This window comes from Paraglaciecola sp. 20A4, assembly GCF_011378905.1.
GTDB lineage: Bacteria > Pseudomonadota > Gammaproteobacteria > Enterobacterales > Alteromonadaceae > Paraglaciecola.
This window is the reverse complement of record NZ_WTPY01000005.1, coordinates 57,672-173,014: the sequence shown is the minus strand read 5'-3', so window position 1 is coordinate 173,014 and position 115,343 is coordinate 57,672. Positions and strand designations below refer to the sequence as shown.

Below are 115,343 nucleotides of genomic sequence, written 5' to 3'. Positions count from 1 at the left end.
CGTGCTGCCTATTAATGGCAGTGGTTTATGGAACCTCATGTACGCCATGCTTGCAGTAGACTCAGACGGCAACACGGTGCGTGAACTCGTTTATTATGATCAAAAGGAAACTCCTGGTCTTGGCGGTGAAGTTCAGAATCCTGAATGGAAAGCGAAGTGGAACGGTAAGAAATTGTATAAAGATGGTGAAGTAGCTATTGACGTAACTAAGGGGGCTGATGCAAATGACCCTTACGAAGTTGACGCTTTATCAGGTGCAACGCTAACCAGTAATGGCGTGCAAAATACACTTGATTATTGGCTGGGTAAGAATGGCTTCGGTCCTTACCTTAAAAACCAACCATGGAAATCGTGAGAGACTGATAATGGCTGATACTAAAGAAATGAAAAAGGTATTGTTTGGGCCAATCCTAGACAATAACCCAATTGCACTGCAAATCCTGGGCGTGTGTTCGGCATTAGCAGTAACCACTAAGTTAGAAACGGCATTAGTAATGTCACTTGCTCTTACCGCGGTAACGGCATTTTCTAACTTATTTATCTCTATGATCCGTTCACAGATACCGTCATCAGTGCGTATTATTGTGCAAATGACGATTATTGCGTCTTTGGTTATCGTAGTGGATCAAATCCTTAAGGCATATTCTTACGAGATTTCTAAGCAGCTTTCGGTATTCGTTGGTCTGATTATTACCAACTGTATCGTAATGGGCCGCGCAGAAGCCTTCGCCATGAAGAGCCCACCTTTTATCAGTTTCCTAGATGGTATTGGTAACGGGTTAGGGTATTCATTTGTATTGATTGTTATCGGTACAATTAAAGAGCTATTTGGCTTCGGGACTATTCTTGGATTCGAAATTTTACCTCTAATACAAAATGGCGGCTGGTATCAAGGTAATGGCTTGCTTATTTTACCTTTCAGCTCGTTCTTCTTAATCGGTGGTTTAATTTGGTTCATCAGAACGATTAAACCTGAACAAGTAGAGCCTAAGGAGTAATTTATGGAACAGTATCTTAGTTTATTTATTCGTTCTATCTTCCTAGAAAACATGGCGTTGTTCTACTTCCTAGGTATGTGTACGTTCTTAGCTGTATCAAAGAAAGTCAAAACGGCTATGGGGCTAGGTGTAGCAGTTATCGTGGTATTGACGATTTCGGTTCCGGTTAACCAACTTGTCTACGCTAACATTCTTGCACCTGGGGCTTTGGCTTGGGCTGGTTTCCCTGATACTGATTTGAGCTTCTTAAGCTTCTTGACCTTTATCGGTGTTATCGCGGCTTTGGTTCAAATTCTGGAAATGACCTTGGATAAGTTCTTCCCTGCGCTATATAACGCGTTAGGTATTTTCTTACCATTGATCACCGTTAACTGTGCGATTTTTGGTGGTGTTGCTTTTGCTATTCAGCGTGATTACACCTTTACCGAAAGTATTTTCTACGGTGCGGGGAGTGGTGCAGGTTGGGCATTGGCTATTACATTGCTTGCTGCAGTACGTGAAAAACTTAAGTATGCAGATATGCCTGAAGGCGTGCGTGGTTTAGGTTCCGTATTTATGATTGCAGGATTAATGGCGTTGGGCTTCCAGTCATTTTCCGGTGTATCAATTTAATCGAAACCGAATAGGAGTATTTAGATGTTAGACATTTATCTTGGCGTAGGAATGTTTGTTGCCATCGTTCTAGCTTTGGTTTTGATCATTATGTTTGCCAAATCAAAGTTAGTGCCGGAAGGCGAAGTAACCATTTCTATTAATGGCGATCCGGACAAAGCGATTACCGCTCAGCCTGGTGACAAGTTGTTAGGTGCCTTAGCAAATTCAGGTATTTTTGTATCATCAGCATGTGGTGGTGGTGGTTCATGTGGTCAGTGTCGCGTAGATATTAAATCAGGTGGTGGCGAAATTTTGCCTACTGAGCTTGATCATATTAGTAAGCGTGAAGCGAAAGAGGGTTGCCGTTTATCGTGTCAGGTTTCTATTAAACAAGACATGGACATTGAGCTTCCTGAAGAGATTTTTGGGATTAAAAAGTGGGATTGCGAAGTTATTTCTAACGATAACAAAGCGACCTTCATTAAAGAGCTTAAGCTTCAAATTCCAAATGGTGAAAGTGTGCCTTTCCGTGCCGGTGGTTACATTCAAATTGAAGCTCCACCTCACCATGTTAAGTATAAAGACTTCGATGTTCCCGAAGAGTATCGTGGTGACTGGGAACGTTTTGGCTTCTTTAATATTGAGTCGAAAGTCGACGAAGAAACAATTCGTGCATATTCTATGGCTAACTACCCGGAAGAAGAAGGCATTATCATGTTGAACGTGCGCGTGGCTTCACCGCCGCCGAACAACTTGTCTTTACCAGCAGGTAAAATGTCCTCTTATATTTGGAGTTTGAAAGAAGGCGATAAAGCGACTATTTCTGGGCCATTTGGTGAGTTCTTCGCTAAGAAGACTGAAGCTGAGATGGTATTTATCGGCGGTGGTGCCGGTATGGCACCGATGCGTTCTCATATCTTCGACCAACTTCGTCGTCTTAAAACCGATCGTAAAATTTCTTTTTGGTACGGTGCACGTTCTTTGCGTGAGATGTTCTATGTAGAAGATTTCGATATGTTGCAGGAAGAGAACGAGAACTTTAAGTGGCATGTTGCTTTGTCTGATCCCCAACCAGAAGATAACTGGGAAGGAATGACAGGGTTCATTCACCAAGTATTGTTGCAAAACTACTTGAAAGACCATCCGGCTCCAGAAGACTGTGAGTTCTATATGTGTGGTCCACCTATGATGAATGCTGCTGTTATCAGTATGCTGAAAGACTTGGGTGTTGAAGATGAAAACATCATGCTTGATGACTTCGGTGGTTAATTAAGGTGTATTAGATAATTATCTAAACCGAGTTAAAACAGCATATAAATAAGGGACTTCGGTCCCTTTTTTAATTTGGGTAAGTCTATGAAAATAAGTAAAAGATATATGGCAAGGTTTATTGGTGTAAGTGCTTTTTTGTTGTTACTTTGTAGCTGCAGTCAAGCACCTGTAGAAACCCATTTGACTGGTCATACTATGGGCACAACTTACAATGTTAAATTTGTGAATGCCGGGGAAGTAGACGAGCAACTATTGCACAATGATATTGATGCAGCGTTAGTAAAAGTAAATAAATTGATGTCTACCTATGACCCTGATTCAGAGCTATCACGCTTTAATCAATGGTACAGCGAAGAGCCTTTCCCTTTATCACCTGAAACCCTAACGGTAATGCGTGAAGCTAAACGGTTAGGAGAGTTAAGTCATGGTGTATTAGACGTGACCGTAGGACCCTTGGTTAACCTTTGGGGCTTTGGACCAGATGCCAAACCGGATAAGCGTCCGAGTGAGCAAGCGGTGGCCGAGGTAAAGGCGCGTACTGGCTTGGATAAACTAAAGCTACTTGATAACGCAGCGCAAAAAACTGAAAGCGATTTGTATGTCGACCTGTCTACTATTGCGAAGGGTTATGGTGTTGATGTTGTAGCCGAGTTGCTGGATGCACAAGGCTTGCACGATTACTTGGTAGAAGTGGGCGGTGAGATGCGCGTTTCTGGGCTCAAGGCAAGTGGCGTAGAGTGGCGCATTGCTGTTGAGAAGCCGGTTTCTATTGAGCGAGCGGTACAGGAAATTATCTCTATCGGTACCAATGCGATTGCTACTTCTGGGGATTACCGCAACTACTTCGAAGAAGATGGCGTGCGTTACTCACATTTGATTGATCCACGCACCGGTGCGCCTATCACCCACAATTTAGTAGCAGTAACGGTGGTGCATCCGTCTTCCATGACCGCTGATGGTTTAGCTACAGCTCTGATTGTGATGGGTAAAGATGAAGCCCTTAATGTGGCGTTACACAATGATTTAGCGGTATTAATGATCACGCGAGAAAACGACGAGTTTAAAGAGTATACTACGCCGAAATTCGAACCATTCATTAATCGCGAATGAACATCAACCGACAATATCCAACTGCGAGGTGATATTTTGAGTACTTTTATTTTAGCATTTGTGTGTTTCTTAGTCGTGGCGGTAGCCATGTCGCTAGGCTATTTAGTGCAACGAAAAGCCATTGCAGGTAGTTGTGGTGGTTTAGGTTCGTTAGGTATTGATAAAGCCTGCGATTGCCCAGAACCTTGTGATCGCAAAAAAGCGCGCTTGGAACGCGAAGAAGCTCGTCAAACGAAACTTAATGAATGGAAACAGAACCAAATCCTATAAAGACTTAGGCGTTGGGATTACCGTCAGTGAGATTTACATTGACTCTGGCAGATATTCACGCAAAATAACTGTTTTTAAATACAGTTGTTTGCAAGATGCGTAAGATCATACACATCGATATGGACTGTTACTATGCAGCAGTCGAAATGCGCGATAACCCTCAATATCGCGCAGTCCCCTTAGCGATAGGTGGCAGCGCCGATCGCCGGGGTGTTATATCAACTTGTAATTACCTTGCCAGAAAATACGGTGTTCGATCAGCAATGGCGACGGCTTATGCACGAAAGCTTTGTCCTGATTTAGTCTTAGTTCCTGGGCGCATGTCCCTTTACAGTGAAATATCACAGCAAATCCGTAAAATTTTCCTACGTTATACCGATAAAATCGAACCTCTGTCTTTAGATGAAGCGTATTTGGATGTGACAGACAGCGATTTATTTTCTGGTAGTGCGACGCTTATTGCGCAAGATATAAGGCGTACAATATTTGCAGAAACCCAACTGACCGCGTCAGCAGGGGTAGCCCCTTGTAAATTTGTCGCTAAAATTGCCAGCGATGAAAATAAGCCTGATGGAATATGTGTTATCACACCTGATACGCAAGATGCATTTGTTAAGCAACTACCGCTCGGTAAAATACCTGGGGTGGGTAAGGTTACCCTACAGAAGCTCAACAATATGGGGTTATTTACCTGCCAAGATGTGCGCGAGTACCCCTTTGAATCGTTCCTCAAATCATTTGGCAAATTTGGTCCTATTATTTGGGATCGAAGCCATGGCATCGATGACCGTGAGTTAACGGTCAGCAGAAAACGCAAGTCGGTGGGTGTAGAGCGCACTTTAGCTCAGGATATCAATACCGATGAAGACTGCTTGGCGATGCTTGAAACCTTGTACCCCATGTTGCTTGAGAGATTAGAAAAAGCCAATCCAAAGCTTGAAATTCAAAGCCAGGGAGTGAAATTAAAGTTTAACGACTTTCAGCAAACGACGGTTGAGCATAGGCACAGCACACTGGATAAAGAGTATTTTAAAATTTTGCTGCAAGAAGCTTTGACTCGAAGGGATACTCGGGGTATTCGTTTAGTGGGGTTGTCGGTTGGGTTACCAGAGAAAATTGATGTGCAACAGCTGGTGTTTGAATTTGAACATAACGCGTCACCTGCCCACATTGATTAACATGTAAAGGAACCTATGCTAAGGATTACCACAGGCCATACGACAAGGTATACTCGATTTATTACGCTATATAAGGTTATTTATGAGTATTGAAATTGGAAAATATCGCCATTACAAAGGCAACGATTACGAAGTTATCGGTGTGGCAAGACATTCAGAGGATGAATCGGAATTAGTGGTTTATCGTCCTATGTACGGTGAACGTGGTTTATGGGTTCGTCCATTATCAATGTTTGTAGAATCTGTCGAAGTTAACGGCGAGTCAATCCCGCGTTTTGCGCGTATAACTGACTAATTATTAAGTTCACTTCAAGACATTAATTAAGTGAACTGAAACGACCGCGACTGCGTTCATGTAGGTATCTCTTCTAATAACAGGAAACGTGATGAAAAATTTGTTGATAAGTTCGATTGGATTAACGTTTATCGCTTTTACAGCACTGACTTCAGTAACTGTCAGTGCTGCTGATGATAAATATGCAGATGTAAAAATAGCAACTCAGGCTCTAAGTGGTTCTGTTTATATGTTGACAGGGGCCGGCGGAAATATAGGTGTATCAGCGGGTGAGGAAGGTATTTTAATTATTGATGACCAGTTCGCTCCTCTAGCCGAAAAAATATCTGCAGCTATTGGCGAAATTGCTAAACAGCCTATGAAATATGTTATCAATACTCACTACCATGGCGACCATACGGGTTCGAATGCTTATTTTAAAGAGGTGCATGACAGCACCATATTTGCACATGACAATGTGCGCAAACGCTTAGAATCTAGCAGTGATCATGTGCACGCAGCGTTACCAGTTGTAACGTACGAGCAAGGTCTGACTTTCCACTTTAACGACGACACTATACGGGTTATGTATTTACCTGCAGGGCACACTGATAGCGATAGCGTAGTGTGGTTTGAAAAGGCCAATGTGTTACATGCTGGCGACTTGTTCTTTCAGGGGCGTTTTCCATATATAGATTTAGCTGGCGGCGGAACAGTTGAAGGTTATATTGCAAATGCGGCTAAGCTGATTGATATGCTGAATGATGAAACGAAAATAATCCCCGGGCATGGTGACTTAGCGACAAAGCAGGATTATCAAGCTGCTTTAGACATGATGCAGCAGACTGCAAAATATGTAGCGGATAAAAAATCTGCAGGAGTGAGCTTAACCACCCTTATCGATCAGGGGTTAGATGATAAATGGCAAGATTGGGCGTGGAACTTTATTACTGAAGAAAAATGGATTACTACCCTCTATACCGATCAGTAAGCCAATTACTTCAATTCATGCGCCTCAAATAATTTGTTTGAGGCGCATTAGGCTTAATTTCTCTATTTATAACCGCATTAGTGATTGTTACCGTCGAAGACTTTAACGCCTCCCACCCATGTTTCAAGCACCTTTGTTTTCCATATTTCTTGTGGGGGAACGGTAAATATATCTTGGTCGATTAAAATAAAGTCTGCCCATTTTCCCGCTGTTAATGTACCCAATATTTTCTCTTGATGGGCAGCATAGGCAGCATTTAAGGTAAAGGCTTTGAACGCTTGTTGTACAGTGACGGCTTCGCTTTTTATCCACCCTTGGTCAGGCTTATTCTCTCGGTTTTGACGGGTTACCGCTGCATGTAAGCCGAAAAAGGGATTAGCTAATTCAACCGGGAAATCAGAACCAAACGTTACCATAGAGCCTTGTTTCTCGAATGACTGCCATGCGTATGCACCCTTCAAACGCATTTTGCCAATACGTTCTTGAGCCATATTCATATCGCTTGTGGCGTGGGTAGGCTGCATAGACGGAATGATCTCTAAAGATTTAAACCTAGGTATGTCAGATACATCAATCACCTGTGCATGCTCTATGCGGTTGCGTAAATGCTGCCCTTTAATCCGTGTAAAAGTATCTTCAAATTGATCGAGGGCCAATCTATTACCTCGATCGCCAATTTCATGGATGTTAAGCTGAAAACCGCTGCCAATAATAAGATCAAATAGTGGCTTGAGTTGCTTTTTTGGTGTCAAAAGAAGCCCGTTATTGTTTTTGTCATCAGAGTAAGGGGCGAGCATTGCCGCTCCGCGACTACCTAACGCACCGTCGCCGTACACTTTAACACTGCGAATAGCTAAGTAATCGTATTGGTCGTAGACAGGACCCTTAGCGAGCATTTCGGCAAGTTTCGGATCCGTAGCGGCAATCATGGCGTAAATACGCATGTTTAGGTCCATTTCTTGGCTGCGCTTAATATAATATTGATAAGTGGCGTAATCGATGCCGGCATCATGTGCGCTTGTTACGCCAAGTGAAAGTAGATGCTCGCTTGCTGCATCAAGTTTGCGTCTTAATGCATCCTCTGTGTCTTGAGGTACCTTTTCCCAAAGCATGGTCATCGCGTTATCAATTAAAATACCGGTAGGGGCACCATTTTTGTCACGCATGATTTGCCCACCTGGCGGGTCTAACGAATCCTTAGTGATGCCTGCTATCTGCAATGCTTTGCTATTTGCCCAACCTGCATGACCATCTACTCTTGATATCCATACAGGACGGTCTTGAATATACTCATCGAGCATCGCAGCAGTTGGAAATTTCTGGCCTGGCCAGAGTACTTGATTCCACCCACCACCTAAAACCCAGCCAAGCTCGGGGTTCTGTTGCGCATAGTCACGCACTTTTTCAGCCGATTTTTTAGCACTGGCAATATCTCTAACATCTACCGCCAATAACGTTTCGCCTAGGCCCAGGATATGTCCGTGGGCATCGATAATACCAGGCACAACTATGCGTTGCTGCCCATCCATAACGTGGGCATTGGGGTATTGGTTGGCTAGTTTTTGATTGCCAATGGCCATCACTTTGCCGCCATCAAATATCAAATCTGTAAACGTTATAAGCTGGCCAGCTTCATCGAAAGTGTAGCCTTGAATATTTTTTAAATGAGAGGGTGCGGCTAAAACGCTAAAACTGAAGATACTGATTAGCAATATGTAGATAAGTTTCATCGTGTAATCCTTGCCTAAGTTTCGTGACGCATTCTAGGGCGTCACTAATAAATTGCTTCAAGGATAAAAATTGCCCTAAAAGAGCTCATTATGCAAATTTTGCCAACAAAATGATTAATTCATAGATACAAAAAAGCCCCACTTGCATACACAAACGGGGCTTTTAAAACTAGCTATAATTAACGATTACTTCTTAGCGTTACGCTCTTTAGCATCAGCAATTACTTTTTCAGCTACATTGCTAGGACATGGTGAGTAGTGTGAGAACTCCATAGAGAACTGACCACGACCTGATGTCATAGTACGTAGTGAACCGATATAACCAAACATTTCTGAAAGAGGGATATCAGCTTTAACTCGAACACCAGTCACGCCGGCTTCTTGATCTTTGATCATGCCACGACGACGGTTTAAGTCACCGATAACATCACCAACATGGTCGTCTGGCGTAAACACGTCAACTTTCATGATTGGTTCAATCAACTGAGGACCAGCCTTAGGGATTGATTGACGGAATGCACCTTTAGCAGCGATTTCAAATGCAATCGCTGATGAATCCACTGCGTGGAATCCACCGTCATAAAGCTCAACTTCGACGTCTAATACTGGGAAGCCAGCTAGAACACCTGTGCCCATCATGCTATTGAAGCCTTTTTCAATGGCAGGGAAGAATTCTTTAGGAACGTTACCGCCCACAACCACTGATTTGAAAGTGAAACCCGTGTTAGGTTCACCAGGCTTGATACGGTAATCGATTTTACCGTATTGACCAGAACCACCAGATTGTTTCTTATGGGTATAAGAATCATCAACTTCCTGGGTAATCGTTTCGCGATAAGCAACTTGAGGCTCACCAACAACCAAGTCAACACCGTAACTACGCTTAAGAATGTCTACTTTGATGTCCAAGTGAAGCTCACCCATACCAGATAGGATTGTTTCACCAGAATCTTGGTCAGTCTCAACACGGAAAGTAGGATCTTCTGCAACCATCTTACCGATAGCGATACCCATTTTCTCAGTTGAACCTTTATCTTTTGGTGTAACAGAGATAGAGATGACTGGCTCAGGGAATACCATCGCTTCTAGAATGATTGGATCTTTTGGATCACACAAAGTGTGACCTGTTTGCACGTTAGTTTTCATGCCAACGATCGCAATGATATCACCCGCTTGCGCTGAGGTAAGCTCGTTACGGTCATCTGCTTGCATTTCACACATACGGCCAACACGCTCAGTTTTACCTGTAGCAGCATTAAGTATGGTGTCGCCTTTCTTAAGCGTACCTGAGTAGATACGTACGAAAGTAAGAGAACCAAAACGGTCATCGGTGATTTTAAAGGCTAATGCTTTAAAGGTTTCTTTTGCATCAACAATTGCAAATTTACCAGTTGGTTCACCTTCTTCATCTGTTAGAGGTTGAGGATCAACATCTGTAGGACAAGGTAAATAGTCAATTACGGCATCAAGGATTAATTGCATACCTTTATTTTTAAAAGCAGAACCACAGTAAGTAGGGAATATATCCATAGTACGCGTACCTTTACGGATACAACGTTTGATGTCGTCTATAGAAGGCTCTTCGCCGTCCATATAAGCCATCATTAGGTCATCGTCTTGCTCAACAGCAGTCTCGATTAGCATTTCACGGTATTCTTCTACTTTATCAACCATGTCAGCAGGAACATCGGTGATTTCGTAGTTTTCAGGAAGACCAGTGTCATCCCACACGTAGGCTTTACGAGTAAGTAGATCAACTACACCAATAAAATCATCTTCTATACCAATAGGTAAAACCATGATTAATGGGTTAGCACCAAGTACTTTTTTGGTTTGTGCTACAACGCGGTAGAAATCAGCACCCATACGGTCTAATTTGTTTACGAAGATAATACGCGCTACTTCTGAGTCATTCGCATAACGCCAGTTAGTTTCTGATTGAGGTTCAACCCCACCAGAGCCACAGAATACACCGATGCCGCCATCGAGTACTTTAAGCGAACGGTAAACTTCAACGGTGAAGTCAACGTGCCCAGGAGTATCGATAACGTTAAAACGGTGATCTTTCCAAAAACAGCTTACTGCTGCTGATTGGATAGTAATACCGCGCTCAGCTTCTTGCTCCATGAAATCTGTAGTCGATTCGCCGTCATGTACTTCACCGGTTTTGTGGATTTGACCGGTAAGCTTCAAAATTCGTTCTGTCGTGGTAGTTTTACCCGCATCAACGTGGGCGAAAATACCGATGTTTCTGTAAAGTGATAAGTCTTTCATTGCTTCAACTTCAGTCTGAGTAAAAATTGCGCGGGATTATACAAGATATTTCCGCAGGATATCGATTTTCTTTTAGATTAACCTAAATATTCACACTTTTTGACGGGATTATTAAGGATTTAGTGCGACCATTAAAAAGAACTCGCGGATTTTACATGGTTTAACACGCCGAATAAAGCGGTGTTTTGTTTATTTAATAGCCAAGTCGTGTTCTCGCATTATTCTCGCATTAAGAGTGTCGACGATTTGCTTAAATACTCCCCTTGTTATGCCTTTATTCGTCTAACCCTTAACGGTTAGACATCGGCATAACGCGATTTCGTCCAAGGGATTTCGCTTCGTATAATTGTTTATCTGCGGCTTCAATAAGCGCGAGGGGATTCATGCCTTCTTGAATCTCTACTACACCAAAAGAGGCACTAATACCTTCAAGTACTTCGGCGCTACGTTTATCTCTTACGCCTATTTTTTCAATCGAGCGGCGCATGGTTTCCGCTATTTGACGGGCCATATCAAACTTACAGTTAGGTACAATGATTGCGAACTCTTCTCCACCAAAGCGAAATGCTTGGGCGCCATTACGACAAGCCGCTTGAAGCTTTTTAGCGCTGGCTTTTAAAACCAGGTCGCCCATCACATGTCCATGGGTATCGTTAATCACTTTAAAGTTATCTAAGTCCACTAAAATTAAACACATGTTTGGGCGCATGGCTTGAGCAGCTAGCTCTTCATCAAAATATCGCCTGTTACACAATCCCGTAAGGGCATCATATAGCGCGGCTTGTTGACTTTTTTCCAGTTGATCTTTCAGCCGGCTAATTTCACGCTCAGCATCCATTAAGGCGGTATTAAAAGAGAGAGTGGTGCCGCGAATCTGTTTAGTCTGGGTGACTAACGAGCGCACCAGCTCCATCACTTCTTCCATACTTAGCCCTTCACGCTCGACTTTAGCTAAGTCATCCATGCAGGTGTCCATGGTGCTTTTAAATGCGCGCGTTTCAGTGCGAGTGTCTTTAACCGATTGAGATAACTCGACAATCATTCTTTCAATCGATTGTCTTAATTCCCATACGTCAACATCTTTATCGTTGGCTACATGTTTGCGATACAACTCGTTCTTTTTTGCTGAAGATAACGGTAAATTGTGCTGTACCACTTGATCTAAGGTTTCGTTGAGCGTGGCTGATTCATTACTTACATAGGTATACCAAAGCGCATAATTTAGGGGGATTGGAGGGATCTTATGCTTGAGCAACAGCGGAATAGTTTGTTTCAAAATTTTAAATGAATTCTCTAAATCGTTGTTAGACACACGTTTCGCTCAGTCAGTCAGATATTTTTTAAGCTTACCAGACTAATACGTTTCGTCCAGAATTAGTGTTTATTGCCCCAAAAGGGCAAAGATGAAAGCAGCGGCTGAACATTTATGCCGCTGCCTTATTCGTTACTTGTAAGGCATTAATGCACCCAGTGGTGTTTTTCGGCCTTTTGCTGAATACTGCTTTGGGTGGCTTGAGGCATAAACAAATGGTTGTTATTTTCGAAGAAAAAAGCAGGTCGTTTAGTTTTGCTGCCCACTTCGTTCATCGATGCTGCATCATATACTCGTCCGTTGATCACTGTGTAGCTTACATACTCGCTGCGACGAATATCTGTTAGAACATCACCGTCTATTATCATCATGTCGGCCAGCTTTCCTGTTTCGATGCTGCCAAGTTGTTTACCCATCCCTAAGTGAGTAGCACCGTCTATGGTGCCTCCGCGCAAGGCTTCCCATGGGGTAAAGCCCCCTTGGGTCATTAACCACAGTTCCCAATGAGCGGCTAGTCCTTCTCGTTGCCCATGGGCCCCTATATGAACGCTAACGCCCTTATCTCGGAGTGTTTTAGCATATTGTGCTACATATACGTGGTTGTATTGATTATCCGGTGCAGTGGGCCGACGAATAGAACGTTCATCTAATAAAAAGCTAGGGGTGTAACGTAACAAACGCTCGTTCTTCCATACTTCAGTGCGATCGTACCAGTATTCTTCACCCATTAAACCACCATAAGACACGACAAAGGTTGGGGTATAACCAAAATCAGTTTGTTGCCAAAGTGAGGTTAGGTCTTGATATCCCTTAGCAATGGGTAATGAATGCTCTAAACCTGTGTGGCCGTCAACTAACATAGATATATTCTGTTGATACTTACCACCGCCTTCAGGCACTACCATTAGTTTTAATTCACGGGCTGCGGCCAAAATCTGTTGACGCTGATCGCGACGCGGCTGGTTATAACTTTTTACTGAAATAGCCCCCGCATCTTTAAGGCGTGTTAAGTGCGTTAGCGCGTCATCATAGCTGTTGATAATTGCTTTATATCCTAACGCTTCAGCACCGTAAATAATGGTACCTGTTGAATAAGTGCGCGGTGCAATGCGCTTACCTGCTTTTTGTAATTCGGCTGCGGAAAATATTTCAGATGTATCATTAGAGGGGTCGTGAATTGTTGTAACTCCAAATGCCAGTGCTGAGTACATATTCCAGTTTTGATTGGGAATGATTTCATTACTTCCTTGTGCACCGTGAGCGTGTGCATCAATCAAGCCTGGCAGTATTGTCTTGCCGCGAGTATCGATTTCTTGTGCACCGCTTGGTATTTCAATTTCTGATTGTTTCCCAACGGCAAAAATTTTATTGTCTTTGATGATAACGACAGCATCCTGAATCACTTCCTGCTGGTTATCAGCATCACGCATGGTGACAACTGTTCCGCCAACGAGTGCTTTATAACCTGAAGGCTTGTCAGTTTTTTGTTTAAATGATAACGAAATACCGTCAGTAACCGGCTCAGGTAGTTCTTCCGTTGCTTGGGAAACAAAAGCAAAAGCATCTTTCAATTCTCGTTCATAGTATGTTGCTGCGTGATACCAGCTCAGTGCTTTACTGTCGCTGCGCCACGTTAGATATTCCCCGGCGCGGTCAGATAGCTGCTTGATAGGAATCGTTGTGCTTGCAGGACCAATGTCCTGACGCTTACCAATTTCTGTAAACGGAGCCACATAGGCTTTGTATTGATAAACGAAGGCAATCCATTTTTTGTCTGGCGACAGGCGATATTCTGCTATTTTGTCCGCACCATATAAGTGTTCACGCTTATCCTCGCCATTCAAATCGACGCTGACAAGTTGTTGTTCAGGATAATCAGAGCCAGGCACAGACTGGGTCATATAAACTCGACTATTGTCACCAGCGAAATGCGGAGCACTGCCACTTTTAGCCACGCGTTTATGTTGTTTACCTTTAGCTGACGCTATATAAATACCTGGTTCAACTGAATAATCGGGAGGTAATAAATATCCACCGGTTTTTTTGTTATAGGTAATAAGATTATCGTCAGTGGAAAAGCTAGGCTCTATATAGTGGCCTGGGGCAATCGTAATCACCTTTTCAGAGCGACCTGACGTTGATACAGTGCGCACGCTTCCTAACGTTTGATCATTCCAAGTGGTAAACACGATTCGCTTACCGTCGTGGGAAAAGCGCGGGTAGTACTCATCATGATCATTTTGTTTGGTTAAGCGTCTCGTTCTACCACTTTCAAGGTCTTTGATGTAAAGCTTCCCTAAGGCTTGAAATAAGATGCTTTCACCATCAGGTGATTTTTGTGCCCAACGCGTCATTTTAATATCAAAGGTATCAGGGGCAACATCAACGTCAAATCGTAATGCATCGGCATATCGCACTTTAGATTGGACTCGAACAGGGATATTGCTAAGCGCTTGAGTTTTCACATCTAAACGATGAAATTTACCCGCCGTCCAAAATACGATTGTCTTTGAATCAGGGGTCCAGTCAAAATAGGGAAAATATCCTTCGGAGCCAAAACCTTCTTGCATGTCTCGTTCGAGTTCAAAATAAAGAGGCGTTTCAGTTCCTGTTTGAATATTTTTAATAAACAGAGCCGTTTTTTCTTTTATTCGACGAATAAAAGCAATGTGTTTGCCATCTGGTGATGGCGTCGGGACAACAGCACCGCCGGTGCCACTGATATAGCGCTCTTCTTCACCTGTGGTTAGATCGTAGCGCGTGATGGCAAAAATGCCTTTTAGGGGATCACGGTTGTAATCAAAAGTGCTACCGGAAGAAACATCTTGAGTGTAATAAAGATATTTTCCATCAGGAGAAAAAGCAGGATCAGCAATATTTTTTTGGTCCGAATTGCCATTAACTCGTTTTTTAATGACCATTCCATCACCACCTGAATGGTGATAAAGCCAAATTTCGCCAGCGGGAATACTTCGACTAGACATAATCCCTTTATTTGCCACTATATATTGACCGTCAGGACTCCACTTAGGGGAATGAATTAAATTATTTTTCTCTTTTGTGACTTGCACCATCCCGCTGCCATCTAGATTCATCACCCAAACATTCGAGAGGCCGTCTCTGTCAGAGATAAAAGCGATTTTTTTACCGTCAGGACTAAAGGTTGGGTGTATGTTCCAAGCAAAGTCTTGGGTCAACGATTTTGCATCACCGCCATTGATAGCGCTGATGTAAATATCACCTAGCATGTCAAATACAAATTGTTTGCCGTCTGGCGAGACGTCAAGACTAGACCAAGTAGTTTCGTCGGTATCTATGTTTACTTCATGTAGTTCAAAAGGTGGGTTTAATACATCCCATTCTGGTTTGTTGTCATTTTCTTCCCGTTCGACGATAACTTCACTTTCTTGAATTTTACTGCGACTGAGTGCTTCGCCCCCGAAAGTTAACATTGCACTGAGTAAAGCCCAGCTAACGACATTTATAGACATAGTATTTTCCTGATCGATTATTATTATAAAAACATACCCAACAAAGCATCGCAGGAATATACAAAAGTTCACTTTTAAAGGCCAATTTTCCCATTGAGGACTGCTTAGCAAATATGCTATTTATGTGAACTTATGTTCACACTGTGGTTTAAGTTATCTTACACACTGGCAAGCATTTGAATTTGTGCAATATCGGTATCACCTTTTATAACTTTAAGAATGCTGTCTTGAATCAAGGTGCGCATGCCATCGTGCATTGCTTGTGTTTTTAGTTGACTCACGGGAGCCGTTTTATATACCAGTGAACGTAGAGCAGGTGTCATGCTAAGTAATTCGTGTACACCCGTGCGACCTTTATATCCTGTATTACCGCAAATCTCACAGCCTTTTGGCTTGTGTAACATCAGGGGGGAGACGAGTTTAAGCTCAGGTAGATAATCAGCGCCATATTGACGTTTAATAAAATCCATATCTGTATCAGTGGCCAGTGTGGCTTCTTTACAATTCTGACATAAGGTGCGGACAAGTCGCTGAGCAAGAATGCCGATGCACGCATCTGTAAAATTAACTGGGTCTATACCTAAGTCGAGCAAACGAGTTATGGTTTCTGGTGCAGAGTTGGTGTGTAGAGTTGAAAATACCAAGTGACCTGTTAATGATGCTTCTATGCCGGCATGAGCCGTTTCTTTGTCACGCATTTCACCAATTAGAATGATATCAGGGTCTGCCCGCAAGAAAGCACGTAGTGCGCTAGCAAACGTAAAGCCGATACGCGGGCTTACTTGAACTTGCTGTAAACCAGGCTGAGTGATTTCAACAGGATCTTCTGCTGTCCATATTTTTTTGTCTGGGGTGTTAATGTGACCTAAAACAGCATGTAGGGTCGTTGTTTTACCTGAGCCTGTAGGACCAACGACTAATAGGATCCCGTGGGGCTTTTTAATCATCCTTAAAATGGTTTGCTGATTTGCGGGAGACAAATTCATTTTTCCCATAGGTAATGCTCCGCCGGTCGAAAGGATACGCATAACGACACCTTCACCTGCAACCGTCGGAATAGTCGCTACGCGGACTTCTATTACTTGACCTGATAATTTGAAAGCCAACTTTCCATCTTGTGGCAAACGTTTTTCTGCAATATTAAGGTTAGACATGATTTTAATGCGCGCGATGACCGCATTATGATGCGAAGCGGGAACTTGTGTAATGTCTCGGCATACGCCGTCGATTCGCATACGTACACGAGTTGGCGCATTTTTTTCTGCATCTATATGTATATCGGATGCTTCAAGCCGTTTAGCATCATGTAAGATTCGACTAACAAGACGCACGACGGCGGGAGCATCATCAGACATATCGTCCAGTTGTTCATCTGCCTCCTGACCACTCGTGCCGATTTCGTCGAGTATTTCGTCCATTGCGCCAGGGCCTACACCCCCACCATTCGCTTCCCCAAGGTATTGCAAAATTGTATTGGGCAGTGCCACTGATATTCCATAGCTTTCGATTCCTAACGCGCTCTCGATTTCCATCAACAGACTCGCATTGCTCGGTTGAGCCATGAGCACGGTGGGTCGATCTGTCGAATCCGTCACCACTGCAACAAAATTGCGCTTAAGATAAGAAAGGTTGAGTTTGCTATTACTTTGATAAAGTCTGAAACGGTCGGGTTTATAACCTATATAGGGCACTTGATAGTGAACTGACAGGGCAATACCCATTTCGTCCTCAGGGATACGCTTTTCGGTCATTAAGCGCTGCACGAGTAGTTCGTGCTCAGGATTTGCTTGTACAAATTTATTTAGAGTCGGCTCATCGATGACTTTCCTATGAACAAGATAATCAAAAGGTTGACTGGTGCCGCCAAGTTCATAGCGAAATTTATTGCCTAGGGTTTGCGCAACTTTATTGGCTAATGCTAAATCTGCCGATTGAAAAGCACCGTCATTCTTATTAATAATCTGCATAATGCCCATTAAGACGCCTGCATTTAAGATCGGTATACAGATTAGATTTTGCGTTCTAAAAGTAGAGTGTTTATCGAACTTATCCGCAAATTTCAATCGAGGATGAATAGCCGATAATTCATCGCTGCTATAAGGATCATTTATAATGAGAGGAATTTGACTAAGCGCTACATAACCGGCAATAGAGTGAGGACTAATAGGAACTTTTATTTCCTGTACTTCGTTACCGGTTTTAAAACGAGCGACTAAATCTTGGTGTTGCATCCTACGCTGGAAAATACTCATACGTTGCGCTTTAAATAATTTCAGCAACATAGGTTCCAGCGTATCATAGACACTTAATAGAGATGGCGCATTTACCAACAGATTTTTAAGGTCTTGTAGAGCAGATTGTTGTTCCATAGGGGGCAGCTTCTATGTTGTTTTTATTATTTGCTATAGCCTCACTATAGCCGAGGGAATTTGTGGATAACACCGTTTTACTTGAACTAAGGTAACCTTGGCTTAGCGCTTGGCAACGTTGAAAGCAGTTAAACTCCATTATTTTACAAACTGCTGTTGCAAAAGTAAGCGATACAGGTATAATTCGCGCCCACTTGTCCAGAAGGGCAATGGTTTTTGACTTAAGCTTCGGCATGATGTCATTAAATACAGGACCCTAATTTTGGGTTAGCAGTTTTCATTCATCCCCCTACCTAAAATAGAAAAGGTAGTCGAGGATGGTTTTTTTTGTTCTTTCGATTGGAGCTTAATCGATGCCAAATCAAAGAATTCGTATTCGTTTGAAAGCGTTTGATCACAAGTTGATCGATCAGTCCACGGCTGAAATCGTTGAAACAGCGAAGCGTACCGGTGCTCAGGTTAGTGGACCTATTCCTCTACCTACCCGTAAAGAGCGTTATACAATACTTACTTCGCCTCACGTAAACAAAGATGCACGTGATCAGTATGAAATTCGTACACATAAGCGTTTGGTGGATATCATCGAGCCTACTGATAAAACAGTAGATGCCTTGATGAGATTGGACTTGGCTGCCGGTGTTGATGTTCAAATCAGCCTGGGCTAACAAGAGAGGGTATTAACAATGGCGATTGGTCTTATCGGTCGTAAAGTTGGTATGACACGCATCTTCACTGAAGACGGCGTATCAATACCAGTGACTGTTATAGAAGCCACCCCGAACCGTGTTACTCAGTTACGCACTGACGAAACCGACGGGTATACAGCGCTTCAAGTAACCGCTGGCGACAAAAAAGCGAACCGCGTAAATAAAGCAGCAGCAGGTCATTTTGCTAAAGCTGGCGTGGAAGCAGGTCGTGGTTTATGGGAATTCCGTTTAGACGGCAACGAAGGCGAAGGCATAGAAGTTGGCAGTGAAATTACTGTTGAAATTTTTGCTGACACTAAAATGGTTGACGTTGTAGGAACTTCTAAAGGTAAAGGTTTCCAAGGTGCTATTAAGCGCTGGAACTTTAGCCACCAACGTAACACACATGGTAACTCATTGTCTCACCGTGCTCCTGGTTCAATTGGCCAAAACCAATCACCAGGTAAAGTCTTCAAAGGCAAGAAAATGGCCGGTCAGATGGGAAATAAACGTGTGACTGTTCAGTCTTTGGATGTAGTACGTGTTGACGCAGAGAACAATCTTCTTCTAGTAAGAGGCAATGTTCCTGGAGCGCCAGGTGGCGACGTCATCATCAAAGCTGCAATTAAAGCGTAACGTCTGGGGAGTTAAGTGATGGAATTAGTATTGAAAGATGCGCAAAGCGCTCTTGAAGTATCCGAAGCAACCTTTGGACGTGAATTTAACGAAGCACTAGTACATCAAGTAGTAGTTGCATTCGGTGCAGGTGCCCGTCAGGGTTCTAAAGCACAAAAAACACGCTCTGAAGTTCGTGGTGGTGGTGCCAAGCCTTGGCGTCAAAAAGGAACTGGTCGTGCCCGTGCTGGTACAATCCGTAGTCCTATCTGGCGTTCTGGTGGTGTAACATTTGCTGCTAAGCCACAGGATCACAGCCAAAAGGTTAACAAGAAGATGTACCGTGGTGCGATACAAAGCATCCTATCTGAATTGGTACGTCAAGACCGTTTAATCGTGGTTGAAAAGTTTTCAGTTGAAGCGCCTAAAACGAAAGAATTAATTTCTAAGTTAAATGAGCTTGAACTAAGTGATGTACTAATCGTAACGTCTGAAGTTGATGAGAACTTGTTCTTAGCAGCTCGCAACTTATATAAAGTTGACGTACGTGACGTGCAAGGCATTGACCCAGTCAGCCTAATCGCATTCGAAAAAGTGTTGATAACTGCTGATGCAGTGAAAGCATTAGAGGAGGCGTTAGCATGATTAACGAAGAACGTCTTTTAAAAGTGGTTTTAGCACCACATGTTTCTGAAAAAGCAACGCTTGCAGCTGAAGTTAACAACACTGTTGTTTTCAAAGTGCTTAAAGATGCGAACAAAGAAGAAATCAAAGCGGCAGTTGAAAAATTGTTCGAAGTTGAAGTTAATTCTGTTCGTACCGTAAACGTCAAGGGTAAAACCAAGCGTCACGGTTCATCTTTCGGTAAGCGTAAAGACTGGAAAAAAGCGTACGTTGTGCTTAAAGAAGGTCAAGACATCGACTTTGCTGGCAGCGAAGGCTAAGAAGGGGACTAGACATGCCATTATTGAAAGCTAAGCCGACTTCTGCTGGTCGTCGTCACGTAGTTCAGGTTGTTAACCCTGATCTACACAAAGGCGCTCCTTATGCTCCTTTGCTTGAAAAGAACAGCAAATCTGGTGGCCGTAACAATAACGGACGTATTACAGTACGTCACGTTGGTGGTGGCCACAAGCAACACTATCGTGTTATAGATTTCAAACGCAACAAAGATGGCATTCCAGCCAAAATTGAGCGTTTAGAATATGATCCAAACCGCTCTGCTAACATCTGTTTGGTGTTATACGCAGATGGTGAGCGTCGCTATATCTTGGCTCCTAAAGGTGCTAAAGCGGGTGATCAGATTCAATCTGGTTCAGACGCTGCGATCAAAGCTGGTAATACTTTACCTATGCGTAACATCCCAGTAGGTACTACGGTACATGCTATTGAGATGAAGCCTGGTAAAGGTGCACAAATTGCTCGTTCTGCTGGTCAATACGCACAGATCCTAGCGCGTGCCGAAGGTTATGTAACTCTTCGTCTACGTTCTGGTGAAGTTCGTCGAGTATTAGCAGACTGCCGTGCCACTATTGGCGAAATCGGTAATGCAGAACATATGCTACGTTCACTTGGTAAAGCCGGTGCGAACAGATGGCGCGGTATCCGCCCAACCGTTCGTGGTGTTGCCATGAACCCAGTAGATCACCCACATGGTGGTGGTGAAGGACGCACATCAGGCGGCCGTCACCCAGTTTCACCTTGGGGTGTTCCAACTAAGGGTAAGAAAACCCGTAGTAACAAGCGTACCGATAAACTTATCGTACGTCGTCGTAATAAGTAACAGCGAGGATTCACCATGCCACGTTCTCTCAAGAAAGGTCCATTTATAGACCTCCACTTGCTGAAGAAGGTTGAGGCTGCAGTGGAAAAGAACGACAAGAAACCAATCAAAACTTGGTCTCGTCGTTCTATGATCATCCCAGATATGATTGGGTTGACCATTGCGGTCCATAACGGTCGCCAGCACGTTCCAGTTTTCGTCAGTGACGAAATGGTCGGCCATAAGTTGGGCGAATTTGCGCCAACGCGTACTTACCGCGGCCATGTCGCGGATAAGAAAGCTAAGAGATAGGGGATAAAATATGGAAGCATTAGCTACACATCGCCATGCCCGTACCTCGGCTCAAAAGGCACGCTTGGTTGCAGATCAAATTCGCGGTTTACATGTTGAAAAAGCACTTGAGCTTTTGGCTTATAGCCCTAAGAAAAGTGCTGGTCTAATCAAAAAAGTATTAGAATCAGCAATTGCGAACGCTGAACACAACGAAGGCGCAGACATCGATGAATTGACTGTCGCAAAAGTTTTCGTTGATGAAGGCCCAACAATGAAGCGTATCAAGCCAAGAGCCAAAGGCCGTGCTGATCGTATATTTAAGCGTAGCAGTCACATCACCGTTGTTGTGGCTGATAACTAGGAGAAGATAATGGGACAGAAGGTACATCCTACAGGCATACGCCTGGGTATCAGCAAACCATGGACATCTACCTGGTACGCTAATACTGCAGATTATGCAGATAACTTGTTTAATGATCATCAGGTACGTCAGTATCTGACGAAGGCACTTAAAACTGCTTCTCTTTCTAAGATCGTTATTGAACGTCCAGCGAAAAGCATCCGTGTGACTATTCACACTGCTCGCCCTGGCGTTGTAATCGGTAAGAAAGGTGAAGACGTTGAGAAGCTACGTAAGTATATATCTAAGTTGGCCGGCGTGCCTGCTCAGATTAACATTGCTGAAGTACGCAAGCCTGAATTAGACGGTCAACTGGTTGCTGACAGCATTGCTAGTCAGTTAGAGCGTCGTGTAATGTTCCGTCGTGCTATGAAGCGCGCAGTTCAAAACGCGATGAGAATTGGTGCCAAGGGTATTAAAGTTCAAGTAAGTGGCCGTTTAGGCGGAGCTGAAATTGCGCGTGCCGAGTGGTATCGTGAAGGTCGTGTTCCATTACACACTTTCCGTGCTGACATCGACTATGCAACGTCAGAAGCTAACACAACTTACGGTATCATTGGCGTGAAGGTCTGGATCTTCAAAGGTGAAGTATTAGGCGGATTGCCTCTTACCCAAGAGCAACCAGCTCAGCCTAAGAAGAAAGGCCGTTCACCTAAGCGTGAGGGCTAATTATGTTACAACCTAAACGTATGAAGTTCCGTAAAATGCACAAAGGTCGTAACCGTGGCTATGCCGCTGGCGACAGTGTGAGTTTTGGAACGTTCGGACTAAAATCCGTTGGCCGTGGTCGTATGACTGCTCGCCAAATCGAAGCAGCTCGTCGTGCTATGACACGTGCCGTTAAACGTCAAGGTAAAATTTGGATTCGAGTTTTCCCTGACAAGCCAATTACTGAGAAGCCTCTAGAAGTGCGTCAAGGTAAAGGTAAAGGTAACGTTGAATACTGGGTTTGCCAAATTCAACCAGGTCGTGTTTTATATGAGATGGAAGGTGTTCCAGAATCAGTAGCTCGCGAAGCGTTTGAATTGGCCGCGTCAAAACTGCCGTTTAAAACCACCTTTGTAACTCGGACGGTGATGTAATGAAAGCCACAGAACTGAAAGATAAAAGCGTAGAAGAATTGAACACTGAGCTACTTAGTTTGCTTCGTGAACAATTTAACCTACGTATGCAAGCGAGTACTGGTCAGCTTGAAAAAACTGACCAAATTCGTAAAGTACGTCGCAGTATTGCGCGTGTTAAAACCATTCTGACTCAAAAGGCTGCTGCATAATGACTGAACAATCAAGTCGTACAGTACAAGGTCGTGTGGTCAGCAACAAAATGGATAAAACCATTACTGTTGCAGTAGAGCGTAAAGTGAAACACCCTATTTATGGTAAGTTCATTAAACGTACTACTAAGCTACACGCTCATGACGAGACTAACCAATGTAACGAAGGTGACGTAGTAACAGTACGTGAATGTCGTCCTTTGTCTAAATCCAAAAATTGGATGTTGGTAGAGATCGTTACTAAAGCTTAATCAGTTTTAGATACTACGCTAAAAGGCGCGCCTCGTGAGAGTCGCGCCTTTTTTGTTTATCCTGTCCCATCCTGAACTCGCTTTTAGTATTGACTTTAGATTTACCGTTGATAAAAATTGTTGGTTAAACGGTTATCTAGCTTCAGTTATTACCTGGTTAATTGAATTCTCAAGAATAATGGCATCGATGACGCTAGCCTGGGTGCGAATGCTCAGACCTTGTTCAGAGGCTGTTCTGCCCCTTAATTCTTTTTTCGATGGTTGTACTGGACATTCTCCCGTCCTCATATGATGGATTGCTGCACTGAAAACTTTTTCGTTTCGGTCACCTAACACATGCTGAAAATCGTCATTTACCACACAGCCCTGCACATCAGCTTCGAACTGAGGTGTGGGGGTAGGAATAAAGCCGTCAGCGTATCCGCCGAAACCTTTTTGATTACTTCCTTGAAACTGTATTGTGAAATAGGTTTTCGAGCAATTATCTTGGGGGTAAAAGCCGTAAGGCTTGCCGCAGGTGGTATCACCAATTAGCACTACTCTTATATCTATTCCTCTGAGTCCGTTAATGAAAGCTTCACTGGCTGAACAGGTTGCACTGCTTGAAAGTACGTATACGGTACTTAACCCTAGACTGGGTAACGTGTTAGTGGTCAATACGCCTTGGTCGTAGTCTATCTCACGTCCGTAAAAGGGCGTGGCTTGTAGGCGCTGTCCAGTGATAGGATTAAAATTAAGGTGTTTTCGATTAAATTGTAGATTATCGAAGGTGAGCCCATCGGTTTGAGGCGAGCCAGTAACCATAAAGGCTAACTGCGATGCCATGGATAATAACCCGCCGCCGTTGTAACGCATGTCTAATACTAATGCTTGTATATTGTTTTGGCTGAACGAGGTGATGGCTGTAATTAATTGCCTCTGAGCGCTCTGAATATGGCTATTGAACTGCATATAACCAATCAGACCAATATCTGTTGCAAGCACTTTGCTATTTTGTACCGGTGAGAGCGTGATATCCTGAGCGACAAGTTGGTAGCTGATTTGAGCACCATTTAGTTTTAATAAGGTGAAATTGACACTCTGCTCGGTGAATGATGGAAATAATGCTGCGTTGATTGCATCCACATCATCGTTGTCTTCGGTCTCAATAAAGTCGATTGAGTTTACAAGGATTAACTCATCTCCCCTTGTTATCCCTGCTAAGTCTGCTGGCGAGCCTGGTTCCGTGTAACGAACGATTATTCTTCTAGGCGCACTTGCTTGGATAAACTCCCAACTAATACCGTAACCAAAGGTAATGCCTCTTTGCGTCCGTGTTAAATATTCTTGAGTTGTTTGTGAGAAATGAAAATTATCTTTAAACGATCCTGAATCTGTTCGAAAATCGCTTTTTAGTTGATTGAAGTAGTCAGCTACCGAAAACTCAGCGGGATCGTTGTCATCGACTTCGTCAAACCAAAGGTAGGTGTCATTGGTCCATGATCGCAACCAAAGTTTTTCGTCATTCGAATTACCCGCAACATCTGTATAAGCTTCGCCTGTGATAGTGTTCGTACCACGCCTAGGTACTTCACAGTGGTCCTTAAATAGTGACTCGTCGTCAAATTCGCCTCTTACCCAGCGGTTATCAATTTCAGGCGCTGGTAGGGGCGGTGATATTAAAGCGTTACTGCTTTCGCCGCTTCCACCGCAACCGAGCAGAAATAAACACATAAACGTTATGCTCGAAGGTCGACAACTCATTTTGAAATTCACGTATTACTCACCTGTTATCGTATAATTTTCTTCTGCAATTATCCTAAAATTTAGATGGATTATCTTTTGTCAATCTGGCGAAAAACGAGCAAGCAAAACCACACTTATGTGACCATATCAGCAGAATGAAGTATGTCAGATCCTATGCCACTATGGTCGAATATCCTAAAGTTCAATGTCTAAAAGTACATATTGACGCTATTGTTTTGAATTGGATATATGCATTTACGCTACTTTTTTACACAATCTACATTACTAATAACGCAATTATTTCTGGGGCTGCCGATCGTGGACGGCTGATCATATCCCTTTAGGGATTGATTAAGATAGCCACTTCGATTCAGCGAATTATCGAGCCTTGGAGGCACTAAAAATGGCTACTAAAAAGCCGAATGTTTGCCAATCTACTTCAAAGCCCAGAACAGTGCTTTCGAGCCTGATTTATTTATTGGTCGTAGGGGCCTTTGCTATTTCGGCGCTTTTTACATTGGACCGATTGATTCAAGCGCAAGCCAAGGTTGCTCTTGAGGTGAACTTAGGTGGCCAACAGCTGATGTTACTACAAAGAGCAAGTTTATTTGCCACAACCTATTTGTACAGCGGTGACAGGGCAGCCAAGCAAACTAGCTTGCAAGCGCTAGGCGAGTTGCAAGCAAACCACCAACATTTACTCCACGAGCACTATAATGCGCTAGCGAATAAGCAACACTCGCCCTTGTCTAATACGTTGCAAGCGCTTTATTTTACGTCTAATAACAATGTTAACGATCAGCTAAATTTATTTAGTGAGCAGATTTATAATGCTTTAAATCAGCAGGAAAAAGACAATAAACTTGATGCAAAAATATTAATGGAACTGACCTATACGCCTTTATTAAATAGTTTAAGGGATGTTGTTGAGCAATATAAAGCTCAGGACAATAAACGTATCGCGACGTTACGCTTGGTTCAAGTTGTTATTTTTTGGTTGATCGTATTTGTATTGTTTATTGGACTAGTGGTTATTTTTTTAAATGCCCGACAGCAGCAACAAAAAATAGTAAGCGCTAACCTTTTGAACATTGATTCAGAGCAATTTAATCCGACGTTTAATCGCTTCGCTTTTGAGTTATCAGCTTCCAAATTGATTGCCACGGCTCGCCGACACAATGAAGCGATGAGTGTGTTAGCGTTTGATATTGATCGGTATCCTCGTATTCTTGAAAATCATGGCCAAGAAGTGGCTAACCAAATATTAACGCGAGTAGCGAAAATAATACTCGAAGTGTGCCGAGAATCTGACTATTTAGGTCGAGTCACAGATGAGCAGTTTATATTGTTATTGCCTAAAACGTCTGCCGCCCAGGCAGTAAGCTTGGCTAATAAAATTAGACTTCACTTTCAAGATGAACATCAGGGACTTTACTCAAATCAAATTTCGCTATCCGTTAGTATTGGGGTAAGTGAATTAGGCAGTGATGATAGCCTGCTGCAACAGATTATTTCCAGAGCAGAGCAGGCTTTAGGGAGAAGAAAGAACGAAGGAAGCGCCAGAGTGTGTGTGGCGTAATATGTAAAGATATAAACAATATGTTTTTTGATGACATTTTCTACAGCTCCAATCTTGGCCTAGATTGGGGTGAATTTATTACCTTTTAATTGTTCTGAACTTGCAACGCTTCATTGATTCATTCGATTAAGCGAATCTAGTTCTGGTAGATTTATTTTTTCGCTCTCAGTGCTATTCTTACCAAAACGTTTTGATAGCCTATGTGCTTTTGCTGGCTATACTACGGTAATACTTAGAATAAATATAAGTCTAGTAATGCTACTTAACTGCCTAGGGATAAATGAAATGACTGATAAAAAATGTCCATATGAACCAACACACCTTACTACTAACAGCGGCGCCCCCGTAGTTGATAACCAAAATAGCATGACAGCAGGCAAGCGTGGCCCCTTGTTAAACCAAGATGTTTGGTTAAATGAAAAACTTGGTAACTTTGTCCGTGAAGTTATTCCAGAGCGTCGAATGCATGCTAAAGGGTCTGGCGCATTCGGTACTTTTACTGTTACTCATGATATCAGCAAATTTTCTCGGGCTAAAATATTCAGTGAGATTGGTAAAAAGACCGAAATGTTTGCTCGTTTTAGTACCGTTGCAGGCGAACGCGGTGCGGCTGATGCTGAGCGTGACATTCGCGGCTTTGCATTGAAGTTTTATACCGACGAAGGAATATGGGATATGGTCGGCAATAATACCCCAGTATTCTTTTTACGCGACCCACTCAAGTTTCCAGATTTGAACAAAGCAGTTAAGCGAGATCCTCGCACCAATATGCGTTCAGCAACCAACAACTGGGATTTTTGGACTTTATTACCAGAAGCATTACATCAAGTAACTATTGTGATGAGTGACCGAGGTATCCCTGCCTCTTTCAGACATATGCATGGCTTTGGTTCGCATACCTATAGTTTTTGGAATGATGCCGGTGAGCGTTTTTGGGTCAAATTTCATTTTCGCACGCAACAAGGCATCAAAAACTTAAGTGATACGCAAGCGGCTGAAGTGGTTGCTATGGACCGTGAAAGTAATCAAAAAGACCTATATGAATCGATTGAACGTGGTGACTTCCCTAAGTGGAAGATGTTTGTGCAAATCATGCCAGAAGTTGAAGCGGATCAGGTTCCGTACCATCCATTCGATTTAACAAAAGTTTGGCGCAAGGGTGATTATCCGCTTGTAGAAGTTGGTGAGTTTGAATTGAATAAGAACGCTGAAAACTACTTTGCTGATGTTGAGCAAGCCGCTTTTGCACCAAGTAATTTAATACCGGGAATTAGTGTATCACCTGATCGCATGTTACAAGCCCGTTTGATTAATTACGCAGATGCTCAACGTTATAGAGTGGGCGTAAACCATAATCAAATTCCGGTAAACAAGCCTCGTTGTCCGGTTAATAGCAACGCTCGCGACGGACAAGGGCGTGTTGATGGCAACTATGGTGGTAAACCTCACTATGAGCCAAACAGCTTTAGTCAATGGCAAGAGCAAGCACAATATGTTGAGCCTCCACTCAAAATTGATGGTGATGCTAAGCATTACGACTTTCGTGAAGATGATAGCGACTACTTCAGTCAGCCACGTTTACTGTTTAATTTGATGAGTAATGAACAAAAGCAAGTGTTATTCGACAACACAGCGAGACAAATGGGAGATACATTTGATTTCATCAAATATCGCCATATTCGAAACTGCAATCAGTGTGACCCAGCCTATGGTGAAGGTATTGCTAAAGCGCTAGGCTTGACGGTCAAAGACGCAATACACGCGAGAGAGACGGATCCAGCTAAGCATTTACCGAGTTGCTTATAGGATATTTACTAACAGAAGTTGAGTGACCCAATGGGTGCAATAAGTAATCTGCAAACTAATGCTGCAAGAGCAGCGTCTATATGATAACTATGCTGCAGCAATGGGTCCTTGCACTTCGTCAGTGAAAGAACTCTGGTATGCGTACTTGAGAAGGTGCATCCTGATAAGGCAAAAGATGTGCGTTTAGCAAATGAAAAGATTGATAGTGATATTAACGCCGTGCCTGTAACGAACAACAAGCCTACTTAGTCATCGGCAAAAATAACAACACTAAAAAGCCGCTAACGCGGCTTTTTTTATACTAAATCATATACGTTTTATTATATATGTCGTGCTGGCTAAATGACTGGCTAATAAAGATACCAAGCAATATCCAACAAAGTAGAAAAAGCCATCTCCTGCAGCGGATAAAGTTTGGGTACTTATATCTACGGAAATGCCAAATCCAAACAAACTGAGTGTTTCTCGAGAAAAAGTATCTGCGTGATTTGTCGACAGAATTGCCAAGAATACCGCCACAACAAATACGTCAGCCATTGACCATTTACCAATAGCTGATACAAACTGGGTAATATGTCGCTCGAGATTTTCATTACGGGTAAAGTACGCAAGGGTCATTAAGGTGGTCTTGAGTATTGGAATGCATACTGAGAACAGAAAAATTAATACCGCCACTAAAAAACGTTCACTATTCCACAGGTCTTGAACCGTATTGAGTATTGATAATTCTTTATCGATTAATGTTGAAGTAATCCCCGCAGCGTTTAACAGCGCGGTCATCTCCATATTTAAAGCGAACATCGGTAGGGTGATACCAGGAATAAATAACGCAATGGCTATAATATTTAACGCGAATGAGAGGTGTCGTTTCAAAAAATGTCCTACAAAGCTAATTTATTTTTCGAAACGATAAACGACTTTCAAAGAATCATCTACTTCTGATTCTAATAAGTAGCCAATTGCTTGGGGTGTTGTTTTAAGCTCATTAAGCATCTCATCATCAGTGTCGAAGCTACTTGGCGGGCTTGCACGGCCTGAGAATAAAAGTCGCGCCCAGTAAGCATTAATTTTAGCCTCACTTTTGCCCACCAGTTCTTGATAGAAACGCTTTTTCTCAGGGCTACCGGCTGCACGGTCAAGGGGTTTTGCCAACACACCGTTTGGAAACGTATTATAGCGACCCATGTATATATCGATAATTTGCGTTTTGCTTAATGATTCGATGGGATTATGCTTACTCACCACCACGACCATCGCTTGCGCACAAAGGGGTAAACACAATAGTAACATTAACCCTAATACGCTTTTTCTTATAAAATGCATATCAGAATATCCAGTTCAGGTTAAGGCTTGATACTGTTACTTCTTGGCCTGAATCTGGTTCATTGTATAGGCGCCAAAGTGAAAAGTTGTTGTTGGCAATTATGCTGTAATCAACTTGTAATTTGGCCACCAAAGAAGGAGACAGTTGCCATTTTGCACCCACACTAAAGGTGTGTTGCTTTATTAAGTTCTGATCTAGTGCTTTGCGTATTAATGGTTGAAAAGACTGTATTATTGCAACTGCATATTCCGGAGCACTAGGTGATATTTCACCTACATCATCGCTGACATTGTTTTTTGTTGGGCGTACAGCTGAAATAGTTGCGTAGTAAGTAATGTTTTCAGGCTGGTAACCGACACTGATATAACCAGATACTGTATCGCGTTCAAGGTCCCATTCGGAGTCAATAAACCCCACTTCTGACTGGACTAACCATAAATCATTGTCATATTGATAACCCAAACCAAAAAATTGTTGTTTTTTGCCAACAAAACTAAGTCGATCACGAAGTTCGGGGCCGCCGGGCCAAATAGTGGGGGGAAACAAGGCAATTGCTTCTTCAATTGTTCTTGTACTTGCGCTGAATTCGTCAACCTTGGTATCGAGCAACGATGCTCTGACCTGCCAATTATCTTGTTGATATGTTAATGACGCCATCATCATATTGGTGAAATGAATGTCGAATGCTGAGCCTATGGTGGCGACGGTGGCGTCGGACTCTCCAAAGCCTAATTTAATTTGTAAAAAACCATCACCGAATGAGCGTTTATACAAAACATCTGCGCCCTCGAACTGGGATACGGAAGATACTTTCCCATAAAATTCAGAGGGAGGGCGAGCCCATAGGTAGGCGTAACCAACTGATTTATATTCTGATAAAAAGTAAATGTCGGTGTTCATGCGTCCAGCGCGAATTTCCCAACTGTTATCTAGGTGATAGCGTAAAAATGCCACATCCAAATAATTAAGCACCTTATCATCCAGTTTGTCTCGATAAACGGCTTGTACAACGGCATCCCACTGGGCGTTAAATTCAATATTGGCTTGGGCGCCGATTAAAGAGTCTGGCGCAAATGAAAAGCCACTACGAGCTGGCGTTTTGAAATTTGTATGAAATCCTAAATCATTACTATCGTTGTAAATTGCGCCTAGCGTTGCGAATCCACTGAACTTGAACATATCTTCTGATGCAAAGACGCTATTATTATTAAACGTGTTTAATAATAATAAGTAGAATAAGGTACGAAGGGGTCTGCGTATTTTATTTTGCATGAATAATCATCGACTCGGTAATAATTTTTTACTCGTGTAAAAGTGCTAAAAAAGACTTATAAATAAGTTGATAGTACATATCTTGTCTGCTTTGCACCATATATTTCAATTGTAATGACGTTAGTGATTTGTTGCGTATTTGTAGTGCTAACCTTGAGTATAGTTAGCTTTAGGTTATTATAGGTATGAAATAATATACTTACTAATGTGACTTAATACTCATTAACTCGAAATGAGAGCTACAGTTAAGAGCATCTTCACCTCGTTAGAGAATACCCTTGCGTATTGTTATTGGTCTTTTAATTTGCGGCTTCGCCGCTACCATTAATGCGGCAGAATTAAATTGGGCAGAGACGTTGAACTGGCTAAAGCAATCGTTGCCCCAAAGCGCCGATCTGGATTTTGATAAGAAGAGCATTAAGTTCGATGGTTGTCATCAACGTGATTACCAGCTTAGCTTCCATCAAGAATTGGGCGAAGGTATTTTTATTGAAACGCAAATAGGTTATGTAAAAGGTGAGTTAAGTTGGGGGGCGCATAGTCAAAAAACCACTTCACGACAATGGGCCATTTTACCTCGTTACCGTATTAACCATCAGATTAGTTTGGGCTTGGGTTATATTAAGCAAATGGATACTAACCTTGAGACATCTCAAGGCGCAGATATTCAACTTCCAGCGAGCAATCAATGGTTACTGAGTTCTCGTTTTATGCTGGGCTCCCAGCAGCAGTATGTTGAAGTCGCCCTGACTAAAGCTGCTTGGCAGGCTAACGATGCCGCCCAATCATGGTCAGGACAAGGGCGCACCGATAAGCAAATTAACATTGTTTATGTGGCGAACTTTTAAATAGCCATTATTTTATGTTTATAACGACCACTTAAATTACGCAAACACGACTGTTTTAGAGCGATGAATAATTACTCTGTCTTCTAAATGATAACGAACGCCGTTAGCAAGCGCTGTTTTTTCACAGTTTTTACCTTTTCTAACCATATCTTGAGCTGAGTCGCTATGGGAAATTCGCATGACTTCTTGTTCTATAATCGGTCCTTCATCTAGGTCACTGGTCACATAATGGCAGGTTGCTCCAATGAGTTTTACCCCTCTGTCATATGCTTGCTGATAAGGTTTAGCGCCGGCGAATGAGGGCAAAAAACTGTGGTGAATGTTGATCGCGCGACCAGCTAACTCCTGACACAGAGATTCAGGTAAGATCTGCATAAAACGCGCAAGTACAGTTAAGTCAATGTCGTATTGTTTAATTAACTGACTGATCTGAGCGAAAGCAGCTTCTCTACCTAAGGTTTTAAAGTCAATCCAATGAAATGGAATGCTGTGCCAATCGGCAAATTGTTTCATTTGCGGATGATTAGCAATAATACACGGAATATCACAATACAATTCTTTGCTATGCCAGCGGTGCAATAAGTCCATTAAACAATGAGATTCATGGCTGGCAAGTAGCGCCATTTTGGGCTTGTTGCGGGAATCAACCAGTTTCCAATTCATGGAATATGATTCGGCTATAGGCATAAATGCTTGTTTTATTTGGTCTATATCCATGGTTAACGAGTCGGTACGAATTTCATGGCGCATAAAAAATCGACCCGTTTGCAGATCAGTATGGTGGCTCGCCTCCACAATCGTCGCGTTATGTTGCGCTAAAAACTGACTAACACTGGCCACAAGGCCAACTTGATCGGGGCAATCGATGACCAATCTTAAGGTTTGTTGCATGGGTAAATCTTCACTTCTAAAATTTGCACCTGTTTTACCTCGCTAGCTCCCTAAGGTAAATAGCGAATCGTTATTGATTAACAGATTTGTCATTAATTCTTACTTAAAACGAAAAGCTCGGCACGAAAGTCCATTCTGCTAACGGACGATACATCACTCCGTGATCCGTTGAGACCGACTGATATAAGGTCACTTCAGAATTTTTAAATGTAAAACTCGGTTCAAGTAATGGTGCTGGGGGATTTTCGTGGCATTTTCTAGCAAGGGTTAGATGTGAGATATAGTCGCGTTTTTGAACACTTATACCGCTATTTTGGGCCGCCTTATATAATAGTTCGACTAAGTCGAGTTGCGGTTTGGGGACATGCGTGTTGCCTATCCATAATGCCTTCGGTTTAGACCAGTAACCCAAATAATCTAAGGTTAAAGAAAAGCTCTTGATATTTAATTGGCTATCAAGATACTGACTTAGTGTGTCTAGTTGAGGCTCGGATATTTGCCCTAAAAATGCTAACGTAATATGGAAATTACTCGCTTTCACAGGACTAATAAAGTGCGGAAAGGCTTTTTCTCGCCACGCTTCAATAGCGAGTTTCGTCGGCGGGGGTGGGGTAAGGGCAAAAAATACGCGCATAGTAAACTCCTGAAAATACCTGAAAATATCACTCTTACAGGATACACTAGTCAATGACCTTATTTGTGGGTCGAATCGCTAATTTGTATGAGATAAAACCTTGCCGTTTGTAAAAAACACCCTGCCAGTAGAAACGATTATCCCCCAACTACACCATGCACTTGCACAAAGCGATGTGATCTTAGCTGCCCCTCCTGGTGCGGGTAAATCGACGTGTGTACCCATGGCACTGTTAAGCATCGAACAGTTTTCCCAACAAAAAATAATCATGTTGCAACCAAGGCGCATTGCCGCGCGCAATATAGCGCATTATCTTGCCAAGCAATTAGGCGAGGATGTGGGGCAAACTGTGGGTTATCGCATTCGCGGAGAAAGCCGCATTAGCAAGGCAACGCGTTTAGAAATTGTAACTGAAGGCATTCTCACTAGGATGTTACAAAGTAATCCGGAATTACCGGGAGTAGGGCTCGTTATATTTGACGAATTTCATGAACGTAGTATGCATGCTGATTTTTCGCTGGCCTTGTGTTTGGAAGTTCAGCATGCACTGCGCGATGATTTACGATTATTGATTATGTCAGCCACGTTAGATGTTGCCAGTCTCAGCAGGTTGCTGCCAAGAGCCAAACAGATCGTGTGTGAGGGGCGAAGTTACCCTGTTGAAACCTTTTATCGGCCTAATGCTTCAAGTGCTTCATTGGTTGAAAAAGTGGCAAGTTTAACCGTTTTTGCTGCCGCCGAGCACCAAGGAGATATTTTAGTATTTTTGCCTGGGCAAGGTGAAATTGTGCGCTGCGCGAGGTTGTTAGAACAAAGAACGGCAAGTGATGTAAAAATACATTGTCTTTTTTCACAGCAGAACTTAGTTGCTCAAGAAGCCGCCTTAAGGCCAGATTCTGAAGGCAAACGAAAGATTATTCTTGCTACTAACATCGCAGAAACAAGTTTGACCATAGAAGGGATCACTGTCGTTGTTGACAGTGGTATGCAAAAAAGCGCGGTTTATCAATTGAGTAAGGGCTTAACCCAACTTCACAGCCATATGATTTCAAAGGCATCTGCGACGCAACGAATGGGACGAGCAGGGCGACTAAGTCCTGGTGTGTGTTATCGCTTGTGGAGTAAAGAGCAGCATCAGCGTTTAGTTGAACACAGCGCAGCAGAAATTTTAACCAGCGACCTCTCGCCTTTTTTGCTCGAAGCGAGTGTTTGGGGGGCCAAAGTCAACGATTTTGCATTAATCGATATGCCCACTGATGCACAGCTCAAACAAGCACACTCAGTGCTGATGGGATTGCAGGTACTTGATGAACATCATCAGGTTAGCACTCATGGCAAAGCGGTGCATGCTTTGGGTGGGCAGGCAAATATCGCTACTATGCTGTTAAAAAGTAAAGTCCTTGGGGTTGGGCATCAAAGTCTAGCCTGCGCAATTGCGGTGCTTCTTGAAGATAAGGATCCCCTAGGGAGTCAAGCAGGTAGTTTGTGTTATGAACGTTTAACATTGTTACAACAACAAAAAAAACACCCTTTGTGGCGCGTTATACACCAGTGGTATAAAAAATTAGGATGTGTAGATGCGCCCTGGCCGTTAGATGACACTGGTGTATTAATCGGTTTTGCCTTCCCTCAATGGATAGGAAAAAGCAGTGGTAACGGACGCTACGCGTTGCTGGATGGCACTGGAGCTCAACTGAGTGAAAACGACCCGTTAGTTGGCCAACCATGGTTAGCCATAGGGCAAATGCTACTTAGCGATACTTATCAGAGTAATGCACGTATCACATTGGCAGAGCCCATCAGTAAAGCCCAAATCGAGCTGCATTTTTCTCATCTTATCAGTAAAGAAATGCGCTGTGAGTGGGATGAATCACGAGGGGCTATTTCCGGCCATTCTCTTCAGCGGTTGGGTAACATTGTACTTAGTCAAACGCCTACTGGAAAACCCAGTAGCGATCAAATAAATCAAATCTGGCGCGAGCAAATTAACCAACGTGGTGTTATGGCATTGCCCTTTAGTGATAATGCTCTGCAATTGATATATCGATTGAGAATGGCCCGACGTTATTTAACTGACCGACAATGGCCGGATGTTAATGATGTTGGGCTAATGGCGACTATTGACGATTGGTTGTTACCTTATTTGTCAGATGTGTTGAGCTGGCAGCAACTAAGCAAGTTAGATTTTCATGCTCTGCTGCTAAATCAACTTGATTACAACGCACAGCAATTACTTAATCAGTTGTTACCCAACAAAATGACAGTGCCCAGTTCAAGTCGTATTCCTTTAGAATACGACGCTCATGGCGGTGTATCACTTGCGGTTAGAATGCAGGAAGTTTATGGCCTTACCGATACACCTCTGGTTGCTAGGGGGCAGGTCAAAGTGCAGATGGTTTTGTTATCGCCCGCAGGTAGGCCGTTGCAGCAAACACAAGATTTAGCGGGGTTTTGGCAAGGCAGTTATAAGGAGGTACAAAAAGAAATGAAAGGACGGTATCAAAAGCACTTTTGGCCTGATGACCCTGCGAACGCGCAAGCGACAAGCAAAACGAAAAAGAAGATGAGCAACAACCAGTGAACTGCTAGGATATGCGCGTATTTTCTGACAACCGCATTCCTATTGCTCATCTGTTGTCTAAACAAAAAAATACGATACGTTGGTAATAAACGACTGACTCCATTCGTGGTTGATTATATTTAAGGTAAGTTTGCAATACTTATGAAAAAAACGGCTAAAAGGGCTTCTAAATCCAATAAATCTGGTTCTTCTTCGATGTTAAGTCGCCTGCATCCTTGGATATGGATAAAGCGTAATTGGTGGCGTTTATTGATCATTATTGCCGCTGTTATCGCCGCGTACGGTGTGTATTTAGATGCACAGATTGTTAAACAGTTCAGTGGTAATAAATGGCAGGTCCCGGCACAGATTTTTGCGCGTCCTATGCATTTGGAGTTGAAGCAAGAAGTCACTATTCAAGAAATTGTTGAAGAGCTGGAATTACTGGGATATCGCAAGGTGCGCCATGCCGACGAGACGGGTGAATACCAACTTAAAGCGACGGGTGTCCGTATTCAGCGTAGAGCATTTCACTTCCCCCATGGTTACGAGTCGGAGGTTGCCGTTGATATCACGCTGGCCAACGGCCGCATTAGCGCCTTGCGTAATTTAGACAGCAACAACACGCTCAATGATATTTATTTAGAGCCGTGGTTGGTTACGCGCCTGATGAGCAGTGGGCGTGAAGATAGAATGTTGGTTAATTTGGCTGGTGTACCTCCTTCTTTGATCAAAGCCTTAGTGCTGGTGGAAGACAAAGATTTTTATAAGCATTATGGTATTGCTCCGTTATCTATTTTACGTGCATTGATGGCAAATATTTCAGCAGGGCGCGCAGTTCAGGGAGGGAGCACGTTAACGCAACAATTGGTTAAAAACTTATTCTTAACCAATGAAAAATCTCTAGTACGAAAAGCAAAAGAAGCCTTGATGGCATTGATTATAGACGCCCGGTACAGTAAAGATGAAATTATCGAGGCGTACTTGAATGAAGTGTTTTTAGGGCAAAATGGTAATACCGGTGTACATGGCTTTGGCTTAGCGAGTTTATTTTACTTTGACCGTCCGCTTGCTGAATTGAACGTTGCTGAAATTGCCACCCTTGTGGGGATTATCAAAGGACCATCCTATTATAATCCCCGTAAGCATCCAGAGCGCGTTACTGAGAGGCGTAACTTAGTTCTAAGAGTATTATTTGAGAATAACGAATTACAACGTAATCAATATGAGTACGCAATCAATCAGCCGCTAAATTTAGCGACAGGAGCCAGTTTAATCTCGGGTAAGCATCCTGCGTTTATGGGCTTGGTTCGCAGGGAGCTAAAAAACGTGCTGGCCGACCCAAACATGCGTGAATCTGGCTTGAAGGTCTTTACTACACTTGACTCTGTTGCCCAGCGAAAAGCTGAAAAAGCCGTTAATACGGGCGTCAAAACCCAACAAAAACGTATGAAATTAACGGACTTACAGGCCGCGATGGTGGTGACTGATATAAAAAGTGGTGAAGTACGCTCGATGATTGGGGACGCTAATCCTCAGTTTCAGGGTTTTAACCGAGCATTGGACGCAAAACGTGCAATAGGCTCATTAATTAAACCTGCCATTTATTTAACTGCCCTTGAACGAGCGGCTCAATATAACTTAGCGACCCCCCTAAAAGACGAACCTATTCAACTTAAAAGCACCTATGGCAAAATGTGGGAGCCAAAAAATGCGGATAAAAAATTCCGTGGTCAAGTGTCACTAGTCGAAGCATTAACCCAGTCGCTAAATGTGCCAACAGTCAACTTAGGCATGGACGTTGGATTAGATGATATCGCTGCGACAGTGAGGCGTTTAGGCGTGAATGAGCCTATCGATATTTACCCAGCCATGACGCTGGGTGCCGTTAACTTTTCGCCGATTCAAGTCAATCAAATGTATCAGACCATCGCTAATAATGGTCGCTATATTCCTCTGCATGCGGTCACGTCTGTTCTATCGCCAAAAAATAAACCTTTATGGCAATTCAGCAATCGCGGCGAACAAAGAGCTGATTTAAAAGCAACATATCTACTTAATTACGCACTCCATAAAGTTACGCTTGAGGGCACGGCAAAACAAATCAAAAAGGAGTTTGGCGATATTAATATGGCAGGTAAAACAGGTACCACCGACGATTATCGAGATAGTTGGTTTAGTGGTTTCGACAACAATATTTTGGTGACTAGCTGGATGGGAAAAGACGATAATCAACCCATTAAGTTAGGCGGTGCGAGCGGTGCAATGCAACTATTTATTGGTTACCAGAAGCAGCAGCAACCTAAGTCATTAGTGCGTCGTTATCCAAAAGGACTAGGGATTGCACATTTTGAAGAGACTAGCGGTGCAGTTAGTCGCCCAGGATGCGCAAATACCATTAGCGTACCGGCTATTTTAGATGCGCTACCCCCCGTACCTAAAACCTGCAACGGGGAAGTGCGCGGCCCGCTTAAAAAGTCACTCTGGGAAAGGCTCTTTGGTAGCTAAACATTGACTAAAAAGTTATTTGTCTTTGTTATCTTTCATGGCAGGTAGGTGGGCTGTTTTATTCAGCCTATCCTGAATAAACGATTCCGCGCCATTGGTTGTGGTGCATTTGATATTGCCGCCTGTTAATCCCGCCAATATAGCAATCCCCTTATTGGTATAGCTCGAGCAGTCTGCAAGCACTTCATTTGCCTTTTGCAATTTTTCATCTTCGGTTAACTGACTCAATTCTGGTTTATCAAGCAGGCTTGGAGAGGTTTGTTCTTGTCGATACCGCGCAGCTTCCTCGGCCGCCAACTCTGCAATTGAACGTTGCGATGAGGTATGCAATTGATCCTTCACTTTGTCAGAAACGGTTTGCTTTTGCCCTTTAGCGATATGCGGTCTCTTGCTACTTTCAGGAAGTGCTAACGGATCGTGCTGTACAAAACTGGCTTCACTCTTTGCTTCTGACTGTGATACTTCGTCAGGTGGCAATTCAGGAACGCTCTCAGGCAATGCTATTGGCTCAGGTGGGGCCACCGCTACAGGTTCTGATTCAACCGTCACAGGGGGTTCTCGTTTCGATGTGGCATCTGGCGTCGGTGCAGGCTTAGATGTCGTTACGGCATTAACATCGTTAGCGGGTTCAGGTTTATCTGCAGGTACTGGTTCCTTAGGCTGGCTGATTGGGGTGAAGATCAAACGTGCCGCTATGGGCTTGGTTTTCGGTGCCGCATCATTTGCCGTTTCGAAACTGGGGATTTCATTTGGGCTGCGGGCAATCAAAATTACAATAACTAGGTGCAACAATAAAGACGCCAAAATTATCCATAATGTTCCCACTTTCGCTTTTGGTCTTCGCGGTAGGCTAGGGTTGAAATCCGCTTTCATTGGGTAGGGGTATGTTATAAGCACGTGATCATTAATAACTTTAAGGAAGTAAAACCCAGTAGAGTAACATATGAGAAGGTAAGTTCAGTTATAGCAGTGTAAAGGTAGTGTAAAGACGCCAATGGCTTGTCATTCGTCACTCATCATTCAGGCCGCGCCCTATTTCTCCTCGATTTCTGTGCACATTCAATGTGTTTCAATCTCGCCTATATAACGGCAAATTCAAGCTGAAATTTAATCCTGCAAAGTTTATAAACTGCTTTATGCGCCAAATAGGTGCACTTGCGCAAAATTGATCCAATTTTGTGCGAAGAGAGTTAATAAAAAAGCGGGTTTTTATTATAACTATATGATTTTATTGATTTAAAATTTATGGCATAGCTTTTGTTCTATCTACTGTAATTATAGCGTTAATAATCATAATAATTACCGGGAGCAGCAATATGAAATTAGTCACAGCTATCATCAAGCCGTTTAAGCTAGATGATGTGCGCGAAGCCATTTCTGAAATAGGAATTGACGGATTAACCGTTACCGAAGTCAAAGGTTTTGGGCGTCAAAAAGGCCACACAGAACTATACCGCGGTGCGGAATATCAAGTGGATTTCTTACCAAAAGTGAAACTAGAGATCGCGGTACAAGATGATCAAGTTGAGCGCTTGGTTGAAGCCATCGTAGGTGCTGCGAAAACCGGCAAAATTGGTGACGGTAAAGTATTTGTTTACGACCTAGAACATGCAGTTCGAATTCGTACCGGTGAAACCGACGGCGAAGCTATTTAGAGAGACAGAGGATAATAATAATGGAACAAGCATTTCACTTACAATACGCTTTGGATACGTTTTACTTCCTAGTGTGTGGCGCACTCGTTATGTGGATGGCCGCTGGCTTCTCTATGCTAGAAGCAGGATTGGTTCGTTCAAAAAATACAACTGAAATTCTAACTAAGAATATCGCGCTTTTCGCAATCTCATGTACGATGTATCTCGTGTGTGGTTACGCAATCATGTACGGTGGCGATTACTTCTTAACAGGTATAGAAAACGTTGATGTTGCAGAAAAATTAGGCGAATTTGCGACACGTGAAGACGGTTTCGAAGGCGGTTCTATTTACTCTAATGCATCAGACTTCTTCTTCCAGGTAGTATTCGTAGCAACCGCTATGTCAATCGTATCTGGTGCGGTAGCCGAGCGTATGAAACTTTTTGCTTTCTTGGCCTTCGCTGTTGTGATGACTGGGTTCATTTACCCAATGGAAGGCGGCTGGACTTGGGGTGGTAACTCTGTGTTTGGTTTATATAGCCTTGGCGATGATTTTGGATTCTCTGATTTTGCGGGTTCAGGCATTGTACATATGGCAGGAGCTGCAGCAGCGTTAGCCGGTGTATTATTACTTGGCGCACGTAAAGGCAAGTATTCAGCAGACGGTAAAGTAAATGCTATCCCAGGTGCAAACTTGCCCATGGCGACTTTAGGTACATTCATCTTATGGATGGGTTGGTTTGGCTTTAACGGTGGCTCAGTATTGAAACTAGGCGATATCGCTAATGCTAACTCAGTAGCGATGGTGTTTCTAAACACGAATGCTGCCGCATCAGGTGGTGCAATAGCTGCTCTTATCGTTGCAAAAATTCTGTTCAAGAAAGCCGATTTAACCATGGTGCTTAACGGTGCTCTTGCAGGCCTAGTAGCCATAACTGCTGAGCCGTCTACTCCGTCAGCTTTAGGTGCTACGCTTATTGGCGCTATTGGTGGTGTGATTGTGGTATTTTCTATCCTTAGTCTTGATAAATTGAAAATTGATGATCCAGTTGGCGCTATTTCAGTTCACGGCGTAGTAGGTTTCTTCGGTGTCATGGTGGTACCAGCTACTAATGACGGTGCGACTTATTTAGGTCAGTTTGTTGGCGCGTTGACTATTTTCGTTTGGGTATTCGTTGCGAGTTTAATCGTATGGGGAATATTGAAAGCGGTAATGGGTATCCGAGTCAGTGAAGAAGAAGAGTTCGAAGGTGTGGATATCAGTGAGTGTGGTTTAGAAGCTTACCCAGACTTTACTAACGGCAATGGTCGTTAGGAACGAAACGATAAGGTGGAATAATAATAATACTATCCACTTAACCCCCAAGTCATTTGGTGGGTAACATTAAGAACGATTCTAACCCCGCATATGCGGGGTTTTTTTATGATGTTCTTTCCTATGCAATATTGCACAGGGTATCGGCCAGTCGATACAGCACGAACCACAAAATATGGATAGCATCTCTTATTCGCAGTTTCAGCAAGTTGTGCCAGTATTCAATGAATTATACGTCACACATAAAATCGCGTATATTACAGGTAAGCGTCAAACCCCATAGAGGGTGCAATCATACTGAAGTTCATTAATGGCTATGGTATATGCAGCGCATGACTAAAACCGCAACCACACTAAGAGTTTTATGCTACAACCACAAAAAGGGATTTGTGCCGAGCCAAGTTTGCACGCCCTATACTTACTGCTGAATGTTAACGACGACGATGACAGCTTGATGCGCATCAAAATTGCGCAAATAACTGACTTGTTTGCACACTACGATGAAGAACACTATGAGGCAATGGTTTCCGGTGTGGTGGCTATCGGCAGTAGCTATTGGCACGAAGTGTATCCGGGGTTAATACCTGTTGAGTTAGCCCCATTTCCTGATATGCATTATGACGATCGCAGTGCGCCGGTTTCACCTTGTGATTTATTTATCCAGGTGCGCGCAGACCGAGCTGATATTTGCCATCGGTTGGCCATGGACATTATCCGTATATTGGGTTCTCACGTCGATTTAATGGAAGATATTCGGGGCTTTAGATATTTGGATGGCCGTGATTTAACTGGCTTTGTGTATGGCGCTGACAATCCTAAAGGTATGCAAAAATTAGATACGGCATTAGTGGGGGAGCTAGATCCTGATTTCGCTGGAGGCAGCTATATCCACGTTCAGCGCTATCGGCATAATATTGTTAAATGGGAGCAGCTTTCTACGGTTCAGCAAGAGTATATTATGGGCCGCAAAAAATCAGATAACAGTTCGTTGAGCGAAGCGTTGAAATCACCACGTAGTCATTTCGACTGTACACGGATAGTTGATAATCAAGGCAAAGCACTGGGTATTTTACGCCAAAGTATGCCTTATGGTGATATGCATGTGCAGGGGCTATTTTTTGTAAGTTGCGCTAAGAGCTCAAAGCCATTTGAATACATGCTACGAAGTATGATCATGAATGATGAAAATGGTGAGTATGACAGATTGTTAGATTATACCAGTGCAGAGACCGGCGCCGCTTTTTTTGCTCCTTCGTTAACCTTTATTAAACAGCGAGCAAGCTTATCGAGTCACTCTTAAGCCTTTGAGTCGAATGAATTTGTGCCACCAGTCATTAATCATTCGAGCGCTAATTCTATCTACTAAAATAAACGAGTCAGTTAAGCAGGTTCAACGGACACTAGATAATTACAACTGAACCGTACCGTCCCAATCATGAGGTAGGGTAAGTGTGGCTAAATGTTGGCACTGCTTAATATGCAAACGAGGTAAGTAATCGTCTGGGTTGAGTACGGCCGCTTGTTCGAAACAGTCAATTGCTTGCGGCCAACTCTGCTTAAATCGATGGCCGAGACCTTGTTTAATCAACCCTGTGTTAGCTAGCCTTTTCTGCTGTATGTCTTGTGGTAAGTGAGCGATTACTTCGTGAACCTCTATTGCCGTACTTCTACCTTTCACCTTTATCCAATCAAGCAGCCGAGAGGTAAATCGCTGAGGTTGAGCGGCTTGTTGTAATGCTTGCGCACTTACAACAATATCACTGTGATAAATAGGCGCTAAGGCCTCAAGGCGATAAGCAATATTTACACTATCACCAATAACCGTGGTGTCCATGCGATCATCTGAGCCCACAGTGCCTAACACAACGGGCCCAAAATGAATTCCCACACCTATATCAATCGAAGCATAGCCACTGTTTTGTCGGTGCTGATTATAGATGTTGAGCGCATAACGCAAATCTAGCGCAGCACATATTGCGTCGCTCGCCTTATCTTCGTTATTGCCGCCGGGATGATCAAACAAAGCCATAATGGCATCGCCAATAAACTTATCGATAAAGCCCCTATTGAGATGAATCGGGTCGTTCATACGTAAGAAATAGGAGTTTAAAAAGCGCATTAATTCTTGAGGACTCATCTGTTCTGACAAGCCTGTAAAGCCGCGAATGTCGCAAAACAATATCGCCACATCGTCTTCTACCGCATGACCGAGCTCGAGCACACTTGAACCATGTTTAGCAAAATGGTCAACAAACTGTTTAGGCACAAATTTTTGAAAAGTATGACGTAAGCGCAATGCTTCATCAGCCTTTTGCTCAAAACGGTCAGGAGATAAATCACTTTGAACGTCAAGTTTTACGCGCAGCTTGGGTATAACAGGAGATTGTGTTTGTGCGCGTAGCTTGAGGATTAAAATGCAAATAATACCGATAAAAAGCGCACAAATCGCTAACAAAACAAGGGGTAAGGGGTGCATGATAGATTCAAACATAAAACTTACATTGTTTCGTTAGCGAGTGATTAAGTCTTACTACATTAACCGAACTTTTTGGCTACGTCTGCCAGAACCTTGTCTGCGATATCCAAAGTTTGTTGAATAACCTCTGGGCTGTGTTGGGTCGACACAAAACCAGCTTCATAAGACGCAGGTGCCAAGTAAACACCATTTTCTAACATGCCATGATAGAAATGATTAAATTGCTCAGTATTGCAGTTAATTGCTTGTTGGTAATTCGTCACGCGCTCAACGTTTGTAAAGAATAAACCAAACATGCTGCCTGCATAGTTAACGGACATCGGAATACCGTGACGCGTTGCGATGGCCTTTATGCCCTCAGCAAGGGTTTTGGTAGCTTCACTTAAATCTTTATATAAGCCCGGCTTTTTTACTTGGTTTAATGAGGCTAATCCAGCGGCCATCGCCACTGGGTTACCTGACAGAGTGCCAGCTTGATAAACTGGACCAGAAGGCGCTATTTGTTGCATTATTTCACGCTTGCCACCAAATGCGCCAACAGGCATTCCACCTCCAATGACTTTACCTAAGCAGGTTAAATCTGGAACGATATTATATTTTTCCTGTGCGCCGCCAAGAGCTACCCGAAAACCGGTCATCACTTCATCAAAGATCAACACTGCTCCATATTTGTCACATACATCACGCAGACCTTGTAAGAAACCATCGACAGGGGGAATACAATTCATGTTACCAGCAACAGGCTCTACTATGATGCAAGCTATATCGTCAGGGTATTGTTCAAACGCTTGAACTACAGAATCGATATTATTGTATTCCATGGTCAGAGTATGTTTGGCGAAGTCAGCTGGAATGCCCGGTGAACTAGGTACCCCAAAGGTGAGTGCTCCTGATCCCGCTTTGACCAATAGTGCATCCGCATGACCATGGTAACAACCTTCAAACTTAAGAATTTTATCGCGGTTGGTATAACCTCTGGCTAAGCGAATAGCACTCATTGTCGCTTCTGTACCGGAGTTTACCATGCGTAGCATTTCCATCGATGGCACTAATTCACTAACTAAATCGGCGATAATCACTTCTGCTTCTGTAGGCGCGCCAAAACTTAACCCATTTTGTGCGGCATCGATTACCGCTTGGCGGATCACAGAATTATTGTGGCCCAATACCATCGGGCCCCATGATAAAACGTAGTCAATATACTGCTTGCCATCAACATCATAAAGGTACGGGCCATCAGCCTTCTCAATAAAGGGAGGGGTGCCACCTACCGCTTTAAAAGCGCGCACGGGAGAATTGACGCCACCGGGGATGTGTTTTTGGGCCCGGGCAAATAGCTGTTCTGATTTTTGCATATTGTTGATCTTCTCTTATTCATCTTTTAAAGGGTAAAATTGCATGCTAGCGGCGTTAGTGGCCACTGTACCAATGCACTTCTTTATCGAATTTACTGACGATATCTTGCACGCCAAGTGTCAAAGCAAACAGCGCCATACGCACCAATACACCATTGTCAGTTTGGCGAAAAATAGCCAAATTGGGATTCATATTTAAATCATTATCTAATTCGTTTGCTTCTATGCGTGAATCTCTAGGCAGTGGGTGCATAATCACTGTTTTAGATTGAAAATGTTTAGTATAAATTTGTTGATTTAAGCGAAATTTCCCACGATACAAGTTGGCTTCTTCTTGCGAGTCAAAGCGTTCTTCTTGAACGCGAGTTTGATAACAAATATCGGCGTCGAGATGACCCTCTAACGTTTCACTCATAGTATAACTGTGCCCAGCATTTTCAATACTGCTGAGTATAGAATCAGGCATAGCTAGTTCTTTAGGTGATATTAGGGTGAAGCGAACATTTTTAAACAGGCATAATAATTTAGATAAAGAATGTACGGTTCGTCCGTATTTGAGATCACCAATCATTGCGATGTGCAGACCATCTATATTGCCACCGTGGTAGAGCAATTCTTTTTGAATGGTATACAAATCGAGTAATGCTTGAGTGGGATGCTCATTTGCACCGTCTCCTCCGTTGATAACGGGTACGCGACTGCCTTGGGCGAATTCAGCAACTGAGCCAGAATCAGGGTGACGCATGGCGATAATGTCAGAATAACCACTTAATACGCGCGCGGTATCATACAAAGACTCACCTTTGGCCAAAGCTGAATTACTCATACCTGTTGTTTCGCGAACATCTCCACCAAGTAAGTTAAAAGCGGTACCAAAACTAACGCGAGTACGGGTACTTGGCTCGAAAAATAAGTTACCTAAAATGGCGCCGTCCAGCACCGTAGTGCGCTTTTGACGTTTAGCATAGGGCGCCATTTGATTAGCGACATCGAACACGCGTTCTATCGACTCACGATCGAACTGATTTACGGAAAGAATATGACTGCCTTCGAATTTCATTTGCCCTGCGCCTATGTTGAGAAAACCGCCGGCGATTTTATCAAATTTATTGGCGACAAGGCGAAATCTATTGTAATGATTCGTCAATTTGTCATTAACCAATGCTAAATTAGCTATGAATAATAGGTTCCAATGCAATACGCTCGGGGAATACAATGAAAAAGCAGATTGATACGCCAAAGCGTATCGTTATTTTTGGTAATTCAGGTTCAGGTAAATCAACTTTAGCTCAACGTATTGGCAAAAAATTCAATATTGGCCATTTAGATTTAGATACGGTGGCTTGGCTACCAACAGAAATCCCCGAACGCGCTACTATCAGCGACTCGATGTACAATGTTAATGCGTTTATAGATACCCAGCAGGGTTGGGTAATTGAGGGATGTTATGCAGATCTACTAGAAAATATAATAGGCCAAGCCAACTTGCTTATTTTTACTGATTTGCCAGTAGAAGCGTGTATTGAAAATGCGCGTCATCGGTCATGGGAACCGCATAAATATCCATCAGAAGAAGCCCAAAACGCTAATCTGTCTATGCTGGTGGATTGGATAATTCACTATTATACCCGCACTGACACTTTTTCTTATGCTGCTCATAATATGTTGTTTAACGAGTATCAAGGTACAAAAAAACGTATTATCAAAAATCCCGTAGACTTAGCGCTATTACACGTAGAAATATAACCGTCTCAATTAGTTAATATATGATTTTTCATATATTTTTAGTTAAATGTTCATGCATTATTTCAGCAATATATTCACCCCACAATTGATAGGCGGGAGCACCTGGATGGAATCCGTCAGCAGCGACAAATCTTTGGTCTAGCGGATAGGGTACACTGATAAAATAGCAGTTTGGAGTGTGCTTACAGAACTGCCTAGCCAATTCATTTAATTGCTTGGCTCTGGTGCCTAACCACCATCGAAGAGGATGGGGTAGTGCAGGGAACAAGTGCATGGGGGGTAAGCTTGAGAACAATATCCGTTTCGCCGTGAATTTTTCGTGTAAGGCTCGCGTGATCAAATCTAGGTTGTTTGTCCAGCTTTTGGCTGAAGTCAGGCCTGTTACATCATTTACACCGATTGATATTATAACCGTGTCATAGGTTTCGCCGAGCGCAGAGTTGCGGATTTTATCTAATAATTGAGTCGATGTATCACCTGTTTTAGCCATGAGCTTCCATGAGATTTCATAGCGCGAGCCAAGTATATTCAGTATGTTGCCTGCTAGCGCGTGTTGTTGATATTCAACGCCCACCCCTGCTGCTGCTGAGTCGCCAATCACCAGCAAAGATATTGGTTCACCAAGGCCTACTACTCCATGTCGCGGACCATCCGGTTCGGGTAGTTTTGGGGTAACTCGCCTGACATACTTACCTTGCACGAAAAATATTGGGCTGAGTAAAACTGATGCAACTTGGTAAAGCATAACGTGTCCAAATGAAATTGATATGTAGAGACTTTCATCATCCTATAAAGCAAGCTCTCTAGGGGCAAGGGCTTTCAACGTATGGGAGACTTAAGTATGAGTGAGTTACTAAATTCACTTCGATGCGTTAATACTTAATGCGTCCTTGCGTTTTGCGACTAAATTAATAACATCATTGCTTTATGGTCGTTATTGTATATCGCTTTTCTTGATTTCGTTTGTGATGAGAGGCTTTATCAAAACGAGGCTAGATTAAATAGTATCTAGCCTGATTTTTTACCACAGCATAATTCCACCTTCGCCTGATGTACCTTCGCTATATAACCTTAAGCGCAGATAATATCGTCGGCCATTTATGAGGCGTAACTCGATTTTAGAATTGTAATTTGTGCCGCTATCATCGTCACCGGCTAAAAATATTGGCTCACCATGATCATCTTCAAAAAGTACTATAACGGTGTCCATACTGCCAAAAGTTTGGATGTTATACGTGCGGCTGATTTTAGGCTCAATGGTAAAATCTAATTGTTCTCCGGGTTTTATATCCAGCTTATGGGATAGAAACGGTTCTAACGTAGGCCATTGCAATTGGCTATTGGAAGGGTAAAATTTGCGTGCTTCTTGCTTATCCATTTCGGATAAACCGGGTGCCGGTATCAAGGGCCGATTCTCATACCCGACCGGTTGTAATATTAAACCTGCTTGAAATTGGTAATGCATAATGGAATCTCTGTCCCAAGACGAGCCGGTCGCATCTTGGGGGGATATCTTACGAATTATATTATGGTACGTTTTGTCCCTTTCCCAAAAATTTGGTGACCCAGCAAAAGCGGCATATACCGCTTCTTCATTCCAGACGATACCTGCCTTGTGATTTTGATGTTCATGGGGGAATCCCATAGCGTGGCCAATTTCATGTAGAGCGGTATCGTGGCCATAAGCAGTGGTCAAGTCCCAACCAAAGTTCATAGTTTGCTGCGCGGAGTTTGGTACCAAATCTATGCAATCACGACCAACATATGACCAAGAGCTTCCGGGCGTAAAACCGATTCGAATTTCTGCGTCGACGGCTTGGGAAACTTCCATAAACTCTAGACCAAGACCTAGGTTTTTCCATTCGTTAAAGGCGTCTCTTGCCGCTTCTAATTGAGCAAGGGGGGCGGTTAAATCGCTTCTATTTTGCATAAAGTAATAATGTAATACCGTATGGTTAACCCACTTTTTCTCAATATAACGTACTAAAGATTCACGGTTCTGATCAATATCTGGCGCTAGCTTTCGCGGCACTACTAGCGGTAGATCACAATATTTGGACACATTGTGCTCACATGTATTCATTTTCAAATCCTTCTGTAGGTAAGCTCAGTCCTGTAGCCGATGTCTAATTTATCAGGCACTGACAAGTATCGGACATTATTGCTTCTGTGTTTTTGGGGCGGGTACTTCGAAACTGCGCGAGCGCCTTGGGCGTGCATGCTGGAAAAACAGATAGGCACCTTTTAAAGCTAGTTTACGAGTGTTAAAGATTCAATCTTCTCAAACATGATCTGAGACATTTCTTATTATGATGGCTATGCCCGTTGGTCTTTGGGTGAGTCCATTACAACGTGTGTGGTGATGGTACTCACCTGGGGTAGGGTACCAAGTATGTCTGTATGAAAGGTCTTGTACGTTTTCAAATTAGAGGTTTCGACGCGTAAAATATATTCGAATGAGCCGGTTACGTTATGGCATTCTGTAACTTCATCTGCATTAGCGATGGCTCGCTCGAACGCATCTTGTGAACCTTTAGTGTGCTCTCCTAAACCGACCGTAACATAGGCAATAAAACCGTTGCCTAATAATTCGCTATCTAAAATGGCTCGGTAACCTCTTATAATACCGCTGTTTTCTAATTCCTGAACTCTGCGCAAACAGGCGGATGGAGATAAACCAATTTTTTCAGCTAGTTCAGTGTTGGCGATACGACCATGTTGACTAAGCTCTTGCAATATTTGTTTGTTATAATTATCTTTTTTAATCATTTATTGTGCTTAAGCTGGTTATTTCGTCGTTAATGGCACGGTAATTTCGTGTTTTGCTCTTTATAATTGCACATAACCTCAAACAGTGAAATAACTTCAATGACATTCGAAATACTCAGCGCGTTAATACTTTTTGCCTTTGTGTCGTCGATTACCCCTGGGCCGAATAATCTTATGTTGATGGCGTCGGGTGCAAATTATGGTGTAAAGCGTACTTTGCCGCATATGCTTGGAGTCGCATCAGGCTTTACGCTAATGGTGGTTTTAGTGGGGTTAGGGATTATGCAATTATTTGATCTTTTTCCCATTACCTATCATATTTTGAAAATAGTTAGTGTCAGTTATTTGTTATATTTGGCTTACAAAATAGCGACTTCGTCTACTACATCTACAGATAAATCTGGGAATGCTAAACCTATGACCTTTTTACAGGCCGTCATGTTTCAGTGGGTGAATCCGAAAGCATGGACAATGGCGTTAACTGCAATCAGCGTTTATGCGCCATCGAAAAGTGCTATGGCGGTGCTAATGGTGGCAGGAGTATTTGGTTCGGTGAACCTTCCATGTATTAGTGGCTGGACGGTTTTAGGGCAAAAAATTCAAAGCTTGTTGACCAACAATAAACGTTTAAGGGTGTTCAATTACACCATGGCCGGATTATTAGTTGCGTCTATGTATCCAGTATTTTTATAGCAAGGGTATATTGAGTCGAGCGCTTTCAGTGGGACAATCCAGCATCAATTGTTGCTTAACTGAGTATTGAATATAGTGTTATTCGACTAAATTAATCCCGAGTTAGTACTTCGAGTAATTCTATTTCAAAGGTTAAGTTGGCGTTAGACGGGATCATATTGCCAATCTGTCGCTCACCATAAGCAAGAGATGCAGGCACCCATAGTTTGCGTTTGCCACCTTCCTTCATACCTTTAAGGCCTAATATCCAGCCTTGGATCACGCGCTTGTTGCTTAGTACAATTTGAAATGGCGCATCATTCTTATATGACGAGTCAAATTCGCTGCCATCTTCGAGATAACCGCGATAGTTGACGGTGATTAGCGCACCACGTTCTATGGCTTTTCCGCTACCTTCTGTTAAATCGGTAAATTTCACTTCATCTTGCATATTTGTCGCTTATTTTAGAGGTTATTGAAACTGCTGTTTACCCAAAATACTATCGAATTTAGCATAGAACCTATTTTACGCTTTACAGCTTTAGCTGAATAGCGAGGATAAGTGCTTACGGTCGATAAATATCTGGACGACAACTCGCAGCCGATTCTTCCATTAAGTATCTTTAAAGGCCTTCAATGTTTAGCGGCAGTCATTGTTCATAGTTTGCCAGATCACTAAACTCGCTTAGAGCGACCGATTTCTGAATGTCTGCTAATAATTTACCTGCATGAGCACCAGCTGTAACTTGGCTTTACAGCTGATTCAAATAACGTAAATAATGTGCAAATTTTGTTTGTTGCTATTATCAGTATGGCCGCCGACAACGGTGGTTTAATCATACGTTAGTCCGGTTTACGTTGAGTTTATCATTTCCTGAATATCGTAACTCCACAGTTTTGCTGTGGCATTCGGCTGATGATTATCTAATCGACGACAAAGCGTAATTTTTACGGTTCGAACAGCATATTTATGGACCCTTCGTCATCATTGGGTCCATGATAATTAAGTTGAACGGTTTGTGAGCTAATATTTGGGGGCCATAAAGACAATATCAGGGTCGTCAAACACTTCAGCGCCACAGATACGATCAGATTGATTATAATTTTATATCACGTTTTTAACGGGCACGTTAAAGCGCGATTTTATGTGTGCTTTTAGCCATCTGCCCGCAGCCTTATTCATTGGATTTGAAATGCGTGCTCCTTGTCTAGTGATCATGAACACAGAGCGAAGTTGCTCTTTTATGAAACGATAATTTCCGCTTTTTAGCGTTTCAATTTTATAGATTGAGGCAAGATTTGAGAAAGATAATACACTTATGATGACCAGCAAAAGCTTCGAGTAAACGGGCTGCATGGCGAATCACATTTGTAATGTATCAGTGATAATACGAACGCCATTTGCGCAGAATTATTTCATGTTATGTGTGCTAAAACATGGAGTTTGCGTCTGACTATTTTAAATCAAGCTCTTGAAATTGCATCGAACTCAAGGTTTCACGCATGGTTGCTCTTTCACCAAATTCTTTATCAGCCTTGCGCTCGTTGGTAGCAAGCAACTCATCTATTTTCTTTTGAAAATCTTGGTACTCAGCTGTTTTCATATAGTCTTTGTATTCGATGACTAACATTATATCTGCCTCACCTTTCCTTGCGTTATTCGTGGCAAGCACGTGGTAGTCAATAACGTGGCCTTCCTTTTTGGCAAAGTCATAAACTTGTTTCCAACTGCCGGATAGATGATCCATGTAATTCTCAAATTGACCGGGTAATATTCGAATACCATGGGCTTCCCACACTGTTCCATATGAGTAACTTGATTCTTGAGCATTCGTCGCCGTTGACATACTCAATGCCAACATACCTGTTAGAAAAGCCATTTTTATATTGTTCATATCGTTTATCCTTTTTGATATCACCTCACCCTGAGGTAACTTGCTATTAATTGCCTCACCACTGACTGCATGGGTGTGGCAATTAATAAATTGGCGCGATATATCAAAGTGATTGATGACGAGAGAGAATTAAAATGTCAGGCTAGGGTGTGTTAATTACCTAAACACTCATCAGCTAATGCTATGTGTATTGCGCTGAAGAAAAGATTACGCCCATTTTTATTTTAGGGGTTAAAAATAAGGCGTTTTTGAGTAGTTTTTAAGATACTCAAAAAATAATACGAGATATATTTTCTTGAGCTTGAGCTTGAGCTTGAGCTTGAGCTACCGCTATGGCAACTCACATTCCGTTAATATGTGTTGATTATAAATAACTGCATAATCGTGCGCTTTGGAACGCAATGAGGTTTGCTCACCAATACGCAATGTATCTCCTGTACCTTTTATTGTGCGATAGCCGCATTGGCGCTGCAATACATCAAGTGTTAGCTTGGATAAATCAATACCGGGTATTGAAACAACACGACCGGAAAAAGCTAATAAGCGAAAATCACTGCTAGCAATAGCTTGCTGGGCATCGGCGAGAGGGTCGGCGTCATTAACCCAGCTAAGCGGGTGTTCACTTGAGGTCATAGTATATTTTGCCTCTGGTACTTTTTGTATCTGAGCTATCAGCTTGCTCGGATTTACATTTTTAGATGAGTTAAGCTCATCTGCATAACGGGATTCAGATGCTGTTTTTTTGTTTGAGTCACTAAAACAGGCGCAAGCATTTAGACTGCTGAGTCCAAGTAACATAACAGGACCCAGTAAAACGCGAGAGTAAATTGGCTTTAGCATCAATTAAGCCTCATTTGATATTGGCGTATAAATGTTATCGCGCCGATAAGCCAAAGCCAGAAGAAACCTAACGCGCCACCACCTGAATTACTTGAAGTCACAGGTGTTGTTGGCGTTGCAGAAACCGTTATGCTTAAGGTTGCACTACTGGTTAAGCGGCCATCACTGGCAATGTACGTTAGGCTTTCAGTTCCTGAGAAACCCGCACTGGGTTGATAGCTAATTTGATTGCCACTTATGCTTGCCTTACCGCTACAGCTACCGCTGTAACTAATTGTACTGATGTTCAATGTGTCGCCATCAATATCCGTGTCGTTGCTAAGCACATCTATTAGCGTGGCAGCACTACCCTGTTCGACGGTTTGGCTATCGTCACTTGCCTCTGGCGCATCGTTAATTGCATTCACACTAAGTACGAGTGCAAATGCATTTGAATCTTCGATGCCATCATTAACGGTAACCGAGACTGACAATTCGCCATTAAAATTAGTATCAGGTACGACTTTGGCAATATTTTCTAAGCTGTAATTTGCTCCAGCCTCTAAGCTTAATGTGAAGTTGTCCGGATAAGACGAGTCTGGGTCGGTTACGTGTAAATTATCCAAGTTGATTGTGATACTGCTGTCTTCATCAACAGCTAATATGGATTGACCATCGATAATTGGCGCAACGGCAGTATCGCCTTGGTTAATGGTAAAGTTTGCTGGGTTTACAGCGTAAAATACATTGTCTACACAGCTGATTTTGACTCTGGCATTGGTCGTATTCGTATTCGGAGAAAAGATGACATGTTCACCGTCGTTGGGGGCATTACTGGCAAGAGAACTATCAAAAACGTTATCACCGTCTAAATCGGCAGTAATATCGACGAATTGACAATTAATGGGCGTATTTTCAGTTAATGCGGTGTTCCAGCTGATAGTTTGGGCGATATTGCCCTGCCAAACACTGCTTGCATTAGGTTGATTCACTGTAAATTCAGTGCCGGTGTCCACAACATCAAGGGATACATCAGCGGTGTCTACCCCACCTTTATTATCCTTAACGGTCACGCGGAAATTTAATTCACGATTAGTTGTGGCATACGCTTCACCAAAACTCACAGTGTCATTCAAGACATCGTCCAGTGCAGGGAAATAGCGATAGCTGTCACTTACGGCAGCATAAGAACGAAATAATGGATTAGCGCCATTATCGCTGGCCATTTCACTTGCATTGGCTGTGCCGCCATCCAAACCCCCTGCATCGATTTGTTCCCAAGTATAGGTCAATAAGTCGCTATCATCGGCTTCTACGTCCAATACAAAAGGAGTGTTTGCAGGGATCGTGTAGGTATCATTCGTTAATGTGAGATTCGGTGCTGAATTCGTTATATTACTGGTCGTGCCACATAGACGGCCGCGCCCTGTTTCTACGTAGTTTCGAATTTGTTCCACTGAGCCAGCATGAAAATAAGGTGAACTGTTATTTTGTATATTCTGAGAGGAGCAGATACCAGCATACGACATAATAGTGGAACCGCTGCCAGGTTCAAATGCACTGGAACTGCTGCGCTGCTCCTCGTCACAAGAGTCTAAATCCTGGGCGTTAAAAGAGTGTTCAGCATCAAGTTGGTGACCTAATTCATGAATAACTAAATCTATATAGAAACGCTCGCCTTGCGGGTTGGTATTTCCTGTATAGCCCTGTGCCTTGAAATTGCTTTGGCACACCACACCGACGTATGCTAAACCACCCGGGTTAGTGGCAAGTAAGTGACCGATATCATAGTTGTCACTGCCGACCGCATCGTCGATCACCTGTTGATTCGTTTCAATATCGGCGTTGGCGTCACTATTGGAATAAGGGTCTGTGTCGGCGTCGGTAAAAATGATTTCGTCGTTGTCAATTAGCTCGAATTGAATGGCTGTATCGATTAATAGAATTTGATTGACCCGATTAACCAACGCGATCATTTCCGCTACAACATCAGCTTTTGTGCCACCCACCTTCGCGGTATATTCTGCCGTTGCGCTCAGCGCTAACCTATATGTTTTAAGAGTATCGCCTGTGGTTTTTTGAGCCGTAGATAGCTCAATGTTCATTTCATCATCGGAGGCAGTAGGGGAGAATAAAGCATCATTAATACCTTGTGGAAGTAAGCTGTCCCCTGCAGAATCTGAGTAATAATAACTAATGTATTGGCTCGCATTGTTTTCATACAAAGGAGACAATAATACCCATTGATTTTGCTGGCGAAATATACCTGTTAGTCCTTTGTGTGTCAGACTGAAACGTCCAATATTTTGCGCAGCATTAACTTGAACGGCATTATAAGACATATACTGTGGATAGCGGTCGGCTAAATCTTGTGACATAACGGCGGACGGCGTAAGCGTAAAATCAGCAACAGTGCCGCCGGGCAAGGGGATGGCTAGGGTGATTGCGCTGCTTTTATCGCTGAAATGTTGAGCAAGGCTGTCACTGTCAATACTTTGATAGGAGCCTTTAGATGCGCTGACTTTTGCGGCGTTTGAAGAGGTCACAGATTTACTTTGCGCAGATTCAAACCATATTATTTCAGCGAATACGCTATTGATATTTAAGGCACTAAAGCCTGATAGTACGACCAACATAATACGTTGGGCTATTGTTCTTACTACTTGTCTATTTACTACTTGCATAAAACAACCTTGAATGTTGACTGCCTGGGATATATCGCCCGACTAAGTTAGTGGCCAGCTTATAATTAAAGAACAGCCCATCCGTGTTTGTTCTTCTTCACTCGATACTGACAGAGAAAAAATGCCAAGCTTGCATAATCACATGGGCTTTATTTTAGTGGTAAATAATGAAACTTGTATAACAAATCTAATGCAATATTCTCGCTGGTAGACATGAACTGAATATGAATTGGATAAACGCACATTTGATTGGGAAGATAATCAGGTACAATACGAGATAATAGATCCCCATCCAAATGACAAATGTAAGTAGTTTATGGCAGCAAAAAAACAATCTACCCAAAGCCATAATATTGGCTTTTTACGCTTCTTTAAAACGGATTGTCCTCGCTGTATGCGTATCCGCTATATCATTGTATGGGGTATTTTAATGGGGTTGATATATTTCGGATTTTGGGCTGAGTGAAAGGAACAGTATGCAAGACGTAATTCAAATCCGTGCTGCGGCAAAACGTAATGTACTTACTACCAGCCTGTTTGGTGTTGGGGGATTGCTTTTAGGTGCAGCAATATTTGGCTGGTTGCCTGAATCCTTCTTCTTAGCAGGAATATTTGTGACCAGCGCGGGGATAGTGGCCTTGTTAATTGCATGGTTTAAGTTTCGTGAACCCATTTTTAGTATTGAGCTGTCCCATGATTCAATTTGTTATCAACATCGCAAAGGGCAATGGTATGTAAACTGGGACAATATTCAGCGTATTGATGTTCCTAGAGCCCATCGTGATTTGCAGTTAGAAGATTTAAGCTTGGTAGGAATTAAACTCAAGGATTATCGACCATTTTTGACCACCACACCTATTCGTTTGATGATCCATCTTCTTATGGAGCAGCGCCCACTTTTGCTGCTCGGAGACAAGGCCGAAAATGCGTCAGGGGAAAGCTTCAGTAATGACTTAGTAGAAGATGACAAACATAAATTACCCGACGGGACTATTTTGACTGGGATCCAAGCTATGCTAGCCAATCGTATGACTAAATTACGTCAACGACTCGGTTATGATCTGTTTATCAGCGTATCTGAGCTTGACCGCAGCGAACAAGATTTCGTGCTATTACTGCGAGAGTGTCAAGAATATGTGCAAAACAAGGTAAAGTAGTGCCTTGTTTTACCGTCAATTATTATTTTAGAATGTGGATATTGGCATGCCAAAGAGTCGGTTGTTAGTCACGCATCGTTAACTTAATAACATCTTCTTGCATAAGCAAATCTTCTAAATCGAAGCTGAGTTTAACCAATGACGCTGGGACTTTTATATACTGTTTACGCTTGAGTTGACACTCTAATTCAGCACAAGTCGAATGCAAAGCCGCCGCCCCGGTATAACAACAAATACCATGTAAACTGTGCACGACTTGCTGTAGTTCATCGTACTTAGTTTTATTTTTCAGGCGGCTGAATTTATCAGCAAACTCTGGAAGTTGAAGCATAAACTGATTAAATAAGTCCCGGGCGGCATCGGCGTTTTGATTGGCGCGTTTTAATGCTAGTGGCCAGTTGAATATCTCTTCTTGTACGTTGTCTTCGTCGCCTTGATGGCACCAACGGTTGATCAAATCGACCAAGTCAGAGAGATCTAATGGTTTCGGAAGATAGTCATCCATACCGCTGTTTAAAAGTCGTTGCTGTTCTTCTTTAAATGCGTGGGCTGTTACTGCAATGATAGGTGTTCCGAAATTGAGCGGGGTAGAGCGGATAAGCTTAGTCGCTTGTAGGCCATCCATATTAGGCATCTGAACGTCCATCAAAATTAAATCATATTCATTTTCCTCACACAGCGTCACCGCATCTTGACCACTATATGCTTCCACTATTGTTAGCGGAGACGGCTTAAGCCAAGTACTGAGCAGTCTCAAGTTCATTTCCATGTCGTCAACGGCCAATACGTTGACTGGGGGCAGATTTTGCAAGCGCTGTTGTAACTCATTGACTGGCTGTTGAGTGGGCTTGTGCATGATTTCATTTAACTTGCCAGGCGTCAGTGGTAAGCGAATTTGTGGAGAAAATTGAGCTGCACGTTGTGAAAAACGATCACAGGATTCTTGGCCGGAACACAGCAGAACTTTATGAGTCGCATCAATATGCTCAGCGCACTCAAATGCTTGCTCATTGGAAATTTGATCCTGAGGGTGAACGCACAGCATAAGATAATCGAATTTTTGAGTGCAGGTTTGCAAGAAAGCTATCGAGTCCGCGCTTGTTACCTTAGCGCCAAGTGCTCGGAGCAATTTACTCGCGGTAAACCGAGCATTAGGGTATGGGTCATATAATAAAATTTGTTGATTTTTCCATTCGCTTTCGACAGAAATACTCGGTTTAGTATTTAAAATATTCATCCGAATGGTAACGTTAAACACGCTGCCCTGTCCGGGAGCACTATGTAACGATAATTGACCGTGCATCAATTTAACCAATTCTTTGCAAATAACTAAACCGAGCCCCGTTCCCTGATATGAGCGATTAAGTGCGTCGTCTACCTGAGAGAATGCGGTGAACAATTTGCGCTTGTCCTCTCGACTTATTCCAATGCCTGTATCTTCAATTTTAATCGCTAGTTCAAAAATACCGTGCTCTAACATGCGACCTGATGCAGCTAAGCCTATATGGCCATGGTCGGTAAATTTGAGTGCGTTACCTAATAGGTTGTTAAGTATCTGGCGAATACGAAAACTGTCACCAATCAATTTCATAGGCAATGGTTCGATGTCATAAACGAATTCCAGCCCTTTTAAATGCGCAGATTTAGCCATTACACCAATCATTTCTTCGAGTAATTCATTAATCTCTAAAGGATGACTGTTAATTTGTAGCTTGCCTGCTTCAATCTTAGATACGTCTAGAACATCGTTTACGATAGTCATTAAATTATCAGCAGCATCATTGATGATATTGATTTGGTCGCGTTTGTCGTCGGCAAGGTTGCTTTGCTGTAGCTCTTTACTAAAACCCAGGATTGCATTCAGTGGGGTACGAATTTCGTGGCTCATATTAGCTAAAAATTGTGATTTTACATTACTGGCGGCAACGGCTTCTTTGCGTGCTATATCCAAGCGCACGTTTTGTTCTTCGACTAATTCGATATTATTGCGTAAATCATTGGTAGCTTGTTGTACTTCTAATTCCAATTGGTGGCGGCTCTTGTCCATAAGCGCTAAGGAAAACAGCGCAGACTCAAAGAACACACCAAATTGGAAGCAATAGGTAGTGAAGAAGTTTGAAGGCAAAATATCCACTAGACTGAACATGCCTATTAAGGCGCAAGTCGCTAATATGGTCCAAGCGAAAATGAAATACCGCGCGGCATAAAATTGATTTGAGTAGCTTTCAAACCCTGCGTAGGTATAGCAACTTATGGCTAACATACTCACCACATAGACAGCGGCATTTTGTGTTACCGGTGGGAACAGGTTTACCATCGAGCACAGACCCATTAACGCCAATAATCCTATACTTGCCTTAATGAAAGGTAGGGTTTTAGGCGCCGTATGTTTGGCCTCTAAAAATATAATGGTAAAAATACCTGACCCAATGCCAATCAACACAAAAATGATGTCAGTGTGCATATCAAACCAGTCAGAAATTCCTTGGGGTAACATCATATTGGCGTGGCCGCCCCATACGAATTGCCATATTATTACAGTGCAAATATAGCCAACATAAGCTAATAAACTGTTTTCACGTAGGGCCAAATAGACCACTAAATTGTATATGGCGAGTATAATTAAACCGCCGTAAAACAAGCCCCATAATAAATTATCATAAAAGTTTTGAATTTCATGGGATTCAGATGATTGTATAGTGATCGGCGCGACTAAACTGCTATGTTGGCTTTGTAGTCTCACGAATAGTTCGACAGTCTGGGCATAAGGTAAATCAACTTTTAGAACAGGTAGGCGATAATGAGATGGCTGGCCTAATTTACCTTGGAAGCTTGATGCGATGACCTGACCGTCTTGCAAAATATACATATCGACATTATCGAGTTGTGAAAAAGCCACACTGATCACCCATTTGTCTGTCGTCGTTACATTACTAAGGGTGGTATACAGCCAGATGCCGTGCTCTGAAAAACCATAATTGGGATTGCCACCCGTGTGCCAAACGAACTGCGATAACATATCTCGTGCTTGTAGCACACTGAGTTCAACGCCTGACTCTTGCATGACGCTAATAGATGACGACAAACTTACTTCACGTTCTTTGGAAATAAGCTGTATTAAACTCTCTGCCTGTTGCGCTGTCCCTGAGGATGCAATGCCAAATGTTAGGCATACCAGCAATGCTCGCCAAATATGTATAATGGTTCTTGGTGGATAATGAGGCCTCAAGGTATCTCCTGCTGGGCTAAATGAATCCGTTTAACGAGTACTTATATCGCTCAGCTTATGGGCGATAACTTCGAAGCCGTAAGAATAAATGACTAGTGAATTCAAATCCCATTAAACAAAAATTTACTCTATATGAACCAAGCGTTTTTTTTAACAAGGCGTCGCTCAAGGGAAGTGGAATTGGTATAGTTACTGTGTTTTTACCATCACTGGAAATAATCTATGATACTTCGCCGTTTGATTCTACTTTCTTTTATTAGTTTTCAAGGAATAGCTAACACGCTGCCGTTGGAAAAGCTGACATTACCTGCCGGATTTAAAATTGATATCTATGCCTCAGATGTGAAAAACGCCCGTCAGATGGCGCTGAGTGAGAACGGTATTTTATTCGTTGGCAGTCGGGATAGCGGCGTACTCAGCGCTGTTATTGATAGAGACCAAGATGGTAAAGCCGAAGAGGTGCTCACCATCGCTAAAGATTTGACCATGCCATCTGGCTTAGCTATTAAAGACGGTGATTTATACGTGGCTGAAGTGAGTCGTATCATTAAGTATCCGAATATTGAAAATACGTTTCGCGACTTACCTGCTCCTGAAGTGGTGATTGACGGTTTACCTGACAAAAAGCATCACGGTTGGAAATATATCGATTTTGGGCCAGATGATTGGCTGTACATACCCATTGGTGCGCCATGTAATATTTGTCAGACCAATGGCGGAAAAAACTTCGATAACCCTGAGTTCGCATCTATTCTAAAGTACAACCTTAAGACCAAAGAGCGAGTGTGGGTTGCTAAGGGTGTGCGCAACAGTGTGGGCTTTGATTGGCACCCACAAACTAAGCAAATGTGGTTCAGTGATAATGGTCGCGACATGATGGGCGACGACATTCCCCCTTGTGAGATTAACCGCGTAGACAAAGAAGGTGGCCACTACGGTTATCCCTATTATCATGGCGGTACCGTACAAGATCCTGAATTCAGCGAAGATAAAAAAGCTGAAGACTATATTGCGCCAGCATTCAATTTAGCTGCGCACGTGGCACCTTTAGGTATCCATTTTTACCATGGCGATATGTTTCCAGCGCCGTTAAAAAATAGTTTGTTTGTGGCTGAGCATGGTTCTTGGAATCGAACTAAAAAATCAGGCTACAAGGTGATGAGAGCTGTGCTCAAAGACAATGAAATTGTCGATTACCAACCCTTTATTGAAGGTTGGTTACAGGCCGATGAAACATCTTGGGGGCGCCCTGTAGCTTTACTGACGATGCCCGATGGGAGTCTGTTGGTATCTGATGATTTCGCGAATGTTATTTATAGGGTAACCTATCAGCAGTAATCTATTTTAGGTTTGAAAGCGGCAGCAAAACGTTGTTTTTGCTGCACAACAATAAAAAAAGTGGCCGATACAGCAGACTATGAGTCAAGAAATTATTATAAACCAAGATGGCATCGAACAACTTCCGATGCGTCGATTTACCGAAGAGTCTTATCTCAATTATTCCATGTACGTCATCATGGACCGGGCTCTGCCCCATATCGGTGACGGCTTAAAGCCGGTACAACGGCGTATTGTGTATGCTATGTCTGAGCTTGGCTTAAGTAACAATGCAAAATATAAAAAGTCAGCTCGTACTGTAGGTGATGTATTAGGTAAATTTCACCCACATGGCGATTCCGCCTGTTATGAAGCCATGGTGTTGATGGCTCAGCCTTTTTCCTATCGCTACCCACTCGTCGACGGTCAGGGGAACTGGGGTGCACCAGATGATCCTAAATCGTTCGCCGCCATGCGATATACTGAATCTCGCTTGTCTAAATTCAGTGAAGTGCTCCTGACTGAACTCGGTCAAGGTACGGTAGATTGGCAACCTAACTTCGATGGCACCATGAATGAGCCAAAGATACTGCCGGCTCGCTTACCGCATATTTTATTGAACGGTATTACGGGTATTGCTGTGGGTATGGCCACTGATATACCGCCACACAATGTGCGTGAAGTCGCCAATGCGTGTGCGCATTTACTGGATAACAGTAAGGCAGAACTCAGCGACTTACTAGAATTCGTACAAGGGCCTGACTATCCCACCGACGCAGAAATTATTACGCCTAAAAGTGATATTCGTAAAATGTACGAAACAGGCCGTGGCTCGATAAAAATGCGCGCGGTATACCATGAAGAAAATGGCGATATTATCATTACAGCACTGCCTCATCAGGCATCAGGTGGCAAGGTTTTAGAACAGATAGCTGCCCAAATGCAGGCGAAAAAATTGCCTATGGTGAGTGATTTGCGTGATGAGTCCGATCACGAAAACCCAACGCGGTTATTGATCACCCCTCGCTCAAATAGAGTCGATATTAAAGTATTGATGCAACATCTATTTGCGACGACTGATTTAGAGAAAAGCTACCGCGTTAACGTCAATATGATCGGCTTAGATGGTCGCCCACAAGTCAAAGACTTGCGGATGATTCTTACGGAATGGTTGATTTTTAGAAAAGATACAGTCGTTAGACGCTTGCAATATCGCCTAGATAAAGTCCTTGCTCGGTTACATATTCTACAAGGCTTGATGATTGCCTTCCTCAATATTGACGAAGTGATCCGTATCATTCGTTACGAAGATAAGCCGAAGCAAGTCTTAATAGACACGTTCACGCTGTCTGATATTCAAGCCGAAGCAATTCTTGAATTGAAGTTACGCCATTTAGCAAAACTCGAAGAAATGAAAATTCAAGGGGAGCAAGATGAACTCGCTAAAGAGCGCGATGAACTGCAAGTCCTTCTTGGTTCAGATCGCCGTTTGAAAACGTTGATTAAGAAAGAAATTCTGGCTGCTGCTGAAATGTATGGTGATGATAGACGCTCGCCAATTATTGAGCGTTCAGAAGCCAAAGCGTTGACAGAGAAAGAATTAATCCCATCGGAAGCGGTCACAGTGGTGTTATCTGAAAAAGGGTGGGCGCGTTGTGCAAAAGGTCACGACGTTGATGTTGAAGGATTAAGCTACAAAGCCGGCGATAAGTATCTTGCAAGCAGCAAAGGACGCAGTAATCAGCAAGCGGTATTTATGGATACCTCTGGGCGGGCGTTTTCCTGTGATGCTCATTTATTACCCTCTGCACGAAGCCAAGGAGAACCAGTTACTGGACGTTTTAGTATTGTAAGTGGTGAAAGTGTCGAACATGTGATCATGGCCCTTGACGAGCAAAAATATCTGATTGCTTCGGATGCGGGTTACGGTTTTGTGGGTAAATTTGCAGATATGATCAGTAAAAATCGTGCAGGTAAGGCCTACCTATCATTACCTAAGGCGGCAAAGGTCATTGCACCTCAGCCAGTGCATGACTTGACGTCAGATTGGTGTTTAGCCATTTCTAACGAAGGGCGTATGTTGATGTTTCCTTTACGTGACTTGCCTAGTTTAGGTAAAGGTAAGGGTAATAAAATAATGAGTATACCTTCGGCTAAATCGCAATCTCGAGAAGAGTTTGTTAGCGTGCTTAGCGTCGTACCTCAAGGCGCGAACGTGAAGATACTCGCAGGTAAACGCGGTATGACGTTAACCGCTGATGATCTCACGCATTATCAAGGTGAACGAGGTCGTCGAGGCAATAAGCTACCTCGAGGGCTGCAACGTGTTGATGGTATTGAAGTTGAAACGAGTAAAATAGACGAAAATAAACTTGAATCTACTACCGATTTACCGGGTGAGCCGCAAATTTAATATTTTTCAGCGGTTACCTATGTAACAGGTAGCCGTTTTTCTACATATCACTAGGACACTCCATGAAAGTCGCCGCTGTGCTTTATTCTCTTATTATTTTCAGTGTGTCTGCCATCAGCGCAGAGCAAGTCCGCACACAATTTGGACTATTATCTGGTACCAGCGATAAACAAACGCATATTAGTGCTTTTAAGGGGATCCCCTTTGCTGCGCCTCCTGTCGGTGCGCTTCGTTGGCAACCGCCTCAGCCAGTTGGTGTATGGGAAGGTGTGCGAGATGCAAAAAGTTTTGCATCCAGACCCATGCAAAATCCTATCTACAGTGATATGCAATTTCGCTCTGAAAATACCAGTGAAGACAGTTTATATCTTAATGTTTGGACCCCAACGGTTAGTAAGCAAAGCAAGTTGCCTGTGTTACTTTATTTCTACGGTGGCGGGTTTATCGCCGGCAGCAGTGACGAAAAACGTTATGACGGTGCGTCGATGGCACAAAAGGGTATCGTGGTGGTGACGGCCAATTATCGTCTGGGAGTATTCGGCTTTTTCGCTCATAAGGGTTTATCCAATGGATCCGGTTACCAAGGCTCAGGCAACTATGGCCTGATGGATCAGCAAGCAGCCCTTAAATGGGTAGCGGAAAACATCGCTGCATTTGGCGGCGATCCTACGCGTATTACGATTGCGGGTGAATCTGCAGGTTCAATTTCAGTTAGTGCGTTGTTGGTGGCTCCTTCTGCTAAGCCATATATAGCCGGGGCGATTGGTGAGAGTGGCTCTATAGTAGGACCACCGCTTGCCCCTTCGTCACTTGGCAAGGCAGAACAGCGTGGTGACGAGATTGCTAGGGCGATGCTTAAAAATAGCGCAAAAGGAAAAACCGCTATCAAGGCCGAAGACGCTATAGCGGCTCTTAGAGAAATACCTGCGCAAGCGCTGCTTGACCGAGTGACTAAAGCGGGGTTTATTTACTTTAAGCCGAACGTAGATGGCTATTTTTTACCTGCTTCTCCGGCGGCATTATTCGCAGATGGTATGCAAGCAAAGGTGCCTCTTCTGCTTGGTGATAATTCCCAAGAAGGCAGTTACCAGCAAATTATGGTCGATGGTGAGCCATCAGTTGAGCATTATCTGGATCGCATTAAGCGTTTATATCCGGATGATTTCAAAACGGTTTTACAATTGTATCCAGGTAACAACAGCGAACAAGTAAAAGCGTCTGCTCAGGCTCTGGCTAGTGACCGATTTATGGGCGTAGCAACATATAATTGGGTTTATCAGAATAGTAAAACAAATTCATCAGCGAGCTATTATTATTTTTATGACCATGTGCGCCCAGACACACTAGGGGCAAAAAAAGCCTTACTAAGTAATCAGCCAAGGGGAGCGGTACATTCCGCTGAAATTGAATATGCCTTGGGTAATTTGGACGTGAACCCACTTTATAAGTGGAGCAAAACGGATTATCAAATGTCATCAATCATGCAGCAATATTTTGCAAATTTCGTTAAAACAGGGGATCCGAATTCAACAGACTCTGATGTAAAAAAATTACTGGCATGGCCGACATTCTCAGCGCATAAGCGGATGATTTTGCGACCTGAGCCTAAGGTCGAAGATATTGATTATTTAGAGGCTCGACATGCTTTTCACCGCGAATATTATTCACAGCAATAACACTCTAATGGCAATCTTGTTTACCGTGTCTGGCTGAGACAACGTTGCCCAACACAGCGAGCGCTAACGTGACCAATCAATTTATAAAAGAATATATAGTCGTGGCGCAAAACGCGTCAGGACGCAACATGAATGTACCTCTTTACCGGTTCATTGGTCAGCAACCTGGGCCCAAGGTCTATATTCAAAGCTCTATACACGGCGCTGAGGTTCAAGGCAATGTGGTCATCTATCATCTTATTCAACTATTAAAGCAGCAACCGATCCGCGGCGAAGTGATTTTAGTCCCTAACTGTAATCCCGTAGGCACAAACATTAAAGCTGGCGAGTATACTTTAGGGCGATTTGATCCAGTCAACGGCACAAATTGGAATAGAGGCTATTTTTTTGACGAAAGTTTGATTCAAGCGTTCGCAAAAAGTGTGCACAAAGATGAGTCACTGGAGCAGATAAAATACCGCTTTCGACAGCAAATTAAACAGATATTAGCCGACAAATTGGAAGAACCTTGGGGCATTGGTTTAGCGCAACGGCTAAACCTGAAGCTGCAACAATTAGCATTTGATGCAGATTTTGTACTCGACTTGCATAACGGTCCTGTTTCAACCCGTCACATTTATGTACCAGAGTATGCAAAAGCCTCTGCTAGCTTATTTAATATTCCCCACGTTATTCTCATTCCTAATAAATTTGCTGGAGCCTTAGACGAAGCTACTTTTTGTCCTTGGTGGACATTACAAACATTGCTCAGTGAAAAGTATCAACAGCCTATCGACTTTGGCGTTGAGGCATTTACCCTTGAAATGGGCAGTCAGGAGGTAATTAATTTCTCAGAAGGGGAGTACGATGCGAATAGTATCTTGGGATACTTGAATGCTAAGGGCTGTTTGCTAGAAAGTGATATCAAACCCCAACGTATGCGCAGGGTAGCAACGATGTTAAAAGACTATAAAGTCTTGTATACACAACAGGGTGGTATGGTGGAGTATTTAGCTAAGCCAGGTGAGCCGGTGAAAAAGGGGCAGCCGTTAGCTAAACTGCTTAATGTCGATGAACTCGACACACCCAATGCAACGGAACTTATTCGCGCACAATGCGACATGATCCCAATTTTGCATTTCCCGTCTGCTTCTATTCTGAGTGGCACACAATTATATAAATGCTTTACCGAATATTTCGAGCTGTAACAGCGCTAACTCATTTGTCAAAACAGCATGGTAAATAAAGGCTCTAAAATTTAGGTAATTGCCCAGAGCATTTGTGTTCGTATACCAATGCGCTTTCAACGTGACTCACTTCAGGTCTTGCGGTGAGTTGATCAAATACGAAATCACGTAGATGGCTCGAATCTGCAACGCTCACATGAAGTAGAAAGTCTATATTTCCGCCCATGTGAAACACGCTCAATACTTCTGGTAAAGGGAGTAAGTCTGCGACAAACGCGTCGACTGCTACGCGGTTATGGTCAGACAATCGAATTGATATCATGGCCTGAATGTGACCACCTAGCGCGTTTAAATCCACCTGCAATGAAGCGCCTTGGATAATATCATCTGCTTGTAGGCGTTTAATGCGTTCAAGACATGATGACGGTGCCAACCCAACCCGCTTGGCTATTTCTTTGTTTGTGGTACGGGCATCTTCAAAGAGCGATGCGAGAATAGCTAAATCGATGTTATCTAAAGGGCGACTGTTTTTTTGAGCCATAGTCTCTTTCATTATAAGTAGAAGGGCAGTATCCAAGATTATTTCTTGGTGAGGACCCGTCACGCTAGCAGAATTGCCATTTATTTTCGCTCAATGACTACAAACTAAGCTTAGTAAGCCATCATCTCTGAATAGTCAGAATAAACATCCTGTTCACTAGGTGAGTTAACCTTACATTGAGGCATTATTCAATGCATCGCTTGTATAAGATAATAGCTTTTCGATATGCCTCCACACGTGTAAATATAGTCCGCGTTGCGGCGGTCAATTGGTCTAGGATGTACTTCAACGAAATCGACTAACGCGGCATCAATACCATCAATACTAGTACCAGATATGGACCCGATAAATAGTTTAGGTATAGCCCTTGTTAAATTTGATTGGTTTTTTGCAGTCCAGATATCATGAATAGATACCTGGACAGGAGGGGATTTAGTTCATCGCCAACATAATACGCTTACTATTACTTAACAACTCAAGCTGTTGCTTGGCAACGAGCTCAAAGGCTGAACGCTCTTTTTTAGCAATAGGTAAGGCTTTAGGTAGCTCAACCGTTCTAGGATTACGGTGCACACCGTCAACCAAAAATTCGTAATGAAGATGGGGTCCTGAAGCTAAGCCAGTAGAACCAACAGTACCAATTATATCGCCTTGCTTGACCGTTTGGCCGACCTTGACGTTACGCTTAGTGAAGTGCAGATATTTGGTGACGTATTTTTCACCATGTTGGATAAACACATGGTTACCATTGTATTTATCATAGGATGAACGAATGACTTTACCATCACCGGCAGCCATTACTGGTGTGCCTCGGTTGGCAGCGTAATCTACGCCTCTGTGCGCTTTCCAGCGTTTTTGAACTGGGTGGAAGCGACTCTTTTTAAAGCTAGAGCTAATATATTTAAAGCTAACTGGTGCCCGTAAAAAGCTCTTACGCATACTGCGCCCTTCAGGGGTGTAGTAGTTACCATCGGAATAACGAATAGCGGTAAAGGTGTTTCCGCTGTTAGTGAATTCAGCCGATACGATATCGCCATATTCAACAAATTCGCCATCAATATATTTTTCTTCAAATACCACGTTGAAGTTATCACCTTGGCGTATTTCTAAAGCGAAATCGATATCCCAACCGAAGATAGCGGCCAAGCTCATGATTTGATTTTCAGACAAATGCGCTCTTACACCAGCATTCCAAAAACTACTATTAATTTCGCCTTGTGCATAATTTAAGCGCGTGTCGACTTGTTTTTTATCGACACTAGAAACTAAGGAACCGTCTTCTGCTGGCTGAATAAGTAAGGTTTCGGTATTTGAAAATGCATAACCAAGCCCAGCAAATTGACCTTTCTCATCAATTTGCAAAGAAATAAGCTGCCCAGGACGTATCTTAACTAATTTTTTAGCTAGCTCGCCTGCTTGAGTAACGTTATAGGTGTCACGGGCAGATAGACCTGCTCGAGCAAATATTTTTGCTAATGTATCGCCGCGTTTAACTTGAAATGTTTTCCATTCAAGGGTGTCGTTAGCCTCGGCCGTAGCGCTGGCAACAAGGTGCTCAGTGCTAATCGGTAACTCATAACGCTTGCCTATTTCAAGCAGTGCGGTTTCAGTATTGCGCGATGCGCTGGCTCGATCAGACGGAAATAATGCGAGAACTAGCACCAGAGAAGTGAGGGAAATAACAGCCCACTTATGTGCTTTAGGTAATTGTGAAAAGGCTTTTTGTACCACAGGGAAACTCAACTCATACAACTATTGAACTAGCAGAATATAATGATTACGGAGTATTTTCTAGTGGGTGGTCGATTTTTATACATATTTAATGAATGAGTAGTACAACATTAAGTTGATTAATCCTTATACGCCCTTTCAAAAGCAGTCTGTGCAACGTAAAATGCCCGACTAAAATTTTTATATATACGAATTTATAAGGGTCTAAAATGGCAGATTGGCAAAGTGCGTTTGCTGAGCTTCAGCGTGGTGCTGAAGAAATTTTGTTGGAAGAAGAGCTAATTGCCAAGTTAAAAGAAGGCAAACCGTTAAAAATTAAAGCTGGCTTCGACCCGACTGCACCAGATTTGCATCTAGGGCACACTGTTTTAATTAATAAATTGCGTTCATTTCAGCAGCTTGGGCACGAAGTTATTTTTCTTATCGGTGATTTCACCGGTATGATTGGCGACCCAACAGGAAAAAATGTCACACGTAAGCCGTTGACGCGAGAAGATGTATTAGCTAACGCTGAAACATATAAAGAACAGGTATTTAAGATCCTTGATCCGGCGAAGACAACTATTCGTTTCAACTCGGAGTGGATGGAAGCATTAGGTGCCTCAGGCATGATTAAGTTGGCATCTAGCCAAACGGTTGCTCGTATGCTCGAACGAGATGATTTCAAGAAACGCTATGCTAATGGCCAGCCCATTGCTATCCACGAATTTATTTATCCCCTTGTACAAGGTTGGGATTCCGTTGCTTTGCAGTCAGACGTTGAGCTAGGTGGTACCGATCAACGTTTTAATCTATTAATGGGCCGTGAGTTGCAAAAAGGACAGGGTCAACGGCCACAGACGGTATTAATGATGCCATTATTAGAAGGCTTAGATGGCGTACAGAAAATGTCTAAGTCGTTAGGCAATTATATTGGCATAACAGATTCCCCTAGCGATATGTTTGGCAAAATCATGTCGATTTCTGACGATTTGATGTGGCGTTACTACGATTTACTTAGCTTTAAAGGGATTGAAGAAGTTGCGCAGTACAAAGAGCAAGTCGTTGCTGGTACTAATCCAAGAGATATAAAAATTGCTTTGGCTAAAGAGATTATTGCGCGTTTTCATGACGATAGCGCAGCGGAAGCGGCACACCATGAGTTTATTCAACGGTTTCAGAAAAATGCTATTCCTGATGAAATGCCTGAGTTTAACTTCGCTGCAAGTGAAGAAGGTATGGCCGTTGCAAACTTACTTAAAGAAGCAGGCTTGGTGGCATCAACCTCTGAAGCTATGCGCATGATTAAGCAAGGTGCGGTCAAAATGGATGGCGAAAAAGTAACTGACCAAAAAGTACAATTTAGCTCTTTAGAACAAGCTGTCTTTCAAGTGGGTAAACGCAAATTTGCCCGTGTAACGCTAGCTTAAAGAATATTTGGGTTTACTCCATGTGGAGTAAACCATTTATCTTATTCTGGCTTATCACGAGAAAATTTACGTTTTTTTCTATCTAAATTAAAATGACTCAAGTGCAAATCTAGCGCTTCCACTGAAATATTTATTTCTCTTACCGACAACCCCAATGAATACAACAACAGTATTAAGCTCCCCGCGAATATAGTGCTACCGACGGTTTGATATTCTGCATATATCGCTAGCATCGAAAGCACACAAAGAAAAAAGCTAAAGGCACCGAATTCTTGCATCCGTTTGATTAACTGAATACGTTTACGTAAGTTATTTATTTGCGCATGGGTATTTTCTTGGTCCTGAGTAGGGTCAAGATTACGTATTGTGCTGGCCAGAGCCAAAAAACGATTGGTGTATGCCAATAACAATAAAGAGATGGCCGGAAATAACATTGCGGGTGTGGTCAGGGTGATGGTCATCTTAGGGATAAGTTCTAAATATGAAAAAGTATCACCATTATGACACAGTTTGTCGCTGTGCCTTACTTGTTGCGAGAAGGCTTAGGGGGAATTCACATCTCTAACAGATGAATGTAAATCAAGTAACAGATGAATGTAAATCAAGTTCTTGGTTGAGTCGCTCAATGGCAAGGGGGACCGTGTCAAATAGACATTCTTGAATAGGTAGGGTAGCACCGACGCGTTGACGTATTCGCTCTAACTGGGATATGCCAACTGCGGAGGTTAGGCAAAATGCATTAGCAACACAATTATTTTCAATGCTCATAACACACGCCTCATATAAATAGCTTTCGGCTTGGGGCGTACCGGCATGATGTAATTGTGCATCGCCAAGATAAGCCCAAGGTGCACCATCAAATGTTTTCACTATTTGAGTGAGACTCTTCAGATACCGCTGGGCAATCAATTCACAACACGCCCCGTTAAACGTACAAATGACTATATTTTTTACAACGTTAATAGCATAACTGCCTGTGGCAGTCTTGAAGGAAAATTTAGCGGGCATAAACAATTCAAAATACTTGCAACGTTGTTAGATTGTTGAATTTTTTGACAACAAAAACAGAATGCATCAAGCGGGGAAAATTTATTTTTTATTATGGTGTATTTTATTACACAGGGTGGTCAGTCCATTTATCAACCTTGGGGTAAATCGGTGTAATTCATCAGGGTTAACCACCGTGATAGGAGCGGGGATTAACACGCGTTTGTCATACCAAAAAGATTCTGCTTCTTGAAGACTAACGTGCATGGCTGCGATTATTAAATTCGGCTGTTTGCGTGCCACTTGCTCAATACTCACCTGTGGGTAATCAGCAGGTGCATTGGAAAACACATTTTTTGCTCTACAAATATGCAAAAGATGTGTCGCCCAAGCATTAGGGCCGATCGTCATTAAAGGCGCGGGCCACATATAATAAAATACGTTTATATCCGTCGCCTTAGCATATTGCTGTTTTAAAAGATGAAGCTGCTGTGAAAAATGATTGGCCAGTTCATTGGCTTCTGCTGATCTGCCAATAAACGCACCTAATGCTCTTATATCTTGGCTAATGTCGGCTGGTTTCCCAGGGCTAGAAAGATAAATATTAAAGCCTAAGCTTGCTAATCTGGTTAAGTCCTGAGGTTTATTACCGCCTTGCCATGCGACGATAAGTTCTGGGGATAAACGCAAGATCTTCTCGAAATCTACGCCGTTGTAACTCGCTACCCTTGGTAATAATTTGGCCTGCTCCGGATAGTCACTGAAATCACTGACAGCCAACAACTGATCGCCAGCACCTAACGCATAAATAAGCTCAGTAGTATGCGGCGCTAAGCTGACGATACTAGGTTTGGTTTGTGCTAGAGCGGGCATTAATAAACTAAAGAATATAATAAAGAAGTTTAATACTTTGCTTAAGAAAATCTGCTTTTTCATCGAACCTGTACTTCTCGAATAAATGGCTTTTCTTTTGTTTCCAAAGCGCCAATAAAGTATCAATGCCGTCATCTCTTGTAGCCACTTCATTTATCTAGCCACCATTTATGCAGCCACACTATTCATAATCACTGCTATGCACAAACATACAACCCAATAAGTAAGTTTACACAACGTAATGGCTTGCAACGTACGATTTATATCTACAATACTCGCTTGATTAGGGCCGCCGCATTTAGTTGAGCGCTTTTTATTTTGATCATAAATAACGGGTCCACTTAACTGTATTCCCAGTGCACCGCCTTGCAAAGCCAGCACCACTTGATGGGTGCTACTTGATGACGGCAACGCGCGTAATGCCTTAAATGAGCCGGATATATTGTGTATTAACGCGCACAACAACGCTGAAATCCGCACCGGTAGCCACAGCAAAAAAGCTAACGTTTTGGCGCAAGGTTGGCCAAAAATACTGAAACGCTTGAGCTTTACATTCCAGCTCTGGGAAAACTCATATAACAAACGTAATGAAAGTGCAGCCACAGGTCCAAAGACAAGGAATATAAGTAGGGTAAATAGGTATTGCTGATGAAAGCGCAGTATGACACTTTCAATACAGGCTTTAATGACACCGACTTCTGAAAGCGATGCGGTCTCGCGCAAAACCATGGGGGCGAGTGTTTGCCTAGCCAATACTTTCTTATGCAGAGATAATGCATTTTGCACTTTGTTAGCACGGTCTAATATTGGCCGATATTGCAACGCTACTAACAGCAGCACACCATCGAAAAATAGCGGGAATTCAGCCATGCTGGTGAAAATAGCTAATATCACTGCGATGGGACTGATTAATATCAACGGCGCTAGTGTGCCTGATATCTGCTGTTGTAGCGCTGGTCGATCTGCTGCTGGGTGAACTTTTTCAGCCATTCTGCCCGCGACCAAGCGAGCAAAACCTAGTGGATGATAACGCTCAGGCCAGTTTAATAAGCTTTCAATTAGCATTACCCCCCCTAAAACCCATACCGGTTGAAGAATAGGGGAGTTTATTAATACTAGAAAATAGCTAGGCAATGTTAGTGACGCTTAATGTGAGGAGGTATTGAGTTCAGATATCATTTCAATGACTAACAATGCCGAATGTTTAGCCGCTTGCTCCAAGTAGGTTTGAAAGGAGACCGTTGATGCTTTTCCTGCGATGTCTGATAAAGAACGGATCACTAAAAAGGGTACTTCAAGTAAATGGCAAGTTTGACCAATAGCGACGCCCTCCATTTCAGCTGCTGCGATAGTGGGGAAGCCAGCCAATAATTTAGCGGCGGCTTCATCGCTACCAATAAAGGCGTCACCGGTGCAAATTAACCCGCTTTTCGTTTTTACTTGCCCTAAAGACAATGCCGCTTTTTCAGCTGCATTTATAAGTATGGGATCGCAAACGAAGGTTTCTGGCATACCTGCGCATTGGCCCAATGCGTAACCAAAATGGGTAAGATCCGCATCATGATGGACCACTTCGCTAGCGATAACGATATCACCAATACTCAGTGCTTGGTCGAACCCACCAGCAGAACCAGTGTTAACCACGTAATCAGGGGAAAACTTATCCACTATGATGGTGGTGGCAACCGCTGCAGCCACTTTACCGATACCGCATTTAACCAGTACCACATCTATACCATTAAGTTGTCCGCTATATAACGTTAGGTGGGCATGATTATGCTCGATAAGATCACTGATTGATTGCTTAAGAAGAGTAATCTCTTCATCCATGGCACCTAAAATGGCAATTTTCATAAATTTAATGTTCACTTAACTGAAAAATAATAGCGGAAGTTTATTACGTCTAGCGGGAATATGAAACATATCAGGATAACCAACTGGCGAGTGAATAATTATTTTCTGTTGAAGGTTTAGTTAAAATAAAAAAGCGCCATCAAAAATATGATGGCGCAAAACAAGCAAGCAAGTTGGGATTCGCTGCTAGTTTAAGCTTGCGCAGTAAATCGCATGGTTTAACAGTAATAACTTAAATGTTTAAAACGCATATGTAGCTGAAAATTGCAGACGGCTCATATCACCATCGACATCTGATTCGAGCGTTTTTTCTGCATAGGCATATTCCGCTCCGAAGGTTAGCTCCGGCGCAGGGGAATAAAGAATATTTGCTCTCGCACTATAGGTTTCCTTGATTACCTCTAAACCCGTTAGATCTGTATCGTTATCGGCGCTGAACATGGCATAACTAAAAGTGCTACGCCATTTTTCATCCCACAAGTGACGATAGGCTATCGTAAAACCCCGAACGTCAATGACATCCAGTTTATTGTTGGCGTCTAACACCGCACCATTGGACGCATTAAGCGCTATATAGCGACCCAAGCCACTGCCTATATTTGCCATAATACGCACATCGTCCTCACCAAATTTGATTTTACTGGTGATGCTCAAACCGTAACCTACCTCTGAAGTGTCTATATCGTTTCCGTTTTGCTTGTCTTCATATGCCAGTTGGCGCACCAAGCCAGCTACAGAGACATGGCCCCAAGATTGGTTTAATGTGTAGCGTGCCGCTAGATCGGGTACCGAATTATCATCTGCCACTATCCGTCCACCACCACCAAAGGGGGTGACCGTCGTTTCTGGATTTTCCAATGACACTTCGAAGGCGCCTGAGGTATATTTCAGCATAGTTTGTCGGGCGAATATTGTACCGTCAGTTACGCCGATAAAATCTAAAGATTCTGGTAAGGTTTTAACATCTTGAAAAGTCGACCAAGTTTGTCCTATCAGCCAATTATTATATTTCAAAAAGGCGTGCCTGATACGAGGTTCATAAGAATTACTGATGCGTTCGTTACCGTCGGGTGTGGTATGAAAATCGAATTCAAGTACACCAGTAATTTTATCGTCGTTACTGAGAAGGGTATTGGTTGTAAAGCGGAAACGGGATTGCTTAATATGCGCGTCAAACTGAGCACTTTCTTTTTCGCCCCCAGTTGGCGTCAGGCTAGGAATATAAAAATCTCGCCCGATACTGCCAGAGCTTAATGTACCGTCGCTATATTGGCTTACCATTGCGTCTGCTTTGATATAACCGCTAAAGTTAAATGTGGTTCTATCGAGTGGGTTGGCAGTTGAAGTAAATGACATCGTAGTACATGCGATTGCAAGGCTTGTGAGTGATATGTGTTTTATGTTCATCTGTATCTCTGTCCGTATAGTAGCTATTTACATTATCTACTCTGGATCAGGTTCAAAAAAACAGCTATAAGCTCATGGTCTATGATACCAAGGTCTTAACATTTGTTACATTTCAGTAACTGCCTTGTTATTATTGCTCTGGAGTGATTAAGTTACCTTTTCTGAGCGCTAAATATAGTCTAAATTATTTACTGTTCGGGGGATCACTAAACCTTGAATTGACTGACGAGTGCCTCAAGTTCGGTCGTTTTTTGATGCAGGCTCTCGGCGGTCTCTCTGTTTTTTACTGCGATCCCACTTAAGTCGGTCGTTTGACTTGAAATATCAATGATGCGACGACTGATTTCTTTTCCAACGATGCTCTGTTCTTGGGCTGCAGTGGCGATTTGAACATTAAGATCATTCATCAGAGCGACTGACTTTGAAATTTCGGTTAGGGTTAGCGCCGTTGCACTGATACTTTTCTCAGTTTCGTCACTACGTTGAATACTTTGCGACATAACGTTTACAGCAGCACGAGAGCCACTTTGTAACTTGGAAATCATCTCTTGTATTTCCTCGGTACTGCCCTGGGTTTTACTTGCAAGATTTCGAACTTCATCGGCCACTACAGCGAAACCGCGACCATGCTCACCCGCCCGTGCAGCTTCAATTGCGGCGTTTAGCGCGAGCAGATTGGTTTGACCGGCGATACTTTCAATGACCAATAAAACAGCACTTATGTTTTCAACGTCACCTCCAACTTTTGTGACGACGTCTCCTGTCTTGGTCAACTCTATGATTAAGTCTGACATCTCGCTGCTGCTTTGCTCTACGTTGCGCATCGCTTTATTTCCGTCGCTGTCGGCTAATTGGGCTGCCGATGCGGCGTTATCTGCGTTGATTGAAACTTGATGAGCCGTTTCTGACATCTCCGTGGTGGCCGTAGCAACTTGGTCTATTTCATTATGCTGTTTCGCGCTTAACGCCATAATAGATTTTGCTTGTAAGGCGAGGTCTTCACTGCTTTGTCTTACACTTACGCTAATTTTAAGAACGTTGCTGATAATGGTTTGTAGGGTGGCGAGTAATTCATTGAGGTTAGCGGCAAGTTCGCCTAACTCACTATTGTCTTTAATATGTAAGCGACGAGTTAGATCTCCTTCGCCACTTGCGAGCTCTTTTATCGATTGAGTGACTTCATTTAAGGGCGTGAGGATCGACCGAACAAGTAATAACCCGATGATGATAAGTATAACCAGCAATACCCCTGAAACGACCGCCACTGATGTGATTAAGTCGCTACGGGACGCATCAATAAATTGTGAGAATATACTGACCTGATTATCGATTGTATCTATGTATAGACCTGTTCCTATCATCATTTTCCATTTTGGGAAATAAATAGAATAAGACAACTTTGCAGCAGCGTTTTTCTCGCCTAAACGAGGGAAATGATAGGTAACGAATTCATTTCCTTGACCTAATTTATTTGAACGTCCGGCCGCAATGAGATCTCGTATAAGGTAAATACCATTCACATCTTTAAAATCAAAGTAGCTATTGCCGATTCCTGCTTCGTTTGATCCATTAAACAAACGCACTGCTTTATCATCATAGCCAAAAATGTACCCATCTGTACCGAATTGAAGGCGTTGCAATAATGTAATTGCTTCATCTCTATCACCGTCGGTGTCATATATTATTTTTACGCTGTTGTAAGCCAAATCTACGGTGTTTTTTAGCTCCTCTTTTTTGCTTTCAATCAGCATGTTTGCTGCTGATTCTTCCACGGTAGTTATTAGATTGGTTACTTGAGAAACAATAATAAATAATAGTATTGAGACCAGCGTAATTAACGGGACAATTGATATTATAAGCAGACGGTTTTTAATCGATAAATATTTAAACATGTCGCTATACCTAATAAATCAGCACGTAAACTTTGTCTACATAATGCAAAGTGACGGCTTGGCTACAAATCTTTATTAATAGTCTAGCAGGCAAATTCATAATGGACTTAATTGCTATGCAAGATTTAAACTGAAATCCGTCTATTTTATGTAGACAATTGCACCCGACAATTGTTAAAGATTTTCGTGGCTTGTATTATTTTGTTTGTCAAATTGTAATCAATGCGTAAGACCAAGGTCTCATTCCGGTTTGCGTGCTTACGAGTAAAGTGCTCAATATTCTTATTTGTGTTTTAGTTTTGGAGTCATTATGCCGCAAAAAATTTATCCTGTTCCTGCACACGCTAAAGAGCGCACTCATCTCACACCCGATGGTTACGAACGTATGTACGCTCAGTCAGTCGAGCATCCTGAAGCGTTTTGGGCGGAGCAAGCCAAAACACTTGATTGGATCAAAACCCCAACCAAAATTAAAAATACGTCGTTTGATGCTCATCATGTGAGCATCAAGTGGTTTGAAGATGGTGAACTAAATGTGGCATATAACTGTATCGACCGTCATTTAGCGAAAAGAGGTCACGTTACCGCTTTTATCTGGGAAGGAGACGACCCACATTCTCACGATATTATTACCTATCACCGTTTACATGATGAAGTGGGCAAAATTGCCAATGGCCTGCGCAAGCTGGGTGTTGGCAAAGGGGATCGTGTCGCGATATATATGCCGATGATCCCGCAAGCTGTTTATGCCATGTTAGCCTGCGCGCGAATTGGTGCTGTGCACACGGTAATTTTTGGTGGTTTTTCGCCAAATGCAATTGCCGACCGAGTTAATAATTGTCAGGCAAAAGTACTTATTACCGCTGATGAAGGCCTTAGAGCGGGTAAACATATTCCGCTTAAAGTCAATGTTGATACGGCACTTGCTGAACATGATTGCCCGAGTATGGAGCAAGTCGTGGTATTTCAGCATACCGGTAATCACGTCGGTTGGGGCAAAGATGATATTTGGTGGCACGACCTGACTGATGATTGCTCAACAGATTGTGCCCCTGAAGTGATGAATGCAGAAGACCCGTTGTTTATTTTGTATACGTCGGGTTCTACCGGACAGCCAAAAGGCGTAGTACATACCACAGGCGGATACTTATTGTGGGCGTCACTGACGCATAAATACGTTTTTGACTACCACCCCGGTGACGTGTATTGGTGTGCAGCAGATGTAGGATGGGTAACGGGTCATAGCTATATTGTCTATGGACCATTGGCCAATGGTGCCACAAGCGTCATGTTTGAAGGTGTACCGACTTATCCAGATGTACGCCGAATCGGCCAAATTGTTGATAAGCATAGAGTAAGTGTACTGTATACCGCACCAACAGCGATCCGTGCGTTGATGGCTCACGGAGATTTTCCTACTGAAGGTATCAGTGGCGAGTCGTTACGTTTACTCGGTTCAGTGGGTGAACCTATTAACCCCGAAGCTTGGCATTGGTACTACACCACCGTGGGACAGTCTCGCTGCCCTGTTGTTGATACGTGGTGGCAAACAGAAACTGGCGCGGCAATGATAACACCATTGCCGAGTGTGACCCCCATGAAGCCAGGTGCGGCGAGTCATCCGTTTTTTGGCGTACAACCCGCTTTGGTTGATGGGCAGGGAAATGAACTTTCTGGTGTGGCCGAAGGTAATTTGATCATTAAAGACAGTTGGCCAGGGCAAGCGCGAACCGTTTACGGCGATCATGAGCGCTTCGTACAAACCTATTTTACAACGTATCCAGGTACTTACTGTACGGGTGATGGCGCAAAACGGGATGAAGATGATTACTACTGGATAACGGGCCGAGTCGATGATGTGCTTAATGTGTCAGGGCATCGTTTAGGCACCGCTGAAATCGAAAGTGCGTTGGTTTCGCATCATGCTGTCGCAGAAGCCGCCGTTGTTGGATATCCACATGATTTAAAAGGTCAGGGGATTTATGTCTATGTTATGGCCAACGAAGGTGTAGAGGTAACTCCAGAGCTAACCAAAGAGTTATCCAATTGGGTACGCAAAGAGCTTAGCCCAATTGCTACACCTGATTTAATTCAATGGTCTACAGGGCTACCTAAAACGCGCTCTGGTAAAATTATGCGACGCATTTTGCGTAAGATTGCGGCCAATGAGTATGAGCAACTTGGGGACACATCAACGTTAGCTGACCCAAGTGTAGTTGACACCTTAATCGAACAGCGTTTAAATCGGTAGGGTCGAAATTACTAACAGTTGAATATGATAACGCTACTTGTTGCAGATGATCACCCTTTGTACCGCGATGCTTTACGTGGTGCTTTAACTATGTCCTTCAGTGATTTAACGCTTCTGGAGGCAGCCGATTTAATGCAAACGGTAGCGTTGTTAGAGCAACATAACGATATTGACTTATTGCTACTCGATCTACATATGCCAGGTAGCGGTGATTTATTTGGCTTAATCCATATTCGAAAATTGTATCCCGATTTGCCAGTGGCCGTGGTCTCGGGCTTAGAAGATGCAACCATTATCACCAAGGTTATTAACCTTGGTGCACTTGGTTTTGTGCCTAAGACAACTGGTGCTGCAAAAATTGCCCAAGCGGTAACGAGCATGCTTGAAGGTGATATCTGGCTACCAGAAAGTTATGCTGGTGATGGTGTGGAACTCGACAATGAGTTTGCTGAATTGGCTGACAACATTGCTAGTTTAACGCCTGCTCAGTACAAGGTGTTGTGTTATATGCGAGACGGATTACTCAATAAGCAAATCGCTTATAATTTGGATATTGCTACCGCCACCGTTAAAGCGCATGTCACTGCTATTTTTAAAAAATTACATATTAACAACCGTACCCAAGCTGTGCTTATTGCCTCGCAACTTCAGCTTGAGCCGCCTGCAGCAACGCCCTCAGTTTAGCCGGTTTTACAGGCTTCGATAAATACCCACAGTCTTGCTCATGGCACCGTTCTATCAAACTTGCCTCGATATTGGCCGTGACCAAAATTGCTGGAACCAGACCTGGCTTATGTTCTCTAAGCTGCTCGCGCAGCAAGCTTATAAGCTCTAATCCATCCATATCACAGCTAAGTTGAAAATCCATCAAGATAATATCAGGTGTAAAGTGCTTGATAGTAGCTAATGCGGCTTTAGGCGTTTGTTCACAAACTGCGGTGACTTTCCATTTATTGAGTAACGTTTTTAAAGCGTCTAGATTCTGCATTTGGTCATCGACGCACAAGACCTTTAATTCATGAAATCCCACTTTGTTAGCCCTGGCAATGGCTTGCGCTTTAACCGGCTCACAATGTGGTAATTGAATACTGAAACAACTTCCGCGATTAATGCGCGAGCGAACCTGTAAATTGGCGTCTAAAATACTTGATAGGCGCTGCACAACGCCTAAACCTAGACCAACGCCCTGCTGCTGGTTACCACTGATGCGATAGAAATCACCAAATATTTTACTTAACTGCTCTGGCTCTATGCCTGAACCGGTATCAAATACTTCAAATAAGACCTTTTTATCGCGCATTCTAACGGTCAAGAGAACCCCACCAGTATCGGTATACTTAACCGCGTTTGATAAAAAGTTTTGGATAATACGATACAAGTAAGTGCGGTCTGTTTTAACCCAGAGTTCGGCTATTCGAGCACGAAGTTGCAAGCCTTTTTGTTTGGCAATTAGTTCAAACTCTGCCACCAAGGGCTGCAATACTTCGCGTATATTGATTGGATTGAAATCAGGTTGAAGCTCGCCTTGGTCGAGTCGGGCTATATCTAATAACGTTGCGATAAGTGCTTCGCTAGCCTGAATGCTATTTGATAACTTGCCTACGGTTTGACGGGCATCACCGGTTAGTTCTGCTTCTTGTAGCGCGCCGAGGTATAACTTTGCGGCGTTCAAGGGTTGCAATATATCGTGACTAGCAAGTGCTAAAAAACGCGTTTTACTGGCATTGGCTTGCTCGGCCACTTTTCTTGCACTGACTAACTGTGTTTCAGCTTGGGCACGTCTTTGTATCTCAGATCTTAATTCTGCATTGATGGTATGCACTTCTTGGCTGCGTTTCTGAATACGATTTTCTAAATCGATGTTAGCTTCTTTAAGGGCATGCTGTGTTTCAATATGTTCAGTGACATCGTTAAAGCTGGTAACAAAGCCTCCGCCGGTTAATGGCGTACCAATCATCTCTAATGTGCGTCCATCACTGCGTTGGCGTAAGAATCGGTGGCTAGTGCCTTTACGCATATGTTCAAGCCGTTTTTGTACCAAGTACTCAACATCACCAGAGCCGCATTCGCCGCGCTGTGCGTTGTATCTAACTAAATCTTTGATAGGACGGCCTACTCGGATCATATTTGCTGGGTAGCTGAAAAGGGCTAAATAGCTTTTATTCCAAGCGACTAAATTGAGATCGCGGTCAATCACGCTGATGCCTTGCTCAAGACTTTCAAGGGAAGCGACTAAGGCGCTCATATTGAATTGAATTGCTTGGGTCGTGTCATCGAAAAAGTTAACGACTTCTTCAAAATTAAGTTTTTTACCGCTGATGGCACTATCGACTAGCGCTTTCGCGGATGATGCGCCAATAACGCCACCTAGCGCGCGCTCACTAAAGTGCACGAATTCTTCACTGGCTGATTCAGCCGGATTAAGGATCTGACCATTGCGCGTTTGGTAATCGCTAAGTAGTTGTCGACAACGTTTCTCACCTAAAAATGTACTCAGTAAGGTTTGCAAGTCCTCAACTGTGGTGTGAGTAGATGGGCTATTATGGTGCTTAGTCTTCTCATCTGTCTTGGTCACAAACGCTTCTGCTTGAATACGATCAATCAGGCGTACATCGGCTACATACGAAAACAACACATAGGTTAGGGCATTTGCAATTAAACTATAAATGGCAACCGCATTTATCGTGTCGTTAAGCATAAAGCTTTGACCAGAGTCGTTAATCAAAGGCAGCATCAGCCATAGCGCCCATGTACCTATACCCACCATTAAACCGGCATACACGCCTTGTGCATGTCCGCGTTTCCAGTACAAGCCACCAACGATTGCTGGTAACAACTGAATAACTAATGAAAATGCAATTAAACCAATAGAGGCGAGGGAGCGACTATCAGTCATTTGTTGATAATATAAATAGGCCAAGAACAGAATGGCCGCTATGACCAAGCGACGGATCAATAAGATTCGTTTCGTAAAGCTTGGCGGCATAGTGGTACTGCGATGTTCAGCCAACATGTTGGGCAAAATGACATCGTTGGTTAACATGGTGCTAAGGGTCAGGGTGGCGACAATGATCATCGCTGTGGCTGCAGATAGTCCCCCAACAAACACTAACATTTGCAGCAACATGCTGCCGCTATTCATGGCAAGACCTAAAACATACGTGTCCGGCTCTTGCGCTGAATGGCGAAACATTTCATCACCTGCGGCAGAGATAATCGGAATGAGTATCGCAATAAGGAACAGGTAAAGGGGGAATAGCCAGCGTGCTGTTCTTAGGTGGCTTAACTTGAGATTGTCAACAATAGCAACGTGAAATTGCCTAGGTAGGCATACAACCGCAGCCGCTGCCATTAAGGTTTGCGCTACAAACGAGAACGACCAAATATTATCAAGTGCTTCGGGTGTGGTGAATGAGGCAAGTAAAGGAGTGGTGGATTGCGGTGAGTAGGCTAAATATCCAAAACTAGCGACGGCAATTAAGGCACACAGTTTTATCACTGACTCAAAGGATATCGCCACCATTAAACCGCGGCGGTATTCAGTGACGTCGGTATGTTTGGTACCAAAATAGATGGCAAATAAAGCGATAAAGGTGGTCGCTCCTAATACTACCCATTCTGCATGGGTTTGCCCTGAGACCATTAAAAATGCAGAACCAACCGCCTTAAGCTGCAAGGCAATGTAGGGAATTGTCGCCAATAATGCGATCAACGTGACGAGTAGGGCGATGGTTTGACGTTTGCCGTAGCGAGACGAAATGAAATCGGCAATCGTGGTAATGTGTTGGCGCTTACTGACGGCTATAAGTTTACGTAAAAAACGATAACCAAATAAATAGAGCAACATTGGACCAAGGAATATAGGTAAATAATCCCAAGTATCTCGCGATGCCTCACCCACCGAACCAAAGAACGTCCAGGCTGTGCAATATATCGCTAACGCCAAAGAATATATGGCGGGATGTGAACTGATACGTTTAGCCAATGAAGAGCTCCCATCCCCCCATTTAGCAATCCAAAATAGCCCCATTAAATAGATAATGGCTAATACCATCCACCCTAACGCCATAACCCTTCCTAATTAAATTGCAGCCTAAATTATATCCCATATCGTTACGTAGAACGCTTATTTATAAGGACTTTAGCATAATCGGCTTAACTAATTCATCCAGTAAGACCATGGTCTCATTCCGTCTTTTGAAACATAAGACTAAAGTAATTTACATCTTATTAACGTTGGATGAAAAACAAGATGGCATTTAAAAATGAAGAAGATAAAAAAGCTTATTGGCGAGAAAATCTCGCTCTTATGGCAAAACTATTAATCGTTTGGTTTGTCGTGTCCTTTGGCTGCGGTATTTTGCTGGTGGACTTACTCGACCAAATTCAGCTCTTTGGCTTTAAGTTGGGGTTTTGGTTTGCTCAGCAGGGTGCAATTTACGTTTTTGTCGCGTTGATATTTATCTACATGTACAAAATGAATCAACTCGATAAGCGCTACGGCGTCGACGAAGAATAGGAGTAGGTCAATGGATGTTCAAATATTAACTTTTATTATCGTAGGCGCTTCATTTGCCTTGTATATCGCGATCGCTATATGGGCTAGAGCGGGGTCAACTCAAGAGTTTTATGTCGCCGGTGGCGGGGTTCACCCTATTGCAAATGGTATGGCGACCGCTGCGGATTGGATGTCGGCGGCGTCATTTATTTCTATGGCTGGGCTTATCTCATTTATGGGATATGACGGCGCTGTCTACTTACTTGGTTGGACAGGAGGCTATGTGTTACTGGCATTATGCCTTGCACCTTATTTACGTAAGTTTGGTAAATTTACCGTACCGGATTTTATCGGCGATCGATATTATTCACAAACTGCGCGCACCGTAGCGGTAGTCTGCGCCATATTTGTGTGCTTTACCTACGTAGCAGGTCAAATGCGTGGTGTAGGGGTGGTATTTAGTCGCTTCTTGGAGGTCGATATCGTAACGGGTGTTGTTATCGGTATGGCTATTGTGTTTTTCTATACCGTTCTGGGTGGTATGAAAGGTATAACCTATACCCAGGTAGCACAGTACTGTGTATTAATTTTTGCTTACTTAGTGCCAGCCGTGTTTATCTCGATTTTAGCCACCGGTCACGTTTTACCACAAACAGGTTTCGGGGCAACGTTAGCGGATGGTTCGGGGGTTTACCTGCTTGATAAGTTAGATGGATTATCGACCCAGCTCGGATTTAACGAATATACGTCCGGCACGAAGGGTACGTTCGATGTGTTCTGTATTACCGCTGCACTGATGGTTGGTACCGCGGGTTTACCGCACGTAATCGTGCGCTTCTTTACCGTACCTAAAGTGCGTGATGCACGCAAGAGTGCCGGTTGGGCATTGTTATTCATCGCTATTTTGTATACCACTGCACCTTCTATTGCTGCGTTTGCTCGGGTAAATATGATCGAAACCATTAACGGCCCATCTATTAGTGACCAAGCGGGCACCGGCACACCGCATAGTGAAGCGCCAAGCTGGATAACCAGCTGGGAGAAAACGGGCCTTATCTCTTGGGATGATAAAAACCAAGATGGTAATATGTTTTATTCTGGGGACGAACGTAATGAAATGCATGTGGATCGCGACATTATCGTGATGGCCAATCCAGAGATAGCGAATTTGCCAGCTTGGGTTATTGCGTTAGTTGCCGCAGGAGGTATAGCCGCAGCACTTTCAACATCAGCTGGTTTATTACTGGTTATCTCAACTTCTGTCTCACACGATTTATTGAAGCGTAACTTGATGCCCAATATCTCAGATAAGAAGGAGTTATTTTATGCACGATTGGCGGCGGGTGTTGCCATTGTTATAGCAGGATATTTTGGGGTAAATCCGCCAGGGTTTGTCGCACAGGTGGTTGCCTTCGCGTTTGGTTTGGCTGCATCGTCTTTCTTCCCTGCTATTATCTTGGGTATATTCATGAAGCGTATGAATGACAAAGGCGCTATATCAGGCATGCTTGCAGGAATAGGGTTTACAGCGGCTTACATTATTTACTTCAAGTTCGTCAACCCTGCAGCCAACGTGTCAGAAAACTGGTGGTTCGGTGTCTCGCCTGAAGGTATAGGCGCAATCGGTATGTTGGTGAATTTCGCGGTTGCATTGTTAGTGTTCAAAATGACCAAAGAGGCACCACAAGAAATTCAGCAATTGGTTGAAGACATACGTTATCCAAAAGGCGCAGGGGAAGCCACTGCGCATTGAGGCATAATTTTAGTGTAATAAGAGTGAGGTAGAAATATTCACTTACTACAAAAGCGCCCTTCAGTTTGGGCGTTTTTTATTTTCTGCGAATGGTTAAATTAACGGGGCTAGTAAGCGCTGGTAATTTAAACGTTTTTAGCTATTATTGTCTGCGTATCAAACATTTAACAATGCATTAAATGATAGGGATATTGATGGCTGTATTTACTCATGTGCAATTTAATTCGGATGTGACTGTTCAAGCGTTAGCGAACAGCGTTAACGAGGTGATGTCTAGTAATCCCAAGGGACTTATGATTCTGAGTACAGGTGAAGCCGCTAACTGGGGAACAGAATTTGATAATTGGCTTGAGGACTTAAGGATACCGATATTTGGCGCCATAGTACCAGGGCTTATTTTAGACTCGACATTCGAACCAACGGGCATATTAGTCGCTGGAATGGCGAATAGCATTAATGTTTCAGTCATTGAAAATATTTCAACCGAATCACCTCAAAACCCGAATATAGAACTGACCTCTTCGAATGTGAAATCGGTAATTGTTATGGTGGATGCATTATCCCGCCAGGTCGATGCCTACTTACAGCAAATATTGCGCTCGTTACCTGATGATTGTTGTGTTTTTGGTGGCGGTGCTGGCACGTTAGCGTTTGTTCCTCAGCCCTGCCTTTTTAGCTCTGCTGGCATGCATCAAGATGCAATGCTATTAGTCGAAATGTCGACTGAGTGGGATTTAGCGGTGGGTCACGGCTGGGAAATTTTAGCTGGGCCTTATTTGGCCAACAATACTGACGATAACTGTATTTTAGAGCTAAACTTTGAGCCCGCCGTTACACTTTATCAGCGGGTGGTAGAAGAACATACCGCGCTGCGTTTTGATAAGCATGATTTTTTTGATATAGCTAAAACATTTCCCTTTGGGTTGGCTAGATTAGATGACAGCGTTCTTATTCGCGACCCGATTAAAGTTGAAGGGCAAGGACTTATTTGTGCCGGTGATATACCGGATAATACTATGCTTTACATTATGCAGGGGGATGCTGAAAAGCTAATATCTGCGGCATCGGGAGCTGTAAGAAGCACAATTTCGAACCTAGCTACTTCGGGCAGTGTGAGTGACTGCATATTGTTCGACTGCGTTAGTCGGCAATTGTTTTTGCAAGATGAATTTTCCATCGAACTGAATCAAATTCATGCGGAGCTAAGTAAACCCTATCGGACGGTAGGCGCCTTGGTATTGGGTGAGATAGCGCTGGATGAAAATGGTATTTTAAGTTTGCACAATAAAACAGCCGTTACCGCTCTGGCCCGAGCGCAGAGTGAATAGGCATAATGATAAATGACATCTACATATGCGTTTATATTGATTTACCTGTCGGTTTTTGTAGATGAATGAAATGAGCCGTACCTTACAGATTATTTCTATTCAGCATGAACTGGCTATGAGTATCGGTTTGGACTTGGATTTAGACAAAATGCTGCAGCTTTTTCTCGAGAGAGCGAAAAAGCGGTTGAGTTTACGCAGTGCGCTAGTGTTCAAACAAGCCCCCAGAGAAGACAAGGACAGTAATCTACTTTGTTATCCTTATGCCCATAAACCCGATGATGGGAGTGATTGGCTGGTCGAACAAATTTTTCAATTTAGTAAATTAGATATCGCTCATCAATGCCTGCAAAAAAATGACGGTTACTTCTATCTATTTAAGGTGCCGAAATTCGGCGCAATTAGTTTTGAACGTAAATTACACCCAATAGACAATATGGTACTGCATGCTTTGTTGCCTCTTTTTGTAAGATTAGCGGTGAGTTGTCAAGCCTGTCTGGAACATCAAAATCTGGTTGATGAAATCAAAAACCGCAAGGCTATTGAAGAACAACTCAGACGACAAACTTATCAAGATGTTTTGACGGGATTGCCTAACCGTAAAATGTTAAACATTAATTTGCAGAGTTTACTCAGTAATGCTCAACAGAAGGGGCAATACGGGGCGGTGTTTTTTATTGATTTGGATCGCTTTAAGTTAATAAACGATACCTTAGGTCATTCTGTTGGTGATGAGCTACTGATAAACATTACCAGTAAATTAAGAAATTGTATTCGTCGTGACGATACGCTCTCGCGTGTCGGTGGTGATGAATTTATCCTGCTGCTGAATAATATAGGCACTGACGAACAAAGTGCAGTGGCAAAATCAACTAAAGTCGCAGAAAAAATGTTGGGTATTACGCGTGAAAGTGTTGAGCTATCTAACTGTTCTGTTTATACCAGTTTTAGTATCGGTATTGCTTTATTCCCTTCTCCTGAGCTGAGTGCCCATAAAACGATTAGTGAACAGGCTAAGAGCCTTATTAAAAATGCCGATGTGGCTATGTATAAAATTAAGCATACGAGTCGCAATGGATACATGTTTTATCGCCATGAATTACAAGTTATGTCAGCTTTTCGTTCCGAGGTAGAACAACGTTTGCACCTGGCCTTGCGAGAGCAATCCTTCGAATTATATTTTCAACCAATGGTCAACCTAGACGGGAAAATAACAGCTGCTGAAGCACTGCTGCGTTGGCACGATGCAAAGCTAGGTTGGGTAGGCCCTCAGGATTTTATTCCGGTGGCTGAAGAATCAGGGCTTATTGTAGATATAGGCATGTGGGTTTTAAGGCATACATGCGAATTAATCGCGCAGAATTTAACTTGGTTCGAGCATGGGAAGTTACGTTATATCAGCGTCAATATTAGTCCGCGCCAGTTTAGCCAGCCTCATTTTGTCGCCCAGTTGCTAACATTAATAGACGAATTCAATATTCCACATGCATACTTGCGTCTTGAGATAACGGAAGGCGTTGCTATGGAGAATATCACCAGTGCTATTAGTATAATGAAAGCGCTAGCCAAACACGATTTGTACTTTATGTTGGATGATTTTGGTAGCGGTTACTCTTCTTTATCTTACCTTCACCAATTACCCCTTAAATCCGTAAAAATTGACCGGAGCTTTGTCTCTCAAATTCATAAAAATACTGATAACCAAGTGATCGTTGAAGCTATCATTTATATCTCTAAGCACTTTTCTTTGGAGTGTGTCATTGAAGGCTTGGAAACTGCCCAAGAGAGAGCGTATTTTAGCGATAAAAGTGTCGTCGCTATTCAAGGATTTTATTTCTTCAAACCTCAACCTGAAGAAGCGTTTACTAAGCTATTAAACGGGCTTGATTAAATACAGACAAAAGCCAATTTGTACCGAATTTTTAGCTCGTTTGAGGTATGCTTTTACTCTGCGTTGAGCAAGGCTGATTGATAGAGAAATCATATGAACCATATCCCACAACACACGCTAGAATTTTTGCGCGAGTCAGCGCCATTTAATTTACTTAACGAAGAACAAAGGCATGCGCTGGCTCAATCCATTACGGTCGCCTATTTCAGTCAAGATGATGTAGAAAGTCTTTTAAAGCAGCAGCAAGGCAGCTTGTTTCTTATCTATAACGGCCAGTATTCGGTGCAAGATTCAGCAGACGCTGAGCGTCATGTCAGTGACGGGGATTATTTTGGCTGCGATAATTTATGGCAGAAGCAGCCTAATACAATCAAGATCAAGGTAGACAGTCCTGGATTGGTGTATTGCATTCCTAAAAAAAGTTTTACTCAATGTGCGCTAAAACATCCCAGTATTGAGACTTTCTTCCGTAACTATACATCCGAGCAAATTTACAGTGAACAAGTCGATGATTCAAAATCTATGTGGCTTTATAAGCCGATCAAAGAAGTTATTTCAGGTAGTGTCATAGGCGAAGATATTCACAGTAGCATTCTGCAAGGGGTGCAAAAAATGTCGCGAAGCAGCGTTTCATCCCTTGTCATCACTGATAATCAAACTTTGGTAGGTATATTAACTGACCGAGATATACGTAACCGCGTAGTCGCTCAGCAAACGGACGTAAACCTTGCTGTTAGTGAAATTATGACCCGTGATCCGGTTAAGGTAAATGAACAACGTACCTTGTTCGATGCCTTGTGCGTAATGACCGAGCATAATGTTCATCATCTGCCGGTAGTGGACAAAAATACCGGCGCTCCAATTGGCATGCTAACGGCCAGCGATATGATCCGCCATCAGCGCGGGAATGTATTGTTCGTTATTAACGAACTTACCAAAGCATCATCGCTTTATGAACTGTCGCGGCTATCGTGGCAGTTACCCCATTATTTCTCGAAACATGCTAAACGCCTAGGTGATTTTGATATTGCAGGTAAGGTCTTGTCTCAGGCTACGGATATAATGACCCGAAGATTAATTAGTTTTTTTCAACAACAGCATGGTGAAGCCCCACTGGAATATTGTTGGCTGGTGTATGGTTCTCAGGCACGAGAAGATCAAACGATGGGCTCTGATCAAGACAACGGGTTATTACTCTCTCATGAACCAACGCCAGAGCAGGGTAAGTATTTTGCAGATATGGCTGAGTATGTATGTAGAGGGTTAGATAAATGCGGTATCCAGCTATGTACAGGTAATATCATGGCCAGTAATCCTGAATTGCGTTTATCGGTTGATCAAGCGATTAAACAAGCGCAGGTTTGGGTCCGAGAGCCAAGTCCGCAAGCCATTTTGAACTGTAATATATTTCTTGATGTGCGAGGAGTTGCAGGCGATCGCTCCTTACTTAGCCGGTTACATGAAGGGCGTAAAGATTTATTAAAGCAATCGAGGTTTATTGCTGCACTAACTCGCCACGCTAGCGAAGGACACGTGCCACTATCTATGTTTCAAAAATTTGTATACAAAAAAGGACTGGCAAAAAAAGATTGTATCGATTTAAAGCACAGTGGTGTGGCGATAATTAATAATTTGGTACGTATTTATTCTTTAGCGAATGGCTTAACGATGCCATCGATTCCCCACCGACTAGACGGGTTATTATCGCATTCTGGCTTATCTACAAAAGACGTTAAGAATCTGCGGGATATCTGGTTATTACTTAATCGGCTTCGCTGGCGTCATCAAATTGAGAACAAGGTGACCGATAATTACGTTTCGATCAGTGATTTATCATCTATTGAAAAATACCAATTAAAAGAAGCTATGCGAGTCATCCGTCGCACTCAACAAGCCGCTGTCTTCAAGTTTGCCGGTGGGTTGGGTTAGGTAAAGTAAAGGGGAAATTTGATGTGGGAAAAACTGAAACAGTGGCTAGCACCCCGACCGCAAGTGCCTGATGAGTGGCTTACAATGCCATTAGCTGAAATACCTTTTTTGTGTATTGATTTAGAGCTTACATCACTTAACTTAAAGGATACTAAAATATTGTCAATTGGTTGGGTGGAAGGCAAGGGTAAGCAAATATTTATGGAAAGTTGTTTTTACCAAGTGATATCAACAACGGGATCGTTAAATCAAAGTCCTGTAATACATGGATTAACAGCACAAGATATTGCGCAAGGGCAGCCGCTGCGTATTTCGCTTGAAAAACTTAAACAATACGCGAGTAGTCATATTTGGGTATTTCATTGCACCGCTTTAGATATGACCGTTTTGAACGGTGTTTTTAGGAAGCTAAATATCGCCCTACCCACAGTAGTTACAGTGGATACTCTGCGCTTTGGCTTATATCAATTAACGAAAAACTTACGGCCACCTCCCCCTAACGCTGTCGTGCTACCAGTATGTCGAGCGCGCTACAATTTACCCGCAGTCGCTGGGCATAATGCATTGGACGATGCCATGGCGACCATGGAGCTACTTTACGCTCAGTTGCAGAAGTTTTCCCCCAAAACCAGTGATACTCTTAAGAGCTTGTTGATAACAGATGCTGTTGAAGTATTTACGCCACAACCTATTCAAGATCGAAAAAAGACGCCGTAAACCTTATGTAACAAAATAGTTTGCGCAATGTTGCAAAAATGTTGCAAAATGCACCTCTACGCTATAGTAAAAACTCCTTTCTTTAACTAAATTTAAGGAGAAGCAAAGAGGAGAGGTATTGTGAAATATTTTACCAAGCAAGATACATTTTGGGTGGTTTTATTACTTACTCTAAGTTTAACCGCTTGCCAAAGTGCCCCATCTATTAAACTTGCATCAGGGCCCATTTTCCAAGATGACGCATTTCCTGGTGCAAGTGACATTAGAATTGAATCTGAAAAAGACATATTTCGATTAGACAAAGAAGCCAGGGCCTACGTGCAAAAAACAGTTGGTCGCATTAAAGATCCAATAGAACGAACGGAGATCTTAGCCAAAAGTATATTTGAACGCTTAGACTTTGACTTACTTTATCGCGGTGATGCGAATACCACGGCCAATGAAACCTTTCATAACCAAGCAGCGAACTGTTTATCTTTATCGATTATGACTTATGCGTTAGCTACAGAGGCTGGTTTAGGTGCGCGCTTCCAAGACGTTAAAGTGCCAGAGTATTGGACGCGACGCGACGGGGTAAGCTTACTAAACGGGCATATCAATTTACAAATAGTCCCAAGAGAGCGCGGCAGCAATTCATTTTATGTGTATAACAAGGGTTATCAAATAGACTTTAACCCGCAAACTGCAAAAGATCATTTCATAAAAACCGAATTGAGTAAAAAACAAGTTATCGCCATGTTCTATAACAATAAGGGGGCTGATGCACTGCTCAGTAATGATCGTGACCGTGCGTATGCTTATTTTGCAGCAGCCCTAAAAGTTGAGCCAAATTTTGACTCCGCTTTAGTTAATTTAGGATTTTTGTATCGCGTGTCTAAGTTATATGAATTATCGGAGAATGTTTATCTGTATGCGCTATCTTCATCTCCTGATAATTTAACCGCATGGGAAAATTTAGCTTACTTGTATGCACATTCGGGCAAGCCGGAACAATCCGCAGCGATTCTTGCCCGAGTGCAAAGTAAACGTTTACGTAACCCCTATTATCATTTGGACCTAGGAAGAAGGGATTTCGATCACGGCAAACTGCAACAGGCTTTAATGCATTTTAATCGAGCGCTGGCAATCGATAATAGTCGTCATGAAATATTTTATGCATTGGCAAAAACATACCATGCGCTTGGTGAGGTGGTTGAAACGGAGAGATATTTAAAGAAAGCGAAGCGTAAGACTAAAAACTTACAAGAAAAAGAGCTGTATCAAGGCAAGCTAGACCTTTTGACGCGTTCTTAAATAGTTACTTAGTGCCTGATAAGGACCAACCTCAACAATTTTGGTATCGGTGAGGTTGGTTCTTTTGATGGGTAATTGGCGCTTTACGCTACACCAAGCTCTCGTAAACGTTCAGCTAAATAGGTCTTTGCGGTATGGCGTGCTGATAACACAACCTCAGGGCGAGGGTGCAAAAATAGCGGTAACGATATCCGAGATTTAGATTGATCAGCACCTTTAGGGTTAACAACTCGGTGAGATGTTGATGGAAAATATCCCCCAGATGCCTCTTGCAGCATATCCCCAATATTGACAATTAAGGTACCAAAGTCGCAAGGCACATCTATCCATTCATCGCCCGTACCTTTAACTTGCAGACCGGGCTCATTTGACGATGGCAAAATGGTCAATAAGTTAATGTCTTCATGTGCTGCGGCGCGAATAGCGTCGGGTTCTTCATTACCGGTAATAGGCGGGTAGTGTAATATGCGTAAAAGGGTTTGGTCACTATCGGTTGCCATACCAGAAAGTGGCTCACTATAAAGCGCGGCTACTTCAGCAGGAGAATACTTCTCAACCCAGCCAAGTAACTCGGACGCAAGACTATTTGCAGCCTGATAATAAGCTTGTAATTCTTGCTTTAAATTGGGCGGGCACTTACCCCAAGGGTAATAATGAAAATACTCTTTAATATCTTTCTTTTTAAAGCCCTTGGCTGTTTCAGACACTTTTGTTGAAAAGAATCCATCGTGACTTTTATTATCGAACGCATAATGAAGCTTCTCATCGCTATTGAAAAAAGCCTGCCAGTTCTGATAAATACTGGTAACAGAAGACTGTTCAATAGGATGGTTTTTAAGGACACCAAAACCCGTTTGGCGCAGCGATTCAACGAACTGTTTGTCCGCGTCTGGCGCTAGATAGTCAACTGCGAGCAATTGCATAATATTCTTTCCTGTCTGTCATGTAGTGTGAATGGATTGCCTACCTTGGCATTCATTCCTTTATTATTTACTTTTCTGGTGCCGCAGCATGCGTTTAGAGGCTTAAATATAAGCCCGCTAATGCTGCACTCATTAGATTCGCTAACGTGGCGGCAAGTACCGCTTTTAAGCCAAGTTGAGCAATTTCTTTACGTCTAGTTGGAGCCAAGGCGCCAATACCACCCATAAGTATCGCAATCGATGAAAAATTAGCAAAACCACAAAGTGAAAATATAACGATAGCTTGGGTCGCGGGTGATAAATCTGCTTGGTACTTTAGAAAATCCACATAGGCAACAAATTCATTGACGACCATTTTCTGCCCGATAAAGCTTCCTGCCAGATTTGCTTCATCCCAAGGCACTCCCAATGTCCATGCTAGCGGCTGAAAAACGTAGCCAAGGATCATTTCGAAACTTAAGTTTTCAACACCAACAAGGCCACCTGCCCAGCCAATTAAGCCGTTTAGTAAAGCGATAAGTGCGATAAAGGCAAGCAACATGGCGCCTACATTTAACGCAAGGTGCATACCTGAAGCCGCACCGCTGGCCGCTGCATCAAAAATATTTGCGTATTTATCTTCTTCGTTATCGACTTCAGCCAGTTCATTCTTTACTTCCTGTGTCTCAGGCATAATGATTTTTGCCATTAACAAACCACCTGGAGCAGCCATAAAGCTAGCGGCTAACAAATACTTAATCTCGACGCCCATTCCGGCGTATCCAGCCATAACAGAGCCAGCAATAGACGCTAAACCACCAACCATAATGGCGAACAGTTCAGAGCGCGTCATATGTGGAATAAACGGCTTTACGACTAGTGGGGCTTCAGTTTGGCCAACAAATATATTAGCCGCAGCAGACATGGACTCAGGGCGGCTGGTTTTCAATGCGATCTGTAAAAATCCGCCTATTAAGCGAATAATCCAAGACATGATACCCAAATGATAAAGAACAGTGATTAACGAAGAGAAAAATACAATCACGGGCAAAACATTAAAGGCAAATATAAAGCCAAGTGACTTATTACCAAGCTGACCAAAAATGAAATCAATACCTTGCTGACTGTATTCAATAATATTTTTAACGTAGACGGTCAGACCTAGCAAAAACTCTTTCCCTGGAGGGAAGTACAGCACTAATGCGCCAATTATGGCTTGAATAGCAAATGCACCGCCCACAGTACGCCAGTTTATCGACTTGCGATGTGCAGATAGCAGTATCGCAAGAATGAACAGAACAGCGATGCCAATCAAGCTGACCATCCTAACTCCTTAATTATTGTTATTATATTGTCGTTAATGGTTTCGGGCTAAAGTAACGTCTGCTGAATATGAGATTTAATAACATCCAATGCAATACGGTTCTTGCCACCTTGGGTAACTATTACATCAGCAGTAAAACGACTTGGTGCAATAAACTGATGGTACATAGGTTTAACCGTTGATTCATATTGCTTGGCAACAGAATCCAATGTACGACCTCGTTCAGCAATGTCACGTTTCATGCGACGCAATAAGCAAATGTCTAACGGGGTATCCACAAAGATTTTGATGTCGAATAAGGGCTGCAAATCTTGATTTGCTAACAACATAATACCTTCAATTATGATAACCGGTGCTGACATTAGTTTTTCAGTTTGAGCCAAGCGTGTATGCGTTTTATAGCAGTAGTGAGGGTATTCAACCGACTGCCAGTTCCTAAGTGCTTGTAAGTGCTCAACCAGTAATTCATGTTCAAACGCTTTGGGATGGTCGTAATTATTCTTTTCACGCTCTTCCATGGGAAGATGATCTTGCGCACGGTAATAATGATCTTCACGTAAAATTCGAACATGTTTCCCGTCTTCCGAAAATTCTTTTAATAAATTTTCAGTAAACAAAGATTTACCCGAGCCAGAAGCACCGGAGATAGCGATAACGAGGGGGGCAGACATACTACTCCGAAATGATAGATATGAGATTGCTTGAAAGATACCAGCGAACGGTGAAAAAGTCAGTTTTCACGATAAATTTATAGCGCTATTTTTGTGACAACTGGTAAATCTACCCAATGTTAGCCCCTCTGGTTAACATTAACGCAACAACGTTACGGTTTATTGACCATTTGGTCAAGTTTTGTTTTTTTACTCATTGCATATATACAACCAACAGAAACCACGCTGAGCCATAGCATTCTGAATGAGGCTATGAGATGCGACATAACACAAAACATTAAAAATTAAGTGTCGATGGGTATGCGTTATTTGCCGATGAAAACAACTTTATCATCTGCTAAATTGGCTAGTGCGTAATTATGTAACTTAGACCTAGAGCCTTCCCCTTGCGCTTTTGGCGGGTAGAATTGGTCTTTTTCATCTTGATGGTCGACGAATAAATCGTCTAAAGCGGAACGTATTTCACTGAGGGTTTTATCTAAATTGGCGGTGAAGTCTGGTCTTTTACGCTTGGTATGGCCCAAATCAATTAAGCGATAAAAGTATTTATTCGCGGTTTGTGCAAGTTCGTCTGGCACATCACTGCTATTACTTAAATTAGCGCTTTTATCATGTATACAAAAGTCGACCAGTGCCGCATAAAAACAAAATGGCTTATTCGGTAATATAACGCTCGTGGTGCTGTCGATATAGCTCAGGGTTTTGTTTTTTAAATCGATAATCAGCTGATGTTGGTGAGCAGTCTCTTGCTCTTCTTGCCCAACGACTGACTTGTGACGGGTAGATCGCAATTTTCTTATAAATAACAGGCTAACAATAATTGCCAATAAGATTGGGATAACACTGATGTAATCTAATAGCATTAATGGTTTTTTCGCATATTGAATGACTATCTTTTGATCACTAGTTTGAAGATAAGCTTGCCATTGCTCAACGTCTTGCTTTACATCAGGCGCTATAATCCCTTGAATACTGGTGACATAAATTGGGGACGTTTGCTGCTCTAGAACGCTGTTTAATTGGCCCAAATAGGAGCTTACAGATCGGGCATCTGCAACCGTCTTAAATTTAGGATTGGCTAAACGCAGTTTTGGTAAATCAATAGCGATGCGTTTTTCGATACTGGCTAAAAACTGTGTTTGGTTTGTCGTTGCTTGAAAATGTACTCCCACCACAAATGCAATTTGAAATACCAGCCATGTTGTTAAAATTACGGCTGCGTAAATTAGCTTATTCTTCATCTAATTGCTGCTCCTTTGCATCTAAAGGCGGTTGGCAGTGGTTCGGGATAAGCTGAAGTTGACTGTAGTAATCTGATTGGGTTTCAGTAGATAACCTTAACAAGGTATTTTGAATTTCGCATATCAAATCAGTATTGCGCGTTTCCATTTTTAAATACCATTTACTACCACTTACTTTCGTTTTGATCGGCGTGATGTAGTTCGCAGAGAATCGCTGCTCATCTTCTTCTTTCCAAAAGGACGAAATGATATCAACGTGACCAGCAGCTAAAAGATCGCGCAGGGTTTCATGGGAGTTTACGTATACTATCTCCATGCTTGTTTCTGATATGCCCAAGTCATTCAATAACCCTTTGGGTACAATATGACCCGATCGACTGCTGGGGTAATCTAATAAACCTAAGCGTTTGCCCCATAAATATTGTTTAGTCAGTTCCGGTTTTTCTTTTAGGGAAATAAGATAAGTAGAATAGTCTTGGTACTGGGCGATCGTTTGATAGCGATAAGTCGTTTCTACAGCAAAAGCCAGCATTACATTCTCTTTAACTAATGCAAGATCAGCGATACCTTTGCCGACATATTGAATGATCTCTTGTTCATTATGACTCCACTGAATTGAGACCTCACCGTATTGACGATTAATGGTTTGATTGCTACACAAAGCAGAAAGAAGTTTGCTCGCCATACCTTGATCGGTTATAAAAACAACAAATGAGTCACTATTTTTTACCGATTTTGTTTGGCAAGTGATCGATTCAGAAATTAAATTGGATAAATCTTCACTTTTTATCGCACTTGAAAAAACACCTGCATACCAGCTGGCAAGAATGAAAAATCCCGATAAAATAGGTAAGGTTATGGAGCTCATCGACAAAATGTTAATCTATACTCAAGTAAGGTGTTTTTACTTATTGAACTGATTTGACCAGTTAGTCTTACTTAATGCAATAGGTAAGTTTACTTAAGTAGTGCAACTTATTGATTTTTATAGATTACTAATAAGAAGTTATGAATGCTATTAAGGGGTTTTTACTTTGCGAAGATTGTTCACACTAACTAAGTCGAAGTTTGTGACAAATCGTTTCAGGCCACGGCAAATAAAAAATAATAGTGGTCGTTAATAGATAAGATTTTGAAGCGGGCAGGGAAAATTTGACCATTTAGTCAGATTGTTCGGTTATTAGTCAGTGCAGTAATATAAATGCAATATAAAAACAAAATAATAGCGGCATAAAATTAACACGATTTACTATTCACAATAATTAGGAAACACACAATGCTAAGAAAAACTAAGCTCACCAGCATCGCTGTAGCGGTCGCCATGTCAATCGGCATGTCTTCTGTTGCTATTGCGCAAACTACTTCTTCAGGTATGACTGGGCAAATCGTTGGTCCAAATGGTAACCCAGCCGCGGGCACTGTTGTTAAGGTAACTCACGTACCTACTGGTGCGGTCAAAACGGCTACAGTTAATTCTGCAGGTACTTTTAACTTAAATGGTTTACGTGTCGGTGGTCCTTATACTATCGAACTTGATTCAAATACCTTTGCAGATCAAACGATAGAAGATGTTTACCTTAGTTTGGGTGAAACAGCGCCGATTAACCGTGTGTTGACCGCTGAAGAAAATATTGAACGAATTGCGGTTTCTGCATCACAAATTAGCAGCTTGTCTTTTGGTAAAATTGGACCCGGCGCTAACTTTGATTTAGCAACGTTAGAAAATGCCCCCGCTATTAACCGTGACCTGACTGATATTGTAAGGATTGATCCTCGCATCTACGTTGATGAAGGTGGAAGTGGTGGCATTCAGTGTGTAGGTAAAAGCCCTCGTTTTAACAGTTTGACTGTTGACGGTGTGCGTATGAATGATTTGTTTGGTCTTAACTCTAATGGTTATCCAACAGAAAGAATGCCTTTCTCTTTTGACGCTATTGAAGGGGTTGCAGTAGAAATCGCTCCATTTGACGTCATTTATGGTGGCTTCTCTGCGTGTAATATCAGTGCTGTAAGTAAAACAGGTACTAATGAAGTCCACGGTTCTGCATTCTACGACTACGGCAGCAATGACCTTAGAGGTGACTCGCTAGAGGGAGATGACGTAAATATCGGTGACTATACAGAAAAACGTTATGGTTTCAGCGTTGGCGCTCCGTTAATTAAAGATAAATTATTCATCTTTGCAGCATATGAAAAACTAGAAGGTGCAAACCTGTTTGATCGCGGGGTTGTTGGTTCAGGCGCAGTCAATGAAGTCGCTCTTACGCAAACTCAATTAGACGAAATTGTCCGTATCTCGAATGATTTATATCAGTTTGACCCAGGTACTGTTCCTTCAAGTCTAGCAAATGAAGATGAAAAGCTTTTAGTAAAATTAGATTGGAATATAAACGAACAACATCGTGCCTCTTTTACGTATAACTGGAATGATGGTAACAACTTTGCTGAATCAGATGGCGATTCGGATGAATTTGAACTGTCTAGTCATTTGTACGAACGTGGTGCGGAACTGACGTCTTATTCAGGTGTATTGTATTCTGATTGGAATGATAAATTTTCTACCGAAGTACGTCTCTCTTATACTGAATTAGATAATCGTCAAAACTCATTAACGGGTGATGGCAGTGTTGGCGGAAATGATTTTGGTGAAGTTAAGCTCTATTTAGATGATATGACCGTCTTTTTGGGTTCGGACGATAGTCGCCAAGTGAATGATCTCAACTGGGATGCACTTAGCATGATGTTCCGTGGTAACTATTACCTTGATAACGGTCATAGCCTTACGTTCGGTTACGAAAGTGACGATTTAGAGATATATAACATCTTTGTACAGCACGCTGAAACATCACTTTCTTTTGATAGTATTGCAGATTTTGAAAATGGTATCGCTAGTGACGTTGAGTATGGCCATGCCTATTCAGGTGACATTAATGACCGAGCTGCGGAGTGGGGTTACACATCGCACAGTACTTATATTCAAGATGATTTTTATCTGACTGATGATTTAAAGGTAATAGCAGGATTACGTTACGACTGGATAACTACATCTGATAAACCTGTAGAGAATGCAGATTTTCTTGCGGGTAATGGTTACAGTAATACGGCAAACCTAGACGGTATTAGCTTGCTTCAACCACGTATAGGTCTTAATTATACATTAAGCGACAGTACTGAAATTCGCGGTGGTGTTGGCTTGTTCTCTGGTGGTAACCCGAACGTATGGATGACCAATAATTACCAGAATACCAATGTAACTGGTGGTGAAGTAGATGGTGGCGATTTTGGTTATGATGATGGTTCTCGTAGTTTATTCGATGATGACGTCGTGTGGGTAAATGTTGAAGATGGCGCACCTGTTGGCCCAGGTTACGGTGTTCCGTCTGAACTCGACGATTTGTTGGACAGCGGTAACGCAGGTAATTTCGAGTCAAACAACTTAGATCCTGATTTTAAAATGCCAAGTGAGTGGAAAGTATCAGCAGGCATAACCCATGTTACGGACTCTGACTATATTTTAAATGCAGATTTATTGGTGTCGTTTACTCAAGATCAAGCGATGATTAAGTATGTTGGCATAGAGGAAGTTGGACTGACCGACGCAGGTTATGTTGATTATGACAGAAATGGCTATGGATCACTTGAGCTAACCAATTCTGATGAAGTGTCTACCTCTTATTCATTGACAGGAACCTTAGAGAAGACTTGGGATAATGGCATGCGTTTGGTAACTGGTTACTCTTATAACCATGCTGAAGACGTTCAACCTATGACGAGTTCAGTTGCATTCTCCAATTATCAATATCGTGCATTTACTAATCCAAACGAAGATGTATCTTCGTTATCAGATTGGAACATTGAGCATCGTTTTACTGCTGACTTTAGTTATGCAATTGAACTCTTTGCAGGTTTAGAGACACGCTTTAACATGTATGCATTGGCGCAATCCGGTCGTCCATATAGCTTCACTCTATCTAAAGATGACGGAAATAGTACTTTTGGGTTTACGCCGTTTTTGGATAGCAACAGCGTGCTTCCTATCGGAGCAGAGCGTAATGATCAAGAAAGTGATTGGTGGACAAAAGTGGATATCGCGGTTAGACAAGAGATCCCAGCGTTTGCTGATGGTCATACAGCCACCGTTAGCTTCACCATTGATAATTTCACTAACATGATTAACGATGACTGGGGAATTTTGGAAGAAGTATCTTTCAATACTGCCACTATCGGAAATACTTCACCTCAAAGTCGTCAAGGTGACGCATCTTTGTGGGAAATGCGTATAGGTGTTAACTATAGATTCTAATCATTAAATGATTATTATAGGAAGCCGGCTCTTGTAGCCGGCTTTTTTATTTGTTTACAGGAAATAAAAAAATGCATAGAGCGTTATTGTTAATCGTATTTTGGATGGGAGTGGTTGTAGTGAGTCATGCACAAACGATACGAATAGCGACATTTAATGTAAGCATGGAAGCGAGTAATTACTTACCTAAAAATGTACAGCCCTCGGGACATGAGTTGTTTGAACATCTTGCTTCGGGTAAGCATCAGCAGATCCGTAATATCGCCGAGATCATTCAGCGAGTCCGTCCTGATATTATTCTGCTTAATGAATTTGATTACACGGAGAGTGAAGCTAAAGGAGTAAAAGCATTTATTAATAACTACTTGGCAGTTTCCCAAGAAGGCATCGAACCAATTAACTATCCCTATTCTTATTCCGCACCGGTGAATACAGGTGTGCCTTCTGGAGTTGATCTTAACCACAATGGCAGTGGCACAGATAACGGTGGTGATACCTTTGCTTTTGGTTTGTATCCAGGGCAATACGGCATGGTGTTATTAAGCCGATACCCAATTGAAAGCGAGCAAGTGAGGACATTCCAACATTTCCTTTGGAAAGATATGCCAAACAGCCTATTAAATAGTGTGCAAGCAGAAGATGGCACAGATTGGTATTCGCCTCAGGCTAAAGCGGTATTTAGGCTATCGTCTAAGTCCCATTGGGACATACCGATTCGCATCAATGGAAACGTAGTTCATGTATTGGCTAGCCATCCAACACCGCCCGTTTTTGATGGGCCAGAAAACCGCAACGGGAAACGTAATCACGACGAAATTCGCTTTTGGGTTGATTACATCTCGGGCTCAGCTAAAGCTGATTATATTTATGATGATCAAGGGGCGTTTGGTGGCATAAGTAGCGAAGCGTTTGTTATTTTAGGGGATTTAAACGCGTCAGCAGAAGAAGGAGATGCATACAAAGACGGAATTCAAGCATTGCTGAGCCATGACTCAATTAACGCCAATATGATACCCACCAGTAAAGGCGCATCGTTACACACTAAGAATAGTGTTTATGCAGCCACTCACACGGCTTTTTGGCGAATGCGTGCTGATTATGTGTTACCAAGCACTAAACTCGGTGAGATGACTGACAGTGGCGTATTTTGGCCTATCCCACAGGATCCCCAATATCGATTAATTCAAAACCGCCAGGCGTCGTCTGATCATCGTTTAGTCTGGATTGATGTACAGTTGGCAGCTGGGCATCAATAATAATCGACGGTTGTGGCCATTTTAATTACCTTTCCCTTAAGCGAATGCTTAAGGGAAAGGTATATTGGAGTCATTCGTTTTAGACATTTTCGAAAAGAGCTTCAACGCGCACGCGAATTTCTTCAATTTGATTGATATCAGACGGAGCAATAAAAATAGTGTCGTCGCCTGCTATAGTGCCTAATACACCATCTTTTTGACTCAATGAGTCAAGCAATCTTGCAATAAGTTGGGCAGCGCCGGGGCTGGTGCGAATAATGATCATGACATTATTGTGCACTATGTCTAAAACCAATTGACGAAGAGGGCTGCGAGCCGTTGGCATACCAAGTTCAGGCGGCAAGCAGTAGACCATGTCGCCACGAGCGTTGCGGGTTCGCACTGCGCCAAATTTGCTGAGCATGCGGGAAACCTTGGATTGACTGATATTGTCGAAGTTTTGCGTTTTAAGCGCGTCAACAATATCGCCTTGAGAGCCAAAGTTTTCGGCCTTTAAGATATCCTTAAATGCCTTGATGAGTTCTTCTTGCTTATTAGTAGCCATATATTCCTCTGTTTATGGCGGCTATTTTGCCTTAGTACTTGAAGTTAAGCAATTTGCCCTCACATAGAATTTCGTACAAATCCAGCTCAGCATTTAATTGTTTTTTCGCGGGTCTTGCATTAATGTTTCGCTCGCGAATTGATTAGCATTCCACAGGAGAGATTTATGAAAGTAGCGGTATTAGGCGCAGCTGGCGGTATAGGCCAAGCGTTATCATTGTTGTTAAAGACTCAATTGCCAGCTGGTACAGAACTAGCTTTGTATGACGTAGCCCCTGTCGTACCTGGTGTTGCAGTTGATTTAAGTCACATTCCTACAGATGTTAAAGTTGAAGGTTTCGGTAAAGACGACCTAGCTAAAGCATTGACAGGTTGTGACATTGTGCTTATTCCTGCTGGTGTTCCGCGTAAACCTGGTATGGATCGCTCTGATTTATTCAACATCAATGCTGGGATTGTTAAAAATCTAGTTGACGGTGTTGCAGATAATTGTCCTGAAGCATGTGTGTGTATTATTACTAACCCAGTTAACACCACGGTTGCTATCGCAGCTGAAACGTTGAAAGCTAAGGGTGTCTACAACAAGAATAAGCTATTTGGTGTTACAACCCTTGACGTTATTCGTGCTGAGACTTTTGTTGGTAACCTACGTGGTTTGAACCCTGCAAACGTTCACGTTCCTGTTATCGGTGGTCACTCTGGTACAACTATTCTACCTTTACTTTCACAAGTGGAAGGTGTTGAGTTTACTGATGAAGAAGTAGCAAGCTTAACGACTCGCATTCAAAACGCGGGTACCGAAGTAGTTGAAGCTAAAGCTGGCGGCGGGTCTGCAACTTTATCTATGGGCCAAGCAGCAGCTCGTTTCTGTTTATCTCTTGTGGCTGCGATGCGCGGTGAAAACGTGGTTGAGTATACCTACGTTGAAACTAACAGCGATGATGCACAATTCTTCTCACATCCAGTTCGTTTGGGTAAAAACGGCGTTGAAGAAATTCTACCCTACGGTGAGTTGAGTGATTTCGAGCAGAAGGCGAAAGAGTCAATGTTAGAAGGCCTACGTGGCGATATTAAATTGGGTGTTGAATTCGTTAAAAACTAATTCTTTCCTAAGATTCAAAAAAACCAGCGAAAGCTGGTTTTTTTATATTCGCTATTCAGCAAATCAATATCATAGGCCGTTAGCGACTATGCAGCCATGGGATTTTGAGCCAATGGTTTTGTTGGCCGAGTGGCCACATTAGGATCTTTTACCTGACCGGCTGTGCCTGCAATCAGTGGAGTATTACTCGAAGCAATTCGTACCGAAGCGAGTTTAGCGTCAATGCACTGACGTATATCTTTTGCGGTATAACCTGAGCGAACTTTAATACGTACGTGAGGAATACGCGCAGCATCTAACGCCCCGCTTACAAACCAATCTCGTTGACGCTTGTAGCCATCTTTACCATTTTGATTAGCATGAACTAGATCAATCGCTATTACCGGTGACATATCATCTTTTGCACACAGCACGAAATCAAGTTGCCGACCACTGGTACGACTGTATGCGTTTTTGCTGGTCTTTTTATTAGCACTTTCCCGTGTAGCAACGACATCTGACAGTTTCACCCGGCACATAATACGAAACTGATTACCCACCGCCTCATCTATAAGCGCGAGAAAACTACGCTCAACAGGGGTAAAAAGGTTCGTCTTCTTTTTAAACGGGAAGGTTAAACTTGGTTCATTCAATTTTACTGCACCAATCGCGACCACGATTAATATCATCATTAAGATAATTGCCAATTCCATACCTGCTCCTATAGGCCCGCCAAATATTTGACAGTTTTTGCCTGTGTTGTTACCTACAGGAGATATAGCAAAGACAGTGCCAGACGTTGCGCTTAAATGTTAAGGAACAAATCAGGCTATAGACCTTACTAATTCACCTCGGGTTAATCAGTATGTCTACTTGGCTACCTGGACCATCTGGGGAAATAACGATGATTTTTCGATTGCCTTCTAAATGCAGCAAAATTCGATTGTGATCGAATGTTTGCGTGAAGGGGGTGTCTATTTGTTGACGTAAGAATAGGTCAACTGCTTTAGGCGATTGATTGCTATGGTACGTTATTGAAGCGGGGAGTGTTCCGGCAAAAACGTGGCACGCGCTGGCATCAAGCGAAAGCTGTAATTGGTAGAATACAGTAGGGCACGTATCTGCATGCATTTCTTCTGTGTTTTGCGTGTCATTAGTTATCAGCGTTTCACTACTGAATAAAACAGTCGTTAGGCAGAAAAATACGGGTACTGCGGTTAGTGTTAAGGTATTAAACATATTGAGCCCTTCTCTAAACGTTTACCATATTAAATTTACCGCTTATGACAGGCAATCGTTGATAGCGTATCTTAGGTATGTAATATCGATTCAGCGTATAACGGGTAATAGAAGCTATGAATATATTAAGAGAATATTTTCGGCTAGCCATTTTTGCCATTGGACTGCTTTGCGGTGTGCAGATACCTGCATTTGTCGATCAGTACCAAAAAAGAGTGGATGCACATTTACTCGAAGCTCAGCAGAGCCTAGTTGGATTTCAGCAGACCGCGGAACGTTATTTTGACGGCGATCTCAAAAAGCTAATTGCGCACTACCAACGTAGTCCCGACAGGGTGTTCAATCAAGATGCAAAAAACGTAGAGGCCATATTTCAGCGCGAACAATCTTTGCAAAGTCAGTGGGATAACCTAAGAGCTGGTGTTGTTAAACGCACTTACTATTTATTGACGCATTATAATCCACAAATTTTGCAAGAAACGAGCAATCAATTCAGTTATACAGTCCCGCTAGATCCTGCCGCGTTGGGTTGGGGGATTTGTTTGGCGCTATTGTTTGCTGCGCTTTTTGATACATTGATTGGGCTAAGTGCCAAAACGTGCTCAGTCTGCTATCACGCAATCCGCAAGAAAAATACTCCTTTACGTTAGCTGCAATACGCTAACTACTTGATGTAAAAATCGTGCCTTAAGCAAATGAAAAGCCGCACAAGTTAATTAACGTGCGCGGCTTTTTTTACATATCTTTCAATATTTCATTCTTTTACTCACCAAAGCGAGGCATTTAATCACGTTCGATAAGGTGCTGGCCTTTTACAAAAGTGTCGTATTCTTGTTGACTGATTTTGTCATCACTATTGACGTCAGCATTGTCAAAATGCTCGGCAATTGCTGCGTCATTTGTTTCATCTTTAGTGATGAAACCATCTTCGTCAGCATCTACGTCACCAAACGCTTGCTTAATAGGTTCTGGTTGATCAGGCAGCTTTAAGGCTGGATTTTCGTTTTCTAAATCTGCATTAATCTTTGTAGTTGACGACGATGTAATCCCTGATTGACTGTCGTCAAGTTGCTGATTTAAGCCCTCAGTACTTTGGTCAATATTATGCTCAATCGCGTCCTGTCCCTGTAGACTAATTTCTTTGGCATTGTCTAAGGCATTTTGTACATTGGATTCGGCATCTTTCATTTGGTTTTCGCTATCGGTCATCGCGTTAACGTCATCATGACTGTCGTGCTCAGTGAGCTGCATACTGAGTTGGGCGTTACTGTTTTGCGCTTTGGCCGAAATAGCATTTTGCTTCGCGGAGCTTAATTCACTATCGACTGCGCCGTTTGCTTCATCAGTGGCGGTTTCTACTTCATCAAAGGCATTTTCTGCATTGGAGTCAACCGTGTCTGCTAAGTCGATGTCTGCTTCGCTATAGATGCTTGCATAGGTATTAAATTCACGCGGATTAATTTGACCATCAGCGTCTTCATCTACTTTGACAAAGACATTCCAAATATTATCTTGCTTTGCTTCTTGCTGTGAGATGAATCCATCTTGATTGCTATCTAATGCAACAAAGGTCTTGTCCGTAAGTTTAGGCATTTGAGGTGCATCGAACTGTTGCTGCGCGGCAAATGCTGATGTCGCTAATAAACTGGCGATAATTGATGCTAGGGTACGTTTTTTCATAATTCGTTCCTCGGTTCGTGTTTCTCCGTAAATCAATTAGGAGACGTTACTTTCAAGTGAACTAATACATAACTCATGCCATCAAAATAAACCCTAATTTTCAAAGGTTTAATTTAAATGTAAGAAAAGCTTCATTAAAAAATTGCGTAAAAATAGCGACACAAGTGAAAAAATTTCATCAACAGGGGGAGGATATTGGTAATTCTAAAGGCGAGTAACGCAGATTGCGTGTGAGACTATTTTGCAACAGTCTCACACTTAGGATTTGATATACGCTTACACCGTAAACGATGCACCACAGCCACAGGTTGTAGTTGCATTGGGATTGTTTACCAAAAAGCGTGAGCCTTCTAAGCCTTCGGTGTAATCCACTTCGCCGCCAACAAGGTATTGTAGGCTCATTGGGTCGACCACAAGGGTAACTTGATCTTTATCGATGGTGGTATCACCTTCATTAACTTTTTCGTCGAATGTGAAGCCATATTGAAAGCCTGAACATCCGCCCCCCGTGACGTAAACACGTAGTTTTAAGTTTGGATTTTCTTCTTCATCAACTAACGCCTTAACTTTACGTGCGGCGGCGTCGGAGAATTCGATAGGGACTGCTGTTTGCACCGACATAAATTACCTCTGTATATACAAAATAAGTGAATGGGGGATAGCGCGGATCTTAAATTTCTACAAAAGCGAGCTAATTATTATTGGCATTATCTAATACCTGACTATTCTAGTCAACTATTCACTGGACGATAGCACCCAATCGAATGTTTTGTTCACCTTGCCTAATTTGCGTTTGTACTTATAGACGTCTGCGCTGATAACCACCTTTTCAGGGGAAAAGTCTGGTGGAAGCTGAAATTCCCGCTCCAACATTTGAAAATATTTGAAAATAAATTGCAAAGGTTCACTTTGCTCCTGGGTGAGCTGTTCTAAAGAATAATTCACGGGTTGTCCATTTTCACTGCCATGCAAAACTAATTTCACATTGCCATTCAGGGTGGTTTTTATCTTATCCTGTTGCAGTAAAACCAGCTTAAACCTGAAATACCCTTCGCTTAGTGTTTTCTCTATCGCAAAACCGTCAATGGCCAATCCCGTGGCATTCAACTCAGGGGCCATGACCTGTTGATAGAAAGCCAGTTCTTTGCGCAATGACACCTCGCGACTCAGCGCTTGCTCTATTTCCTGAGACAAATTGCGCTGGGCGGATTGAGCAATGTCAAGTTCCACACTCATTACATTTACTTGCTGAGAAAGTGTGGCGTTTTCAACCCTCAGGTTCTCGCTACTGCTTTTAAGTTGGGTTAAAAGTTGCTGTTGCTCTTGGCTTAAATTGAAGCCAAGAGAAAAAGCCAAATAAGCGGTCGCTAATATGATTAAGGAGCAAACCGTATAAAATTGATAGGGGCCGAAATAGCGCCTTAACTCTGAATAATTCACAAACTGCATAACCTTGCTGGTACACTAAAGCCAACGATATAAGGTAATTCCTTACATTACAGCGGCTTGTGATAAGATGCTGTAATTCCGTATCGTATTAATAGCGCTAATATATGTCCCTTAATGCTTTTCGACAAGAGCTGGCTACGCCGCGCACCTCTATTCAATTGTGTGCCTTGGGTATTATTGGTGGGGTTTGCGCTGCGTCTGTGATTATTCTTTTCCGTTTAAGCGTGGAATGGTTACAACTATTATACCTAGACGAGGTTAATAATTTTACGACTTTATCTGGTATCGAGCGTCTTGTTTTGCCCGTTATTGGGGTGTTACTTATTCTATTTGTCGCCTATTTAACAGGCTTTAAGCAATACCGTATGGGTATTCCATTTGTAATTCATCGCGTTAAGCAGTTTTTCGGTCATATTCCTTTTCGGACCACAATAAATCAATTTTTTGGTGGCGCATTTGCATTGGCCAGTGGTTTTTCAGTAGGACGAGAAGGCCCTTCTGTGCATCTTGGCGCTGCTGGCAGTAGCTTCTTCGGGCAATGGCTTAAATTGCCGCACAATAGCATTCGTATACTGTCTGGTTGTGGAATTGCTGCAGGGATTTCCGCTTCTTTCAATACGCCATTTGCCGCTGTCATATTTGTGATGGAGGTCGTACTACGTGAATATAAAATTCATATCTTTATTCCTATTATGCTAGCTGCCGCAATAGGCACGGTTATGACCAGAGCCGTATTTGGCCAAGCTCAAGAATTAGCCTTTATTGAGTTTTTTGAATTCAGTCGTTGGATTTACCTGTACTTGATTTTATTCGGCATTTTGCTCGGGGGCCTAGCAACATTATTCAACAATGCGTTGATGAAGGTAATGCACCTTTTTCAGGGTTTTAATATGATAAAACGTTTATTGATCGCTGGCGTAATAACGGGTGGGGTGGGGTACGTAATACCCGAGGCATTGGGGGCACACTTTTTTTCGGTGCACGAAATGGTATTGCAACAGCAAGATGTAGCTTTGTTAGTCGCGGTGCTTTGCGCTAAATTTTTTATTACCATTATTGCAATTGGCTTAGGGATCCCCGGCGGTATTATGGGTCCTGTCTTTGTGCTTGGTATGCTCAGTGGTGCGTTGCTTGTTGCGCCATTGGGATTAGCCGTTGATAACGTCGAACAGCTTAGTGGGAGTTTTGCCTTGCTTGGCATGGCGGGTTTAATGACTTCGGTGGTGCATGCCCCCCTTGCAGCCTTGTCTGCTGTTATGGAGTTATCTTATAGCCCTGAACTTATTTTACCAGCTATTCTGGTTATCGTACCAGCCTATGTCACGTCTACTCAGTTCTTGGGTAATAATTCGATATTTATTCGGCAGTTAGATTATCAAAAATTACCCTATACCACATCGCCCGTGCTAGAAGCACTGCAAAAAACTGGGGTGTTGGCGGTAATGGACAAAGAATTCAAGTTATTTAACAATGCTCAGGAATACCATATTTTGCAGTTTTTGGAAACGTCACCAACTCACCCGGTTGTGCAACGTAATAGCGTTGAAATTGATTCGCAGTTTTCACTTGTTCAATACGATGTGAGCCTTAGCAGGGAAGAGTCTTCATTGGCTTATTTTACCATGCAAGGCGTCTCTTTTCAGTCGACACTGGCAGAGGTTTATCAGTTATTACAAAGCAGTCGTCAGGGCGCGGTGTATATTTACGAAAGCGAGCCAAGCAATATTACGGGAGTGATCACCTGGAACACATTGCGTAGTTATTTGCATAAGGCGCAATTTTAATAATTTACCCATAACAATATTACTCGGAGTTAGTTAATTGACTATTTTGTGGCTCAAAGCATTACATGTATTTTTTATGGTGGCGTGGATGGCGGGTATCTTCTATTTACCCAGACTATTTGTATACCATGCTCAAACGGATATTCAGGCGGTGCGTGATCAATTCAAAGTGATGGAGCGTAAGTTGTGGTTTTTCATTACCCCTTTTGCTGTGTTGACTCTGGTATTTGGTGTCAGTCTTATTTATCAATATGGCGTGTCATGGTTTGCTAGTGCCGGTTGGTTGCATATAAAGCTTTTATTGGTCGTACTGATTTATGGCTATCACTTTTATTTGTATTATCTTGTTAAGGTATTTGCTCGAGATGAAAATAAGCATTCATCGCGTTTTTACCGGTTCTTAAACGAAGCGCCGGTACTCGTTTTACTCGCCATTGTATGCTTGGCTGTGGTTAAGTTTGTTTAACATTAGTCAATAGGTAAGGACAGAGTGTAAATATTTGTAAAACATGCCACATGTTGTTTGCGTTCAACAGGGTATTTGCTAATCTGGAAAGGTAAAACTAATCAGAGAAAGTCATAATATGGATGTTGTGCAGGTAAAATTACGAACCCTTTTGCGTCAATCTGATATCGCTTTTGAAGAATATAAAAAGCATCCTAACTCCCCCGATAGAGCAGAAGCGTATGAGAGCGCTAAGTTGGCACTTGATGAATATATTGCAAATATGCGTACTGCTTATGAGAAGCGTTTAAAATAATAATTTTTATATCTAAATACTCTGCTTATTTTCTGATAAACCCGTTTAATAACCCTCTATGTAGTTTGTCGCAATGAATATGACACAGATCTGTCATCAGGCATTTATCCCAAGGCAAAGAAAATGCTATCATTCTTCGATTGTATGGCGCGCAAGTAAAGTCCTAACCCTAAGTTAACTGCTCTTCAACGTTGCCAGTCTATTTCTAATTACAGAGTCAGATTTAATGTCAGATGATTTAACCCAGCATTACTCGCAAATCCTTTCGATTTTAGGTGAAGACACCGCGCGTGGTGGTTTAGTGGATACACCTAAACGAGCCGCCAAAGCTATGCGTTTTTTGACCAACGGCTATGAAAAAAACCTTGATGAAGTAGTTAATGGCGCTATATTCGAGGCAGACACAGACGAGATGGTGGTGATTCAAAACATCGAATACTATTCATTGTGTGAACACCATATTTTGCCCTTTATTGGTCATTGTCATATTGCCTATCTACCCAAGGGTAAGGTTCTAGGGCTATCTAAGTTTGCTCGTATCGTAGACATGTATGCGCGACGTTTACAGATCCAAGAAGGACTGACCAAGCAAATTGCTGATGCGGTCCAGGAAGTAACCGGTGCTGCTGGAGTAGGCGTTATCATGGAAGGTAAGCACATGTGCATGACAATGCGTGGCGTACAAAAGCAAAATTCGTCAATGGTTACGTCAGTTATGCTCGGTGGAATGCGTAGATCAGATGCCACACGAAATGAATTTTTGCGCCTGATTGGCAAATAAATTCTCAGTCGATTCCTGTCAATACTTTAAAAGCATGCTAATACTTCGTTTTTTCTAACGAATTGGCATGCTTTTATCATACTTTTTTCTCCAAAACGTTTTAACGTGCATAAACACGTTATATGCATATATCTTTGCTCCAATATGGTGCGCCTGCATCACTTTTGTATGGAAATTCACATGACAGTTAAACCCAATATTTCTTTTCAACGCGTAATGCGCCATGTAGCCACAGTTTCGTTGCTTAGCTCGTTGATGCTTACCAGCGTATTTGTGAGCATAAATGCGCATGCAAAAAGCACTGAGTCCATGAATCAGTATGGTCCTCGCACCTTTGATGTAGAAAATAAATGGACTGCGATTGTGGCGGCGTATGAGCCTGAAATAAAGGCTATTGATGCCGCTATTGCTAAGTTGCCAGATGCCAAGATCAGCAAAACAGTGACCTTCCAAGGCGTAAAGTATCAGTTAGGTACCTATAAAGGTGAGCCAATCGTTATTTTCACCACTGGGATAAGCGTACCTAATGCGGCAATGACAATGCAAATGGCGCTGGATTACTTCCCCATTGATAGAGTGATTATGATGGGTATTGCTGGCGCTGTTAGCAGTGAGTTTTCTCCTGGCGATATTTCTGTACCAGCAAGATGGTATTTCCACGATGAGTCAGTTTATGTCAATCCAGACCCAGAGAAAGCCGGCGAGTTTGTATTGCCTGATTATTACGAAAAATCATTAGCGTCTTTTTTAGAACGCCGTAAGCAAGACCCAGATTCCCCAGCTTATGAAAATTTTGGGTTCATTCATCCTGAAGAAATGGCCGTTATAAAAGAGGGATGGGATAGCCCGCGACAAAAACCTTACTTTAGCGCGTCAACTGAACTGTTAATGCTAACCAAAAAAGCGCTTGAGAAGGTGAGTCCCATCGCGATGCCATCAGGTAAGGCCATTCACGTAAAAGTGGGCGGAAATGGCGTAACAGGTTCGGTATTTTTAGATAATGCCGAATACCGAAAATGGATACAACGCGTGTTTAATGCCGATGTTTCAGAAATGGAATCAGCTGCCGTTGCGCAAGTGTGTTTTGTGAATGATGTTGACTGGGTCGTCATTCGTTCCATCAGTGATTTGGCTGGTGGGCAACAAGGCAAAAATGTAGAAAATGTTTTTGACGGTATCGCGTCGGGCACAGGCGCTAAACTTTTGTTAGGCGTGTTGGACGAAGTTGTCGCACTAGAAAAGCAATAACGAGCGTTCTATATACTACATTTCAATAAACGATTAGAAAAATTCGTTAGATAGTAAAACACCGTCAATTGACGGTGTTTTTATTCGCTTTTAACATGATGTTTGAGCGTGCTCGTTTTTATTCCTCTTCATCACGTTCTACGACTGCATTGTGGTAAACGTCTTGAACGTCGTCACAGTCTTCTAACATGTCGATGAACTTATCAAACATCGCAACGTCATCCCCAGAAACAACACTTTCAGTTTGTGGAACAAACGTTATCTCTTCAACCTCAAACTCTTGGTCCGGATTTTGTTCAGTAAGGGCTGTACGTGTCTTGTAATATTCAGTATGAGGAGCAAATACGGTTATCATACCCTCTTCACATTCTACGTCTGTTACATCGACGTCTGCTTCCATCAACACTTCTAATACTGCATCTTCATCATCACCAGGAAAAGAAAATACCGCTTGATGATCAAACATATGGCCGACCGTGCCTGCTACGCCTATTTTAGCCCCTGTTTTGGTAAAACAGTTGCGCACATCTGTGATGGTGCGGTTGTTGTTATCAGTTAAGCAGTCAACAATGACCATGCAACCACCCGGCCCAAAGCCTTCGTAGCGTGCTGGTGTGAAGTCTTCGCCTGCACCCCCGGCAGCCTTATCAATGGCTTTGTCAATTACGTGACTGGGGACTTGGTCTTTCTTAGCTTTTTCAATCAATCTTCGTAACGATAGGTTGGCCTGAGGATCTGGGCCACCATTTTTAGCAACAACGTAAATTTCTTTACCGTATTTCGAATAGACTTTGGTTTTAGCGCCGGCAGTTTTTGCCATGGAAACCTTACGTACTTCAAACTTTCTGCCCATTTATGTTCTCTTTTTTTGATACAAATATAATGATATGACTGAGATTTTACCGATAAACGCACGAATTGTACAAAACCCTTTGATGAGGTTACAAGACGTTTAGGGTGATTGTTTAGGGTAGATGCTCAGTCGCCAAATAATCGTGTGACTGCATTTCCTTCAATCGGCTGAGACAGCGACGAAATTCAAAATTCAAACTGCCTTGAGTGTAAAGATCTTCAAGGGGTACTTCGGCCGACATGATCAACTTAACATTGCGCTCATAGAACTCATCTACCATGGCGATAAAACGCCTAGCAATATCATCGATAGCGAGGCCCATTTGTTCCACATTAGCGAGCAAAATAGAATGGTAGCAACGGCTTAATTCCATGTAATCCGTTTGACTGCGGGGTCCGTCACACAGGGCGCGAAATTCAAACATGGCGACACCTTGAGCATAATGAATGGCAGGAATAGGGCGACCTTTAATGATGATAGCCCCATCGTGATGGCATTCATCAGATGCTAACTGATTAAAATAAACAGAAAGATTGTTAGTTGCTGTCGGTCCCAGTGGGTAGTGATAAATCTCGGCTTGTTGCAGCGTGCGCAAGCGATAATCCACTCCGCTGTCAACATTGATGACCTGAGTATTTTGATTGATTAAGGCTATCGCTGGCAGAAAGCGTGATCGTTGTAAGCCATTACGATATAACTCGTCAGGGATAATATTAGAAGTGGCTACCAGTACAATTCCCCTGGCGAACATTTCTTCCATCAGAGTACCTAAAATCATGGCGTCAGTAATATCAGAAACAAAAAACTCATCGAAACAAATAACTTTTGCTTCACTGGAAAATTTTGCCGCAATGGTCTTTAAGGGATCAGACTGGCCTGCGAGGCTCTTCAATTCTTCGTGTACTCGGTGCATAAAACGATGGAAATGAACTCGCATCTTTCTTTCAAACGGTAGGCAGTCATAAAAGGTGTCGACTAAATAGGTTTTACCTCGACCGACACCACCCCAAAAATATAAGCCTTTTATAGCGTTGGCGTGCGCATCTTTGCCGATTACGAACTTAATCTTGGTCCAAAGACTGGGTTCTCGATAAGGCTCTACGAGTTCATCATACAAACGTTGCAATTGTTTAACTGCATTGGCTTGAGCTGGATCTGAGTGAAAGTCTTCGCGCTGTAGGTCTAGTTGATATTTTTGCCAAGGTGTTAAAGCTGACATAAGGCGTGTTTTTTCCTTCTACTGAATGACCTTAAAATTCGC

Annotated in this window: 101 protein-coding genes and 1 pseudogene (1 of these 102 only partly in view); 56 read left to right on the top strand and 46 right to left on the bottom strand. The window is 42.6% G+C overall.

Translation table 11 applies throughout. The annotated features are described in order from the left end of the window. The 9 genes from GQS54_RS07945 to GQS54_RS07905 form a co-directional block, all read left to right on the top strand. Positions 1–355, top strand: the end of a protein-coding gene (locus tag GQS54_RS07945; protein WP_166423462.1) for a Na(+)-translocating NADH-quinone reductase subunit C. 407 nt of this gene lie to the left of the window's left edge; 355 of the gene's 762 nt are visible here — the last part of the coding sequence; its start codon lies off the left edge, out of view; it ends in the stop codon at positions 353–355. A 10-nt stretch (positions 356–365) separates the two neighbouring features. Continuing rightward, complete coding sequence (locus tag GQS54_RS07940) at positions 366–998, top strand: NADH:ubiquinone reductase (Na(+)-transporting) subunit D (RefSeq protein WP_006992653.1); 633 nt, start codon at positions 366–368, stop codon at positions 996–998. A 3-nt stretch (positions 999–1,001) separates the two neighbouring features. After that, entirely contained in the window at positions 1,002–1,610 is a 609-nt protein-coding gene (gene nqrE, locus GQS54_RS07935; RefSeq protein WP_166423461.1) for an NADH:ubiquinone reductase (Na(+)-transporting) subunit E, read from the top strand. Positions 1,611–1,634: 24 nt separating this feature from the next. Then, positions 1,635–2,861 carry an NADH:ubiquinone reductase (Na(+)-transporting) subunit F gene (gene nqrF, locus GQS54_RS07930; protein ID WP_166423460.1) on the top strand — a complete coding sequence of 409 codons (1,227 nt, stop codon included), beginning with the start codon at positions 1,635–1,637 and terminating at the stop codon, positions 2,859–2,861. An 87-nt stretch (positions 2,862–2,948) separates the two neighbouring features. Continuing rightward, positions 2,949–3,974, top strand: a complete 1,026-nt coding sequence (locus GQS54_RS07925; RefSeq protein WP_240919861.1) for an FAD:protein FMN transferase — start codon at positions 2,949–2,951, stop codon at positions 3,972–3,974. Positions 3,975–4,010: 36 nt separating this feature from the next. After that, positions 4,011–4,244 (top strand): (Na+)-NQR maturation NqrM, encoded by a 234-nt coding sequence (gene nqrM, locus GQS54_RS07920; protein WP_166423459.1) that lies wholly within the window; start codon positions 4,011–4,013, stop codon positions 4,242–4,244. A gap of 95 nt (positions 4,245–4,339) precedes the next feature. Next, entirely contained in the window at positions 4,340–5,422 is a 1,083-nt protein-coding gene (dinB, locus tag GQS54_RS07915) for a DNA polymerase IV (RefSeq protein ID WP_166423458.1), read from the top strand. 82 nt (positions 5,423–5,504) lie between these two features. Next, positions 5,505–5,717, top strand: a complete 213-nt coding sequence (locus GQS54_RS07910) for a DUF1653 domain-containing protein (protein ID WP_166423457.1) — start codon at positions 5,505–5,507, stop codon at positions 5,715–5,717. Positions 5,718–5,808: 91 nt separating this feature from the next. Further along, positions 5,809–6,687, top strand: coding sequence for an MBL fold metallo-hydrolase (locus GQS54_RS07905; RefSeq protein WP_166423456.1), 879 nt, complete (start codon positions 5,809–5,811; stop codon positions 6,685–6,687). Between the two features lie 77 nt (positions 6,688–6,764). On the opposite strand, the gene GQS54_RS07900 is transcribed toward GQS54_RS07905, so the two are convergent. From GQS54_RS07900 to GQS54_RS07880, 5 genes are all read right to left on the bottom strand, one after another. Continuing rightward, positions 6,765–8,417: an amidohydrolase gene (locus GQS54_RS07900; RefSeq protein ID WP_166423455.1), complete on the bottom strand. Its 1,653-nt coding sequence runs from the start codon at positions 8,415–8,417 to the stop codon at positions 6,765–6,767. A gap of 186 nt (positions 8,418–8,603) precedes the next feature. Continuing rightward, positions 8,604–10,691, bottom strand: a complete 2,088-nt coding sequence (fusA, locus tag GQS54_RS07895) for an elongation factor G (RefSeq protein WP_166423454.1) — start codon at positions 10,689–10,691, stop codon at positions 8,604–8,606. A 289-nt stretch (positions 10,692–10,980) separates the two neighbouring features. Continuing rightward, positions 10,981–12,003 carry a GGDEF domain-containing protein gene (locus GQS54_RS07890; protein ID WP_166423453.1) on the bottom strand — a complete coding sequence of 341 codons (1,023 nt, stop codon included), beginning with the start codon at positions 12,001–12,003 and terminating at the stop codon, positions 10,981–10,983. Positions 12,004–12,149: 146 nt separating this feature from the next. Continuing rightward, complete coding sequence (locus GQS54_RS07885; protein WP_166423452.1) at positions 12,150–15,494, bottom strand: amidohydrolase family protein; 3,345 nt, start codon at positions 15,492–15,494, stop codon at positions 12,150–12,152. A 158-nt stretch (positions 15,495–15,652) separates the two neighbouring features. After that, a complete protein-coding gene (locus GQS54_RS07880) occupies positions 15,653–17,863 on the bottom strand; it encodes a GspE/PulE family protein (protein ID WP_166423451.1) in 2,211 nt (736 codons plus the stop codon). Between the two features lie 353 nt (positions 17,864–18,216). Between GQS54_RS07880 and rpsJ the strand changes: the two genes are divergently transcribed. From rpsJ to rpsQ, 11 genes are read left to right on the top strand one after another with little or no spacing between them, the layout of a single operon-like run. Continuing rightward, positions 18,217–18,528 carry a 30S ribosomal protein S10 gene (rpsJ, locus tag GQS54_RS07875; protein ID WP_006992667.1) on the top strand — a complete coding sequence of 104 codons (312 nt, stop codon included), beginning with the start codon at positions 18,217–18,219 and terminating at the stop codon, positions 18,526–18,528. 18 nt (positions 18,529–18,546) lie between these two features. Next, on the top strand, positions 18,547–19,185 hold the full coding sequence (gene rplC, locus GQS54_RS07870) for a 50S ribosomal protein L3 (protein WP_158771435.1): 639 nt from the start codon (positions 18,547–18,549) through the stop codon (positions 19,183–19,185). Positions 19,186–19,203: 18 nt separating this feature from the next. Beyond that, the gene (gene rplD / locus GQS54_RS07865; protein ID WP_166423450.1) at positions 19,204–19,809 is read left to right on the top strand and encodes a 50S ribosomal protein L4; all 606 of its coding nucleotides are present in this window, start codon (positions 19,204–19,206) and stop codon (positions 19,807–19,809) included. Continuing rightward, positions 19,806–20,108, top strand: a complete 303-nt coding sequence (gene rplW, locus GQS54_RS07860) for a 50S ribosomal protein L23 (protein WP_007104264.1) — start codon at positions 19,806–19,808, stop codon at positions 20,106–20,108. Before rplD ends, rplW begins: the two co-directional genes overlap by 4 nt. A 14-nt stretch (positions 20,109–20,122) precedes the next feature. Then, complete coding sequence (gene rplB, locus GQS54_RS07855) at positions 20,123–20,947, top strand: 50S ribosomal protein L2 (RefSeq protein WP_158771431.1); 825 nt, start codon at positions 20,123–20,125, stop codon at positions 20,945–20,947. Between the two features lie 15 nt (positions 20,948–20,962). Then, a complete protein-coding gene (gene rpsS / locus GQS54_RS07850; RefSeq protein WP_011573392.1) occupies positions 20,963–21,238 on the top strand; it encodes a 30S ribosomal protein S19 in 276 nt (91 codons plus the stop codon). 10 nt (positions 21,239–21,248) lie between these two features. Further along, positions 21,249–21,581, top strand: coding sequence for a 50S ribosomal protein L22 (rplV, locus tag GQS54_RS07845; protein WP_007104261.1), 333 nt, complete (start codon positions 21,249–21,251; stop codon positions 21,579–21,581). Positions 21,582–21,590: 9 nt separating this feature from the next. Continuing rightward, positions 21,591–22,289, top strand: a complete 699-nt coding sequence (rpsC, locus tag GQS54_RS07840) for a 30S ribosomal protein S3 (protein WP_166423449.1) — start codon at positions 21,591–21,593, stop codon at positions 22,287–22,289. A gap of 2 nt (positions 22,290–22,291) precedes the next feature. Continuing rightward, positions 22,292–22,702 carry a 50S ribosomal protein L16 gene (gene rplP, locus GQS54_RS07835; protein WP_006992675.1) on the top strand — a complete coding sequence of 137 codons (411 nt, stop codon included), beginning with the start codon at positions 22,292–22,294 and terminating at the stop codon, positions 22,700–22,702. Continuing rightward, a complete protein-coding gene (rpmC, locus tag GQS54_RS07830; RefSeq protein ID WP_158771429.1) occupies positions 22,702–22,893 on the top strand; it encodes a 50S ribosomal protein L29 in 192 nt (63 codons plus the stop codon). Before rplP ends, rpmC begins: the two co-directional genes overlap by 1 nt. Beyond that, entirely contained in the window at positions 22,893–23,144 is a 252-nt protein-coding gene (rpsQ, locus tag GQS54_RS07825; protein WP_166423448.1) for a 30S ribosomal protein S17, read from the top strand. The genes rpmC and rpsQ overlap by 1 nt, the downstream gene beginning before the upstream one ends. 132 nt (positions 23,145–23,276) lie before the next feature. Here rpsQ and GQS54_RS07820 read toward each other — a convergent pair whose 3' ends face one another. Further along, positions 23,277–24,857: a S41 family peptidase gene (locus GQS54_RS07820; protein WP_240919860.1), complete on the bottom strand. Its 1,581-nt coding sequence runs from the start codon at positions 24,855–24,857 to the stop codon at positions 23,277–23,279. A gap of 415 nt (positions 24,858–25,272) precedes the next feature. Here GQS54_RS07820 and GQS54_RS07815 point away from each other — a divergent pair, with 415 nt between their 5' ends. The 3 genes and pseudogenes from GQS54_RS07815 to GQS54_RS23230 form a co-directional block, all read left to right on the top strand. Beyond that, complete coding sequence (locus GQS54_RS07815) at positions 25,273–26,448, top strand: GGDEF domain-containing protein (protein ID WP_166423447.1); 1,176 nt, start codon at positions 25,273–25,275, stop codon at positions 26,446–26,448. Positions 26,449–26,733: 285 nt separating this feature from the next. Then, positions 26,734–28,254 carry a catalase gene (locus GQS54_RS07810; protein WP_166423446.1) on the top strand — a complete coding sequence of 507 codons (1,521 nt, stop codon included), beginning with the start codon at positions 26,734–26,736 and terminating at the stop codon, positions 28,252–28,254. 64 nt (positions 28,255–28,318) lie between these two features. Continuing rightward, positions 28,319–28,503 (top strand): annotated as a pseudogene (locus tag GQS54_RS23230) (catalase); the annotation flags it as partial. 57 nt (positions 28,504–28,560) lie between these two features. On the opposite strand, the gene GQS54_RS07800 reads toward GQS54_RS23230, so the two are convergent. The 3 genes from GQS54_RS07800 to GQS54_RS07790 are packed head-to-tail and all read right to left on the bottom strand — an operon-like array spanning position 28,561 to position 30,850. Further along, complete coding sequence (locus tag GQS54_RS07800; protein WP_166423445.1) at positions 28,561–29,127, bottom strand: paraquat-inducible protein A; 567 nt, start codon at positions 29,125–29,127, stop codon at positions 28,561–28,563. Positions 29,128–29,148: 21 nt separating this feature from the next. Beyond that, complete coding sequence (locus GQS54_RS07795; RefSeq protein ID WP_166423540.1) at positions 29,149–29,544, bottom strand: hypothetical protein; 396 nt, start codon at positions 29,542–29,544, stop codon at positions 29,149–29,151. A gap of 34 nt (positions 29,545–29,578) precedes the next feature. After that, positions 29,579–30,850, bottom strand: a complete 1,272-nt coding sequence (locus tag GQS54_RS07790; protein WP_240919859.1) for an OprO/OprP family phosphate-selective porin — start codon at positions 30,848–30,850, stop codon at positions 29,579–29,581. 278 nt (positions 30,851–31,128) lie between these two features. Between GQS54_RS07790 and GQS54_RS07785 the strand changes: the two genes are divergently transcribed. After that, positions 31,129–31,698 (top strand): hypothetical protein, encoded by a 570-nt coding sequence (locus GQS54_RS07785; protein WP_166423444.1) that lies wholly within the window; start codon positions 31,129–31,131, stop codon positions 31,696–31,698. A gap of 36 nt (positions 31,699–31,734) precedes the next feature. Here the strand turns inward: GQS54_RS07785 and purU are convergent, their stop codons facing one another. Together purU and thpR are read right to left on the bottom strand one after the other, a co-directional pair. Next, entirely contained in the window at positions 31,735–32,589 is an 855-nt protein-coding gene (purU, locus tag GQS54_RS07780; protein WP_166423443.1) for a formyltetrahydrofolate deformylase, read from the bottom strand. A 103-nt stretch (positions 32,590–32,692) separates the two neighbouring features. Beyond that, positions 32,693–33,223 carry an RNA 2',3'-cyclic phosphodiesterase gene (gene thpR / locus GQS54_RS07775; RefSeq protein WP_166423442.1) on the bottom strand — a complete coding sequence of 177 codons (531 nt, stop codon included), beginning with the start codon at positions 33,221–33,223 and terminating at the stop codon, positions 32,693–32,695. Positions 33,224–33,323: 100 nt separating this feature from the next. Here thpR and hrpB point away from each other — a divergent pair, with 100 nt between their 5' ends. Beyond that, positions 33,324–35,804: an ATP-dependent helicase HrpB gene (gene hrpB, locus GQS54_RS07770; protein ID WP_166423441.1), complete on the top strand. Its 2,481-nt coding sequence runs from the start codon at positions 33,324–33,326 to the stop codon at positions 35,802–35,804. A 141-nt stretch (positions 35,805–35,945) separates the two neighbouring features. Continuing rightward, entirely contained in the window at positions 35,946–38,291 is a 2,346-nt protein-coding gene (mrcB, locus tag GQS54_RS07765) for a penicillin-binding protein 1B (RefSeq protein WP_166423440.1), read from the top strand. A gap of 15 nt (positions 38,292–38,306) precedes the next feature. Here the strand turns inward: mrcB and GQS54_RS07760 are convergent, their stop codons facing one another. After that, positions 38,307–39,188, bottom strand: a complete 882-nt coding sequence (locus GQS54_RS07760) for a hypothetical protein (RefSeq protein WP_346766559.1) — start codon at positions 39,186–39,188, stop codon at positions 38,307–38,309. Positions 39,189–39,607: 419 nt separating this feature from the next. Here GQS54_RS07760 and glnK point away from each other — a divergent pair, with 419 nt between their 5' ends. The 3 genes from glnK (at position 39,608) to GQS54_RS07745 (ending at position 42,541) form a co-directional block, all read left to right on the top strand. Then, positions 39,608–39,946, top strand: coding sequence for a P-II family nitrogen regulator (glnK, locus tag GQS54_RS07755; RefSeq protein ID WP_007103493.1), 339 nt, complete (start codon positions 39,608–39,610; stop codon positions 39,944–39,946). 20 nt (positions 39,947–39,966) lie between these two features. Next, on the top strand, positions 39,967–41,241 hold the full coding sequence (locus GQS54_RS07750; protein ID WP_166423439.1) for an ammonium transporter: 1,275 nt from the start codon (positions 39,967–39,969) through the stop codon (positions 41,239–41,241). 364 nt (positions 41,242–41,605) lie between these two features. Continuing rightward, positions 41,606–42,541, top strand: a complete 936-nt coding sequence (locus GQS54_RS07745; protein ID WP_166423438.1) for a Dyp-type peroxidase — start codon at positions 41,606–41,608, stop codon at positions 42,539–42,541. Positions 42,542–42,649: 108 nt separating this feature from the next. Here the strand turns inward: GQS54_RS07745 and GQS54_RS07740 are convergent, their stop codons facing one another. The 3 genes from GQS54_RS07740 to GQS54_RS07730 are packed head-to-tail and all read right to left on the bottom strand — an operon-like array spanning position 42,650 to position 46,132. Beyond that, positions 42,650–43,732, bottom strand: coding sequence for an adenylate/guanylate cyclase domain-containing protein (locus GQS54_RS07740; protein WP_166423437.1), 1,083 nt, complete (start codon positions 43,730–43,732; stop codon positions 42,650–42,652). A gap of 44 nt (positions 43,733–43,776) precedes the next feature. After that, positions 43,777–45,072 (bottom strand): glutamate-1-semialdehyde 2,1-aminomutase, encoded by a 1,296-nt coding sequence (hemL, locus tag GQS54_RS07735; RefSeq protein ID WP_166423436.1) that lies wholly within the window; start codon positions 45,070–45,072, stop codon positions 43,777–43,779. A gap of 55 nt (positions 45,073–45,127) precedes the next feature. Then, a complete protein-coding gene (locus GQS54_RS07730; protein WP_166423435.1) occupies positions 45,128–46,132 on the bottom strand; it encodes an aspartate carbamoyltransferase in 1,005 nt (334 codons plus the stop codon). A 155-nt stretch (positions 46,133–46,287) separates the two neighbouring features. On the opposite strand from GQS54_RS07730, the gene GQS54_RS07725 reads away from it, so the two are divergent. Further along, entirely contained in the window at positions 46,288–46,818 is a 531-nt protein-coding gene (locus GQS54_RS07725; RefSeq protein WP_166423434.1) for a shikimate kinase, read from the top strand. 28 nt (positions 46,819–46,846) lie between these two features. On the opposite strand, the gene GQS54_RS07720 is transcribed toward GQS54_RS07725, so the two are convergent. The 3 genes from GQS54_RS07720 to GQS54_RS07710 all read right to left on the bottom strand — a co-directional run bounded on the left by GQS54_RS07720 (position 46,847) and on the right by GQS54_RS07710 (position 49,587). Continuing rightward, on the bottom strand, positions 46,847–47,563 hold the full coding sequence (locus tag GQS54_RS07720) for an SGNH/GDSL hydrolase family protein (RefSeq protein WP_166423433.1): 717 nt from the start codon (positions 47,561–47,563) through the stop codon (positions 46,847–46,849). A 276-nt stretch (positions 47,564–47,839) separates the two neighbouring features. Beyond that, the gene (locus GQS54_RS07715) at positions 47,840–48,901 is read right to left on the bottom strand and encodes a M12 family metallopeptidase (RefSeq protein WP_166423432.1); all 1,062 of its coding nucleotides are present in this window, start codon (positions 48,899–48,901) and stop codon (positions 47,840–47,842) included. Positions 48,902–49,134: 233 nt separating this feature from the next. Continuing rightward, on the bottom strand, positions 49,135–49,587 hold the full coding sequence (locus tag GQS54_RS07710) for an Lrp/AsnC family transcriptional regulator (RefSeq protein ID WP_166423431.1): 453 nt from the start codon (positions 49,585–49,587) through the stop codon (positions 49,135–49,137). 99 nt (positions 49,588–49,686) lie between these two features. Between GQS54_RS07710 and GQS54_RS07705 the strand changes: the two genes are divergently transcribed. Then, positions 49,687–50,280: a LysE family translocator gene (locus GQS54_RS07705; RefSeq protein ID WP_166423430.1), complete on the top strand. Its 594-nt coding sequence runs from the start codon at positions 49,687–49,689 to the stop codon at positions 50,278–50,280. A gap of 91 nt (positions 50,281–50,371) precedes the next feature. Here GQS54_RS07705 and GQS54_RS07700 read toward each other — a convergent pair whose 3' ends face one another. From GQS54_RS07700 to GQS54_RS07685, 4 genes are all read right to left on the bottom strand, one after another. Continuing rightward, positions 50,372–50,710: an FKBP-type peptidyl-prolyl cis-trans isomerase gene (locus GQS54_RS07700; RefSeq protein ID WP_166423429.1), complete on the bottom strand. Its 339-nt coding sequence runs from the start codon at positions 50,708–50,710 to the stop codon at positions 50,372–50,374. Positions 50,711–51,713: 1,003 nt separating this feature from the next. After that, on the bottom strand, positions 51,714–52,154 hold the full coding sequence (locus GQS54_RS07695) for a hypothetical protein (RefSeq protein WP_166423428.1): 441 nt from the start codon (positions 52,152–52,154) through the stop codon (positions 51,714–51,716). A gap of 330 nt (positions 52,155–52,484) precedes the next feature. After that, complete coding sequence (locus tag GQS54_RS07690; protein ID WP_166423427.1) at positions 52,485–52,994, bottom strand: hypothetical protein; 510 nt, start codon at positions 52,992–52,994, stop codon at positions 52,485–52,487. Continuing rightward, entirely contained in the window at positions 52,994–55,657 is a 2,664-nt protein-coding gene (locus tag GQS54_RS07685; RefSeq protein WP_166423426.1) for a reprolysin-like metallopeptidase, read from the bottom strand. Before GQS54_RS07685 ends, GQS54_RS07690 begins: the two co-directional genes overlap by 1 nt. Positions 55,658–55,973: 316 nt before the next feature. Here GQS54_RS07685 and GQS54_RS23035 point away from each other — a divergent pair, with 316 nt between their 5' ends. Next, complete coding sequence (locus GQS54_RS23035) at positions 55,974–56,123, top strand: hypothetical protein (protein ID WP_205967671.1); 150 nt, start codon at positions 55,974–55,976, stop codon at positions 56,121–56,123. Positions 56,124–56,133: 10 nt separating this feature from the next. After that, entirely contained in the window at positions 56,134–56,814 is a 681-nt protein-coding gene (locus tag GQS54_RS07680; RefSeq protein ID WP_166423425.1) for a DUF2982 domain-containing protein, read from the top strand. 64 nt (positions 56,815–56,878) lie between these two features. On the opposite strand, the gene GQS54_RS07675 is transcribed toward GQS54_RS07680, so the two are convergent. Further along, positions 56,879–60,043 (bottom strand): hybrid sensor histidine kinase/response regulator, encoded by a 3,165-nt coding sequence (locus GQS54_RS07675; RefSeq protein WP_205967670.1) that lies wholly within the window; start codon positions 60,041–60,043, stop codon positions 56,879–56,881. A 222-nt stretch (positions 60,044–60,265) separates the two neighbouring features. Here GQS54_RS07675 and GQS54_RS07670 point away from each other — a divergent pair, with 222 nt between their 5' ends. From GQS54_RS07670 to GQS54_RS07655, 4 genes are all read left to right on the top strand, one after another. Continuing rightward, positions 60,266–61,381, top strand: a complete 1,116-nt coding sequence (locus GQS54_RS07670; protein ID WP_166423424.1) for a PQQ-dependent sugar dehydrogenase — start codon at positions 60,266–60,268, stop codon at positions 61,379–61,381. A 79-nt stretch (positions 61,382–61,460) separates the two neighbouring features. Continuing rightward, complete coding sequence (parC, locus tag GQS54_RS07665) at positions 61,461–63,773, top strand: DNA topoisomerase IV subunit A (protein WP_166423423.1); 2,313 nt, start codon at positions 61,461–61,463, stop codon at positions 63,771–63,773. A 62-nt stretch (positions 63,774–63,835) separates the two neighbouring features. Continuing rightward, on the top strand, positions 63,836–65,449 hold the full coding sequence (locus GQS54_RS07660) for a carboxylesterase family protein (RefSeq protein WP_166423422.1): 1,614 nt from the start codon (positions 63,836–63,838) through the stop codon (positions 65,447–65,449). A 68-nt stretch (positions 65,450–65,517) separates the two neighbouring features. Next, a complete protein-coding gene (locus tag GQS54_RS07655; protein WP_166423421.1) occupies positions 65,518–66,636 on the top strand; it encodes a succinylglutamate desuccinylase/aspartoacylase family protein in 1,119 nt (372 codons plus the stop codon). Positions 66,637–66,679: 43 nt separating this feature from the next. On the opposite strand, the gene GQS54_RS07650 is transcribed toward GQS54_RS07655, so the two are convergent. Further along, a complete protein-coding gene (locus tag GQS54_RS07650; protein ID WP_166423420.1) occupies positions 66,680–67,156 on the bottom strand; it encodes an Lrp/AsnC family transcriptional regulator in 477 nt (158 codons plus the stop codon). A gap of 432 nt (positions 67,157–67,588) precedes the next feature. Beyond that, positions 67,589–68,887 (bottom strand): peptidoglycan DD-metalloendopeptidase family protein, encoded by a 1,299-nt coding sequence (locus GQS54_RS07645; RefSeq protein ID WP_166423419.1) that lies wholly within the window; start codon positions 68,885–68,887, stop codon positions 67,589–67,591. Positions 68,888–69,096: 209 nt separating this feature from the next. Between GQS54_RS07645 and tyrS the strand changes: the two genes are divergently transcribed. Further along, positions 69,097–70,296, top strand: coding sequence for a tyrosine--tRNA ligase (tyrS, locus tag GQS54_RS07640; RefSeq protein ID WP_166423418.1), 1,200 nt, complete (start codon positions 69,097–69,099; stop codon positions 70,294–70,296). A gap of 41 nt (positions 70,297–70,337) precedes the next feature. Here tyrS and GQS54_RS07635 read toward each other — a convergent pair whose 3' ends face one another. From GQS54_RS07635 to GQS54_RS07605, 7 genes are all read right to left on the bottom strand, one after another. Continuing rightward, complete coding sequence (locus tag GQS54_RS07635) at positions 70,338–70,757, bottom strand: DUF2721 domain-containing protein (protein ID WP_166423417.1); 420 nt, start codon at positions 70,755–70,757, stop codon at positions 70,338–70,340. Positions 70,758–70,875: 118 nt separating this feature from the next. Continuing rightward, complete coding sequence (locus GQS54_RS07630; protein WP_166423416.1) at positions 70,876–71,304, bottom strand: hypothetical protein; 429 nt, start codon at positions 71,302–71,304, stop codon at positions 70,876–70,878. Between the two features lie 81 nt (positions 71,305–71,385). Then, entirely contained in the window at positions 71,386–72,219 is an 834-nt protein-coding gene (locus GQS54_RS07625) for a cobalamin-binding protein (RefSeq protein ID WP_166423415.1), read from the bottom strand. Positions 72,220–72,324: 105 nt separating this feature from the next. Next, positions 72,325–73,221, bottom strand: a complete 897-nt coding sequence (locus tag GQS54_RS07620) for a cobalamin biosynthesis protein (protein ID WP_166423414.1) — start codon at positions 73,219–73,221, stop codon at positions 72,325–72,327. Between the two features lie 81 nt (positions 73,222–73,302). After that, positions 73,303–74,010, bottom strand: a complete 708-nt coding sequence (locus GQS54_RS07615) for a 5'-methylthioadenosine/adenosylhomocysteine nucleosidase (protein ID WP_166423413.1) — start codon at positions 74,008–74,010, stop codon at positions 73,303–73,305. Positions 74,011–74,250: 240 nt separating this feature from the next. Beyond that, positions 74,251–75,417 carry a DcaP family trimeric outer membrane transporter gene (locus GQS54_RS07610; RefSeq protein ID WP_166423412.1) on the bottom strand — a complete coding sequence of 389 codons (1,167 nt, stop codon included), beginning with the start codon at positions 75,415–75,417 and terminating at the stop codon, positions 74,251–74,253. A gap of 206 nt (positions 75,418–75,623) precedes the next feature. Further along, the gene (locus tag GQS54_RS07605) at positions 75,624–77,309 is read right to left on the bottom strand and encodes a methyl-accepting chemotaxis protein (RefSeq protein WP_166423411.1); all 1,686 of its coding nucleotides are present in this window, start codon (positions 77,307–77,309) and stop codon (positions 75,624–75,626) included. A gap of 310 nt (positions 77,310–77,619) precedes the next feature. Between GQS54_RS07605 and acs the strand changes: the two genes are divergently transcribed. Both acs and GQS54_RS07595 read left to right on the top strand, forming a co-directional pair. Next, entirely contained in the window at positions 77,620–79,560 is a 1,941-nt protein-coding gene (gene acs, locus GQS54_RS07600) for an acetate--CoA ligase (protein ID WP_166423410.1), read from the top strand. A gap of 24 nt (positions 79,561–79,584) precedes the next feature. Then, positions 79,585–80,244, top strand: a complete 660-nt coding sequence (locus GQS54_RS07595; protein WP_166423409.1) for a response regulator transcription factor — start codon at positions 79,585–79,587, stop codon at positions 80,242–80,244. On the opposite strand, the gene GQS54_RS07590 is transcribed toward GQS54_RS07595, so the two are convergent. Continuing rightward, positions 80,192–83,629 (bottom strand): PAS-domain containing protein, encoded by a 3,438-nt coding sequence (locus tag GQS54_RS07590; RefSeq protein WP_166423408.1) that lies wholly within the window; start codon positions 83,627–83,629, stop codon positions 80,192–80,194. The two genes, GQS54_RS07595 and GQS54_RS07590, sit on opposite strands and share 53 nt — an antisense overlap. 183 nt (positions 83,630–83,812) lie before the next feature. Here GQS54_RS07590 and GQS54_RS07585 point away from each other — a divergent pair, with 183 nt between their 5' ends. From GQS54_RS07585 to GQS54_RS23515, 7 genes are all read left to right on the top strand, one after another. Continuing rightward, positions 83,813–84,079, top strand: a complete 267-nt coding sequence (locus GQS54_RS07585) for a DUF4212 domain-containing protein (protein ID WP_166423407.1) — start codon at positions 83,813–83,815, stop codon at positions 84,077–84,079. A gap of 10 nt (positions 84,080–84,089) precedes the next feature. Next, positions 84,090–85,811, top strand: a complete 1,722-nt coding sequence (locus GQS54_RS07580; protein ID WP_166423406.1) for a sodium:solute symporter family protein — start codon at positions 84,090–84,092, stop codon at positions 85,809–85,811. 194 nt (positions 85,812–86,005) lie between these two features. Further along, positions 86,006–87,139: an FIST C-terminal domain-containing protein gene (locus GQS54_RS07575; RefSeq protein WP_166423405.1), complete on the top strand. Its 1,134-nt coding sequence runs from the start codon at positions 86,006–86,008 to the stop codon at positions 87,137–87,139. 70 nt (positions 87,140–87,209) lie between these two features. Beyond that, the gene (locus GQS54_RS07570) at positions 87,210–89,027 is read left to right on the top strand and encodes an EAL domain-containing protein (protein ID WP_240919858.1); all 1,818 of its coding nucleotides are present in this window, start codon (positions 87,210–87,212) and stop codon (positions 89,025–89,027) included. A 93-nt stretch (positions 89,028–89,120) separates the two neighbouring features. Next, positions 89,121–90,956 carry a DUF294 nucleotidyltransferase-like domain-containing protein gene (locus tag GQS54_RS07565; RefSeq protein WP_166423403.1) on the top strand — a complete coding sequence of 612 codons (1,836 nt, stop codon included), beginning with the start codon at positions 89,121–89,123 and terminating at the stop codon, positions 90,954–90,956. Positions 90,957–90,977: 21 nt separating this feature from the next. Beyond that, positions 90,978–91,673 (top strand): exonuclease domain-containing protein, encoded by a 696-nt coding sequence (locus tag GQS54_RS07560; RefSeq protein WP_166423402.1) that lies wholly within the window; start codon positions 90,978–90,980, stop codon positions 91,671–91,673. Between the two features lie 120 nt (positions 91,674–91,793). Continuing rightward, complete coding sequence (locus tag GQS54_RS23515; protein WP_166423401.1) at positions 91,794–92,966, top strand: tetratricopeptide repeat protein; 1,173 nt, start codon at positions 91,794–91,796, stop codon at positions 92,964–92,966. 83 nt (positions 92,967–93,049) lie between these two features. Here the strand turns inward: GQS54_RS23515 and GQS54_RS07550 are convergent, their stop codons facing one another. From GQS54_RS07550 to GQS54_RS07530, 5 genes are all read right to left on the bottom strand, one after another. Next, complete coding sequence (locus GQS54_RS07550) at positions 93,050–93,889, bottom strand: isopenicillin N synthase family oxygenase (protein WP_166423400.1); 840 nt, start codon at positions 93,887–93,889, stop codon at positions 93,050–93,052. 94 nt (positions 93,890–93,983) lie between these two features. Then, positions 93,984–95,192, bottom strand: a complete 1,209-nt coding sequence (locus GQS54_RS07545) for a NupC/NupG family nucleoside CNT transporter (RefSeq protein WP_166423399.1) — start codon at positions 95,190–95,192, stop codon at positions 93,984–93,986. Positions 95,193–95,239: 47 nt separating this feature from the next. Next, positions 95,240–95,863: a uridine kinase gene (udk, locus tag GQS54_RS07540; protein ID WP_158771377.1), complete on the bottom strand. Its 624-nt coding sequence runs from the start codon at positions 95,861–95,863 to the stop codon at positions 95,240–95,242. Between the two features lie 305 nt (positions 95,864–96,168). Then, the gene (locus GQS54_RS07535) at positions 96,169–97,104 is read right to left on the bottom strand and encodes a hypothetical protein (protein ID WP_166423398.1); all 936 of its coding nucleotides are present in this window, start codon (positions 97,102–97,104) and stop codon (positions 96,169–96,171) included. Beyond that, positions 97,094–97,972: a PhnD/SsuA/transferrin family substrate-binding protein gene (locus tag GQS54_RS07530; RefSeq protein ID WP_205967668.1), complete on the bottom strand. Its 879-nt coding sequence runs from the start codon at positions 97,970–97,972 to the stop codon at positions 97,094–97,096. The genes GQS54_RS07535 and GQS54_RS07530 overlap by 11 nt, the downstream gene beginning before the upstream one ends. Before the next feature lie 408 nt (positions 97,973–98,380). Between GQS54_RS07530 and GQS54_RS07525 the strand changes: the two genes are divergently transcribed. Both GQS54_RS07525 and GQS54_RS07520 read left to right on the top strand, forming a co-directional pair. After that, positions 98,381–101,407: a TonB-dependent receptor gene (locus tag GQS54_RS07525; protein WP_166423397.1), complete on the top strand. Its 3,027-nt coding sequence runs from the start codon at positions 98,381–98,383 to the stop codon at positions 101,405–101,407. Between the two features lie 71 nt (positions 101,408–101,478). Further along, on the top strand, positions 101,479–102,663 hold the full coding sequence (locus tag GQS54_RS07520) for an endonuclease/exonuclease/phosphatase family protein (protein ID WP_166423396.1): 1,185 nt from the start codon (positions 101,479–101,481) through the stop codon (positions 102,661–102,663). A 79-nt stretch (positions 102,664–102,742) separates the two neighbouring features. On the opposite strand, the gene argR is transcribed toward GQS54_RS07520, so the two are convergent. After that, positions 102,743–103,207, bottom strand: a complete 465-nt coding sequence (argR, locus tag GQS54_RS07515; protein ID WP_007105744.1) for a transcriptional regulator ArgR — start codon at positions 103,205–103,207, stop codon at positions 102,743–102,745. A gap of 165 nt (positions 103,208–103,372) precedes the next feature. Between argR and mdh the strand changes: the two genes are divergently transcribed. After that, the gene (gene mdh / locus GQS54_RS07510; protein WP_158771371.1) at positions 103,373–104,308 is read left to right on the top strand and encodes a malate dehydrogenase; all 936 of its coding nucleotides are present in this window, start codon (positions 103,373–103,375) and stop codon (positions 104,306–104,308) included. 86 nt (positions 104,309–104,394) lie between these two features. Here the strand turns inward: mdh and GQS54_RS07505 are convergent, their stop codons facing one another. Both GQS54_RS07505 and GQS54_RS07500 read right to left on the bottom strand, forming a co-directional pair. Further along, positions 104,395–105,000, bottom strand: coding sequence for a DUF2726 domain-containing protein (locus tag GQS54_RS07505; RefSeq protein WP_158771370.1), 606 nt, complete (start codon positions 104,998–105,000; stop codon positions 104,395–104,397). Positions 105,001–105,133: 133 nt separating this feature from the next. Further along, the gene (locus GQS54_RS07500; protein WP_166423395.1) at positions 105,134–105,526 is read right to left on the bottom strand and encodes a hypothetical protein; all 393 of its coding nucleotides are present in this window, start codon (positions 105,524–105,526) and stop codon (positions 105,134–105,136) included. 116 nt (positions 105,527–105,642) lie between these two features. Here GQS54_RS07500 and GQS54_RS07495 point away from each other — a divergent pair, with 116 nt between their 5' ends. Continuing rightward, complete coding sequence (locus GQS54_RS07495) at positions 105,643–106,176, top strand: DUF2937 family protein (protein ID WP_166423394.1); 534 nt, start codon at positions 105,643–105,645, stop codon at positions 106,174–106,176. A gap of 133 nt (positions 106,177–106,309) precedes the next feature. Here GQS54_RS07495 and GQS54_RS07490 read toward each other — a convergent pair whose 3' ends face one another. The 3 genes from GQS54_RS07490 to GQS54_RS07480 form a co-directional block, all read right to left on the bottom strand. Further along, a complete protein-coding gene (locus GQS54_RS07490) occupies positions 106,310–107,206 on the bottom strand; it encodes an EF-hand domain-containing protein (protein WP_166423393.1) in 897 nt (298 codons plus the stop codon). 276 nt (positions 107,207–107,482) lie between these two features. After that, positions 107,483–107,827: an iron-sulfur cluster insertion protein ErpA gene (erpA, locus tag GQS54_RS07485; protein ID WP_007990224.1), complete on the bottom strand. Its 345-nt coding sequence runs from the start codon at positions 107,825–107,827 to the stop codon at positions 107,483–107,485. A gap of 114 nt (positions 107,828–107,941) precedes the next feature. Further along, on the bottom strand, positions 107,942–108,655 hold the full coding sequence (locus GQS54_RS07480; protein ID WP_166423392.1) for a DUF6776 family protein: 714 nt from the start codon (positions 108,653–108,655) through the stop codon (positions 107,942–107,944). A gap of 104 nt (positions 108,656–108,759) precedes the next feature. Here GQS54_RS07480 and GQS54_RS07475 point away from each other — a divergent pair, with 104 nt between their 5' ends. The 5 genes from GQS54_RS07475 (at position 108,760) to GQS54_RS07455 (ending at position 113,229) form a co-directional block, all read left to right on the top strand. After that, the gene (locus GQS54_RS07475) at positions 108,760–110,439 is read left to right on the top strand and encodes a chloride channel protein (protein ID WP_166423391.1); all 1,680 of its coding nucleotides are present in this window, start codon (positions 108,760–108,762) and stop codon (positions 110,437–110,439) included. Positions 110,440–110,476: 37 nt separating this feature from the next. After that, positions 110,477–110,905: a CopD family protein gene (locus GQS54_RS07470; protein ID WP_166423390.1), complete on the top strand. Its 429-nt coding sequence runs from the start codon at positions 110,477–110,479 to the stop codon at positions 110,903–110,905. Positions 110,906–111,023: 118 nt separating this feature from the next. Then, positions 111,024–111,200, top strand: coding sequence for a hypothetical protein (locus tag GQS54_RS07465; protein WP_166423389.1), 177 nt, complete (start codon positions 111,024–111,026; stop codon positions 111,198–111,200). A 226-nt stretch (positions 111,201–111,426) separates the two neighbouring features. Then, entirely contained in the window at positions 111,427–111,981 is a 555-nt protein-coding gene (folE, locus tag GQS54_RS07460; protein WP_166423388.1) for a GTP cyclohydrolase I FolE, read from the top strand. A gap of 180 nt (positions 111,982–112,161) precedes the next feature. Further along, entirely contained in the window at positions 112,162–113,229 is a 1,068-nt protein-coding gene (locus GQS54_RS07455) for a 5'-methylthioadenosine/S-adenosylhomocysteine nucleosidase (protein ID WP_166423387.1), read from the top strand. A 118-nt stretch (positions 113,230–113,347) separates the two neighbouring features. On the opposite strand, the gene GQS54_RS07450 is transcribed toward GQS54_RS07455, so the two are convergent. Both GQS54_RS07450 and zapE read right to left on the bottom strand, forming a co-directional pair. Next, entirely contained in the window at positions 113,348–114,082 is a 735-nt protein-coding gene (locus GQS54_RS07450; protein WP_166423386.1) for a YebC/PmpR family DNA-binding transcriptional regulator, read from the bottom strand. A 112-nt stretch (positions 114,083–114,194) separates the two neighbouring features. Continuing rightward, positions 114,195–115,301, bottom strand: a complete 1,107-nt coding sequence (zapE, locus tag GQS54_RS07445; RefSeq protein ID WP_166423385.1) for a cell division protein ZapE — start codon at positions 115,299–115,301, stop codon at positions 114,195–114,197. Positions 115,302–115,343 lie beyond the last annotated feature (42 nt).

Bases quoted from the DNA above. Each gene is read 5' to 3' on its own strand.
- rpsC (WP_166423449.1), top strand. From the start codon at position 21,591: ATGGGACAGAAGGTACATCCTACAGGCATACGCCTGGGTATCAGCAAA.
- GQS54_RS07650 (WP_166423420.1), bottom strand. From the start codon at position 67,156: ATGGCTCAAAAAAACAGTCGCCCTTTAGATAACATCGATTTAGCTATT.
- rplB (WP_158771431.1), top strand. From the start codon at position 20,123: ATGCCATTATTGAAAGCTAAGCCGACTTCTGCTGGTCGTCGTCACGTA.
- GQS54_RS07490 (WP_166423393.1), bottom strand. From the start codon at position 107,206: ATGAAAAAACGTACCCTAGCATCAATTATCGCCAGTTTATTAGCGACA.
- GQS54_RS07575 (WP_166423405.1), top strand. From the start codon at position 86,006: ATGGCTGTATTTACTCATGTGCAATTTAATTCGGATGTGACTGTTCAA.
- GQS54_RS07580 (WP_166423406.1), top strand. From the start codon at position 84,090: ATGGATGTTCAAATATTAACTTTTATTATCGTAGGCGCTTCATTTGCC.
- GQS54_RS07905 (WP_166423456.1), top strand. From the start codon at position 5,809: ATGAAAAATTTGTTGATAAGTTCGATTGGATTAACGTTTATCGCTTTT.
- GQS54_RS07465 (WP_166423389.1), top strand. From the start codon at position 111,024: ATGGATGTTGTGCAGGTAAAATTACGAACCCTTTTGCGTCAATCTGAT.
- GQS54_RS07500 (WP_166423395.1), bottom strand. From the start codon at position 105,526: ATGTTTAATACCTTAACACTAACCGCAGTACCCGTATTTTTCTGCCTA.
- rplW (WP_007104264.1), top strand. From the start codon at position 19,806: ATGATTAACGAAGAACGTCTTTTAAAAGTGGTTTTAGCACCACATGTT.
- GQS54_RS07505 (WP_158771370.1), bottom strand. From the start codon at position 105,000: ATGGAATTGGCAATTATCTTAATGATGATATTAATCGTGGTCGCGATT.
- GQS54_RS07710 (WP_166423431.1), bottom strand. From the start codon at position 49,587: ATGATTAAAAAAGATAATTATAACAAACAAATATTGCAAGAGCTTAGT.
- GQS54_RS07520 (WP_166423396.1), top strand. From the start codon at position 101,479: ATGCATAGAGCGTTATTGTTAATCGTATTTTGGATGGGAGTGGTTGTA.
- GQS54_RS07635 (WP_166423417.1), bottom strand. From the start codon at position 70,757: ATGACCATCACCCTGACCACACCCGCAATGTTATTTCCGGCCATCTCT.
- GQS54_RS07720 (WP_166423433.1), bottom strand. From the start codon at position 47,563: ATGCTTTACCAAGTTGCATCAGTTTTACTCAGCCCAATATTTTTCGTG.
- GQS54_RS07740 (WP_166423437.1), bottom strand. From the start codon at position 43,732: ATGTTTGAATCTATCATGCACCCCTTACCCCTTGTTTTGTTAGCGATT.
- mrcB (WP_166423440.1), top strand. From the start codon at position 35,946: ATGAAAAAAACGGCTAAAAGGGCTTCTAAATCCAATAAATCTGGTTCT.
- GQS54_RS07530 (WP_205967668.1), bottom strand. From the start codon at position 97,972: ATGAGCTCCATAACCTTACCTATTTTATCGGGATTTTTCATTCTTGCC.
- GQS54_RS07630 (WP_166423416.1), bottom strand. From the start codon at position 71,304: ATGCCCGCTAAATTTTCCTTCAAGACTGCCACAGGCAGTTATGCTATT.
- GQS54_RS07910 (WP_166423457.1), top strand. From the start codon at position 5,505: ATGAGTATTGAAATTGGAAAATATCGCCATTACAAAGGCAACGATTAC.
- nqrE (WP_166423461.1), top strand. From the start codon at position 1,002: ATGGAACAGTATCTTAGTTTATTTATTCGTTCTATCTTCCTAGAAAAC.
- GQS54_RS07705 (WP_166423430.1), top strand. From the start codon at position 49,687: ATGACATTCGAAATACTCAGCGCGTTAATACTTTTTGCCTTTGTGTCG.
- GQS54_RS07545 (WP_166423399.1), bottom strand. From the start codon at position 95,192: ATGGTCAGCTTGATTGGCATCGCTGTTCTGTTCATTCTTGCGATACTG.
- GQS54_RS07620 (WP_166423414.1), bottom strand. From the start codon at position 73,221: ATGCTAATTGAAAGCTTATTAAACTGGCCTGAGCGTTATCATCCACTA.
- thpR (WP_166423442.1), bottom strand. From the start codon at position 33,223: ATGCGCGTATTTTTTGCCCTTACCCCACCCCCGCCGACGAAACTCGCT.
- GQS54_RS07535 (WP_166423398.1), bottom strand. From the start codon at position 97,104: ATGAAGAATAAGCTAATTTACGCAGCCGTAATTTTAACAACATGGCTG.
- GQS54_RS07560 (WP_166423402.1), top strand. From the start codon at position 90,978: ATGTGGGAAAAACTGAAACAGTGGCTAGCACCCCGACCGCAAGTGCCT.
- GQS54_RS07725 (WP_166423434.1), top strand. From the start codon at position 46,288: ATGAAAAAGCAGATTGATACGCCAAAGCGTATCGTTATTTTTGGTAAT.
- GQS54_RS07590 (WP_166423408.1), bottom strand. From the start codon at position 83,629: ATGGCGTTAGGGTGGATGGTATTAGCCATTATCTATTTAATGGGGCTA.
- GQS54_RS07685 (WP_166423426.1), bottom strand. From the start codon at position 55,657: ATGCAAGTAGTAAATAGACAAGTAGTAAGAACAATAGCCCAACGTATT.
- parC (WP_166423423.1), top strand. From the start codon at position 61,461: ATGAGTCAAGAAATTATTATAAACCAAGATGGCATCGAACAACTTCCG.
- acs (WP_166423410.1), top strand. From the start codon at position 77,620: ATGCCGCAAAAAATTTATCCTGTTCCTGCACACGCTAAAGAGCGCACT.
- glnK (WP_007103493.1), top strand. From the start codon at position 39,608: ATGAAATTAGTCACAGCTATCATCAAGCCGTTTAAGCTAGATGATGTG.
- rplP (WP_006992675.1), top strand. From the start codon at position 22,292: ATGTTACAACCTAAACGTATGAAGTTCCGTAAAATGCACAAAGGTCGT.
- argR (WP_007105744.1), bottom strand. From the start codon at position 103,207: ATGGCTACTAATAAGCAAGAAGAACTCATCAAGGCATTTAAGGATATC.
- GQS54_RS07730 (WP_166423435.1), bottom strand. From the start codon at position 46,132: ATGAAATTCGAAGGCAGTCATATTCTTTCCGTAAATCAGTTCGATCGT.
- GQS54_RS07615 (WP_166423413.1), bottom strand. From the start codon at position 74,010: ATGAAAATTGCCATTTTAGGTGCCATGGATGAAGAGATTACTCTTCTT.
- rpsQ (WP_166423448.1), top strand. From the start codon at position 22,893: ATGACTGAACAATCAAGTCGTACAGTACAAGGTCGTGTGGTCAGCAAC.
- rplV (WP_007104261.1), top strand. From the start codon at position 21,249: ATGGAAGCATTAGCTACACATCGCCATGCCCGTACCTCGGCTCAAAAG.
- rplC (WP_158771435.1), top strand. From the start codon at position 18,547: ATGGCGATTGGTCTTATCGGTCGTAAAGTTGGTATGACACGCATCTTC.
- GQS54_RS07790 (WP_240919859.1), bottom strand. From the start codon at position 30,850: ATGCAAAATAAAATACGCAGACCCCTTCGTACCTTATTCTACTTATTA.
- GQS54_RS07660 (WP_166423422.1), top strand. From the start codon at position 63,836: ATGAAAGTCGCCGCTGTGCTTTATTCTCTTATTATTTTCAGTGTGTCT.
- GQS54_RS07525 (WP_166423397.1), top strand. From the start codon at position 98,381: ATGCTAAGAAAAACTAAGCTCACCAGCATCGCTGTAGCGGTCGCCATG.
- GQS54_RS07940 (WP_006992653.1), top strand. From the start codon at position 366: ATGGCTGATACTAAAGAAATGAAAAAGGTATTGTTTGGGCCAATCCTA.
- GQS54_RS07820 (WP_240919860.1), bottom strand. From the start codon at position 24,857: ATGTGTTTATTTCTGCTCGGTTGCGGTGGAAGCGGCGAAAGCAGTAAC.
- fusA (WP_166423454.1), bottom strand. From the start codon at position 10,691: ATGAAAGACTTATCACTTTACAGAAACATCGGTATTTTCGCCCACGTT.
- GQS54_RS07595 (WP_166423409.1), top strand. From the start codon at position 79,585: ATGATAACGCTACTTGTTGCAGATGATCACCCTTTGTACCGCGATGCT.
- GQS54_RS23035 (WP_205967671.1), top strand. From the start codon at position 55,974: ATGGCAGCAAAAAAACAATCTACCCAAAGCCATAATATTGGCTTTTTA.
- GQS54_RS07885 (WP_166423452.1), bottom strand. From the start codon at position 15,494: ATGTCTATAAATGTCGTTAGCTGGGCTTTACTCAGTGCAATGTTAACT.
- hemL (WP_166423436.1), bottom strand. From the start codon at position 45,072: ATGCAAAAATCAGAACAGCTATTTGCCCGGGCCCAAAAACACATCCCC.
- dinB (WP_166423458.1), top strand. From the start codon at position 4,340: ATGCGTAAGATCATACACATCGATATGGACTGTTACTATGCAGCAGTC.
- GQS54_RS07815 (WP_166423447.1), top strand. From the start codon at position 25,273: ATGGCTACTAAAAAGCCGAATGTTTGCCAATCTACTTCAAAGCCCAGA.
- GQS54_RS07745 (WP_166423438.1), top strand. From the start codon at position 41,606: ATGCTACAACCACAAAAAGGGATTTGTGCCGAGCCAAGTTTGCACGCC.
- GQS54_RS07625 (WP_166423415.1), bottom strand. From the start codon at position 72,219: ATGAAAAAGCAGATTTTCTTAAGCAAAGTATTAAACTTCTTTATTATA.
- GQS54_RS07550 (WP_166423400.1), bottom strand. From the start codon at position 93,889: ATGCAATTGCTCGCAGTTGACTATCTAGCGCCAGACGCGGACAAACAG.
- GQS54_RS07450 (WP_166423386.1), bottom strand. From the start codon at position 114,082: ATGGGCAGAAAGTTTGAAGTACGTAAGGTTTCCATGGCAAAAACTGCC.
- GQS54_RS07570 (WP_240919858.1), top strand. From the start codon at position 87,210: ATGAGCCGTACCTTACAGATTATTTCTATTCAGCATGAACTGGCTATG.
- GQS54_RS07480 (WP_166423392.1), bottom strand. From the start codon at position 108,655: ATGCAGTTTGTGAATTATTCAGAGTTAAGGCGCTATTTCGGCCCCTAT.
- GQS54_RS07810 (WP_166423446.1), top strand. From the start codon at position 26,734: ATGACTGATAAAAAATGTCCATATGAACCAACACACCTTACTACTAAC.
- rpmC (WP_158771429.1), top strand. From the start codon at position 22,702: ATGAAAGCCACAGAACTGAAAGATAAAAGCGTAGAAGAATTGAACACT.
- GQS54_RS07695 (WP_166423428.1), bottom strand. From the start codon at position 52,154: ATGAACAATATAAAAATGGCTTTTCTAACAGGTATGTTGGCATTGAGT.
- rplD (WP_166423450.1), top strand. From the start codon at position 19,204: ATGGAATTAGTATTGAAAGATGCGCAAAGCGCTCTTGAAGTATCCGAA.
- folE (WP_166423388.1), top strand. From the start codon at position 111,427: ATGTCAGATGATTTAACCCAGCATTACTCGCAAATCCTTTCGATTTTA.
- GQS54_RS07610 (WP_166423412.1), bottom strand. From the start codon at position 75,417: ATGAACATAAAACACATATCACTCACAAGCCTTGCAATCGCATGTACT.
- GQS54_RS07605 (WP_166423411.1), bottom strand. From the start codon at position 77,309: ATGTTTAAATATTTATCGATTAAAAACCGTCTGCTTATAATATCAATT.
- GQS54_RS07455 (WP_166423387.1), top strand. From the start codon at position 112,162: ATGACAGTTAAACCCAATATTTCTTTTCAACGCGTAATGCGCCATGTA.
- rpsS (WP_011573392.1), top strand. From the start codon at position 20,963: ATGCCACGTTCTCTCAAGAAAGGTCCATTTATAGACCTCCACTTGCTG.
- GQS54_RS07495 (WP_166423394.1), top strand. From the start codon at position 105,643: ATGAATATATTAAGAGAATATTTTCGGCTAGCCATTTTTGCCATTGGA.
- zapE (WP_166423385.1), bottom strand. From the start codon at position 115,301: ATGTCAGCTTTAACACCTTGGCAAAAATATCAACTAGACCTACAGCGC.
- GQS54_RS07475 (WP_166423391.1), top strand. From the start codon at position 108,760: ATGTCCCTTAATGCTTTTCGACAAGAGCTGGCTACGCCGCGCACCTCT.
- nqrF (WP_166423460.1), top strand. From the start codon at position 1,635: ATGTTAGACATTTATCTTGGCGTAGGAATGTTTGTTGCCATCGTTCTA.
- GQS54_RS07880 (WP_166423451.1), bottom strand. From the start codon at position 17,863: ATGGAACAACAATCTGCTCTACAAGACCTTAAAAATCTGTTGGTAAAT.
- GQS54_RS07690 (WP_166423427.1), bottom strand. From the start codon at position 52,994: ATGCTAAAGCCAATTTACTCTCGCGTTTTACTGGGTCCTGTTATGTTA.
- GQS54_RS07700 (WP_166423429.1), bottom strand. From the start codon at position 50,710: ATGCAAGATGAAGTGAAATTTACCGATTTAACAGAAGGTAGCGGAAAA.
- tyrS (WP_166423418.1), top strand. From the start codon at position 69,097: ATGGCAGATTGGCAAAGTGCGTTTGCTGAGCTTCAGCGTGGTGCTGAA.
- GQS54_RS07750 (WP_166423439.1), top strand. From the start codon at position 39,967: ATGGAACAAGCATTTCACTTACAATACGCTTTGGATACGTTTTACTTC.
- GQS54_RS07925 (WP_240919861.1), top strand. From the start codon at position 2,949: ATGAAAATAAGTAAAAGATATATGGCAAGGTTTATTGGTGTAAGTGCT.
- GQS54_RS07680 (WP_166423425.1), top strand. From the start codon at position 56,134: ATGCAAGACGTAATTCAAATCCGTGCTGCGGCAAAACGTAATGTACTT.
- GQS54_RS07670 (WP_166423424.1), top strand. From the start codon at position 60,266: ATGATACTTCGCCGTTTGATTCTACTTTCTTTTATTAGTTTTCAAGGA.
- purU (WP_166423443.1), bottom strand. From the start codon at position 32,589: ATGCAACAAACCTTAAGATTGGTCATCGATTGCCCCGATCAAGTTGGC.
- GQS54_RS07585 (WP_166423407.1), top strand. From the start codon at position 83,813: ATGGCATTTAAAAATGAAGAAGATAAAAAAGCTTATTGGCGAGAAAAT.
- erpA (WP_007990224.1), bottom strand. From the start codon at position 107,827: ATGTCGGTGCAAACAGCAGTCCCTATCGAATTCTCCGACGCCGCCGCA.
- udk (WP_158771377.1), bottom strand. From the start codon at position 95,863: ATGTCTGCCCCCCTCGTTATCGCTATCTCCGGTGCTTCTGGCTCGGGT.
- rpsJ (WP_006992667.1), top strand. From the start codon at position 18,217: ATGCCAAATCAAAGAATTCGTATTCGTTTGAAAGCGTTTGATCACAAG.
- GQS54_RS07795 (WP_166423540.1), bottom strand. From the start codon at position 29,544: ATGTTACTATTGTGTTTACCCCTTTGTGCGCAAGCGATGGTCGTGGTG.
- GQS54_RS07565 (WP_166423403.1), top strand. From the start codon at position 89,121: ATGAACCATATCCCACAACACACGCTAGAATTTTTGCGCGAGTCAGCG.
- mdh (WP_158771371.1), top strand. From the start codon at position 103,373: ATGAAAGTAGCGGTATTAGGCGCAGCTGGCGGTATAGGCCAAGCGTTA.
- GQS54_RS07900 (WP_166423455.1), bottom strand. From the start codon at position 8,417: ATGAAACTTATCTACATATTGCTAATCAGTATCTTCAGTTTTAGCGTT.
- GQS54_RS07715 (WP_166423432.1), bottom strand. From the start codon at position 48,901: ATGAATACATGTGAGCACAATGTGTCCAAATATTGTGATCTACCGCTA.